Source organism: Paenibacillus pini JCM 16418 (assembly GCF_000576305.1).
Classification (GTDB): Bacteria; Bacillota; Bacilli; order Paenibacillales; family Paenibacillaceae; genus Paenibacillus_AQ; species Paenibacillus_AQ pini.
Genome location: NZ_BAVZ01000011.1, coordinates 1 through 115,343 on the forward strand (window position 1 = coordinate 1; position 115,343 = coordinate 115,343).

Sequence of the window (115,343 nt, forward strand, 5' to 3'; positions counted from 1 at the left end):
AATTATGATATATTAAGACGGAGAGGTAATCAAATCTGATTTTTAGATCGATATCTTTCATTTTATAAAAACGATGTTCAAATTTTTGAAAGTTAACAGAATGAATACATGATACTTGAGGAGGCTAATGGATGCAGTTATTACCACGCGAGATAGACAAACTATTGATCGTCGTTGCTGCTGATCTTGCAAGACGTAGAAAAGAAAGAGGACTTAAACTGAACCATCCTGAAGCGATTGCATATATAACTTATGAAGTTTTGGAAGGTGCGCGGGATGGAAGAACGGTTGCTGAATTGATGGAATTTGGTGCAACCATTTTGTCACGTGAAGATGTGATGGAGGGTATTCCTGAGATGATTCATGATATCCAGGTCGAAGCCACTTTTCCTGATGGGACAAAACTTGTGACGGTACATAGTCCAATTAGATAAGTATGAAATGATAGGAGGAAGATTCTAATGATACCTGGTGAAGTTTTTTTGAATAAAGAAGATATTATATGTAATGTTGGAAGACTTGCATCGAAACTTACAGTGATTAATACCGGGGATCGGCCAATTCAAGTAGGTTCTCACTTTCACTTTTATGAAGTCAATGAAGCCCTCCAATTCAATCGAGAAGATAGTTTCGGGAGGCATTTGAATATTCCGGCAGGAGCAGCGGTTCGTTTTGAACCAGGTGATCAAAAAGAAGTGGAATTGGTTTGTTTTGCAGGGGAACGACGTGTTTATGGTTTCAACAATAAAACGGATGGATCAGTTGAAAGTGGGTGCCAATAATGAGTTTCAGAATGCCTAGAACACAATACTCGCAAATGTACGGACCAACAACAGGGGATTCAATACGTTTGGCAGATACTGATTTAATCATCCAGATTGAGAAAGATTACACATCGTATGGTGATGAAGTTGTTTTTGGCGGCGGAAAGGTGATTCGTGATGGGATGGGTCAACATCCGCTTGCGACCCGAGGAGATGGAGTCCCAGATGTGGTCATTACGAATGCGATTATTTTGGATTATACCGGGATTTTCAAAGCCGATATTGGAATACGGGATGGAAAAATTGCGGGAATCGGAAAAGCTGGCAATCCATTAGTAATGGATAATGTAGATATCATCATTGGGACTTCTACGGAGATTATCGCAGGTGAAGGTATGATCGTAACGGCCGGCGGTATTGATACTCATGTGCACTTTATTAACCCTGCTCAAATTGAGACGGCTTTATCTTCTGGACTTACAACGCTAATCGGAGGTGGTACGGGACCAGCTGCTGGCTCCAAAGCTACAACCGTTACCCCTGGTGAATGGAATATCCATCGCATGTTAGAGGCAGCGGAGGGCATGCCAATTAACGTAGGCTTTACTGGGAAAGGACAAGCTGCAACGGAAGAACCGCTTGCTGAGCAAGTTAGGGCTGGGGCGATTGGACTGAAGGTCCATGAAGACTGGGGAGCTACAGCATCGGCGCTCGATCATGCATTAAGTGTAGCGGATAAGTATGATGTGCAAGTAGCGGTTCATGCGGATACCTTGAATGAAGGTGGTTTCATGGAGAATACGATGGCTGCTATTAAAGACCGGGTTATCCATATGTATCATACGGAAGGTGCAGGCGGGGGACATGCTCCAGATTTGATCAAATCTGCTAGCTATATGAATGTTCTTCCATCATCTACAAACCCGACATTGCCATATACGGTGAATACGATTGATGAACATTTAGACATGCTGATGGTGTGTCACCATTTGAATCCATCAATTCCAGAGGATCTCGCATTTGCAGACTCACGCATCAGACGTGAAACCATTGCGGCGGAGGATATTCTTCAAGATATGGGTGTCTTTAGTATGGTTAGCTCGGATGCTCAGGCCATGGGTCGAATTGGCGAAGTCATTCTGCGAACATGGCAGACCGCTGACAAAATGAAAAAACAACGAGGAACGATGCAAGGTGATAGCGAGCTTTCGGATAATCATCGTGCAAAGCGTTATGTTGCCAAATATACCATTAATCCAGCTATCACGCATGGGATTTCTGAGTATGTAGGTTCGATTGAGATCGGTAAAATGGCTGACCTTGTTATTTGGTCCCCTGCTTTTTTTGGTGTGAAACCCGAAATGATTCTTAAAAATGGCATGGTTGTTCAAAGTTTGATGGGGGATGCCAATGCATCGATCCCAACACCTCAACCCGTTATTTATCGTCCTATGTATGCTCAATATGGGAAGGCTCTTTCTAGAACCTCAGCTACTTTTATTTCGCAATCAGCCTTTGATAACAAAGTTCACGAACAATTAGGTTTGGAGAAAATTATTCTTCCGGTCCGTGGCATTAGAAATTTAACAAAAAAAGATATGAAACTAAATTTCGAAACACCAGAGATTACGGTTGACCCGCAAACCTACGAAGTAAGAGTGAACGGGGAATTAATTACTTGTGATCCTGTAGATACAGTACCGATGGGGCAACGCTATTTCTTATTTTGAGGTGAAAACATTGATTATAGAAAAAATTGTAACGAATATTGAAAGCTTAGATAAAGATGAAGTAGGAACTCGACATATAGAAAAGATTTATCTGGAAAGCGCTGATTTGGTGAAGCGAATCCAAAGAGTTACAACGGATCACGGGAAAGAAATCGGTATTCGTCTAAAAGATCAGCGTGACCTTGTGGCGGGAGACATTCTATTCATGGATGATACAAATATCATTATGATTGATGTCCTCTCTGATGACTTAATCGTAATCAGTCCACGCAGCTTGAAGGAAATGGGAACGATCGCCCACCAACTGGGAAATCGCCATCTTCCTGCCCAATTTGAAGACAATGAAATGCTTGTTCAGTACGATTATCTTGTTGAAGAATTACTGAACCAACTTGAAATTCCTTATAAACGGGAAGAAAGGAAAGTAAAACAAGCATTCCGTCACATCGGCCACAGCCATGGATAAAAATACTCTTTCATTATTCCAACTGTGCGATTCAAACTTCCCAACAGGAGCATTTAGTCATTCCTATGGTCTTGAAAGCTATATTCAAGAAGATCAAGTGCATGATCAAGCGACATTATCAGAATGGATTGATGTGTATATAAATGAGCAGCTTGTCCATTCTGATGGGCTTGCTTCTCGTCTTGTATATGATGCACTGCAGGAAGGGAATCTGGAAACGGTATGGAAGCTGGACCGTATGCTAACCGTTCAAAATCTACCTCGTGAAACAAGAGAAGGTACACAAAAAATGGGCGATCGGATGTTAAATCTAGTGGAATCGTTGTATGACGTTCCAGTTCTCTCCATATATAGGGAACGGATCAATAAAAAGCTAAGTTTTGGACATCCAGCGATTGTTTTTACGATGATCGGACATCATCTTGGAGTCTCAAAATCGACCACTATTTTATATTATTTGTATTCTGTTATTTCTAGTCTTGTGCAAAATGCAGTACGAGCCATACCATTAGGCCAAACGGCTGGGCAGAGAACGATCCAACAATGTCAGGGCGTATTAGTAGAGGCCACGGAAAAAATTCTGAATCTGGATGAAGAGGAATTTGGAATTATTTCACCAGGTCTGGAATTATCACAAATGCAACATGAACGTGTAAATATTCGAATTTTTATGTCTTAATATTAACTAGAGAAAGAAGTGTTTATGATGGAAACGATTAAAATTGGAGTTGGTGGACCTGTTGGAGCTGGAAAAACGATGCTCGTTGAAAAGTTGACTCGGCACCTAGAGAATGAAATCAGCATGGCAGTCGTCACGAATGATATTTATACCAAAGAAGATGCCAAGTTTCTGATGGAAAATGGAGTTTTACCTGTTGATCGTATTATTGGCGTTGAAACAGGTGGATGCCCTCACACTGCTATTCGTGAAGATGCTTCAATGAACTTTGCAGCAATCGATGAATTGAAAGAAAAGCACCCCGATGTCGAGCTTATTTTTGTTGAAAGCGGAGGCGATAATCTTGCGGCTACGTTCAGCCCTGAATTAGTCGACTTCTCGATCTATATTATCGATGTAGCACAAGGAGAGAAAATCCCGCGTAAAGGTGGACAAGGGATGATCAAATCGGATTTATTCATCATTAATAAAACAGATCTAGCACCTTATGTTGGGGCAAGCCTTGAAGTCATGGAGTCTGACACGAAGGTTTTTCGTGGAAATAAACCCTTTGTATTTACGAATTTAAAAGATAATACAGGTCTTGATCAAGTGATTCAATGGCTTAAAGACAACGCATTCTTAAAAGGATTGGAATAAAATGAAGGACTGGACAGGAGTTCTGCGATTAGAAGCTGAAGAACGGAACGGTAAAACTGTCGCAAAGCGTGTATATTTTCAAGGGGCATTTAAGGTCATGCGTCCCATATACCACGATGATTCTGGACAAGCATGTTATTATATTTTAAATCCGGGCGGAGGTTACTTAGACGGGGATCGTTATCAAATGAAAATATCATTGAACGAACGTGCTCGGCTAACCCTAACTACACAATCGGCAACAAAAATATACAAGACGCCCAATCAACTCGCCTATCATGAAACAGAGATTAACCTCAAGAAGGGCAGTTATTTGGAGTATATTACGGATCCGCTTATTGGTTATCAGGATGCAAGATATAAACAGAAAACAGTCATTAACATGGAGAAGGGTGCTGCATTCCTTTATTCAGATATTATTACCTCGGGATGGTCTCCGAATGGGAAACAATTTAGCTATGATTTGCTTCAGTTAATCAATGAAATCTATTTAGATGGTGAACTGGTTGTGTATGATCATATTAAATTAGATCCATTACATGTTAATATTACCTCTCTTGGTTTTATGGAAGGTTTTACGCACCTGGGGTCCATGATTGTGGTTGGTGAACAGGTGAATCATGATCTTCTTGACCAGTTGTATGAGGCAATTCATGAGGATACAAACGAATATAAAGTTGGTTTATCCCTATTGCCTGTAGCTGGCCTTATTGTTCGAGTCTTAGCTAACTCAACACAAGTCATCGAAAAAATCCATACAAAATGTCATCATATCATCTATCAACAGTTTTTTAACACAACCCCATCGTTTTTGAGAAAATATTAATGCCTTAAACCCGGCGATCACCATGGTTGCCGGGTTTTTAATGAAAAATTATTTAATGGAAATTAGGAATAAAGGTTACATTTAGAACCGATTATAGATACACTAAGATCATAATAGAGTTCAGGTCGGTTAGACTTACTACTCAAATGAATATAGGGAATGAATAATGTATGAATACTCTTGGCTATGCGATTCTAAGTGTACTCGCTAGAAGACCATGTTCTGGATATCAATTATCAACCTACTTAGAGGTATTGTGGCCTGCAAAACATAGTCAAATATATCCTCTTTTAACCAAAATGGAACAAAAGGGATTTTTGGCATTTGAGCATGTTGAACAAACAGGTAAACCAGATAAAAAAATATTTTCAATAACAGAAGCAGGTAAAGAAGCTCTAGCATTATGGATGAAGGAATCACCATCGGATCGAATCGTTCGAGATGAATTTCTGATTAAAATGTATTCGATGTGGTTTACGGATGAAGAGAATGCTAAAAAATTGATTCATGATCGAATTTCTAAATTAAAGCGTAAGGTTTCTTTACGTGAGAAAAAAATAATAAAAGTGGAAAACGAGGGTGCACATCATGCATCTAAGCATTTTGGACGATATGTACTTCTTAATAGAAGCAATTTTCTAGACAAAGAAGAAATCTCTTGGTGCAATTGGGTTTTGAAATTAATCAGTAATACAAACTTCTTCAAATTGGTATTAGGTTTCTTAAGTGCAGGCACTCTCAATCAAATAAATCAAAGTATTAATTTTTTTGGTGAACTTCCCATATAATCTTAGCTTTGGCACCAATGGATCATCAACTTCAATTCAAACAAAATGATGACTAGATGAAAGGTAGGAAGAATGAAATTTATTTGGAATCGTTATATGTTGGGTGTTTTAGTCATTCATATTATTGGGTTTATATCATTATTTATTGTAGTACCCGATCATCCTACTTTTATTGGTATGGGGATTGCGGCATATGTTTTTGGCGTCCGACACGCATTTGATATAGATCATATTGCTGCGGTAGATAATACAATACGTAAATTAATAGCGCAGAAAAAGGATTCGCGTGGAGTAGGTTTCTTCTTCTCCTTAGGTCATTCCACAGTTGTTTTTTTGCTAGCCGTATTAACAGCGGTATCTGTAAAATTCGTAGCGAAGTACATGTCCAGTATGCAAGATATAGGCGGCATTATTGGTGTTAGCGTATCGGGAGTCTTCCTCGTATTTTTATCTATTCTAAATTTAATGTTATTCGTTCAACTTTGGAAAACGTTCCGTAAGATGAAAGAAGAGAAAATAACGGAATCGGATTTAGAAAAATTGTTTGAAGCGAAAGGCTTCTTTACAAGGTATTTAAAGCCATTATTTAAGATTGTCACCAAGAGCTGGCATATATATCCCATTGGATTCTTATTTGGTTTAGGATTCGATACAGCTACAGAAATATCTTTGTTAACGATGTCAGCAGGTGCAGCGAATAATAATTTTCCTGTTATCGGTATTATTGCACTACCTTTATTATTTGCTGCCGGTATGAGTTTATTTGATACACTAGATGGTCTAATGATGACCAAAAGTTATGCATGGGCTAATGATAGACCTGTTCGCAAGGTCTACTATAATTTAATTGTAACAGCGATTTCAGTCGTTGCGGCATTAGCAGTGGGAATCGTGGAATTGGCCCAAATTACGACGGAAAAACTTCACCTATCGGGTGGATTCTGGGATGTTGTTGCATCCATAGATTTCGGAAATTTAGGTTATTTCTTAGTCGTGGCTTTTTTGCTTATCTGGGGTTTATCCGTATTTATATGGAAGTTTTATAAGATTGAAGAGCGCTATACTGTAAAATAATATCTTTCCTTAAAAGGGACGAAGCGAGTTTTTTACTTGCTTTGTCCCTTTTTGTTGAAGGCTGAATTTCTTTTTGAATTTCTCAAACTTTCTGATACTCCTCAAACGTCTTAGCCATGAGTGTGACAGAAGACACTTATAAAGAGAGATGGAGGATGACGAGATATGAAAAAGAATACAATGAATCTGCGTAAAATGAGTGCATTAGGAGTAGCAGCAATCATGGGGGTCAGCGCAGTTATTTTGCCAGTCCATGCTACTGTTTCTGCGCAATCTGCACCGATCATTTCAGCAAATGTACAGAACATAGCTCCTTCGCTAATCGGTGTTAAAGTACAAGAAAAGATGCTGAGCACAACAAGTAAATACCTGAATACGAATATCAAAGTGCCACAGCTGATGGGAATGGTGGATACAAAATATCAAAAAGAGTTGAATGACATCATTCTTTCCCATGCAGAAAAAGATTTGGCACAATGGGAGAAGGATGCTGCTGAAACAGCCAAAAAAGCACAAGCGAATCATCAGGATTTCCATCCATATGAACTCTATATCAGTTACAACTTGAAATCTGATGGAACTGGAAGTCCAAGAGGAGTTGTTTCCATTGAGGTGATCACCGAAGGCTCGGAAGGCGGCACAAGCATGCCTAGAATTGATACCTATAACGTAAAGAATACGTCCTCGGCTGAAAGAGTTACACTATCTGATTTACTTGGTGAAAACTATAAAAAGAAGCTTGATGCAGACATTCTTACAAAGATGAAGAATGAGCCCGAGAAATATTTCTTTGAAGAGTACAAAGGAACTTCGGAAGAGCAAACGTTTTATATGGAAAGAGGTAATTTGGTCATTATTTTTCCTAAATATAGTATTGCCCCGGGCTATGTAGGTTCACCGGAATTCCGTTTCAATTTGAATGAATACCCTACAATGAGCAACAAACCGGAAGGCGTAGCTATGCTTCATTTGAACAAAGTAGCCAAATATACGAATAAAAAAGGCATGTTAATGGTCTCATTACGTGATGTGGCTAATCAACTAAATTACGAAGTAAACTGGAACCAACGTACTAAAACGGCTGATATAAAGAAGGGCGCCCAATGGACGAGTGTTACTCTTGGCAAGGATTCATATTTCTTTGCGAAAATGGCACCTAAAGCATTAGGTTCTGCTCCTGTTCTGCAACATAATAAGGTGTATGTGCCTGTCACATTTGTGTCTCAAATACTGCGGATTCCTGTTCAATCCTTATAAATATAAGACAACTTGTAATTATAGATTCTAATTAGACATCGCATCCCGCTGAGCTGTCAGTGTGGATGCTTTTTTCATGAAATACAATCCGTTTTTTCATAAGTAAATCTTAATCTCAAAAGTTTCCAGTGATTTGGTAAATATATCGAGAGTAAACTGATATTCAGCAGGTGCAAGAGGACGGATAATTTCTGAGTTAACAAATTATGAAACGACCAAACTTTTTTAGACACTCTAAACGTCTTATTCCTGTACAACACTAGTTTACAAACAGAGAAGGATAAACCGACCATGTTAAATAGGAAAAGCGAAAAATTACTAATGCGATGTATAACAGAGCATCAAGAGAATGTGTACAGGCTTGCTTTTAGCTACGTCAAGAATAAAGAAGATGCGCTTGATGTCGTGCAAGAAGCTATTTATAAAGCAATGACCCATATTGAACGATTAAAAGATGCTGATGCCGTAAAAAGTTGGTTTTACCGAATTGTCGTGAATACAGCACTTGATTTCTTACGCAGAAACAAAAAGGTAGATACGATGGATCATGAAATGATAGATATTCTCAGTACAGGAGCAGAAGATTTGTATTCGGATATCGACCTACAAAGAACGCTTAATGATTTACCTATCAAATACCGAAGCGTAATTATACTAAGATACTTTGAAGATTTAAAAATAAATGAAGTGGCAGAAGTGCTGAACGAGAACACCAATACGATAAAAACGAGGCTGTACCAGGCGCTTCAGTTATTGCGAATGAACATGTTGGATGAACCCCCAAAGGAGATCAAGTAAGATGGATGATAAATTAGAACAATTACGAAATGAGTATGATGAAATATCAATTCCAGAAGAATTGGATTTTGTTGTGAAAAGTTCCATTCAGCAATCCCTCAAGGCTAGAAGGCGCAGGAAATCAACATATAAGTGGTTAGCTAGCGCAGGAGCAGTTGCTCTTATCTTCTTCATTGCAATTAATGCAAGCGCAACGGTGGCAAGCGCATTCGCTGCAATTCCTGGAGTTGATCGGATTATTCAAGTTCTGACCTTCAAAGAATACATCGTAAAGGAAACTAACTATGATGCTCATGTTAAGGTTCCTGTCGTTACAGATATGAATAATAAAGATCTTGAACTTGGACTTAATCATAAGTACATGGCTGAGAACAAGGCTTTATTCGACAAGTTCCAAGCGGAAATGAATGACCTCAAGAAGGCAGGTGGTGGTCATTTAGGGTTAGATACAGGATATGAAGTAAAAACAGACAATGACCGCATTTTCTCTATTGAAAGGTATGTTGAAGAAACGGCAGGCTCATCAGCGACAACGGTTACTTTGGACACGATTGATAAGAAAGAGCAAATTCTCCTATCTCTACCGATGTTATTTAAAGATAGTACGTATATTCAGCAAATTAGTGAGAACATTCAAGACCAGATGAAATCTCAGATGAAAGTAGATAAGAATAAGGTCTACTGGGTTCATGGACGGGGGGAAGAGTTAACGACCGATGAATTTAAGTCCATTACCAAAGATCAAAGCTTCTATATTAACAAAGAAGGAAAGCTCGTGATCGTATTCAATCAATATGATGTGGCTCCCGGTTATATGGGCGTTGTAGAGTTTGTCATTCCAACTGAAATCATTGCTGACGATTTGGTTAGCAGCAAGTATATTCAATAAATGTAAGAACCGGTAACAGGAGAGATTCTGTGCCGGTCTTTTTTTATATAGGAGAGGCATGTAATATATGATGTATTTAGAGGAATCCAATTTTATACTTTGCAGATTACGTTACATTTAAAATATTTTCGAACGAAATGAGTAAAACGTTCCAATATATAGTGTAAGTCAAACAGGGGAGGTGACAAATGAATCATTCAAGTGATTTTAAGAGGCTCATAGAACTTTCACTTGCTGGCAGTCGGGACGCATTTGGAGAATTATATGAAGCAACTATTAAGGATGTATATAAAACGGTCTATTACCTGATCAGAGAACCTTCTGATGTAGAGGATGTCATTCAAGAGGTATATGTTCAGGTATACCGCTCTCTTGACAAATATGATGTAAACAGGGCATTTCGCCCTTGGCTAATGGGTGTGGTGATGCGGCAAATTCAAGCTTTTCGCAGACATAAGTGGTCTCATGTGCGTATCATCAAAAAAGCAGAACAGATGAATTCAGCGATGGTACCCGATCTCGCAAATGATGTTGTAGATAAAATTTCTAACCATATATTACTAGCCCATGTAGATCGCCTTCCTTACAAGCTGAAAATTGTAATTATCCTACATTATTTAAAAATGCGTAGAAAACAGAAAACATCAATTATGATTAGTGGAAAGGTGGAGGATATACATGGATCTCGATCATGAGCTCAAAACCGTTTTCCAGCAAGAAAGCACCAATTGGATCGCACCCACGAATTTAAAGGGAAAAATATTGAATCGAGTTGAATCTAAACAAGATAGCAGAAGAGTGAAAAAGTGGGTCATGGCAAGCATTTTAGCCGCAACATTATTAATTCCAACAGGGGCATTGGCCGGGTATAACTACATAGCGGATTCCATCTATGGGTCGCAAGAGAATATCGTACACATGGGGGGAACTCCGCAGAAATATGCTGAATTAGAGGCGAAGCTAGAGTTCGCCAAACAACACCTTAACGAGGAGGAGTTTGAAAAGTGGATGTCCTTACTTAAAGAGTTAGGTGTTTATAATTTGAAAATCATGGATACAAACGGGGTTCCTCATCTTGATAAATTGAATGCTGACGAACAAAAGGCTTACAAAAAACTAACTGCGGATCTTGAGCCTATATTTAATCAATTAAACCAACTCAATTCAGACTCTAAAAAGACATCTTCAACAAACCACTTCAAATCGGCAAATATTAACATGTTCTGGAATGATCAACTAAATAAAGCTGAAAAGATATTTAACTATGCGGAGCTATCTCAATTTCGGATAGGAATAAACGAATTGAAAGCCTACGACACAAAGACAATAGATCAGGATGGGGAAATTCATTACGAACGTCTTTCCAAGGAAGACGAGAAGAATATCGAACGCGTAATACAACAATTACAACCTTACTTCAAGAAACTAGGCATAACAATGAAGCCGAATTTCTAATTTCTATCTGAGAATACAGCATTATCTCAGTGAGAAATTCATTGGCTACTTGTTTCTTAGGCGTTGCTTGGGCAGCTAATGGAACGCTGCCCATAACATAGAAATCCCAGAACACAATAGAAGAATATCAAGCATGTAGCGGAATGAACCGATACTTTAATTACTAAATATTGATATGATGAACTAGTATACTAAATAAAAAGAAACTATTCTTCATTTCGTGCGAAAAAGGATAATGATCGATTCATGACGAATGATTAAAAAAGTGAAATAAAATTGGAATATTATACAAATATGGTGATGCGAAAGGTTGATGAACATGGCACAGCTAAACCCTTATATCATGTCAGAGGATTCACGATCACAAGCTGAATTTTATAAGCAAGCGCTTGGCGGGGAAATCGTTTCTATATTAACTTTTGGAGAGATGCCGGACACTCCAGAAGCAATTAAGGATAAAGTAATGCACATGGTTCTTACCGTAGCAGGCGGCAATACGTTATTCTTGTCTGATTCATTTGAATCTGTAAACGTTAGCCGTAATATTTCCCTCGCAATATCATATGACAGCGAATCTGAAGCAAGAGAAACATTCACGAAGCTCGGAGAGGGTGGAGATATCAAGTCAGCTTTCATACTTCAGCCATGGGGAGCATATTACGGTGAAGTTGTTGATAAATTTGGGGTCACCTGGATGATCACGAAGTAATTATAAGTACTCCTAATGTAGAGATAACCGTCATTCATATGGCGGTTATTTTATTTAGGAGCACTTGATAGCGAAATAGATTACCTTTACAAACAGCACAAGCATAACCAAACTAACGGAATACATTAATATCAATAATAATGAATTCCGAGGTGGGAAAATGCATCTAAAAAAAGAATCTAAAAAGGTAACATCAGCTCAATGGTTAGGGCAACCGGTTCTAGTCATACTTAAAGATGGCAGATATTATATAGGTATGTTGAGCAGTATGGACACCTCTGGACTAACACTTTCTAGAGTGCGATCTGGGAAGAAAATACCGTCTTCTACGATTAAAAGTAAAGACAAGGCTCAGGTATCAGGTCTATTAAGTTCTCTTTTTGGTGGAGGAAATCGTATGGCTTATTCAGGAGCCACCAGAGGTAATACTAGGAATGAGAGCAGGGGGTTATTCGGACAAATGATGCCTCATATAAGAATTGGTATGAACATGTGGCGAACCATTATGCCGTTGATGGGATTATTTAAAATTTAGTTTTATTTAAGAAGCATTCGAAGGATTCGGTACGATCCGTTCCTTCGAGATGTTTAGTTTGTTGGATATACATATCTGTAATTAAAATTAATTTATATAATATTTGTTGAAAGCCTTTTCATATTGAAGAATATGTGGTATCTTATGGATAATTAAATTGTGTCTAAAGTGTGAATTTTGGTTTAATCCACAAGAGACTTTAATACATCATTGTTCATTAGGAGGAGTTATTTATGACTACGATCGTACTTATTTTGTTCACAGCTGCTTTAATGGGAATATTAATTTTCGGGAAAAAACATCAAGCAGAAATGGTCATTGCAAATTCAATGAATACAATTTTATTGATTGCACTAGCAGTTGCGTTTAGTTTAAACATACACACGGGTGGGATATTTTATCTATTTATTATTTTGTATTTTGTTGTTCCAATGTATGGCGTAATCGCTTTGTTCTGGAGCATGAAGAATAAACAAGTAAAGAAGCAGGATCTTTCGTTTAAAGCTTAGTATTGTTGATATGAACGAAGCTTTTACCATCGAAAAACCTGTTTGATCATATTAGACAAAATAAACCCGCCAATGAATTTGGCGGGTTTATTTTGTCTAAATGATCCGCTAGGGTACTCAAGGAAATTTGACATGATTCAAGATGATCATAAGCATCTTATATATAAGAAAAAGGAGCGTACAAATCAATGAAAAAAGCGATGATTATTATCAATCCTAGTTCTGGAAAAGAGCAAGCAGAAGAAAATCTGAGTAGGGTAGAGGATGTACTGAAGCAGCGTGGTTATCTTGTTGACATCAAGAGGACGGAAAAAGAACAAGATGCAACGATATTTGCGACAAATGCATGCCAGAATTCATTTGATGCGGTTATTTCTATGGGAGGAGACGGAACACTAAATGAAATCATTAATGGACTTGCTGAACAGCCTAATCGGCCAGCACTGGGCATTATTCCGCTTGGAACCGTTAATGATTTTGCACGTGCATTACAAATTCCACTTGATATTGATGAAGCAATACAGGTTTTAGAACTAGAAAATTCTCGGCCAGTAGATATTGGTAAGGTTAACGATTCTTATTTCATGAATATTGTGGCTGTCGGTAAGATCGCTGAAGCTTCTTTTTCCGTATCCTCTAAGTCCAAGACGTTCCTTGGCCCTTTGGCCTATTTTATGGAAGGCATTAAAACGATGGTTTCAAAAGAAATTTTACATGTCCGTCTACAACATGATCATGGTGTATGGGAAGGTGAATCATTATTGATCCTCACCTCACTGACAAATTCTGTTGGTGGATTTGAGAAAATTGCACCTGATGCAGAAGTCGATGACGGTTTGTTGAAGTGTATCGTTATAAGAGATGTGCCATTATTTCATTTTGCTAAGCTAGCAATGTCCGTACTTAAAGGGAATCATGTGGATGATCCCGCTGTTGAATATATAAGTACCTCATCATTACAATTGTCATCAACACAAGATTTGTGTTCCAATATTGATGGAGATCAGGGAGAAGAATTACCTTTAAACATTATTGTTCTGGCTCGGCATTTGAATGTTTTTGTCCCCTAATCCTATAATAGCTGTATTATGAAAGCCAACTGCCTGTGACTATTGCATCCATCATTGGATGTTCTAGTTGCAGGCCTTTTTGATTGAAATTGCAATCCGCACTTGCTTAGCTAGCCAATCTAAATAGGAGATAATGAAAATATGGCGGGTTATCCATTGAGTTTTAATGTAATCCTGCTTATAATATAACGATAAAAATATATAAAAAAAGGTGTTAATTGATGAGCATATTAAATGTTGAAGGATTAAGTCATGGCTTTGGGGATCGTGCAATCTTCAAGGATGTTTCATTCCGCCTCCTTAAAGGTGAGCATATCGGATTAATCGGCGCAAACGGCGAAGGTAAATCTACTTTTATGAATATTGTTACGGATAAGCTGCAACCCGATGAAGGTAAGGTTGAATGGTCTAAAAGAGTACGTGTCGGTTACCTTGATCAGCATGCTGTGCTGACTAAAGGGTTAACGATTCAAGATGTACTACGAGGAGCTTTTCAGTACTTATTTGATCTCGAGCAAGAAATGAATGATATGTATGGCCGAATGGGAGATGTGACTCCTGAGGAGCTAGACAAGCTGCTTGAGGAAGTCGGTACGATTCAAGATACATTAACGAATCAAGATTTCTACATGATCGATGCAAAGGTGCAGGAAACTGCTCGTGGACTTGGGATTACTGACATTGGTCTTGAGCGTGATGTGAACGACTTAAGCGGTGGTCAGCGTACGAAGATATTACTTGCAAAGCTCTTACTTGAGAAGCCTGATATTTTGCTCCTCGATGAGCCGACGAACTATTTGGATGAACAGCATATTGAATGGCTGAAACGTTATCTGCAAGAGTATGAGAATGCCTTTATTCTAATCTCCCATGATATTCCGTTCCTGAACAGTGTCATCAATTTGATCTATCATATGGAGAATCAAAAGCTGACACGTTATGTTGGTGATTATGATCAATTCCAACAGGTACATGAGATGAGAAAACAGCAGCTTGAATCTGCTTATAATCGTCAACAACAAGAAATATCGGAGCTGAAGGACTTCGTTGCTCGTAATAAAGCAAGCGTTGCTACACGTAATATGGCGATGTCTAGACAAAAGAAGCTCGACAAAATGGATATTATTGAAATTGCTAAGGAAAAGCCCAAACCACAGTTTAGCTTCAAGGATGCCAAAGCTTCCGGCAAGGTTATTTTTGAAGCTAAGCAACTTGTTATTGGATACGATTCACCACTGTCACGACCATTGGATCTACTCATGGAACGTGGGCAGAAGGTTGCCCTTGTGGGTGCGAATGGAATCGGAAAGACAACGTTGCTACGCAGTATTTTAGGCGAGATTCCTGCATTGTCTGGTTCAGTAGAGCTTGGTTATAACCAAGAGGTTGGCTATTTCGAACAAGAGATGAAGGAAGGCAATTATAAAACATGTATCGAAGAGATATGGGAGACATTTCCTTCCTTATCGCAGTTCGAAGTGCGTGCCGCGCTTGCTAAATGCGGATTAACAACGAAGCATATTGAGAGTAAGATTACGGTTCTGAGCGGTGGCGAAAAAGCCAAGGTACGTCTATGTAAACTCATTAATCGTGAGACGAATATACTCGTACTTGACGAGCCTACGAATCACTTGGATGTGGATGCGAAAGAAGAACTCAAGCGAGCGTTGAAAGCATATAAGGGAAGCATTCTCCTCATATCTCACGAACCTGAATTTTATCGGGATATTGCTACAGATATTTGGAATTGTGAAGATTGGACGACTAAAGTATTTTAATGAAAAAGCCTATGGAACGCTAACAAATATGTTAGTGGATCCACAGGCTTTTATTAATATAGTGCAATATAAATTAGTGTTCCTCACTTATTTGCTGCTTCAGATAAAACTTTGTTTTCTCAAACACATCATGAAGAGCATCAATGACCATCTCTATTTCTTTTGCATGTGTGAGCTCTTGCTCCAGTTGAATACAAAGTTGTGCAAGCTGCGCTGCCCCAACATTTAGACTGAACCCCTTTAACGTATGAACCGTTTCAGCCAGAGGCGTGATATCTTTAACTTCCCACAACTCATTGATACGTTTAATACAAGCTGTAGCTTCCGTGTCAAACATCTGATAGATCTCTTGAATAAAAGTAGTGCTATCATCCAAACTTCGGATTTCATCAATCATTACTATATCAATGATACCTTCATAATTCTGTTCCTTCTTCCGATTATCTAATAATTCGCTACTTCGAATATGATTAGCCCAATATTCTAACAAGCGCTGTACATCATTAATTCGAAGGGGCTTACTAACGTAGTCACTCATCCCAGCATTAAGGCATTTCTCTTTGTCTTCCTGCCGGGCATTGGCGGTCACAGCAATGATAACAGGACGTTTGGAAGCATCCATCTGCTTCATAATCCTTTGCGTTGCTTCTATTCCATCCATCACTGGCATTTGAACATCCATAAATACGAGATCATAATGACGATTCCCTAATATCTGAATTACTTCTAAACCGTTCGTGACCACGTCAGCTGAATACCCCATTTTTTGCAAAACACGAAGTAACAGCTTTTGGTTGACAGCATTGTCTTCGGCTACCAAAATTCTCAGGGGCAAACGATCAGATAAAGTAGAGTCTAATAGCGTCGGTCTAGCTTTTTTCGTTGGTGCAGCATGATTTTCGGATAAGCTGGATAGTATAACTTCTTTTAATTGTTGATCTCGCACAGGTTTGGTAACCACCGCACTATAGACGGACTCTAAATCAATATCGCGTAGATCCGTTCCAAGTGATGTTAACATAATTAACGGTAAACTTGCCTGTGTACGGTATTTACGTATTTTATAACCTAATTGAATACCGTCCATTTCCTGCATACGCATGTCAATAATTGCCAAATCAAAAATATCACCTTGCTCAATCCAGAGAAGCGCCTCATGTGCGGAAACGGTTGCTTTCGCAATCATGCCCCACTTTTCCAGTACCGTTCTTAATACACGGAGATTTGTACTATTATCATCTACAATTAACACCCGTTTTTGTCGTAAAAGCGTACCCTGATTTTCGTTCACCGGAAAAAGATCCGCACTTTCTGCTGCTATCGTAAATTGGAAGCTTGATCCTTCTCCTTCCGTGCTCTTCAGCTCAATATGACCGCCCATTAGCTCAACTAATTGTTTGCATATGGCCAGTCCTAGACCCGTACCTCCATAATGAGAACTTGTTCCTGGTGCGTGAACTTGGGAAAAGGACTGAAATAATTGATCTTGCTTTTCTTCTGCAATTCCTATTCCTGTGTCCCGAACCGTCACATACAGTTCAAAAGTTTTGGAATGCTCAGTAGAACGTTTCATAACCGAAACAAAAATTTCACCTGAAGCTGTGAATTTCACCGCATTTCCAATCAGATTCACTAGTACTTGTCGAATTCGCGTGACATCACCAAGAAGGAAAGGGGGAATATCTGGATCGATATAAGATACTAACTCAACTTCTTTTTCTGCGGTTCTAGATGCAAACAAATCCAGAATGTCCTCCACACTGGATTTAAGATCAAACGGTTGATGTTCTAATCGCATTTTGCCGGATTCCATTTTAGAAAAGTCTAAGATGTCGTTCAAAATAGAAATCAGCGACTCGTTACTATCCCGTATAATATCTGTATACTCTCGTTGTTCTTCGGTTAGGTCAGTTTCTTGTAATAAGCTGGTCATCCCCATGATACCATTCATAGGCGTTCTGATTTCATGACTCATGATAGCCAAAAAGTCAGTTTTTGCTTGGGTAGCTTTTTCAGCAATTACTTTTGCTTGCATCGTTTCTTGTTGGGACTCTTGTAAATCAGAAACCGTATTCTCCAATTCAATAACGTACGAAAGAAAAGTAGCCATTGCATTCAAAAGTGTGATATCCCGTTCGTTATAAGTGTACGCGTTTTGATCCATTGCACAGATGGTTCCGAAGACCTGTCCATCTTTTCTCCAAATAGGAACGCCAATAAACGAACTACTTCCTAGAGAGTGGGTTATTTCCATTCCACATGTTAATGGATCTATGGATGTATCATCTATAATTAGAGGCTTTGCGCCTTTCTCAATCACTAGACTACAATAGGTTTGATCATAGGGCAGAACCGTACCTTCTTGAATAAGAAGTTCGTTGCGGTTGAATGCTTTGAGGATGGTATTTGAGACTTTATCATTACTTGCCACGAAAAAGGTATTGACTTGAATGATTTCACTGATCATTTCAAGGATACTTCCTGCAGCATCATTTAAGTTGCGATACAACTTATCGTCAGACTGTATATGTTCCATTAATTTTTAATTTCCTCCTCAATCAGGGACAACTCATACTATTAACTCACAACTATATGATCAATTCAAGTATAACAATATTAAGGAATATAAGTGCTGGAAGAATTAGGGCGGAGGTAGGGTTTTTAACCTTGTTGAATAACAAAGCAGTTTATTCGACACACTAAAACCAATAAGAAATCACGAAAAATGAGGTGGACTTATTGTTAACGATATTAGGTATTGTTTTCACAATTATAGCTGTCGCTGCAGTTGTAATGTCTTTTAGAATTATGAAGAAACAAGCAAATAAAGCGTGGTCTGCTGGAGATGTTGATAAAAATGTACTTAACCATCCTTTTGGATTTAACCCCATTATTATATTTTATTGGATTAGCCTTTTGTAATGATCATAGGTGCATTGATTTTAGGTTACTATTATCATTGGGGAGTGGGGGAATAACACAATGGAAAAAAACAAATATTTTGTGTCCGTTCAAGCAAAATCGATCATGTTACAACAAGGGGACGCCGCTTACGAACTAGAAATCTTTGCAAATGATGAAGAAATCAATAAAATTAAAGGATTATTTGATTCCCTTGAAAACTTAGACAATGATTGCCTATTACGAACTCCTAACCCAGGTATGCCATATCATCATGACAATCCTAACGATAAATACGACCATTATCTTCAAGAAATTTATGAAACACTCCATGAATTAGGCACAGATGAAACAAAGCATTTCGTCTCTTCGATAACAGATCAATTAAACACGATGGGATGGCATGAAGAGCACAATCATCATAATGATTAATAATTTAAGTAATTTACATCGCACTGATGCCGATATCTAATCGACGTCAGTTTTTTGCATTTCATTAACCAAAAAAATAAGTTCTGAAACCTTTCAATTAATTTATGACAAAAACCGTGTTATTATGAGTAGTAATACGGTAAATTATACCTGATATTTAACCATAGATTCTTCAATACATCTTACACTCAACAAAAGCTATTATTTATTAGCCAATAGGAGAACAAAATGCTAACGAATCTCATCGATTTTAGGTATGCAATGACAGCCTTAGAAGCATCGTCCATCGTTTCGGTCACGGATGACCAAGGAATGATCATTGATGTCAATGATCATTTCTGCAAAATATCGAAATATGAGAAGACTGAAATCGTGGGACTGAATCATATGAAAGCAAATACCCCATTCGAATCCTTGGCACATAATAAAGATGTATGGGAAATAATTAGCCAAGGGAAAGTTTGGAAAGGTGAAATGAAGAAGCAAGCCAAAGACGGAAGCCATTATTGGGTAGATCTGATTATTATACCGATTGTGAACGAACATGGCGTAATTTATCAACACGTATCTATTGGAACAGATATTACGGCTCGTAAACAGAACGAAATCACACGAAACCAAACGATTGAGAATTTGCGTGACATCGAGAATGCGCTGGATGAATCTTCAATTGTTGCAATTACAACCGATAAAGGTGTTATTACATATGTGAATGAAAAATTTTGTGAAATTTCCAAATATGATCGAACAGAACTGATAGGCAGAACTCATCGAGTTATCAACTCGGGCTTTCATCCTAAAACGTTTTTTAAATACATGTGGGAGACGATTAAGCAAGGAAAGGTTTGGAGGGGTGAAGTCAAGAATAGAGCTAAAGATGGCAGTGAGTACTGGATGAATACGACGATCGTTCCTTTTCTAAATGACGATGGTGTTCCTCATCAGTTTATTTCAATACGTTCGGATATTACAGACAGAGTCAAAGCGGAGAAGGATCTGGCAGAACGTACCGAACAACTTGCGAAAGCGCATGATGAAGCCATTCAAGCCAGTATGATCAAGAGCCAATTTTTAGCCAATATGAGTCATGAATTACGAACACCTCTCAATGCAATCATCGGGTATAGTGAGATGTTACAAGAGGAAGCGGAAGAACTTGGAGAACCGGTATTCGTGGAGGATTTGTCCAAGATCAGCAAATCTGGAAACCATCTGCTCGCTCTAATCAACGATATTCTTGATATTTCAAAAATTGAGTCAGGTAAAATGGAACTTGATCCTGAAACGTACAGTTTATCTAGCTTGATTCAAGACGTATTAACAACAATGGAACCACTAGTAGCTGGGTCAGGCAACAAACTTCATACCATATGTAGAGAAGAAGGTAATCTTACAGCCGATGTGACCAAGTTGCGCCAAATTCTAATTAATTTACTCAGTAATTCTAACAAGTTCACTGAGCATGGAACCATTACATTTGAAATTGAGAAGGAAAATAGAAATCAGAAAACTGGTTACAGTTTCCGTGTCAAAGATACTGGGATTGGGATGACCTCTGATCAGCTAGCCAAGCTGTTTCAGCCTTTTGCGCAAGCTGATGCTTCCACAACAAGGAAATATGGGGGGACTGGCCTTGGACTAGTCATTAGTCAACGATTCATTCATATGATGGGTGGAGATATCCGAGTGGAGAGCGAATATGGTGTAGGTTCGACCTTTACTTGCTGGCTTCCATTTGATGTAGAAGATCATACAGGTTCTTTATCGAACGGAATGAGTTCTTTCTCGGAGATAGAAGAGGAGACTAACCAGACCAGCATCCTTCTTATTGACGATGAAATGATGAATCGAGAATTAATGAAACGTTATTTAGCCAAAACAGGCTGGACACTGGCATTTGCGGATAGCGGCCTAGAAGGTTTAAGAGCTGCTAAGAAGTTGCGTCCTAAAGTCATCTGTCTAGATATTCTCATGCCAAATATGGATGGATGGGATGTGCTTACAGAGCTGAAGAGTGATCCTGAACTCATGGATATCCCCGTTGTAATATGGTCCATGACAAATGACAGACAACTAGGCTATACGATGGGTGCTTCCGAATACTTAACTAAACCGATTGAACGAGATCGTCTGATCAAGGTGATGGAGCAGTTTATCGCTAAACGTAGTGATCACAAGGTCCTGGTTATCGAAGATGATGTTACAACAAGAGAGCTAATGACAAAGCTTTTACAAAAAGAGGGTTACACGGTATCTCAGGCGCAGAACGGACGATTAGCTTTGGAAAATATAGCACTAGGAATCCCTTCACTTATCTTACTTGACTTGATGATGCCAGATATGGATGGATTTCAGTTCATTGACGAGCTTAGCAAGCAGGGAGCTTGGAGTGGGATCCCTATTGTTGTGGTAACAGCAAAGACGATTACATCCGAAGAACGTCAGAAATTGAGTTGTAACGTGAAGAATATCATTCAAAAAGGAACATATGATAATAATTCCTTACTGGCTGAAATCCAGCGATTTTTAAGTAAAGCAACGTGAATGAAACACAAAACGGCGATAGAGAAAAGGAGTCCATACTCATATGAATACCGTTCTTCTGATCGAAGATAATGAGATGAATCGCGATATGCTTTCTAGGCGATTGATACGTAAAGGATATAAGATCATCACTGCTGAAGACGGCAGGCAGGGAATTGAACTTGCTGCACAGGAGCTTCCAGATCTGATCTTGATGGATATGAGCTTACCCGTTCTAGATGGATGGGAGGCGACTCGTTTATTAAAAGCCTCGCAATTCACAAGACACATACCAGTCATCGCATTGACCGCTCATGCATGATGAGTGATGAAGAGAAGGCATACGAAGCGGGTTGCGACGATTTTGATACGAAGCCTGTTATTTTAGATCGTCTATTAGAAAAGATGCGTTTGGCTTTAGAAAAATGAGATTGTTATGTTTATAAATACGGAGATGAGGAACAATGATGGAAGATATCTCATTAGCAAGAGTGCTAATTGTGGATGATCAGGAGTATAATGTTATGCTTCTGGAGCGTATTTTACAGCGCGCTGGATTTACAAATATACATAAGATCACGGATCCATACCAGATTAAATATCGGTTATTAGAGGTTGATCCGGATATTGTGCTACTTGATATGCACATGCCAGGTATGGATGGGCTTCAGGTGTTGAAACAGATTCAGGATCATATCTCGTCGGAAAGCTATTTACCTGTATTGATGCTTACCGCTGATGCTACTCCGGAAATGAGGAAAAAGGGTCTTCAAGCCGGCGTGAATGATTTCTTAACAAAACCATATGATCGAACGGAAATTATACTTCGAATTACAAATCTACTAAAGACGAAGCAGCTTCACAATCAGCTCCAACAGCACAAAAGCACCTTGGAAGAAAGGGTTATGGAGCGTACTGAAGAACTTCAAATCGCTAAGCTTGAAATCTTGCAATTACTTGGACGTGCAGCCGAGTATCGAGATGATATGACGGGAAGTCACACCATGCGAGTGGGTAAATTAAGTAGTTTAATTGCTAGAGGTATCGGTCTTTCAGAAGAAAATGCGGACATTCTCCGCATGGCTGCTCCTCTGCATGACATCGGAAAGATAGGAATTCCAGATGAGATTTTGCTAAAACCGGGTAGGTTCGAGCAGCACGAGTTTGAACGAATGAAGACACATACGTCGATTGGTGTAAACATTTTGGAAGGCAGCTCTTTTTCACTATTAAAACTAGCGGGTATTATTGCTCAGTCTCATCATGAGAAATGGGATGGAACTGGTTATCCCGCAGGTCTAAAAGGAGAAGATATTCCTCTGGAGGCTCGAATTGTCGCTCTTGCTGATTTCTATGATGCATTAACACATGAACGACCGTACAAAAGAGCATGGACACCACAGGAAACGATTATTGAAATTAGAAAACAACGTGGAATTCACTTTGATCCACATATTGTTGATGCATTCGATCAATTATATATTGATGGTATCCTTGAAGGGCTTGAAGATGAGTAGTAAAGGATATGTGTAAAAAGATAGAGACAAGAACATTAAGAAATTAGCATTTATGTTCATGTCTCTATCTTTGCGTAAGATATGTTACTATGGACTACTAATATTAAGCTCAGATAACTTAGAATTCCAATTCACGATATAGCCCATTTGCTTGAGCAGTGAAGCCGGCACCATGGTTGCACCATTTGCTATAAGTTTCAAGGCATTTCTTTTAAATGAATAGCCTCAATTAACATTAAAGAAATCTAAAAAGGTAAATCTATCACCCTAAAAGTAAAAAAAGAGGTATATATAAATGCGCTCATTCATCTTATACTTTTTATGAAAGCGCTAACATTAAAATATCAAAAGGGGGTTCGTAGTTATTTAATCCACTACAAATAAGAAGGAGATCGATATGATAAAATCCCGTTTCAGCATTCGTTTGTTTCTCTGTATCAGTCTAATTATGACCAGCATTGTAGGAATGCAACAATCTGCATATGCAGCATCACCTGATGGAAATGGTATGGTTCTATCTTATAATGTAAATCAAACCTTTAATGGCAGCAGCGATTTTATTGATAAAACATCCGATCTTAGTAATGTAGCGAATTTAGCTCAAGGATCTATTGTCGTTCAGTTTAAATCCTCTAGCACGGCACAAGCGAAAACGTTTATAAGTGCTTCAGATATGAATGACCCATCGAGTAATATTTCATTTACAATGAATAATGGCACCGTTTATTTTGAGAATCGTGAAAATAATGTTTACGCTACAAAGCTGAGTGCTACAGGAACTTATAATGACGGCAAATGGCATACAGCCGTTCTTACTGTAAATAATACAGGTTCCAAAATATTCGTGGATGGCTTTGAAAAAGGTAAAGCGACTTCAACCGCTTTTTTCAACAATGTTACGAATCTAAATGGGATGTGGATAGGCAAGAATGTTGATAACGGCGGAGGTCAGTGGTATTACGCCGGGGATTTGAACAATATTCAAGTCTATAATGTTGCATTATCAGAAGAACAAATCAAAGGAATCGGCGGCATTTATGATGAAGCTACGCTCTTCGATACAAGTGACGGCAAAGGATATGGTCAATATCGAATTCCAAGTATCGTCGTTACAGCTAACGGTACCGTTCTCGTTGCGGCTGAAGGCAGACAGGGTGGCGATCAAACGCCTACCGATATTTTACTGAAGAGAAGTACCGACGGAGGAGCTAAATTCTCAGAATCGGTTGTTCTATCGCCTGGTAAATCTCAAGGTTATGCCGATATGAACCCCATGCTTCTTGCAGAGAATACTGGAAGTAATGTTCATTTATTATGGAGCCGGTGGAAATGGGGAAATTGTCAATATTTTATCCGCACAAGTAACGATAATGGATTAACTTGGGGTGAGACAAGAGACATCACTTCTGTTTTAAGTGCATACACGAATCCATCGAATCCATATTACTTCGCAAATTTGTCTGGAGCAGGTATGGGTCCAGGTCACGGCATTCAACTGAAGAATGGAACACTGGTTGTTCCTATCTATATGACAACTGCTAACTGGACGAACAGCACTGTAGCTACTATTTATAGTAGTGACGGCGGGGCAACATGGAACGCAGGTTCCAAGGTACCGAATCCGGCAGGTTTTAATAAAATTCATGAGAATATGATGGTCCAATTATCAGATGGAAGCTTAATGACAAACATGCGGAATCCGGGAAGCACTTATCGTGCGGTGTCCACTTCAAGTGGTGTCACTGGCGTTTGGAGTACGCCTCATTCGGATCAGGTACTAATCGATCCTGTTAATGAAGCGAGTATTCAAAGATATGATGCTTCGACAATTCTGTTCACGAATGCAGCCAGCACATCTTCACGAACTCATATGACTATTCGAATGAGCAGCGATAACGGTGCCACTTGGTTTTCATCGAAAGAAATCTATTCCGGTACCAATGGATATTCAGATATCGGTGTTGCTCCAGATAAAATGATTTATGTACTCTATGAGAAACCAGCTAGTACTAAGATTTCTTTAGCTAGGTTCAACAAAGCTTGGATTGAGTCTCCATAAAGCAAGGTAGTAAAATATCTCATATGTAAAAAACTACAAGCTAACCTCGGTAAATCGCCGGAGTTAGCTTGTTTTGTATTCCAATTTAACGGTCAGATTTCAAATCATACCAACGACAGCAGGAATTTTTACCTTTTTATTACATATTATCCTTTATGTCCAGCCGCATTTCTTTTATATTATAGGAGTAAGTCTTTGATTTACGTACCATGACTTATCGGTAAGTAGTCCAATCTAGACTCGGAGAGGGTAGGAAGAGGTGGTGAAAGCGAACTGGCAGCTATGTACTCAACAAAACTATTATGGATTTGAATTATTTGTTCATTATTAAGGAGGAAAATAGCAAATGATAGTCAATCGTATTATGTTTCGTAAGTCATGGATGATCACCCTGATCGCTGTTATGGTTCTGTCTTTATTTCAATTCTTAGCACCTAATACACCCAAAGCTAATGCGGCAGTAGCTAGTAAAACGATCGTAGGCTACTGGCATAACTTCGAGAACGGCTCAGGCTTTATTAAGCTACGCGATGTCTCACCAAAGTTCGATGTAATCAATGTATCTTTCGCAGAACCTACATCAGGTGTTTCTAATGGAACGATTGGATTTACCCCATTCAATTACACAGATGCTGACTTTAAAGCGGACGTTGCTTATCTACAAAGTCAAGGGAAGAAAGTCATTATCTCTATTGGTGGTGCAAATGGTCAAGTTCAACTAGTGAGCACGGCAGCCCGAGATAATTTCGTGAATTCTGTAACCGCTATCATTGAGAAATATGGCTTTGATGGTTTAGATGTTGACTTTGAGGGCCATTCGCTATTCTTGAATTCAGGTGATAGTGACTTTAAAAATCCAACGACGCCCGTTGTCGTAAATCTAATTTCGGCTCTCCGTACGATCAACAATCACTTTGGTACGAATAATTTTTACCTGACGATGGCACCAGAAACTTTTTTCGTGCAGCTCGGCTATAGCTTCTATGGAGGCAGCTGCATAAGCTGTGACAGCCGTGCGGGTGCGTATTTGCCCGTGATCTACGCTACACGTGATATTCTTGATTGGCTTCAAGTACAGAACTATAATTCCGGTCCGATTACAGGACTTGATGATCAATATCATAATATGGGAACCGCCGATTTCCATGTTGCTATGGCAGATATGGTACTGACAGGATTCCCCGTTGCCAAAAATCCTAATAGTCTCTTTCCAGCCCTGCGACCAGATCAAGTGATTCTTGGCTTACCAGCCAATGCGAATGCAGGCGGGGGATTCACATCCGTATCCGAAGTGCAAAAAGCACTTGACGCTTTGATTAAAGGAGTGCAATTATCCAGCTATAAAACGCGTGGCAGTCTAACAGGCTACCCAGATTTCCGCGGTGTAATGACATGGTCTATCAACTGGGATAAGTTTAATAACTTTGAATTCTCGAACAGCCACCGCGCCTATCTCGATGCATTAAGTCCTCCGGTGACTGATACACAGCCTCCAAGCACTCCTACGAATGTTACGGCTACTTCCAAATCCGCAACTAGTGTTAACTTAAGCTGGACGGCCTCGACAGATAATGTTGCGGTAACCGGTTATACGGTTTCATATGGCTCACAATCGCTAAATGTAGCAGGTACAACTGCAGCGATCACGGGTCTCACGCCGGATACTTCTTATGTTTTTACGGTTAAAGCGAAGGATGCTAAGGGTAATCTGTCTGCAGCAAGTACAGCACTCACGGTGAAAACCGATGCAGCCAGTACTGGAGGAGATCAAACAGCTCCTACGGCACCAACCAATTTGCAAGTGAGTGCGAAGACCGCAACAAGTGTTTCCTTGAGCTGGACAGCATCCACCGATAATATCGGTGTTACAGGCTATACGGTTACTTATGGATCGAGCACAATTAATGTGACTGGAACGACCACTACAATCAGCGGCTTGACAGCAAATACAAGTTACCAATTCACAGTGACCGCAAAGGACGCAGCAGGTAATGTTTCTCCAGGAACGAATGTAAGCGTAACAACGGATGCACAAAGCGGCGCTCAAGCTTGGGCACCTAACGTCAGTTACAAAGTAAATGACTTAGTCACTTATGGCGGCAAAACATATTCTTGTCGGCAGCCTCACACCTCCCTAGTTGGCTGGGAACCATCAAATGTTCCTGCCTTGTGGCAGGTGAAATAGAGCTGTTCTAATATGTAGCTACAAATAAATCATGTAAAAATACTTCACACCGCTAACAGCCGGGTGAGGTATTTTTTTTGCTTGAAATTCGATTTATTTGAAATCTAAAATAAAATTCAATCGTTTTTCTGTTCAGCAGCGTCTTATAATTAACAACATATCTTAGATGACTTCTTCCGAGAATCGATAACATACAGGAAGAGGGGGAGCGGTGATGGTGGAAAACATAATGAACAAGGTATATATTGCGAATCGGGACTTGATGAATGAAGAGACATTCTTTAAGCGACTATCTGAAGACCATCGCAAATTATACTCAATCGCTTTCAGCTACTTGCGTAACGAAGCTGACGCGTTAGAAATGATACAGGAAGCATCATGCAGAGCTTGGATAAAGCGTAAAAAACTTAAGGACGAGCAGTCCTTTACACCTTGGATTATTCGAATTACGATCAACTGCTGCATGGACGAGCTTCGGCGCAGAAAGCGCGAGTTTCCTGCGGACAAGCTACATGAGGATGCTGTACAAGAAATGAAGAGCAGTGACCGAATGGATTTGGAGCGGGCAATGGAACGAATGAAACCGAAATATCGACATGTCGTGATGCTGAAATATTACCAGGACATGACGACCGTTGAAATTGCTAAAGTTCTACAAAAGCCTGAAGGTACGATCAAAACCTGGCTAAGAGAAGGGCTAAAACAGCTCCGGAAATATCTGTAGAGATAAGGGAGGAGAGTTTAAAAATGTTGGAAAAAGCAGAACGGATGTTGAGCCAAGACGTGAGCGAAGTAAAAAGAGTAGCGAAGAAATTAGAGAATTGAAAATTTCTAATGCGATGCGTGTTGGCATAGCACGAGGGAGGAAGCATGAGATGAAACGGACGTATACTTTTGGAGTTAGCGCACTAATAGTCGCTGCAGCGGCAATTTTTATTATATTCTCAATAAGTGGCTCACCATTTAAGGCACTTAAGGAAGATGCGGTGCAAACAGCGAGCGCCAATAGTGTTTCCGACTTCGAATCATTTCGTTCGATTGCACAACGTGATCAGGGCTTTGCCGCTGCATTAGAACAAGGACTCATGAAGCCCATAAAACAAGGTGTAGAAAAAAATGGTTACCGAATGGACGTGGCAGGTGCCGTTACCGATGGTCGAAGAGCCTATGTCATGTACAGCTTTCAAAATCATACGGATTCAGACGTCATTCCAATTGTGGATGCTATCATTTTCGGCGAAACCGAAACACCGTCTATTGGAGCTGAGATATGTATTGCTATGGGCAATAATGTTGTTTCCTCAGGACAGACATCCTACTTTGTCTTTAAAACGGATCTTTTATCTTCCGCTGATTATAAGAAAGACGCACAGTTTAGTATTAAACTCTGGAATAATGCAACCTCAAAGTATCAGAAGGTTCTGAATGTTAAGTTTGATCTCGAACCCAATCTGCTAAAAGACAAGGAGCGAGTATTCAATACGGAAGGTACGATGAAGGTAGACGGGCAAAATATTAAGGTGAAACAAGTGAGCTTTACTCCGCTTAACACCTATGTAGATTTAGAATATGACAAAAATAATGATAAACAGATTTTTAAAATGATAAATCCTGTCCTGATTGGAGAAAAAGGGGATCATATAGAAAAATTATATTACCCTGAATACATGCCAACGCTCGACCCTTCCAAAACAACACTTGTTTTCAAGACTAATAAGTTTGATCAGCTGGATTCAGCCTCATTGAAGGTGTTCGGAATTGGCGCTGTAAAGAAAGACCAGTTGAAAGTTGTTGTTGATATCAACAAGAAACAAATTGTTGAAGCGCCGGATGACAATTTTACAATCATTCAGCCCGATGAAAAGGTAGGAGAAGGTGAAATGATATTCCAACATCGTCTTGAGAATGCTCAAGTGGCCGATAGCATTGGGATGTGGCTGGACGATAGTTATACGGATGCCGCAGGAGAAGAGCATAAAAGGTTACCTTCAGTAAATGTGAGTCATGGAGGTACGACTACATCAAGTAAAGAAGATACTCAAGTGGATGAGACAGCTTATAATTTTGGTAAGGAAGCACTTAATTATCCACAACCGCTTACCATAGGAGTCAAAAGGTACTGGATTCCAATTATGGAAACTCAGACGCAAGAGTTGTTATCGAAGAATAAGAATTAATCATTGAATGTAATAATAAAAGGACGATATCCCAGAGTTATGAGACCCTTGGGATATCGTCCTTTTCATGTTTTGCATCCGATTAGGAAGAAGTTTTACTGCGTGAATCCGATAGATGACGAGTTTGTTCTTCGATGACTGCACTTGCTTTACTTAAGAATTGTGTAATCAATGTAAGCTCTTCCTTAGTATAAGAGGAAGCCAATTTAATCATTGACTCATACAACGGTTGGTACGTATCGCTGACTTCTTCTTTGTTTTCATATTCTGGAACAATAATGACTTTACGACGGTCATGAGGATCGTTTTCCCTACGAACATAACCGACTTTTTCAAGTCGATCAATTAATGCAGTTATACTCCCCGTGGTAAGACCTGTTATTTTGGCCATTTCTCCAGCAGTGAGCGAACCTTTTTCACGTAAGATATCTACTGACATAAAGTCATTATTGTGTAAGCCAAGAGAGGAACCCACATTTTGTTGATAGAGTACCGATCTGGTTCCAAGTCCACGCATGAGTAAGACCAATTGTTCCTCTAGTTCGGTTGTAGAATCTGGTTGTTGGCTTGACAAATTACAAACCTCCTTTTATTATAACAATATCATATATCTTGATTATCAAGATAATTAATTTTCAAGATACTTGATGGGCGTTTGATTAAGTAAGCTTCATTTTATCGAATTCACTTGGATTTTGCAATCATAAGGAGACGTTTAAATGAACGAAAATATTTATATTCAAGGTGCCAGGGAAAACAATCTCAAGAATATTTCGCTTACCATTCCTAAATATAAGCTTGTAGTCTTAACAGGACCTTCTGGATCAGGCAAGTCGACGCTCGCCATGGATACGCTACAGAGAGAATGCCAAAGACAGTATCTGGATTCCATGGGAATGACATCTGATTCGATTAGCAAACCGAAAGTAGATTCAATTGTAGGGTTATCACCATCCATTAGCGTTGGACAGCATGTTACAAATCGCAACCCTCGCTCGACGGTCGGAACAGTAACAGACATATACACGTTTGTAAGGTTTATCTTTTCCAGACTTGGTGAGCGAATTTGCCCCAGTTGTAGTGCTACGATTCCCCCTTCATTTGAACCGATAGGTTCCTTAGCTGTTGAAGATGAGGACTGGGGTTCTCAGACAATGAGTTGTCCACATTGTGGCACTGAACTTGAGAAACTAGGTATGTCACACTTTTCCTTTAATAAGCCAGAGGGAGCCTGCGTGACATGCAGCGGTCTTGGTCATGTGGCAAGTATAAATGAAGAGGCGGTATTTAATCAGGAACTCAGTTTACAAGATGGTGGAGTTGCTTCTCTTCATGGGGTTCATCGTGACATTCAGACACGCATTTTAGTAGCTGCTGGAAAGCATTTCGGGTTCGATTTCGATCCAGCACAGCTGTTAAAAGATTACGGTGAGATTCAGCGAGATTTGCTATATCACGGTGTTGAAAGCGATGCGTTTAAGCGCCATTTTCCAGACAAGAAGCCTATCCAAGGAACAAAATTCGAAGGTGTAATCCCTGGATTATGGCGTCGTTATAAAGAGAAGGAAGGAGATACTGGAGCTCAAGAGAAGGAAGGTTTCTTTCAAGAAAAGCTTTGTCCAGATTGTCTGGGTACACGCCTCAAGAAAGAAGTTCGTCTCGTTCATGTTGCTGGAGCATCCATAGCAGAGGTATCTGATTGGTCGCTTAGTGACGTATTTGAATGGACTAATGGACTACAAAAGGCGTTGCCTAAGGAAGGCCTACATCTACTTGAGCCGATCCTGCATGACATGCCCACACGTTTGAAACGTATTCTGGATGTCGGTCTTGGATATCTCTCATTGAACCGGCAGACGGTATCCTTATCGGGTGGGGAAGCCCAGCGACTCCGTCTTGCATCATTACTTGGCTCAGGTCTGACGGGTGTGCTCTATATACTGGATGAACCGACGACGGGACTTCATCCGCGTGATACGGCTGGTCTTATTCGGGTGCTCCAGGAACTTCGAGATCTGGGCAATACCGTGCTGGTCATTGAGCATGATATTGATATGATGCGTGCTGCTGATCATGTTATCGATATTGGGCCTGGTGCTGGATTACAAGGTGGGACTGTTGTGGGAGAAGGTAGCCTAGAGAATTTGATGTCTAGTGAGCTTTCAGTAACGGGTGCTTATTTAAGAAATGAACGAATGCAAACATCTGCTCCTAGCCGCAGGAAAGGGAATGGACAATACATTACCATTAACAACGCGAAATCCCGTAATATCGATATTTCGTCAGTTTCTATTCCTCTTGAATGCTTAGTAGCTGTTACGGGCGTCTCGGGCTCAGGTAAATCCACGCTCGTATTTGATATTCTTGCACAAGGTGGTTCCAAGGAACATAAGGCGGAAGGATACAGTGAAATTACAGGCTTCGATCAAATTGGACATATTGTGATTTTTGATCAATCACCCATGGGCAGAATACAAAGATCCAATGTGGCGACATATACCGATGTATTCTCACATCTTCGTAAATTATTTGCTGGATTGCCGGAGGCCAAGGAAAGAAAACTGACAGCGAAGCATTTTTCATTTAACACGCCTGGTGGACGTTGTGAGACATGTCAAGGGCTTGGCGTACTGTCCGTAGACATGAACTTCCTTCCCGATTTAGAAGTCAAATGCCCTGATTGTAAAGGGAGAAGATTTACTAATGAAGTCCTGCAGGTTCAGTATAAGGGTCTGTCGATCTCAGATGTACTGAATATGTCGGTGCAAGAAAGTTTGCCGATTCTTAAGGACGAAGCCAAAATGGCGGGTATTATTGAGATGCTATGTGAGGTAGGTCTGGGGTATCTGCATTGGGGTCAGTCTGTCAAAACCTTATCTGGCGGTGAAGGTCAGCGAATTAGACTTGCAAAAGAGCTCAGCAAACCATCCAAGCATCATACCTTGTATCTCTTAGACGAGCCGACAACGGGTCTGCATCCATCTGACATTAAGCAGCTTCAGGTTTTACTGGATAAGCTAGTGGATACAGGAAATACCGTTGTGGTTGTCGAGCACAGTCTTGAGCTGATCCGAGAATGTGATTGGGTAATTGATATCGGCCCGGAAGGTGGAGACGCTGGTGGTGAGCTAGTAGCTGAAGGAACACCAGAGGAGGTAGCGAAAGTGAAATCCTCATACACAGGGATGTTTTTAAAACGCATTTTGGCGGAAGGAATCTAATAAATCAGGGAAGGGACACGGATAAAACGGGATGTTATGTGCTTAGATTAGAGGAAAATGTGGAGGGAACAAGAGAAGATGGCAAAAAAAAATAACGTAGTGGTTATCATTGTAGCACTGCTACTCGCTACACTTATGGCATCGATGGATAACACGATCGTTTCAACAGCAATAGGAACAATCGTCGGAGACCTAGGTGGCTTTGACAAATTAATGTGGGTCACATCTGCATATATGATTGCAGAGATGGCTGGTATGCCGATTTTCGGTAAATTATCAGATATGTATGGCCGCAAGCGATTCTTTATTTTCGGTCTTATTGTATTTATGGCTGGTTCCGCTCTTTGTGGAACGGCAGATTCTATTATTCAACTTAGTATTTATCGTGCTATTCAGGGTATTGGTGGCGGTGCTCTCGTACCTATCGCATTTACAATCATGTTCGATATCGTTGCACCGGAAAAACGGGGCAAGATTGGTGGATTGTTCGGAGCGGCTTATGGTATTTCAAGTATTTTCGGGCCTCTTCTAGGTGCCTATATTACGGATTATATTCATTGGTCTTGGATTTTCTACATCAACTTACCTGTAGGTGTGATCGCATTCTTCATGATTGCGTTTTTCTACAAAGAGTCTGTCGAGCATTCTAAGGAGAAAATCGATTATCTTGGTGCTTTTACACTTGTAGCATCCATTCTATGCCTAATGTTCGGGCTTGAGCTCGGAGGTAAAGAATATGCTTGGAATTCTGGAATGATCCTTAGTTTGTTTGGAGCTTTTGCCGTGCTATTGATAAGTTTTATTATCATCGAACGTCGTGTTGATGAACCTATCATTACCTTCGGTATGTTCAAGAACCGTTTGTATTCAACCAGTAATATCATGGCCATATTTAGTGGTGCGGCTTTTATTACAGCATCAGTCTACATTCCAATCTATATCCAAGGTGTATTTGGCGGCTCAGCGACGAGTTCAGGTTTAGTTTTACTCCCAATGATGGTCGGATCTGTAGTTACAGCTGCGGGTGGCGGTATCGTATTGTCTAAATTTAATTACCGTACGATCATGATATCGACGCTTGTGCTGCTCGTTGTGGGTATCGGCCTGCTGACTACATTAACAACGGAAACGCCACGCTACTTAGTAACCATCTATATGGTACTGGTCGGTCTTGGAATCGGATCATCGTTCTCCGTACTAAGTAATGCAGCAATCCATGGATTTTCGGCAAAACAACGGGGATCTGCAAGTTCAACACTCAGCTTCACACGGGAATTAGGTATGACACTAGGTATCACTGTATTTGGTATTGTTCAAAGTCATGTGTTTACGAATAAACTCTCTTCCATGTTCTCTGGTGGGGGTGCAGCGCCGGAAGGCGTTGACCTAAGCGATCCGAGTAAAATATTGACTCCGGGTACGCGTGAGAATATTCCAACTCAAATTTTAGATAAAATCACAGAGGCTTTGTCTTCATCTCTAGTTCATACGTTTGCATGGGCGATTATCCCAGCAGTCATTGCTCTTGTTGCAGCATTTGCAATGAGCAGAGAGAAGTTCGATCCAACTTCAGAAATGGAAGAATACACGGCGTCTCATTAACGTATTTAAGCACATTCTGTTGATAACAGAATGTGCTTTTTTTGTATGCTCGGTGATTACATTAAATAAAATGCCTCTGTACTAATATGATCTACATTTTATATAAGTAGGTGGATATATTGAAATATTTTCAAGGAGATCTGGGGAAGTTTCAAGAATGGGAGATTCGAACTTTACTGAATGAAATTTTAGTTATGACTGCTCAGTCCGCGGACAAGGAAGAAGGATTGGAAAACAAACTAGCAGATGGGATTATAAAGTTATGGAAAGATCGTATAGACGAAGTGTATACACGTCAGAGAGAAGCGGAAGAACTTCAACGTACCACTCATCTTGTATTTGGCCTGTCTGATGCAGGGTCCTTAAAGGTAACACTCAGTAACATTGGCAAAAGTCTAGAGAGTGAAGTTCTAGCTTTTAACGAATTGTTCTCAATCGGTCCCATTCTAAATATAGAGTTACTGGAAGGTCAAAAACGAAGACAACAATGGATGGAGGAACGCTTCGCTCATTATGCCTTCTATAATTTATTTAATCGAGAACATCAAATAGGTCATATGATCGAGACTATTGCACGAATTCCAGAACGCAATTCCATAACGATCTGGTGTAGTGATAACGCCCATGATCAGATGGGCTTACGTTTTGCTTTGTATTTATTAAGAAAGCGTGAGCAGTCGGTGAAGGTTGTAAATATATCTGAAATCTACAGGCGAAATTCTCTTTCCATACATCAAGATGTTCTGTACTATTCGCAGGGAGTTATTCCACAAGAAACATATCAAGAGATCGTAAGCACCTGTAATGAGGTTAAGGTCCTCGATCCTAGCCGTAGGCGCCTTTATGAATCGGAATGGTTAGAAATATCGAGTCAAAATGATATGTTGCGGATATGGCAGGATGGAGCGATTAAAGGACTGAAAGAAAATGAACTGGATGGAGTCATCCTGAAAGCAGTAACTAAACTGGAAATGGAGCATACTGAAGATGGGTTCGTTAACGTTGGCAAAGTGATGTTCGAAGTGTTTGAAAATTTACATCAAATCGTCGGAGATCAATTTATCGAGTATAGGATTTGGATCATGATTAGTAATGGTATTCTGACTTTTAAAGGAGTGCCCGGTGCCATGTATCTATACTCTATTCGGACGCTGTGAAGTTTTTTATATACAAAAGGGGCATTGGATAAATGCATCCAGAGCTTTAACTATAATAGATCAATGTAGCCATCAAACACAAAAAAGACTAGCCTAGGGGATAGTCTTTTTTGTGTTTTCATTCTGTTAATTTACTATGATTTGTTATATTAATTACATCATTTATATAAAATAGTCATTTATTAGTATTTTTGGTCGTCTAAGTATTAGATAGCCTTTTTAATAGATCTCACAGGCGCACTAGCCAATTCAATCTACTGGAGGTGAGTATTTTTCATTTAATACTGAGGCTATTCTAAAAATTTTTAAAATCAATTCAATTTGAGGAGGATTTACTATGAAATTCGGTAAAAAAAGTATTGCTGGTTTAGCGGCTTCTGTAGCTTGCATGGCATTTGCAGTCACTGCGTTTGCAAACTCTAGTTCGATATCAACCACTGGGTATGGAACATTGAGTGGTTCATTATCTAGTTCGGGTTCATACGGTTATTATACTACCTCAGTAACTAAAAATAATGATAATGCTTATCTTACAATTGCAGGTTCTGCTCAAGATAAAAATGGAACAACTCTGATTACTAAACAACAAGTTAACAGCTCAAGAGGGGCAACTTCTTACTCAGCTTCTACCGTGTCATTACCATCAAGTGCTTATGTTATATATGGTACACACGGTGTACAGGGTGGTAGCACTTATGGAGCATCTGCTGTGTATACTTATACTCAACTGTAAATGAAATAATAGCAACAAAGTAGAATGTCTACGCTGTGCAAATCGAGCGCATGCTTGGCTTTATTTGCACAGCATTAGACATCTTCTTTTTTTATTAAACAGGATACATAGGCAGGTTAATTTTAGACATATGTAAAAAATAAGGTTGACAGACAATTTCGACAATTGTAAAATGTTAAAAAAATACAATTATTGAAAAGAGGTTCATTCATGAATGCATGGAAGAAACTTCCTGACGCTGAATTTGAGATTATGCGAGTCGTTTGGGCGAATGATCCGCCAATTACAACGGCTATGGTATTGGAACAACATGTGGGCGAGCGTAGATGGAAAGCTCCTACTGTAATTTCACTGATGCTCCGATTAGTTGAGCGTGGTTTTTTGCGTACTGAGAAACAAGGGAAAGAACGCACTTATTTTCCGTTGATCGGAAAAGAGGAGTATCTTGCTCTGGAGACAGAGCATTTTATGAAGCGATACCACGAAAACTCTTTCTTAAGCTTTATCAATACGCTTTATAACGGTAAGCAACCAAGTGAGAAAGAACTGGATGAAATGCTCAAATGGACCAAGGAACGGAGGGAATAGGTGATGCAGCACTTTATGATCCTTCTCTTTGAATGTTCACTTTCCATGACCGTCTTAGGAATTCTCTTGATGTCCGCTTCAACTTTTTTACAGAAGAAATTTACGGCTAAAGCGCGCTACTATACTTGGATTACTATGATTCTTGGACTTATTATTCCATTGCGTTTTCAGCTACCAAATTTGAATCTTCCAACGCTTACCATTTTACCTGGACTAGAGTATATTGATCGAGCAACGAACTTAATGATTTATTCAAGTATAGGAACATCCACATCAGTGGCTTGGTATGAAGCTGTATTTGCTTTATGGATTAGCGGTATTACTGTATTTACAATCTACCATATCAATCAGCATAGACTGTTACTTCGGATGGTGGAGCGTTGGAGTGTGGAATATTCAAACCTAGAAGGGCTGGAACTGTTAAAAAATGTTCAGGAAAGCATGCGTATATCCCGTCATGTACAATTAAGAATATGCCCAGGGATTCCTTGTCCAATGCTCATAGGCTTTGTTCGTCCGGTCATCTTACTCCCTTCAGTCAATATATCGGATCAAGAGCTGTTATTCATATTGAAGCATGAACTAATTCACTTCAAACGCGGAGATTTAGTACTCAAAATGCTTGTATTTGCAGCCACGGCGATCCATTGGTTTAATCCATTGGTTTATCGAATGGCCCGGGAGATCAATCTTCAATGCGAAATTTCTTGTGATGAGGAAGTTATTAAGCAAGCAACTATACAAGTGCGGCAGCAATATGTGGAGACTCTGATTAACATTATGAAGAAACAATCGAATGCTCAGAGCGTATTCATTACCAGTTTCTCGGATCGTAGATTGAGTATGAAGAAAAGAATTCACTCAATCATGGATAGCCGTCGCAAACAAAAGGGTTTTGCTCTTTTGACAATCATAGTGTTGTTTATGTTCATTCTAGGAGCTGCGTTACAAGGATCTCTAACTCAAACCCACTCTTTAACCGAAGCAAACAACTGGCCGGATTCTCTTGTTTATAATGTAGAACCGGAAGAGGAAGGATCTCTCTTGCAAACGCAGACTCATGAAAGTAATGTATCTAATTCTGATGAACCTAAACAGAGTGATAATAAGGAACCGATCATGTTTGCTAGTCCCGGAATTTCATATAGGTAATGCGGAAGCATGGATCAGAAAGGGGATACGATTTTGAATACAATGTGGAGAAGCAAACTAGCCTTATTATTAGCGATAATGATGATTCTTGCAGTCGGGTGCTCTAATAAGGGTTCGGATAACATGGAGAATACAACATCAAACGAAATAATTAAAAATCCATTTGAGGAAAATACGCCGAATACGATGGTTTTAGGAAATATAAGCCATGGATTTACAAATCCCCAACTAGATGAGAAGGGAATCATACTCCCCTTGCAATATAACGGAAGTGAATTGAAAGTAGATTATTCAGTAAAAGCTTCTGGAAAAGCTAAAAATGTTGGTTTTCTTGTATTTGTTGATGGAAAGCCTCAGCCCTATAAATTCAACAGTAGCGAAGCACCTTACGAGTATATGCACATATTTGAACTTGAGGGTGATGACCAAGATACACCGCTTAGCTTCATCTTTACCCCAGTAACCGGAAAGAAAGGAGATAACCTTCACGTAAGCATTGCCAGTGTATATAATCCGGGATTTATTCCAGATATGAAAGCAACGACCTCCTTTGGAGGTTATCAGACGACACTAGAGTCGGGTAGATCATTGATTTTTAACAAGAACGCTGAAGCGTTAAATGTTTCCTCTATTCCACACCAAGAAATATTAAGCAATGTTCGGATCTCTACAGAGCCTATAACTCAGGAACTATTGGATAAGCATAGTGTCATGGAAAAAGTAGATAATGGCGACGTTGGATAAAAAGGTGTATAGCGATTTATACGTTGATGGTTCTTTACGTCAGGATAATCTACAGATTAAGAAAAGCGGCACCCTTCACTTAAGCTTCAAGCTGTTTGGCCATCCGGGAATACGCTACCGTAGTACGATTTATATCAACCACAGTGCACTAAGCACCAAAAACGCTGTTTCCTTTGAGACTAAGCTGACAAAAGGGAATATAGCTATTATCGAGGCTGATATCGATTTAGAAAAGTTAGAGAACTTTAATACACTTTATATTGTTTCCATTCCTGTAAATGCGAATGATTTTCCCGATGATGTAATCATCCTGGATAAGACGCCCTCCTTGTTACTTTACAAATGATCGGAGCGAATGGTGATGAGAAAGAAATATGTAAGCATCATATTAGCTTTATCTGTGCTTGTCATTGCGAGCTGTTCACATAAAGAAAACAACTCTTTGACTACAGGTGATTCTACTAAACCTAAAAATTCTCCAATCGGAAATAATTCTTCAAACAACGAAGTAGTAACAACTGAGCCCCCTCAATCTAATTCTTCCGAATCATCTTCTCCATTAGATTTACATCTTGAAAAGATTCAAGGAGATATCACAAATATTCACTACGCCGATGGAAATCAGATCATTATATTGGCAGACAAATTGTATCTATATAACCTTGATAAGGGGCTAGTAACAGCCGAAACCTCACGTGAAGCATTGGTAAAAGAACAATATTTCTCTACACATGACGGATATGTAGAGATCGGGGCGAAAGTAAGTAAAGGGAAAAATAATGGTGGTTTGTTAGCAACAGACGGAGGGCCAACGTATAGCGCCGTCTTCTATGACAAGCAGTTAAATAAGAAATCAGAATTTCAATTCAACACCTTACTACAGAAGAATGAAATGATATTGTCTGTAAAGGCTATCGCGATTACAGCGGATGGAACGAAAGCGGCCTATGCCACTACACAGGGACTATATCTCTACAATTTTAAAACGAAACAAAAAACAACCGTTGTGAATGTACAAGAAGAAGATTCGGCTCCGCGAAAAGGAGTAGTTACATTTGAACAAATTGGATTTACAAATATGGATAAACTGCTTGCATTTAAAGCGCAAAGCTTTCATATTCCAGCTGAAACCGACAAGCCTTCCTTTGATACCTGCGGAACTGTAGCGATAGATGGTAGTAGCATGTCTAATCGTGTATTTGATAGTTACACATGCAAAGAGGTAACTGCTTATAGTAACTTACTGCTGTTTGCGGAAGATTTCACAATTCCATCAGGCAAATTAATGGTTATGGATATACCCAGCGAGAAAGTGAATCTTCATACCTTAGTTGAGAAGGGCGAAAGCGGATTTATTACAGGGTCTGACTCAGGGCAATACTTCGGGACATCCCTCGCTGATAAGAGTAGCTGGAAGATTCGAGTATACAATACCGTTACAGGAAGGCTTGAAGCAGAGAAGCGTATCCCAGCTGAAGGAGAAGCGCGTTATATGGCGAATGACCCGTTGATTCGTATTATAGACGACAAGAAGACTTATATCGTTGTATTAGGAGCTAATCAGCCGGGAATCAAGGCCAAAGTGATTATAAACCACTTCTAATAAGGAGGGAGCGATTCGTGAAGGTAACGTTTAAAGGTATCTCAAAACAATATAAGGGCAAATATGCATTACAAGATTTTTCTGCTGAATTGGAGAATGGAATTTATGGGCTTCTTGGAACCAATGGGGCAGGAAAAACGACATTGATTAATATCTTTGTCGGTATTTTGCGAAGTGACACGGGGCAAATCCTAATCAATGATGTGGATGCGAGAACTCTAGGGATAGAATTTCTGTCCCATATCGGATATTTACCTCAGTATCCACAATTTTATAAAAATTTCGAAGTCATGGAATTCCTTAAATACATGTGTGAGCTGAAGCAGATTCCGAAGTCGCAAGCAGAAAAAAGAGTTCAAGAATTATTGGAAATTGTAAATTTGAGCAATGCTCGCCATAAGAAAATCGGAGCTTTATCTGGTGGGATGCGTCAGAGAGTGGGTATTGCTCAGGCCATGCTTAACAATCCAAATATCCTGATTCTGGATGAGCCTACGGCTGGACTAGATCCGCAGGAAAGGATTCGATTTCGAAATCTGATCACTAAGTTTTCCGAGAACCGCATTGTTCTATTGGCAACGCATATTGTTTCCGATATCGAATTTATCGCTAATCAAGTCATTTTACTGAAGGATGGACGACTTCTGAAGCAAGATACACCTCAAGCTCTCGTAGAAGGCCTGAAAGGGAAGGTTTGGACGGTCACAGCCACGGAAGAAGCACTGGATGAGAAGCTGCATCGACTCAAAATCAGTAATATGATGCGGGAGCAAAATGATATTCATTTGCGGGTTATAGATGATGAGCAACCGGATGTTGATGCAGTAAATGTACAGGCCAATCTGGAGGACGTGTTCCTGTATTATTTCGGAGAGGGCGAACAATGGTAACGTTAATCGGTTATGAGTGGCGTAAACATTTTTTGAAATGGACTATCGTCTTTGCGGTAGCAGTCTTCTCAATCCTAAATGTCCTGAAAATATACAGTATCCATGGTGGGAACTCTTTACTAGCTGACTCGAGCTGGAAAGAGCTGTACTCACAGATGTATGGCCAATTTGAAGGCAAGATCACGGATGAAAAGATCGGCAAACTCATGAAGATTTATCGCCCCCTTGAACAGCAAACTGCTGATCATACAGCGAGTACAACATATCGTAACTCGAATACTCAGTTGTCCAATGTGTATGAAGATTTCAATTTCTATCGATGGTCTTATGTGAATCCGATGAAATATGCATACGATTACAAAGCCTATGCTCATGCTGTGGTGACTACAGCGAATGAGAATATTATATTTTTTAAATCCTTGAACAATGGATATGAGGCTCGGAAAAATGCGGCTGTTGCTGAACTGTTTCAGGGACGAACGATAACAAATTTCTCTTATACGGAAATGTATCAATATTATGTTCAGTACGATTTTTCATCGTTCTTAGTTCTATTGATTTGTCTGTACGGTCTGATGAGTGTTTTCCTGTCCGAAAAGGAGACAGAGATGGATACCCTACTGCTAACGACCAAAGCAGGGGGAGCCAAAACTGTTTGGGCAAAGCTTTTGGCCTCGTCACTTTTTATTTGTAGCATATGTCTTTGGTTTTGGCTAATTGATTTTGTTGCCTATTCGTGGATCTACGCTTCTTGGGATGCAGCTTCTTCACCAATATACGTTTTGGAAGAATACATTCACAGTGCATTGAACGTGAGTTTAGGTCAATATGCAGCGCTCTCCGCTGTCTTGAAAACCTTTGGAATGCTCTTCTTTGGTTTGGCTTTTCTGGCACTGTCCTATCTATTTCGAAACGCGTTAGTCCCTTTCATTATTGGCCTATTAGCTTTGTTTGGATGTATTTCTTTACAGGAAGCTTACATGGACTCAGGACATATTTTGGTAAAAACCATGAATCCTTTTGTACTTGTTGTCAATCGAGAATTGTTTCATAAAGCAGAGTACATCCCCCTATGGGGTTACCCGTTTCCAAGCTATATTGTTGCCTTGTTATTCTCGATCTTATGGGGGACGATATTTCTTTCCGGGCTCATGATTTCAGTGAGGAAAAATGCTCTACGGAAGGGAGGAGGATAGCATGTCAGTCTGGAAGTATGAAATGAAGAAAATGTTTATTTTTCAGAAAGGTTTATTGTTTATCATTTTATTTATCATTTTGACCATGGCTTCGATGATCTCATTAGATAGGTCCAAGAATCCGGATATTGAGATGAATGCCTCATCCTATTCCTTCTATTTGAAGCAAGTTCAGGGGTCATATCATAAGAATACAGAGCAATTTTTTGCAAGTGAAGCTGATAAAATCTCAAATGCAAAGGTTGCTTTACAAGAAGCAAGCGATCGTTATTATGATGGCAAAATGGGAAAAGATGAATTTTTGGCCGTAACCGGTCCTATGGAGAATGTTCTAGAACATGAAAAGGGCTTTAAACTGATATATGACCAATATACATACATTCGCGAGCACCCCGCTAACCGCTATTTTATGTATACAAACGGATGGGATGGTTTACTCGCAAATGAAAATCTTGATTTGTTATGGGTAGTATTGCTTCTTCTTCTGATCACTCCTGTTTTTTGCTTTGAGTATGAGAGTAAGATGGATACACTTCTTCTTACAGTTCAGAAAGGAACCCGATATCACGCGATTTGCAAAATAAGCCTCGTGTTTCTTACTGTACTCATACTCAGCTTGGCTATTGCTGGGATAAAGTATGGATTTTATCAATATAAATATGGGTTATTCAATGGGAACTATCCGCTCCAAAGCCTACCATACTTCGGCACTTCAACGAAAGAAAGCTCTTTGAATGAGGCTTTTATGTGGATCATGGCAGGTAAGTTATTTGGGAGCTTGTGCTTCGCCATGCTGATCCTTTTTGTATCTGTATGCTTGAGGAAATATGCCATAACTCTTTTTGTATGCACGGCCTTGATTCTAATTCCTTACTATGGGCTACGTTTGGAGTCCACTAAATATCTTCTTCCGGGCCCTCTTGCTTTTATGGTGTCTACCGGGTTCTTAAGAGGGAATGAATACAAGAACAATCCGTTCAAGGACCAAATGGAGTTAATATTCAGAGAAGTGTCACTTATGTCATGGAGTATCGTATTCGTGGTCACCGTATGCCTAAGCATTGGAATGTTTGTAGTCATCTTGATCCGGCGCACCAATGTATGGAACTCAGGGCTACGGAATCATGGGCGCAAAGTGTCTACGCTAACGCTTATCCTTTGTATGATGGTTACTTTGTTATCAGGTTGCAACTCTGCAGAGAGATCGCAAACTAGCGACAGTTACAATTATTCCTCCAAGCAATCCTTTGAAAATAGTCGTTACCTTTTTAAGGTCGACGAGACTGATTTGAAAGCTATTCGGTTGGTATTTATAGATAAGCAAACGGGTGAAAAACGCAATTTTGTAAGAAACCCAATGCCTTCATTAACTCGAGTGGAGAACACGATTTTTGGAAATGGCAACGATGTATATTATATGAAATATGATTCAGATAAATCAGGTGTCATTGAAGATGTGACGCGTTTTTCTATTATCGAAGTGGATACGACGAGCTTTAAAGAACGAATTATTTTCGAAAAAAAACTTAGCACTGATAAGAGCATGATTTTAGGACTCTCGAAATCAAATAATCAAGACGCAAATTTTTATCTGACGATAAGTTCCTTTTTTCTCGATGAGCACAGCCTTTACTTTATAGGACAAAACGAAATTCATCGGGTTGATCGATTAACTGGAAAGATGACAGTTATTCTTAAAATACCCGCTTCAACCAACGTCGCTTTTGACGGCCGTATGATCTATTATGTAAATGACAAATCTCAAATGGTCAAATATGATACAAATACGGATTCTGAGATGATTATTCCAGATTTAATTACCCGTTTTTTTATTTTGACAGATACAGAACTTCTATTCTTGAATCGTAAAGACCAGCAAAAAATGTATAGTATGAGCCTGCATGATCTCACTTTACGGAAAATAACGGGCTCCTCCGTTCAGGAATTTCATTGCGATAAGCAATATATTTATTATGTGAATAAATCGGATTTACAAAAGCATCGAATGGATATAAATGGCGAGAATAATATACTTCAATGATTCCATTTCTTTGAGAACTGGCATAATAGTTTTTTGCGAGCACGTACAAGGCGCTGGGCTACTGCCTGCTCATGTATCGCCAGCTCTTGAGCGATCAATCTAATCGGTTTTCCCTCCATATGATGCATTAATAAGATCACCCGATACTCATGCTTCAGCTCTAAAATAGCGAGGGCATCGCTTGCTGATGTTGTAGCGACGTGTAAGCCTATGGCAGCGATTAAGGGTGTTTAATTTCTATAAAAAAGAGTCCCAAGTTATTAACTTTGGACTCTTTTTCATAATATATCGTTTATCTGATCTCTCTCTTGAAATGAATCAACCCTGCTCAAGTCTTTTACTTGTGGAAGAAGGTCTAGTGAGTGAATAGACAGCACAGGCTAGGGCTACAATTACGACGATAGCACCGACCCAAGCCGTACTTCTTATCGTACCCGTCTGTTCTAAAACAACTCCACCAATTCCAGATCCCAAAGAAATTCCAATTTGGAGTGCCGAGTTATTGAAGCTTTGTTGTATATCAGAATGTTCAGGATCGATCTGAATAAGATAGTTCTGTTGAGGTGGAGAAAGACTCCAGCTTAGCCCGCCCCAAATGACCATCACCACAAGGAATGAAATTAACGAGATGGTAGAGAAGGGAAGCAATAATAAAATGGCAGCAAAGGAACTAATCACAATAATAATACTTTTGCGTGATCCGAGACGATCTCCGAGGAAACCTCCAAATGCTCCTCCACATACAGCAGCTATTCCAAAGATAAAATAACATATGCTAATCCAATATTGATTAAGATGCATCTCAGATACTAGAAAAGGAGTGAAATAAGCATAAAGCGTATAATGTCCTGCTAGTGTAAAAAGTGTCGCCAGATGTGCACTTGCCACTTTCAAATTACCTAAAGCCTTGATCTGCACAGATAGGGGCTTAATCTTGTCTGCAGGAATCTTTTCTAGAAAGGCATATATAAGAACCATAGAGAGAAGGGATAGAACAGCGATCCCGAGAAAAATAACGCGCCATCCAAAAGAGTTACCTATTAATATACCAAGGGGTACTCCTAACACCAACGAGGAACTGATTCCCATATATACAATTCCGATTGCCTTTGCTCGGTGTGCAGGTTCAACAATCTTCGCTGCGATCGTGAGCGAGAGTACGATAATTAAAGCTGTACTCATAGCCGTAATGACTCTTGAAGCCATCATGATAGAGAAGTTTGGGCTGAAATATGTGATCACATTTCCCACAAAGAATACGACTAACGAAATAAGATAGAGGAATCTTCGTTCGAATCTTGCGGTTAATGTAAGAAGAACAGGGCCGGCAATGGCATAGACAAGAGCGAAGACCGTTATCAACTGTCCTGCGGTACCAAGCGTTACATGCAAATCATCAGCAATAAGCGGTAATATTCCTCCTACAATGAGTTCAACCAACCCTACACAAATAGCAGAGGCGGCAAGTACTAATACTTTTAGATTCATTTTTCGAATTCCTTTCTTGGTTGTTAATAGTAAAAAAACCAAAAAATCCTGACCACAAAATAGATAACACCATTTTGTAATCAGGATTTTTTGGTTCCTGGTAGAGACCCTCAAACCATATTATTGAGGTTATACATCTGTTATGTCTTAAAATTATACATATTTTAATACAACTATACAATATAGTTTGCGCTTATCTTTATTTGGATAAGTCCGTTATCAACATAAATAAACGGTTATCACTTCATAATCCATTGCGTATTAATAATATAGGGATTGGAGGTGCACGTATTGACTAATGAAAAGTACATAAAACTACTTGGAATCATCCTTGGTGTTGTAGTTATGAATATCCTTGTGCTCTCTCCCGGATTTTTAGGAGTGGTCATAGGCGAAAGTGCTCTGTCTTCAGCAGTTGGGGTAGCATTGCTCTTCGCAAGTGTCCTTGTGGTCGTATATGGGAGCTATGCTTTACTAATAAAGCAGCCCTTGGCGTTACCTGTAAAACAAATTAAAACACATGAAGACTACGTAGAGGCCTTAACTCACTACCGGCGTGTTAAAGTGCTGGAGGGTGATATCACATTTTCATTAGAGCAGTTGATTAGAATAAAAAAGAAAAAAGAAACCTTATTTAATGTTTTAAGTCAGAGATTTGATAAAACAGAGCTCAGTTTCAGGAAGTTTGATTCTGTTACGCAAGAAGTTGAAAAGTTATTCTACCTGAATATTCGAAGTATTCTAAATAGGCTGAATGTTTTTGATGAGTCTGAGTTGGAGAACGTTATGAACCCCAAGTCATCGCAGTTTTCTTTGGAACTTCTTCAGGAAAAGAAAAAAGTGTTTAACGAATTTCTATCTTATATGAAAAGTTCATTAGTGACTAATGAAGAAATCCTGTTAAAACTTGATAGATTGCTGCTGGAAATATCCCGTTTAGATAGTTTTGAACTAGAGGATATTGAGAATATGCCTTGTATGCAGGAGATCGACTCATTGATTAACCAGACCAAATATTATAAACAGTGAGAGGTGCATCGCATGGGAAAGAAAAATAAATTCCTCATCCTATCTGTATTTATCGTGATACTCGTATTTGCCCTTGTGTATATAGGCGTAAATTTAACAGCAAATTTAGGGAAAACAAAAACACAGGTATCTTCAGAAGATTCAAATAAACTCCTAAAAAAACTTTACTCAAATATCTCGATATATACCGAGCAGCCCGTGAAAGCAGATCGATCTTAACCCCGCAGATGTCTCAGAATCCTTACCGGATATTTCGAAGTTTCCAATAACGGTTGAAAAGACGAATGAAAACTTTGTAGAAATCTTTTCTTCAACTGAAAAGTCAGGTTCAGGTGTTGATGGATGGCTTACTGAGGTAGCTAACGATTTTAACAAAGCAAATATTACAGTAAACGGCAAACCGTCTTCTGTTAGAATTCGGAATATTGCCTCGGGAACAGCGTCTGATTATATCAAATCCGGAAAATACGTACCTGACGCGTTTACACCTTCGAACGAGTTATGGGGCGAAATGGTTAAGGCAAGTGGGGTTAAGACACAGCTTATGTCTAAGCGTCTAGTGGGAAACGTTCCCGGTATTGTAATAGCAAAAGCAAAATATGATGCGCTAATCAATAAGTATGGTTCTGTAAATGTTAAAACAGTGACAGATGCGATAGCAAATAATGATTTTTCGATGGGGTATACGGATCCATTTGCTAGTTCGACGGGATTAAACTTTCTAGTCACAGCATTAAATACCTTTGATAGTTCTAACATCTTAGGAAAAAAAGCCGTTGAGGGTTTTGAGAAGTTTCAAGCGAATGTGCTTTATTGCATCCACAACGATACAAATGCGTGATGCTGCGAAGTCGGGTATGCTTGACGGCTTTATTTTAGAGTATCAAACCTATATGAATGCAACAGATTTAAAAGATGATTATGTGTTCACTCCTTTTGGAGTAAGGCATGACAGTCCGTTATATGCTCTGGGTGATCTTCCTAAAGATAAACTGGATATCATTAAAAATTTTACCGAGTTCGTTGAAGAAGATAAATATCAGAAGTTGGCTAAGGAAAAGGGCTTTAATCATCTCAATGATTACAAGTCAGAGATTGGTGCTGTGAAGGGTAGTGACTTAATATCTGCTCAGAAGTTGTGGAAAGAAAAGAAGAATGGAAGTAAATCCATTGCGGCGGTGTTCGTAACCGATGTTTCTGGAAGCATGGCCGGGCAACCGCTAAACCGTTTGAAAGAGTCCCTATTAAAAGGTCAGAAGTACTTAGGCAGAGATAACAGCATTGGTCTGGTTTCCTATTCAGATACCGTACATATTAATTTGCCGATTGGGAAATACGACACGAACCAGCAGTCCATGTTTGTGGGTTCGGTAAATAGTCTTCAAGCGAGTGGAGGGACTGCAACTTTTGATGGAATTGTTGTGGCTTTGAAAATGCTTCAAGATAAGGTGGCTCTTGATCCTAATATTAAGCCTATTATTTTTGTATTAAGTGATGGTGAGACGAACCAGGGTTATTCACTTCAAGATATCAAGGGACTCATTGAGAACTATAAAATCCCAATATATACGATAGGGTATAACGCAAATATAAAGGCCCTTCAAAGTATTTCAAGTATTAATGAAGCAGCAAGTATTAATGCGGATACAGATGATGTTGTCTACAAAATCGGAAACTTGTTTAACGTTCAAATGTAGCTTAAACCAAGGGAGGATTACAATGTCATTTACGATGGAAGTACCCAGTCAAGAAGAAATTAAGACTGCTATCGAGGAACAGGTTAAACCCGTTCCTGAAGAGGTTGCAAAACTTAAAGCAGTAGCAGAGGCTAATGTAGAAACGATCATGGCTTTAGACCTTGATTCGTTGGAGAAGCGAAAAGAGATTTTGCAGACCATCGATAATTTTGGTATAAACACGATGAAATCTTCGTCAGAGAAAAATTCCTTGTTGCAGATATCTGTTGGAAATCTCTCTAAAAGAGGAGATGAAGGAAGCTTAGTCGCCAAAGGGTTGGCTGAGTTGCAAATACAGCTAAAGGATTTGGACCCAAGTGTAATCGACTTCGCAAAACGAGGTGTCCTTGGCAAATTTTTTAATCCACTTCGGACATATTTCTTGAAATACGAGAAAGCAGATACAGTTATTTCGAATATTATCGAAACACTCGGTAAGGGCAAGATCACATTGAAGAATGATAATACGACCTTGGAAATTGAACAGCAAACGCTTCGGGAGCTTACTAAGAAGCTTAAGAAGGAGATCCAGCTTGTTTCATTAATGGATGAATCCATCGAATCGCAGATCGAAGCAGCTAAGGCGCGCAATGAAGATCCGGATAAAATTCAGTTTATTACCGAAGAAGTTTTGTTCCCGCTTAGGCAAAGAACGATGGATATGCAACAGATGCTGGCAGTTAACCAACAAGGGATTATCTCTTTTGAAGTTGTAATGCGTAATAATAAAGAACTCATACGTGGAGTTGATCGTGCAAATACTGTGACTGTCGCAGCTTTGAGAACTGCTGTAACGGTGGCCAGTGCGCTCTACAATCAAAATATAGTATTGAAGAAGCTCGAAGCGTTAAATCAGACTACGAATGATTTCATTGCAGGTACGTCAAAAATGCTGATGCAGCAAGGAGTTGCAATTCAGAAGCAAGCCATGGAATCTAGTGTTTCTGTAGAAACGCTGAAGCAAGCCTTTGGTGATACTCTATTGGCTCTCGACTCTATAAGCGCTTATAAGCAGGAAGCGATGCCTAAAATGCGTGAAACGATTAATCAGTTTCGTGAACTGGCCGAAGTGGGAGAGAAGCAAATTCAGCGACTAGAGAAAGGGCATAAATTGGGTCTGTAATTTACGAAGAATGAATAGATGGTTGGTTTAAACTATTCTATAATGTAGAATAAAGAAAATAATGGAAGATTATTATGCTAGCCTCCAATTATTTTTCATTAATTTATAGAAAAGTAAGAAGGAGTGATCGTATGACTGCTTACGTGCAAGTTGGTATTGTACTATCCTTATTGATAGGCGTTGGCATGTTATTTATCTCACGAAGCAAGCGTATGAACAGAAAAACATTACAATGGCTAGGTTATTTTCTCATTATTGTATCGATAGTACTTATTATCTTCGGGATTTTTCAATACGTTGATGCAGAAAAACATAGCTTAACCCACTAAGATCTGTAATCGGAGACAGAATTAAGTTTATAATCTAGTGCAAGTGTCTTGACACTTGCACTTGTTGCATTTGAGTGGTTATATATTGTTGAGATAGAAACAAAAATATAATATATTGTTAATGCACCAACGGTTGGGAGGACAGGCCATGAGCAAAGAAGAACAGGTTATCATTGGGTTCAGGGACTTATATAACAAGATGGTTTGGCTTAATAAGGATAAGATGGAGGCCAGTCTTAAAGGCTATACTCCTTCTGAAATACATTGCATCGAATATATTGAAAAAAATGTGGATTCCAACGTGACAAAACTTGCGGAGTCCTTTTATATGACTCGCGGTGCCATAAGTAAATTAACGAAGAAGCTCATAGAAAAAGGCTTAATCGAAAGTTATCAGAAGCCTGATAACAAGAAAGAAATCTATTTTAGGCTTACCGAGCAAGGAAAAGTCATATATAAAATTCATGAGGACCTGCATAAAGAGTTTCAAGAGCGGGATAAAGCCGTATTTGAACAGGTAACTGAGGAACAATATGATAGTATGATTAGCTTCGTGGAAAGGTATAATAGGCATCTGGATGCAGAGATACAGAAAATAGGTACAGATATTTTAGGTAGGGAAAAAATTGAATAATAAAAAGAGAACCACAGGCAGCCCAGCTCTCTTGCGAGCGGGCTGCATTTTTCGTTATTATTTTGTTGACCGGGAAACAAAATTGAGATACGATAAATTTGTTTCCAAGGAAATAAAAAAAGAGGAGAAGACTTACATGTCCAAATTTAGATCACACAATAAACAGAACACAGAACACTCCATAGATAAACATGCTTTAATATTTGGTCTAATCTCTGTGTTTCTGTGCGGAATAGGCTTCAGTATCATTACACCTGTCGTCCCATTCTTAGTGCAGCCCTATATAAGTTATCCGGGAGAACAGGCTATCGTTGTTACGCTGTTGACCTCTGTGTATGCATTCTGCGTGTTTTTTGCAGCCCCCATACTTGGAACATTGAGCGACAAATATGGCCGTCGCCCATTGCTTTTATTTTGCCTTTTAGGTTCCGCAATTGGGTACTTCGTTTTTGGCATAGGAGGAGCTCTATGGGTACTATTTGCTGGGCGCATAATAGAAGGAGTAACAGGCGGGAGCATAAGCACGATCTTCGCCTATTTTGCAGACATCATTCCTCCGCAGCAGAGAACTAAATACTTCGGCTGGGTGAGTGCGGTTGTAGGTGTAGGAACCGTCATTGGTCCAACTCTAGGCGGATTGCTAGCCAAGTTTGGTTATGCTGTACCCATGTATTTTGGGGCAGTCATCACTTTATTGAATGTTGTGTATGGATTCTTTTTTATGCCTGAGAGCCTTAAGAAGAACAATAGACTGAAAGAGATTACCTTAGTAAGACTCAATCCATTCTCACAGCTTGCAAATCTACTTTCCATGAAAATCTTAAGAAGGCTACTTGTCTCAGCGTTCTTACTTTGGATACCCAATGGATCTTTACAGGCTGTTTTTTCACAATTTACAATGGATACGTTCAATTGGAAACCTGCACTAATCGGACTTATGTTCTCAATTATGGGCGTCCAAGACATCATTTCACAAGGTCTCATCATGCCAAAGCTTCTGAAAAAACTTAACGATAAACAGATTGCCATTCTTGGAATGGGTTCGGAGATTATTGGCTACAGTCTAATTGCACTGTCTGTTTTGTGCTCTTTCTATCCACTTCTTATCGCCGGAATGTTTATATTTGGTTTTGGTGATTCAATCTTTGGACCTTCATTCAATGGGATGCTCTCCAACTCTGTCGACTCTAGCGAACAAGGAAGGATTCAAGGAGGTAGCCAATCGATTCAGGCTTTAGCCAGAATGATTGGGCCGATCATTGGAGGACAAATCTATGTATCACTTGGTCATGCCGCACCCGCTTATATGGGAGTAATCTTTATAGCAGCGGCAATATTAGTTTTATATAAGAAAACACATGTAAGTATATAACTAGTTTTAGAGGTTTTATGAACCCTATTTAACTATAGTCTAAGGTTAGCGAAATGGCTAACCTCTCCACAAAAAATAGCCCACATCCTCATAAGAGGAAGTGGGCTATTTCATCTTTTAAATGTTACTTCAGCAACCACAGAGAAGGAACATTGGTTGGTTCCCATCCTACGAGGGATGTGTGAGGTTGACGACATTCATATGTTGCACCATTGTAAGTAACTAAAGTTCCTGTTGTGTAGGCAACGTTTGGAGCCCAAGCTGCTGCACCACCTGGTGTTGTTGTCGCAGCAGCAGTTGTTGCATTAACCGCATTGCTGTTAGCTGATTCATTACCAGCCGCATCGATAGCGCGAACTGTGAATGTGTAAGCTGTATTCGCTGTTAGACCTGTAGCTGAATACGTAAGCGTTGTTCCAGAAACCGTTCCTGCCAGAGTTGTTCCGCGGTATACACGGTATCCTGTCACCCCTACATTATCGGATGAAGCATTCCATTTTAGAGAAATAGAAGTTGAAGAAGGTGTACCATTCACTTGCAAACCGGATGGAGCAGTAGGAGCTGTTGTGTCTGTTGTTGTTCCAGCAGTTGTAGTGAATGTAACTGCATTGCTCGCTGCCGATGTATTACCAGCTGCATCGACTGCTTTAACCGTAAAGGTGTAAGCGGTATTCGCAGTAAGACCTGTAATATTATAATTCAATGTAGATCCATTAGAAGTTGTAGCGACTAATGTGGAACCATTATAAATTTTGTAAGCGGTTACTGCAACATTGTCAGTAGAAGCACCCCAGCTGAGTGATGCACTTGTTGTAGCTACATTAGAAACAACTGCATTTGCTGGAGCCGTTGGTGCTGCAGTGTCGGAAGGAGTGCTGCCGCCGCCACCAAAATCGACATCAATAACATTGTAGAAAGCATTCGCTGTATCAGCAATTTCCCATACAGCAAGAATCACTTGGTAGCCTGTTCTGCTTGGTACATTACAAGTATCAGTATATGAAGCTGGCGGTTGTGCACCATTGTAATTTACGTTACAGAAAGGAGTAAGATCGAAAGAATCACGAGTAAGAGGTGCATTCGGATTCCAATTTTGCTTCGTCATATAGTACTTCCAGCTTGTTGTTGCATGACGTGCAGATATAGTCCATTTAAATGTGTTAGTTCCAGCAGTCATATTGACTTTGGCCCAACGTGTTGCGGACTGTTCGTCCAATTTAGGGAAAGCACCACCTGCACTAGCAATTTTGCCATCTGCTGGTCCAGCAGCAGGGAAGCCCTTAGGCGCTTCTAAACTTTGTGGTTCATACATTACTTGACCGCAATCTGTATTGACTCCAGTCTTACAGAGAGCAGCACGACCACCAGGTGCTTCAACATACCCGTGAGCAGAGGCCCGATCAGCGATAAGCATCATGCCGATCATCATCACCAGAATCATACTTGAAGCGATAATCCATTTATACAAGCTTGTTTGACGGGGTAAAATAATAGTTGACATATAAAGCCTCCTAATAATTGGTTTTTTGGTTGTCACTAAACAATACTATTAGACTGAAACGTATACCTCCTTATTTAAAAGAATAGAAATACTAGAAATACCACCGACAGATGATTTGTGCTTGTCTTAAGATGATTTATATAAACTCATTAAGAGTTCACATACAATATAAAGCGCTTTCATATTGTGCTAAAAAAATTTATAAACTCGGTATTATTTACATATATTTCTATTAACATTCTAATATTTTAAATATAAAGTATTTTTATGTAAACAGCAATGATAAATTTCAACTATTTTCCATTATATAATGATTATTATCCAGTTAATGTATAATTTTTGACAAAAAGTTAGTTTAGAGATTACTTTTTTATCGAAAATTATAATTCTCTCAATGTGAAAAAATGTTATGTTATATTTATCCAATACTGACCCTGATTCAGCCTAAAGATGATTGTTATAAAAATATTACAATCAGATCTTTATTAAGTCATCAATGAGGTCTACCCAATGAAAAGGATTTGGAATTGGGTAGACCTCAATATCATGACGAGGCTCTAGAGCAGTATGTGAAAGATTTGAAGAACAGTGATTTATTGCAGAAACCTTATAATAGGAGAGAACTTATCTGCACTTCAATTTTAGATGTTGTCTTAGAGGAATCACAAATACATATGTAATGGAAAAGAGGGATCGTATTATGAATTCTTCACAAGTGATCGCTGACTTTATGAATTGCTATAAACAGCTTCAAGTATATGATGTCTCTCCTGTATTTGAAACCAACATGCCAGGGTTTCATAATCATCCTTCACTTGGAATCGTTGAGAATCATCGCAATTTCTGTCATCACGGATATTATGCGCAAACACTAATTATTTCAGAGCATACGGGTTCTCATGTTGATGCACCGGGTCATTGTCACGGAGAAAAAGCAACGATTGACCAGTTACCCGTTGATTGTTTAATTGGCCCATATAAGAAATATGATCTTTCATCTTTCTCTCCCCAAGCAGGTAAGCCCGTTGAGCTAACGCTGATCAAAGAAGTAGAGAAACGTGACGACATCTCGATTCAAACAGGTGATATTATTCTGATTGACTTTGGATGGGACAAATATTATAAATCGGACTCCTGTAATTATAAAGAAAGAGAATGGTGGGGGAAAAATGAACCGGGATTGACCCAAGAAGTATGTAAATACTTCGTTGATTCGGGTATTAAAGCGATCGGTGCAGATACCCCCGGTGTTGATATTTGTATGTTGGATGGAAACATTATAAGCGCCCCAGGTCATGTGGAATATTTTTTGCCAAACAATATTTTAATTATGGAGGGATTCAGTGGGATGAATCAGGCGCCTGCAGCAGGCATTTTTATAGCTCTTCCACTGAAAATCAAAAATGGTTCCGGATCGCCTATACGCCCCATATTACTCGGATAAAAAACCGCCTATACGCGGTTTTTTTTATATTTATATCTAGATAGTTGTTTTGAAGCCTGTGCAACAGTGGAATACTGATAACAATGTAAGAACATGAATACCATAATTTAGTAATAGATTTACCATAAATATTGTGTTATAAATTTTCGAGTGGAAAGCAAGGAGACATCCTTCTTTTTGACTGTTTAATAGCGTTAAAGTGATGATTTGGAAACAATTGTTTAAGAAAGAATGTTTAATGGGTACTTTCTTAAAGTGTTGTTTAACATAAAGGAGGACCCTATGAAAATATTGCGTACATTTATATTCACCGTGTCTATGCTATTACTAAGTATTTCAAGTATGCCGTATTTGACAACAAGTGTTATGGCAGAACCGGCTTCCACGAAAACATATCAAATTGGAACCGATGTAACATTTGCTCCTTTTGAATTCCAAGACGCCAGCGGGAAATTTGTCGGCATTGATATGGATTTGTTGGAGCCATTGCCAAGGATCAGAACTTTAAGTATGAGGTCAAACCTATGGGTTTTAATGCCGCTGTTCAGGCGTTGGAAGCACATCAGGTCGACGGCGTCATCGCCGGTATGAGTATCACGGATGAACGGAAACAGACATTTGATTTTTCTGATTCCTATTATGATTCGGGTGTAGTCATGGGTGTCCGCGATGATCAAACGATGGTGAAAGAATATGCAGACTTAAAAGGTAAGAAAGTTGCTGTGAAGACAGGTACGGAGGGATATACCTTCGCGCAGTCTATTGCCTCAAAGTATGGCTTCACGATTGTTCCTTTCGACGAATCTTCACAGATGTATGATGACGTTAAAACTGGAAACTCGATTGCATGTTTTGATGACTTCCCTGTACTTTCATATGGTCAAAAAATGAAAAGTGGAGTTAAAGTTGTAACGAAGATGGAAAAAGGCGGCTCCTATGGCTTCGCTGTCAGTAAAGGCCAGAACAAAGAGCTTTTAGAGAAATTCAATACCGGATTAGCTAATATAAAAGCTAATGGTGAATATAAACGTATCATTGATAACTATACAGCTACACAGGGACAAGCTCCTCAAAGTCGCCTTGAAATTATCAAAGATGCTTTACCTTCTCTATTTAAAGGACTTGGTAACACGCTTATTTATACGATTGCTTCTTTATTTTTCGCATTCATTTTAGGACTGATCTTTGGTTTTATGAAAGTGAGTCAGAACAAATGGCTTCGAGGAATTGCAACTGTATTTGTAGATTTATTCCGTGGTATCCCGCTTATTGTTCTTGCGTTCTTTATCTATTTTGGTATCCCGCAAGCATTCGGATTTACGATGCCACTGTTCTTAGCCGCAATTTTGACATTGAGTTTAAACGCTGGTGCTTATGTAACGGAGATCATTCGTGGGGGTATTCAATCGATTGACCGCGGTCAGATGGAGGCAGCAAGGTCTCTTGGTCTGCCTTATCGGAAAGCAATGATCAAAATTATCATTCCGCAGGCGATTCGTATTATGATTCCATCATTTATCAATCAGCTTGTGATTACGTTAAAAGATACTTCTATACTTTCTGCTATTGGCTTAGTCGAGCTGACGCAATCGGGGAAAATCGTTATAGCAAGGACTTTTACTTCGTTTGATATTTGGCTTGTCGTTGCTATTATATATTTGGTTGTCATTACAATTCTAACTAAAATTTCGGGCCGCTTGGAAAGGAAGGTACATCATGGGTAAAATCCGAGTAGAAGGATTACAAAAGAGCTTTGGTTCCAATCATGTACTGAAAGGCATCGATATTGAGGTGAAAGAAGGCGAAGTTGTTTGTGTGATAGGACCTTCGGGTTCAGGAAAAAGCACATTTCTTCGCTGTATAAACCGGTTGGATGATATAACAGCAGGTAAAGTCATCATAGATGATCAGGATATTAATAATTCCAAAACAGACATTAATAAGGTACGTGAAAATATCGGCATGGTATTTCAGCATTTCAATTTATTTCCACACTTTAGCGTTCTGAAAAATATCATGTTCGCACCGATGGAATTAGGCAAACAAACCGAAGAGCAGGCGCGTAAAACAGCTCTGAAGTTGCTTGATCAAGTTGGCTTATCGGATAAAGCCGATGCATTCCCTAATAAACTATCAGGCGGTCAGAAGCAGCGCGTAGCTATCGCAAGAGCACTGGCGATGAATCCTGACATTATGCTGTTCGATGAACCTACATCGGCGCTCGATCCAGAGATGGTAGGAGAGGTGCTCGGTGTTATGAATGATTTGGCACGAGAGGGCATGACCATGATGATTGTTACGCATGAGATGGGTTTTGCTCGTGAAGTGGCTGATCGAGTTATCTTTATGGATGGTGGATATATCGTCGAGGAAGGTCCTCCTGAGGATGTGTTTGGTAGTCCTAAGAATGAACGTACAATCAGCTTTTTAGAAAAAGTGCTTTAATCTTTATCTATATCGAGAGTATGAAATAAATAGGTATTAAAAGTTAAAAGCCGCGTTTTACGCGGCTTTTTTAATATTTTAATTTAGTTCCTGATACATAAGTTCGAAGTTACATTACTCAATCATTTTTTGTTACGAAATTACATTTTACCGAAGTTCGGGAAAGGTCCTTTGCTAGGATCTACTCCTTCTAATTGACAATATGCTTCGAGTGTAATATCGCCCGGTGCTTTCAGATAAAAAGTATATGAACCATGCATGACCGTAGGAGTCTCAACCTGATAACCGTCGTCTTTAAGACGTTGATTTAGATCATCTACTTCTTGTTTCGATTGTTGAGGAAAACCAACATGGAAACTATCTGGATAGTTTATTTCCTTACCGATCATTAAGTTTAGTAAGAATCCATCGTCGTCTACCATGCCTACAAATGCTTTACCTGCAGTAGTATAGCTTTTCAAGCCAAAATATTTTTCTAAGAAGTCCCTAACCTCAATGACATCAGTTACAGTCAGATTTAAGTGATTAATTTTCATTATAAAACCCCACTTTCTTATTCGAATTTGTTATAATCGTAAATTAACTCCGAACGTCTGATTTCGAAACATCGAATACGTGTGAAATAGAGTTTGTATACCTATGAACTTCCAATGGGAGGAATGAAGAATTATGGTTCAATCCATCGTACATATCGCTTTAGTTGTAAAAGATTATGATGAGGCATTAGAGTTTTATACCAAGAAGCTCAATTTCACTGTGATTGAAGATACTTATCAGCCGGAACAAGATAAACGCTGGGTTGTCATATCCCCACCTGGTTCCGTAGGCACGACATTATTACTTGCCAGAGCATCCAAACCTGAACAAGAGGATGTTATAGGTAACCAGACAGGCGGGAGAGTCTTTCTGTTTCTAAATACCGATGATTTTTGGAGAGATTACAACGAAATGATTGCGAGAGGAATCGAATTCGTAAGGGAACCAGAGGATCAATCTTATGGGACGGTAGCTGTATTTAAAGACCTATATGGAAACCTGTGGGACTTATTAGAACTGAAACAAGATCATCCCATTTCCAAAAGAATGTCATAAGGAAGGGTTGAAATATGTCCTTCCAAATTTTAGTTAATATTACTGTCTAGGAGGGAGATAAGCTATAACAGAGAGGAGGATGAATGAAGAAATGGAAGATCATGTGAAAAAAAGGCTAAAAAAGCCGTATTTCCAAAAAATCTTTCAGAAATCGACTGGAGTTATGCTAATAGGTTATGGAGTGAAGACGGTTCTTTGATTTAATATAATCAGTCGCAAAAAAAGGGGCGGTTATCCACGCCCTCCTTGGAAGCTTGGGTACTTCGTCATCCCGCCGTCAGCGAAAAGAGTAATCCCAGTAACATAACTGGATTCAGAAGAAGCCAGCCAAGCTGCAACTGCAGCGATTTCTTCGGGTTCCCCAATATATCCCATGGGAATCATGGAGACCACATCAGCTTTGGCTTTGGGATCGGCGAACTTTTCAGCGTTGATCGGAGTATTAATGGCTCCAGGCCCTATACTGTTAATCCGTATTCCTTTTGATGCGAACTCAAGAGCAAGTGTCTCTGTTAACATTTTGATGCCTCCCTTGCTAGCTGCATAGTGGACAAAATGAGGCCAAGGAATCTTCTCATGTACACTAGACATATTAATAACGGTCCCCTTAATATCGTTCTCAAGCATATAATGAATGGATTCACGACTGCCGAGAAAAGCTCCAGTAAGATTCACATTAATCACTTTGTTCCAATCATCTAATGATAATTTCTCAGAGGGAACCTCATTTTCCACACCCGCATTGTTAATGAAGATGTCTAACCTTCCAAAGGACTCATCTGCTAAACGTATTAGATTCTTCACATCTTCCTCGTTGGTAACATCGCCTTGAACTGGTATAGCTTTTCCTCCGCCAGCCTCAATGTCTTTAATCAATTGATCCAACTCTTCACTCGGATATTGATAGTTCACAATCACATTTGCCTTCTCTTGCCCGAAGCGAAGGGCCATCGATTTTCCAATCCCACTTGAAGCTCCCGTGATAATTACTGTTTTGCCTTCAAGATCCTTATACATGTTTGCAACTCCTCGATTTAACTTTTTGTGAATCCCATCATGACGCCTCCAGCAATAATTAAACAACAACCGATGATTACAAAGACCATTTGACGTTTGGACTTCTTCTCACCGAGAAAAAATATACCCCCAAGTGTAGAGATAATAATCCCTGTTTGGGACAGTGAGAAGCTGGTCGCTTGACCGATATGAGGAAGAGACAGGAGCAGACCCAAATTCCCGATTCCCCACCAAATTCCTGTGATTATATTGCGTGCCATATACTTATTAAAAGGCTTATGTCTAAAGGTTAACATTAGTGTACCAACAGTAATCCCTATGCCCTGAGGAAGAACAGCAGCCCATCCATTAATATCGTACCAACGAAGAAGACTGACATAAATCAGATAACCAAAGGTTGACAGGATTAATATAGAAACCCCTCGGCCCGTGCTTGTCTTGTTATCTTGCTTAGGGGCATCCTTGTCCTTAATGACGGTGAATACCGCACCTAGAATGATACATAAGATGGCAGCTGATCCAAGAATGATGGTGAAGAGAGTTGTCCATTCATGAAAGACAATGACTCCGATTAGAGTAGTTGCCACCAACTGCATCCCCGTCGATAGTGGGACTGCTCGTGAGACACCGATATATTGAACAGCACGCAGCTGATAGCTCTGTCCAACAGCCCAAAATATGCCTGATATAATACCAACAACCCATATCAGAGGGTTTAACGTTGGGGTGCTGAACGCGAAAAGGATGATCGAGAAGATGAGTGCCCCAATTCCGGTACCGAGTACCTGGCTATAAGCGTCACCTCCGAGTTTTGTATTGAAGAATACGATACTTCCCCAGGTCACAGCCGGAAGAAGCGCCAAAAGTAGATACATTGTATATTTCCTTCTTCCCATACTGCATTCTTACAAGTTACTGTGTTCCACTTCTGACAAACTTATTCGTCAAACATAAAACGAGTTGGGTTAAATAAAGTCAAACTATAATTGTGGATTTATGTATTGTGCGAACAAGCAGTTAAAAGAACAAAGGTGTCCAAAAAGATGTGTCGAATGTATGAGAATAATCTGATTTATTACAGGAGGGTATGACGAGTGAAAACAATCCAATTGATGTTTGATCATTTAAACTGGGCTAATCAACGTATATTAGAAACCTTGCAACATAGTGAGGTTGAAGGCCAACAGGTACGTTTGTTTTCTCATATTCTGAATGCAGAACGAGTATGGGTGACAAGATTAAGAGGAATGGATAGCTCACAGCTACCCATCTGGTCAGATAGTGATATTGCAGCCTGTGCAAAACTGAGTAAGCAAAACGAAGAGGAGTTCAAATCATTTCTTTCGGAAATAAAAGATAGTGAACTAGATTACTTCATCACATACTTCAATAGTAAAGGTGTGGAATTCAAAAAGTCTATTCGAGATATTTTGTCCCAAGTTATACTACACGGTCATTATCATCGAGGACAGATTAACTCATTATTTCGAGCAGAAGGTATCGAACCCGTTATGATTGATTATATTATATTTGCAAGATAGAGGATGTCTGGAAGATATCGGTATTTGGTTTAAATGTCTCCGATCAAGGTTACTAAGAGAAGAGTTAAACCTTTATCCAACTACTAAATTATACACATACAACTTAGAGGAGGAATTGACTATGTCAGATCAAAACCAACACACGATGCAAGACCCTACTTCACAATATCCGAAGGCAACAGCAGAATGGAAACAGAAGCAGCAGGAGCCAGGATTACAAAAGGAAATGAATCCTATACCTGATGCAGGGGAGACAAGCTACCGAGGAACCGGACGTTTGGCAGGACGAAAAGCTGTGGTTACAGGGGCCGACAGCGGGATTGGCCGTGCAGCAGCAATAGCATTTGCCCGTGAAGGTGCAGATGTGTTGTTGTCTTATTTACCTGAAGAAGAGGCGGATGCGCAGGAAGTGGTCAAGTTGATCGAAGAAGCGGGCCAGAAGGCTATTACCATACCTGGTGACCTTAGGGATGAGCAATTCTGTGAACAGCTAATTGCAACTGCAGTCGAGAAGCTTGGCGGAATTGATATTTTGGCTAATGTTGCAGGTAAGCAGCAGTTCGTCGAAGATATTGCTGATCTGACAACAGAACAATTCGATGCCACGTTCAAGACCAATGTGTATTCACTCTTCTGGCTGTGCAAAGCTGCGGTGAAGCATATGAAGCCTGGTAGCTCAATCATCAACACCTCATCAATTCAGGCTTACAAACCTTCACCAATTCTTTTGGATTATGCCACTACGAAGTCAGCGATTAACACGTTTACCAAAGCGCTAGCACAACAAGTTGCAAGCAAGGGTATTCGAGTAAACGCTGTAGCACCGGGCCCCGTATGGACGCCACTCCAAGTCATCGGCGGGCAGCCGACTGAAAAGCTGGCAGAATTCGGTGCAAACACACCAATGGGGCGTCCAGGACAGCCTGCTGAAATGGCACCGGCATATGTGTTCTTGGCTAGTCAGGAATCCAGCTATATTAGTGGGGAAACACTCAATGCGAATGGCGGTACGCCTACGCCGTAACAAATTCAATCATTTCAATAATAGGGCTGGTCCTACGGAGGACTGGCTCCTTTTTTGGTTTATGACGGCATCTGGATCACAGCGTTAGCACATTAGAAATGCTCAGTATGAATAATCGGTTTTCAACGAGATGACAATAAAGATGGATCTCTAAAAACTGGTCAGTGAGCTCATGTTTTGATTTAGACTAAAGGAGGAATTATGATGAGCGATTTTATGAAAGAAGATAAAGAACCCTATACAGATTTATCTACCGTAGAGTCACAGCGGAATGATTTAAATTTAGAAGAGTTTCCAGAAGGTCCCTATGGGTCCCCCGTGAATTCTGACATACTTGGTAAAAGTTCACCTTGGCGAGAAGATCAGCGCACATCACACCGTTTTGACTATGAGAATCATCAGTTGCATGAGGGAATTAATCGTGATTACCCCGGCGAAGATGTTTTTGATGAAACTATTCCTGATAATGTCGATAAATCAAAGGATTAAAGCGCAGATTCTAGAGGAAAGCCTCGAGCTAAAAATCGAGGCTTTTTAATTTTATCCATAATTATATAAAAAGGACTTCCTCCACAGAAGGTTTGGCAATATGCCAATATCCCTCCGTTTGTGGGAAAGTCCCTATCAATGCACCCAATTATGTTTAATGAGGCTTGATTCTGTCTTTATGTATCTCCACTTGACCAAAAGAAGTAAAGACGCTCTGTTCAACAATTTCAGGTATTTCTTCCTTGTGTGCAGCATATTGCGCAGATGTAATACTTCCGCTGCGTAAGCGGTCATCAAGCTGCTCTGTGAGCTGTTTCACTTGCAGCTCAATGACATTCGCGATGTCTCCACCTTGAGTGGCAGCAATATCATAAAGAGATTTACCTTCATACAAGGATTCATACAAATCCTCATCAGACAATTCATTAAGCGCTTCAAGTAGGTCATCTTTTTCAGCAATACCAGTGGAGAACCACTTGGCTACCGGACTTGCGCTTGTGATGGAACCGCCTAATGCGGTGCTTCCGAAGGACATAACTACTACCATCGTACCAACAATCATCACTCGCTTTATGTTCATGGTTATAAATCCTCTTTTCATGTTTTTTGATGCCTGTTTATATAATACGTTTGTGTAACCTAAGAGTTTCAGCCTAACCTAATATGATTGTAAACAATAAACATGAGGAAAACCTTAAGATAGCTTTAAGATCATCTAAATATGGTGAGCATCTAATACCCAGCCATTTGAAGCTCCACGGATATCAGAAAGCACATAAATGCTATGACAGCTCCTTTTTCAAACAATCAATATATTTATCTTATTTCGTATGTTTTAAAGTTATAATACATTTATGAACTCAATATGAACGGGATTATAACCATTTTTGAATGGAAGAGTGACACTTCTTCGAGATTCTTATCGCAATAAAAAGGAGAGTATAATGGAATTAAAATATAGAAAGACCCTGCTGGTAGCAACTATCTTGTACACAGTTTTGATAATGTATTTCTTGTTTTTTGCTTTCAACAGAATAGAGCACTCCATAAGATATTCCGTATACACATTTATGTTAATTCCGGAAGCAGTTCCTCTTCATTTCCCTAACCTATCAAAAGTATCATTCTCATGGATGTATGACTTTGGTAACATCGCAGCTTTTATCCCATTTGGAGTAATTATTCCATTGCTGTATCGTATTTCTTTTAGGAAGTTCATATGCTTTTTCGTCATCATAATAAGTGTACTTGAAACTATTCAATCTTTAACTTTTCTTGGCACTTTTGATGTAAATGACATCATTTCAAATACTTTAGGTGCTGCTATAGGTTTTTGCGCGTATAGGTTTGGATTTGCGATAAACATCTCTTGGAAGGGTCTTCTTGCTTCGGGTATAACGATCGCTATTCTATTGTTCGCAGTTATGGGAATCTCTGAGATCATTAATTACACCTTGGTAAAGAGAGAGGGGCCAATGCATTCATTAAACGAAGTAAAAGAACAAACTGGAAAATTACCATTGACCAAAGATATTCCTCATTTCATAGTTGCAGGTGAGCGTATCAAGCCAACCTTAAATTTGTATCGTAGTGATCATGAAAAGACACAAACATACACCTATATTTTAGGTGATAAAAAAGACGTTATCTTGTACTATTCATTTGGAATTTCCGATACGGGAGATGCTAAAGGGGAACTTACTATTCAGGCTGATGGTAACACGATCTTCCAATCGAATGAACAATATACTAATAATCTAGAAACCGAGTATGTGCCTTTTGAAAAGGTAAATGAAATTACAATTATAATCAAAGGAAATGCTAAGTTATGGGATGTTAAGTTCTCTGAAATGAAGCATTGGTGGGAATAACACAAGCAAAAAGCATCAGCAACCAGTTTCAACGTAATTGCTGATGCTTTTTGCTTGTTTATTTCAAAAGCTCAATAAACTTGCTTGCTGCATTGGAAAGCGGTAAATTACGCATCATCATAAATCCGACTTGTGAAGGAGGCATTTTAATATCTAATTGAATCTCAAAGAGTGAGCCATCTTCCAATTCCTTTGAAATAAATTCTTTCGTAACGTAGGAGATGCCAAGTCCTTTTCTTGCTAACTCAATCAGAAGGTCAACGCTTCCTACCTCAATTTCAGGTTTAATTTGATAGCCATAGCTTTCGAAGAGTTCAGTAATAGCCATCCGGACTCTACTGTTGCGCGAGAAAAGGATGATAGGATACTGAAGCAGTAACTCCAGTGAAAGTACTTTATCCTTAAGCTCAGCATATTTAGCTCCTGCCACAAAGCAATCCTGTAGTTGAATTCCTTCCATCACTTCAAGCTGGGGATCAACAATGGGCAAGCGGACGACGCCCAAATCGATTTTCCCTTCTTTTAAAATTGCGATTGTTTCTGGGGTTGTTCCGTGATTCAAATGCAATTTAATTCCGGGATATTTCCGATGATAGGTCTCCAGATAAGGGAGCATATAGTGTTTAAACAACGAATCACTACCGCCGATCCGAAGCTCACCACTATCCAGATTTTTAAGAGCAGCCATCTTTTCTTCTGCCAATGAGATTAGGATTTGAGACTTCTCGATATAGGAATACAGAGTAGCTCCCTCTTGCGTTAAGGCTACACCCTTAGAATTTCGGTAAAATAAGGTGATGCCCATGCTGTCTTCCAGCTGCTTGATCGCATGGCTTACACTTGGCTGCGTGATAAACAACAATTTTGCGGCCTTAGACAAACTCCCTGTCTTGGCTGCCCAGTAGAAAACTTTGTATAGTTCATAATTGATCATAGACGTTATCTATAGCTCCTGTGAAATATATTAATTACATGTATAGCTCTAATTCGTATTATAGTGGATTATAGAAATAGATACTAGGAGCTTATCAATAAGCCCTGTTGGAAGGAGTAGAAACATGGAGGCATTCACATTTGTATTGTTTGGAGCGACAGGAGATTTAGCCAAAAGAAAAATTTATCCTGCCTTGTATAATTTGTTTATCGATCATAAGCTGCCTCAATCCTTCTCCGTTATTGGACTTGGTAGAAGAGAACTAACCAATGAAGCTTTTCAAGCTAATATAGAACATTCTCTCCATGAGTTTTCTCGTCGTGAAGCGAATGACCCGAATTCAATACAAAACTTCTTGCGTGCGTTCAGTTATTGTGTACTTGATGTAGGCCATAAAGAAGATTACTATAAACTACTGAAATTAATAGAAACTAAGGAAGAAGAGCTCCAAAGCGAGCCTAATCGCATGTTTTATTTGTCAGTAGGGCCTGAATTTTTTGAAACTATCACAGCGAATATTCATGAAAGCGGACTTGGCTCTGCAAACGGCTGGAAGCGTTTGGTGATTGAGAAACCTTTTGGTCATGATTTGCAGTCTGCCCGAGATTTGAATACAAATCTTAAACAAGTTTTTACCGAAGATGAAATTTTCCGTATCGATCATTATCTCGGTAAGCCTATGGTCCAGAAGCTTGTGGATTTACAGCTGAACAATCCGGTTCTTAAAGCCGTATTAGACAATCGTCATATTGCAAATGTGCAAATCACGGCGAATGAAATTGTGGGTGTTGAAGAGCGAGCCGGTTATTACGATCATGTTGGTGCGGTAAGAGACATGTTCCAAAACCACATGTTGCAAGTGCTTATGATGCTAACAATTAACTTTCCTAACAATAGTACGACAGAAAATGTCCGTTTTAAAAAGAAACTGGTGATGGAATCACTGGAGCTTCTTCATAAAGAGGATGTCAGAACAAATGTCGTTCGTGGCCAGTATGAAGCAGGAATGATCCAAGGAAAACCAGTGTTGGTTATACTTCTGAACCTAACATTGCCGCTACTTCACAAAATGATACCTTTATTGCAGCTAAGCTACAAATTGACGATTATTTTTGGCGCGGTGTTCCTTTTTACATTCGTACAGGTAAAAGAATGAAAGATAAATCAACTCGAATCGTGATCGAATTTAAAGAATCATTGAAGCAGTCCGGGACAAAAGATGATTCGACGACACCTAATCTTCTTGTGTTTGAAATCAGTCCGAATGAAGGCATTGTCCTTCAATTAAATACTAGAGATCCCCTGCAAAGAGGGCAATTCAAGCCGATGCAAATCGATTTTCAAGAGGACCTAGACAATGTACCAGAGGCTTACGAGAATTTGATTTTAGATGCTTTGCATGGAGATTCTACATTCTTTGCTCATTGGGATGAGGTTGAATTATCATGGCAATGGGTGCAGCCGATCTTAGAGGCATACGAAGAAAACTTAGTTCCTCTACGTCTTTACGCTGCGGGTACAAACGGACCTGCCGAGTCCGATTTATTATTAGAGCAAGATGGATTTCAATGGTGGTTCGATGAAAAGTATGAACTAGAGAATCAAGAAAACGAATCCATACAACAAGATCAATTCGTTCTAAATACAAATAATTAATTGTTTAATTATTATAAATTTAATAAAAAAGTGGAGGAACTAACTATGAAATTCTTTATCGATACTGCAAATCTGGAAGATATTAAAAAGGCTTATAAAGTGGGCGTTTTGTCCGGTGTAACAACAAACCCATCTTTGGTTGCCAAAGAAGGCGTTAAATTTGAGGATCGTATTGCAGAGATTTTGCGTGAAGTACCAGAAGTAGAATCAGTTTCGGCTGAAGTAACACCTGATGCTGAAACAGCTGAAGATATGATCGCACAGGCGAATGAGCTAATTAAAATTAACGACAATGACAAAAACATCACGATTAAGCTTCCAATGACGTTGGCAGGATTAGAAGCATGCCGTTACTTGACGAAGAAGGGTGTAAAAACAAACGTAACTCTGATCTTCACCGTAAACCAAGCACTTCTGGCTGCTCGCGCAGGCGCAACTTATGTATCCCCATTCCTCGGACGCTTAGATGATATTTCCGAAGATGGTGTTCAACTTGTAACCAAAATTGCTGAAATGTTCCGCCTTCATAACTTGGATGCACAAATCATCGCGGCATCTGTCCGTCATCCGGATCACGTGACACGTGTTGCCATGGCTGGTGCGCATATCGCTACGATTCCATTCTCTGTCATCGAACAAATTTCTAAACATCCCCTAACGGATCAAGGTATTGAGAAATTTGCAGCAGATTGGAAAAAAACAGCGCAGCTTTAAGCTGCGCTTTACCATTCACAGTTATAACTGAGCACAGAAGCCTTATTTATCTGCAACTTGACTGAAATAACCGGGAGGTAGCCATCAATGAAAAAACAACAAATTGGCGTGGTTGGTTTGGCCGTCATGGGCAAAAACCTAGCCTTGAATATCGAAAGTAAAGGATTCTCAGTAGCGGTATATAACCGTTCAGCCGAAAAGACGAAGGAATTATTAGCAGAAGCGCAAGGGAAAGATTTCGTCGGTACGTACACGATCGAAGAATTTGTCAAATCTTTAGAAACACCGCGTAAAATTCTAATCATGGTCAAAGCAGGGGAGCCAACTGACGATACCATCAATCAGCTTGTGCCATTCCTAGACCAAGGAGATATTCTGATCGATGGAGGTAACGCATACTTCCCTGATACGCAGCGGAGAAATAAAGATCTTCAAGCTCAAGGCTTCCGTTTTATCGGAGCAGGCGTGTCCGGTGGCGAAGAGGGAGCTTTGAATGGTCCTGCCATTATGCCTGGTGGGCAACGTGATGCCTATGAGCTAGTTGAGCCAATCCTAACAGCCATTTCTGCCAAAGTGAATGGCGATCCTTGCTCCACTTATATTGGCGGAGACGGTGCGGGTCATTATGTGAAAATGGTACACAACGGTATCGAATATGGCGATATGCAGCTTATTGGCGAAGCGTATCATCTGCTTAAGGATGTACTAAACTTGAGCACAAGTGAGCTGCATGACATCTTCAAAGAATGGAATCAAGGTGAGCTAGATAGCTATTTAATCGAAATCACCGCAGATATTTTCAAGAAAATAGATCCTGATACCGGTAAACCGATGGTAGATGTAATTCTTGATTCAGCAGGGCAAAAAGGTACGGGTAAATGGACAAGCCAAAGCTCTTTAGATTTAGGTGTCCCGTTGTCCATTATTACTGAATCCGTTTTTGCACGGTTCATGTCCGCAATGAAAGAAGAACGAGTAGCCGCAGCCCAGCATTTGAATGGACCATCGGTATCCAGCTATGACGGAGATCCTAAGGAATTCATCGAAGCCGTTCGTAAGGCGTTGTATACGAGTAAAATTGCATCCTATGCACAAGGCTTTGCACAAATGAGAGCTGCTTCAGAAGCTTACAACTGGGATTTGAACTTTGGAAGCATTGCAATGATATTCCGCGGAGGATGTATCATTCGTGCTAGATTCCTTCAGAACATTAAGGATGCCTATGATCGGAATCCAGCTCTGAACAACCTATTCTTGGACGAATATTTCAGTAATATCGTAGATAACTATCAAGAAGCATGGAGAAAGGTCATTTCGATTGCCGTAACAAGAGGTATTCCTGTTCCTGCTTTTGCTTCTGCCCTAGCTTACTATGATAGCTATCGTTCGGAGAGACTGCCAGCTAATTTACTACAAGCACAAAGAGACTATTTTGGAGCTCATACCTTCCAACGTCTTGATCAAGAGGGAAGCTTCCATTTCCAGTGGATGGACAAAAACGAATAAGAAGTAAGCATGATCTAGATAGCACTCCACGAACCTTGCATAACGCAGGTTTGTGGAGTTTTTGTTAAGAATAGCTTTAATGAATTGGCCAAAACCGTCTTTGGGCTTGAAATTGCAACTTCTAATGGGAAAAGTCGTCTTTATTTGTAATGATATGAGAATCAGACAATGAATTCTCCAATTATAAATCAATTCAAGGCGGTGACATACATATGAAATCACGTAAGAAGATCGCATTACTCAGTATAACTACAGTATTGATTATTGTAATATTGAACATTAGTTTATATATCAACAATACCGGATTTAACAATGTAAAGCTTATGTATACGCTAAGTACAACAAACAAAGCCATCCTATCAATGAACGAGGACGATAAAGGAAATGGTTATTATCTCACCAAAGAGAAACATCCTTTTGAAGTGATTAAAGAGCGTATGGGGAATGAGGGATGGGTATTTATTCAACAAGAAGGCTCTGGTTATTTCTTTGAAAAAGGGAATCAAAAGGCAGTAGTCACTACTACCATTTGGCACCGAAATTATGTGAAAATATCAGTTGAAAAAAACATTGTTAATATGGCTGACATTGGATCATAATGAAATACATACTATATTTGAAGAATAGGAGCACTACAAATGATTAATAAAATCGGACAAATTATGTTATATGTGAATGACCAAGATGGGGCAGTAAAGTTTTGGACAGAAAAAGCAGGGTTCAGCTTAATTGCCGAAGAAAATAACGGTCCAATGAGATGGATCGAAATTGCTCCTACTAAGGAAGCGCAGACGAGTATTGTGCTTCATAATAAGGAGATTATTGCTCAAATGCAGCCTGAATTGAATCTCCAAACACCTTCGTTATTGTTTTTCTCCGAAGATCTAGATAGCTTATATACACAATTTACGGAACAGAACATCACGGTTGGAGAACTGGTGAACTTGCCTAACGGAAGAGTATTTAATTTTGCTGATGATGAAGGAAACTATTTTGCGATTATGGAAAAAAAGTAAATATAAAAAACATACTCAACATATTCAGATTATCGAAAAGGTATTTTTCTTTCAGAAACATGAGTGATTTGGCCAGACGGGTATCTGCTTGAGAGATTCATTTTAAAAATAAGGTCATTATGCATTCGTAAACATAGCTTAGAATGACGAATCCCATATTTATTAATAGTATTCAATATTCTCGAAACGTTAACCAGCTTTTTATGCGGTTGACGTTTCTTTTATTTCTATTAATTAATACGTACGGCATGGTTACTGTAAAGTCTATTGTTAACTATATTTATATTAATGGTTTACAATAAGAAAATATCAAGCTATGATTTAGATCATACATAGAAGTCGACTCGTGTAGGAATTCAAATTCATATTTTACAAACGGAGGTCGTAAGATGAAGACAAAAGAGATGGTATTTGCTGCATTATTCGCAGCATTTATAGCAGTACTAGGGATGATTCCACCCATTCCATTAGGTTTTATTCCCGTACCCATCACTGCACAAACACTTGGTGTTATGCTCGCAGGATGCTTTTAGGAAGAAGGTAGGCTCGATTAGCTTGATATTGTTTATCCTATTAGTCGCTTTAGGATTACCATTGTTATCGGGTGGACGTGGAGGTCTTTCTGTCTTAGTAGGACCTTCTGCTGGATACTTGTTAAGCTGGCCACTCGCTGCATTCTGTATTGGATACATGACAGAGAAGATATGGAACCATGTAAAGACGTGGAAAGTTATTATCATTAATGTTGTCTTTGGTGTTCTGCTTGTTAGTTTCATAGGTGCACCTGTCATGGCTATCATTACACATACATCGATTTGGGCTGGACTTGTGGGTGCTACCGCATTTTTACCTGGGGACTGCATCAAAGCTGTGATCGCAGCCATCATTGCGCTACAATTGAAGGCCATCAGCCCATTAGAAGAAAAAATGCATAACTCATAGTCAACGAAAACTGGAATAGGTGTGATGAACAATGAATGTAATAGTCCCAATACTACGTCATGCAGCAGAGCAACCCGATAAGATTGCTTTATCTGATAAACATCAGAGTGTGACGTATTCAGCATTAGTAAATCGGATCCAAAGAATTGCTCGAGGGTTGAAGCAACATGGACTTAATCACGACCATGTTGCTATTCTATCTACGAATCGCATCGAATTTGTAGAGGTGTTTCTAGGAGCGATTTATGCTGGATGCGTGCCCATTCCTATGGATCCAAAGTGGAGTAACACAGAAGTGAAAGCTATTTTGAAGCAATGTCAACCAAAAATGATCTTTACAGAGGCAGCTTTTGCGCAGAATCTAGAGATGCAAGATAGCGAAGCCCAGATTCTCAGCTTCGCTTCTGAAGAAGAAGGCTCCTATCAAAGATGGTTAGATCCATTACAACCTGAAGCTGAAATCGTAGATATCAATGAATTATTATTTATCGGCTTTACTTCGGGTACTACGGGGCTACCTAAGGGGTTCATACGTACACATACATCATGGATCAAGAGCTTTGAAGCCACGAGTGATGCTTTCCAATTAGATGCTATGGAACACATCATGGCACCAGGTCCATTGGTTCATTCTTTGTCGTTATTCGCCTTAATACAATGCCTTTATAGTGGTGCGACTTTTCATATTTTGCAGCATTTCGATGCAAAGAAGGTGTTACAGCTCTGCCATCGAATTCCTGATATGATTCTATTTGTCGTCCCTACGATGATTGAATCCATGATGCAGATTGCAATGGCTGATGAGACACGCATTCAAGCGTTAATCAGCTCAGGCGGAAAGTGGAATGACTTATCAAAGAGTCGCTGCAAGGAGATATTTAGAGGAGCAAAGCTGTATGAGTACTACGGCTCCTCTGAGGCTAGTTATATTAGTTATTGGGACATTCTTGCCGAGAACAAGCCAAATTCCGTAGGTAGACCATTTAAAGGTGTTGAGATATCTATTCGCGATGAATACCTTCAAGAGGTTCCAATCGGCTGTACAGGGCAGCTATATATTAGAAGTGACATGATATTTAAAGGCTATTATCAATTACCTGATGAAACGACTGCCGTGTTTCAAGATGGATGGCTTATAACGGGTGACAATATGTATCAAGATCACGATAACTACTTATATATGGCGGGTCGTTCCAAGAATATGATGGTAACGGGTGGACTCAATGTTTTTCCCGAAGAAATCGAGTCCGTGCTACTGCAAATACCGGAAATTCAGGAAGTGATGATATTTGGAGTGCCAGATGACTACTGGGGAGAACTAGTGACGGCTATTATACAGTGGAGCGGAGAGCAACGATTATCTATAGAAGAAATCAAAAGTTATTGTCGCCAGCATGTAGCAAGCTACAAAGCACCCAAGCAAATCATCACAGTCGATCAGTTCATCTATACAAGTAGTGGGAAAGTTGCTCGTCAGGCAATGAAAGATTACATGAAAAGAGTGATGGTATGAATGAAGCCGTGATCGTCATGGCGAAACGTACCCCAATTGGTAGGATGGGGGGCATATTAAGTACACTTGAACCCGAATCGTTATTAGCTCCCTTAATTCAGCATATCGCTGCAGAAACGATGATATCTACTGAATTTATTGATGATGTGATCATTGGCAATGTCGTAGGTCCGGGAGGCAACATAGCAAGGGTGGCCGCTCTAGAAGCTGGTCTTCCAGTCACGGTACCGGGAGTTACAATTGATCGACAGTGCGGTTCTGGGTTAGAAGCAATTCATATCGCGGCTAGACTCATTCAAAGCGGAGCGGGAGACATTTATTTAGCCGGTGGTGTAGAGAGTACGAGCCGAGCACCTTGGAAAATGTTTAAGCCACATACGTTGATGGGTATACCGCAGCTATATACGCGTGCCCATTTCACTCCAAGCTCTTACGGCGATCCAGAAATGGTGATTGCAGCAGAGAATGTCGCTGCACGGTACTCCATATCTAGAGAGCAGCAGGATCGTTATGCGTTGGAAAGTCATCGAAAGGCCGTCCAATCACAACAATCCGGCCGATTTGAGCAGGAGATCATTCCTATTCAAGTGAATGACGAATGGATGAGCGCTGACGAATGTCCAAGATCCAATACAAGTCTTGATAAGCTGCAACAACTATCTCCTATCTTTATGGACCAAGGGACCGTTACCGCTGGGAATGCTTGTCCACTTAATGATGGTGCAGCTCTTGTGCTAATGATGTCTCGTGAAAAATGTGATGAGCTTCAGCTTAAGCCTATTTTGCGTATTGTAGATGCTCAAGCTGCAGGGGTAGATCCAAATTATTTAGGCATGGGCCCTGTTCCAGCAGTTCAAAAGATATTGCAGCGTCAGCAGCTTTCAATTGCTGATGTGGATATCGTCGAATTCAATGAAGCGTTTGCCTCACAAGTATTGGCATCATTAAAGGAGCTTCAAATACCACGAGAAAAGGTCAATCTTGGCGGGGGCGCTCTTGCGATAGGCCATCCTTATGGTGCTTCAGGTGCTATCTTAATGACGCGCTTATGTGCGGAAATGATTCGTAGACCATTTAAACGGGGACTTGCGACACTAGGCATTGGTGGTGGGATCGGTCTTGCCACATTAGTGGAGGAAGTAGAATGAATAGACTAGAGCATCGATTTCATATTACATCGGAGTGGATTTCTGAATATGCACAAAGTATCCAAGCTCCATTACAAATGATTCATGGCAATCTTATTGCACCTGCTACAATGCCTATTATTTTCTGGCAAGCATTTAATATCCCTTGGCTGAGTGTGGACACGCCTTTGATCCATGGCAAGCAATCTTTTTCATATAAGGCTCCGATTACTGCTGGTATGATCATAGATTGTGAATTATCTTTAACGAAGATTGAGAAAAAAGCGGGCCGTGAAGGAGATTTGACATTATTTAAGCATAGCCTTATTTGTACGAGTGAGGGTCGTATCATCTGCACAGCGGAAACCGTACTCATCTCGATAGGTGGTGGAGTATGAGTCAGCGAATTCTAGTTACCACGGAAGCTATCCATCAATATGCAGATGCCTCTAAAGACATGGCACCCATTCATCTGATTGAAGATGCTGCAATAAAGGCAGGATATAAACGACCTGTGGCGCATGGCATGTATATCATGGGACTAGCCCAATCTTTGTATTTACAAGAGCACCCTTCGCATTGGATATCAACCTTTCAAATGAAATTTCACAAGCCACTTTTCGTTGATACGGTTGCGATATTTAACTTTGAGTACAGTTACGGTAGTATCCAAGTGACCGTTACTGAAGATTGTGGAGAAGTAGTTGCGTCTGGTACTTTTGATGTCATAGAGGTGACCTTATGAACAAAGTAGCTATCATTACAGGAGCGACTAGAGGAATTGGGCGAAGCATCGCGTTGCAGCTATGTCATGCTGGTTACCAGGTCATCGTTAATGGGACGAAGCAAGAGCGCATCGACCAAGTGTTGCATGAGATCCATCAAGTAGGCGGTGAGGCCATGGGTTATTGTGCCAATGTTGCAGATCCACTGGCGGTCACTTCGATGGTAAATTCTGTTAATGAGAAGTATGGTTGTGTAGACGTACTGATCCATAATGCTGGCAACTTACATGATGAGCGATGTATTCGAATGACAGATGAGGAATGGAAGTCTGTACTGGATGTTCACTTAAATGGAGCCTTTTATACGATTCAGCGGGTCTTACCTCATATGCAGCATGGTGGTGATATTATATTAATGACATCTACTGCTGGATTAACAGGTTCGATTGGGCAGGTAAATTACAGTGCAGCGAAAGCTGGCATACTCGGAATGATATGGACGCTTGCAGCTGAACTCAAACGCAATCGTATTCGCGTAAATGGCATTTCACCAGCTGCCTTAACCGATATGACTAGACCCGTAATTGAACATATTCAGGACAAGTACGCTAGACGCAATGAGCCCTTTCCTGAATACTGGCAAGTTGGTGAACCCAATGACATCGCCCGCTTCGTGGTAGCTCTATTAGCACAATCCGATGAGGATTTAACAGGTGAGATATTTGGCGTGAACGGGTCCAAAGTGACGAGGTGGCAGAAGCCTGCTCCTGACTTTTTTGATAATACTATAGAGAGATTTTTCAGGACGTGGCAGCATCAGAAGGGGAGTCAATAATGCTTACATTCGATCAAGTTGATTTTTATTATAAAAAGGGGCAGCCAGTCATTCAGCAGCTACGCTTTACGATTCAGCCAGGTGAGTTTGTGGCGATCGTCGGAGCAAATGGATGCGGCAAATCTACCATTGCCAAGCTCATGGATGGGCTATTACTTCCCAAGGCAGGCAATGTAACGTATAAGCATCTTAACACATCTAAGCAAACCGACATCGATTCGATCCATGAACATATTGGAGTTGTATTTCAGAATCCAGAAGATCAATTCATCACGACTACCGTTATGGATGAGATCGTATTTGGGTTGGAAAACATTCGGCTGCCTAAGGAGGAAATACATAGTAGACTTCATCATGCGCTGCAAGCAGTTCAGATGGAGGAGTATATAGACTCGATGCCACATGAGCTATCAGGCGGTCAAAAGCAACGCGTAGCGATTGCTGCGATTCTCGCGATGCGCCCGCAACTCATTATTTTTGATGAGGCTACATCCATGCTTGATCCACAGGGAAGAGAGCAGGTGCTTGCGATTATGCATGAGCTACATCGCCAAGGCATGACCATTGTTCATATCACACATCATATGGATGAAGTGTTATCAGCAGATCGGATGTTGCTCATAGATCAAGGGCGACTTAAATTTGACGGGAATCCGTTGGTTTTTTTCGAAACCGTGTCTGTTGAAGACTACCAATTAGAGCTTCCCTTTGCCGTACGTTTATATAAAATGCTCCATCCATCCACGCAGCTATTGGCCGATTGGAAGGAGATGCTTCGTTTACAATGGTCTACCAACTAAATCATGTGAGTGTAAACTATGCTGATCGAGTAGCATTGGATGATATCAGTTGCACGATTCATGAAGGGAAATGGATTTCCGTTATTGGCCAAACAGGCGCCGGGAAGTCCACATTCGCTAAAGTGCTGAAAGGATTAATTCCAACCGTTAATGGTGAGTATACGATTAATCATCAGCCCACACCTAAAGATGCCAAAGGCCAACGGATGGTTGTCCCTGACATCGGATATGTATTTCAATATCCAGAGCATCAACTATTTGAAACGACTGTTTACAAAGAACTTGCCTTCTCTCTAAAGATGCGGGGTTATTCATCTCAGCAAATGGCGCAGGCGATTGATCTTATTTTACCTGAAGTGGGGCTGTCTAAAGACATCCTTCCATGCGTTCCATTCCAATTAAGTGGGGGACAAAAGCGCCGCGTAGCCATCGCTTCGGTATTGTTGATGAATCCCAAACTCCTTATCTTAGATGAACCAACCGCAGGTCTCGATCCTTTAAGCCGCATCGCTTTGTTAAAGCTATTAAAAAATTGGCAACAACAAGATAACCGAACCATTCTTTTCGTATCCCACCAAATGGATGATGTTGCCGAATACTCGGACGAAGTTATGATTTTTCACGAAGGAACGTTAAAGGGACATTTAAATGCCAATACTCTTTTTTTGGAGCAGACGCAACTGATAGAGAATCTCGGACTATCACTTCCAGAACCTGTGCAGCTTTTAAAGCTAGTAGAGGAATTACAAGGACAAAAAATTGAAATCAATAGCTGCAAAGAGCAGGATATTATTAGAAAATTACAGCCATTCTGGCATGCAAGGGGCTGCTAAATGGCTAACAATATATTATTGGGACAATATTTGGAGACGACCTCTGTCGTTCACCGATTGGACCCACGAACTAAGATTGTAAGCATGATCCTCATGATGATGAGTTTTCTAATATTAGATACGTTCATTGGCTACGTAATTGCAAGCTGCTTCGTCGTTAGTATTTTAATCCTATCTAAAATTCCATTTCACGTAGTGGGACGAGGTTTAAAGCCTATATTGTTTATATTGATGTTTACCTTTCTATATCACGCTTTATTGACAAAAGGCAGTGTTATCTGGTCCTGGTCATTCATCAAGGTGACGGAAGAGGGATTGCAAAATGGGGTTCGGTTCGTGTGGCGCATTGTATTACTCATCTTACTAGCCTCTATATTGACCTTAACAACAAAACCACTTTCCTTAGCCCATGGACTAGAGAAGCTACTAGGTCCATTATCCAAAATAAACGTGCCAGTAGAGCAGTTCTCATTGATGATTGTCATAGCGATTCGTTTTATCCCGACAATCCTTGAGGAGCTTGATCGTATTCTTTTGGCACAAAAGGCGAGAGGTTATGATATGACAGCTTTGTCGCTGCCAAAACGTATATTCGCATATATTCCGATTCTCATCCCTTTACTCTTCACGCTGATTCAACGTGCTGAACAATTGTCGTATGCTATTGAAGCTCGTGCGTATGGGAAGGGGAAGGGCAGATCTAGTTATAAACAATTGAAATTTCACATACTTGATTATCAAGTAGGGGGTATTGTCATTTTAATGACAGGAACTCTTTTGCTACTAAAAATAAATGGATTTTAGGTGGGATATAATCACATGTCGATGAACTGGAATACACGTATCACTGAATTACTACAAATACAGTATCCTATCATTCAAGGAGGACTTGCTTATTTAGCTTATTCCGATCTCGCGGCTGCCGTATCAAATGCGGGAGGACTGGGCCAGATCACTGCGATGAGTCTCCCCAATGCAGATGCTCTACTCAAAGAAATTCAGCGAGTGCGCACCCTAACTGACAAACCATTTGGTGTCAATTTTGCGATTGGCATGCACGGTAAGGATTATATGGACCGGGTTCAGGTTGCAATCGACGAGCAAGTACCTGTTGTGACCATTACCGGTGGTAATCCTACCGAAATTCTTGAGATGCTGAAGCCTACCGATATGAAGTCATTGGTGCTCGTCTCTTCACGTAGGCAGGCACAAAAGGCAGAACAACTGGGCGCATCTGCTGTTATTGTTGTCGGACATGAGGGCGGGGGTCATCTAGGACGTGACGATGTTGGCACGATGGTCCTTGTTCCGCAGGTAGTCGATGCTGTTCAAATCCCTGTTGTTGCTTCCGGAGGAATTGGGGATGGACGGGGGTGGATGGCTGCCCAAGCGCTTGGTGCAGAGGGTATTGAAATGGGTACGCGTTTTGTAGCCACTCAGGAGTGCGTTGATGCTTCTGCTTCTTATAAAAAAGCTTTAGTTGAGAGTGCGGAATTTGATACGACTGTGATCAAACGTTCAATTTTAGCTCCTGCCAGAGTGCTGCAAAATGAATATACGGATAAAATTCTTGAAATTGAACGTACGTCACCCACCTATGAGGCGTTAAAAGATTATATAAGTGGTGACGCCAATAAACGCTGGATTCATGATGACCTCAAAGAAGAGGGCCTCGGCTGGGCAGGACAAGTGACCGGTATGATTCACGATATACCAACCGTCGCTGAGCTGTTCGATAGAATGGTGAGAGAGGCAGAGAAGATTCGTGGTAAATGGGGACATTGCTAAATACATCTGATCCCTTGCAGAGAAAAATAGAGAGAGGACATATTGTAAATATGACCTCTCTCATACTCCAGTTTTAAATATTTTGAATGATATCTTCGAGTTATCCCTTTGTTTTCTTTTTAATTTGCTCCGCAACCTTTTCTCCCAGTTCTACCGATGCATTGTACAAATAGCTCAATACTGTGCTTTGCGTTTCATGGGAAATGCCCTTAAGATCGGCAGCTAGGTTACCCACCAAGTGATCTTGTTGGGTAGGAGAAAGAGCCTGATAAAATTGGCCAGCTTGTGTAAAATCATCCGGTTTAGCGATGTCGGAACGTACGAGATGACCCTCCACCAGTCTACCGTTGCCGCTGGTCACAAGGTTCGCCGGAGACCAGTCTTTTTGTTGGTTCACGGGAATTTTCCGAAAATCAGGCCCCAGCCGCCGACGCTGTGAATCCGTGTAAATATTGCCACGACCTTGCAACATTTTATCGTCCGAAAATTCGGCTCCCTCCAACAGATTAGATGGTGAGAAGGCCACCTTCTCCACTTGTTCCATATAGTTATCCGGATTGCGGTTCAATACCATTCGGCCAACCGGCCGCAAAGGATACTGCTGTTCATCCCAGACTTTTGTATCATCCAACGGATCGAAGGAAAGAGATGTTTCGTCATCGGGGTTCATCAGCTGAACATAAAGCCCATAATCTACGGTCTTTCCCGCTGCTATCGTATCATTTAGATCCTTTCCTGCAATGTCCGGATCTTCTCCTGCCAACTGGGCAGCTTCTTGACGATTTATATACTCCTCACCTTCAACAGGCATCCAATGGTATTTAACATAAGTGCGGACACCTTGTTCATTCTTCCAAACATACGTATTTACACTATGACCCTTGATGTGCCGGAAGCTCTTCACCGTACCTACGTCAGAATAGAGCCAGACAAGGAAATTGGTGGATTCAGGCGCCCTTGATACAAAGCTCCAGAACCGTTCGGGATCGATCAAGTTATTTTTAGGAGAGGGGAGGAAGGCTTTGATGGACTCCGGAAACCGTATGGCATCCCGTACGGAAAAGACGGGGATATGATTACAGATCAGATCAAAAATGCCATTTTGCGTATAAAACTTTGTCGAGAAGCCTCTCACATTCCTTGAAGTATCCGGAGTTCCTTTATTGCTTACAGCAAGTGAAAATCTTACAGTGACGGGGACCTGATGGCCTGGCGTTTGTAAAAAGCTGAGCTTAGTATATTCAGCCATCGAATGAATGGTCTGAAAGTAACCGAAAGCTCCAAAGCCTTTGACGTGAACGGGTCTCTCGATAATTTTGGTATGTACAAAAGTCTCCAGTGTTTCATGTAAAATGTTGTCCTGTTCAAGTACGGGACCTCTATCACCGACCGTTTGAGAATGTAATGCGGCTGGCAGATCTTCTGCCCACTGATCCTTTTGAGGCGTATCGTTCGTTGTTTTTGATTGAAACTGCCCCTTATTATCTTCCATTGGTTCCCCTCCATTGTCCATACTCTCTGATACAATATGGTTTATGCTAAGGTTCAATGGAAATATGACTATACACTGTAGACTTATTTCGAGATCCATAATGACAATGAAGGGAAATTTAATTTGTATAAATGTATAAACATAAAATAAAAAAAGCCTCAGGATCGAGGCTTGTACTCATTCGTTTATTGGAAATTATAATGTAAGTTACTCAAAGTCAATGCTTGACCACCAATGATAATTTTGTACGTATCGTATGGCAGATTAGGAACTACAGCATTAACAGTTCCATTTCCTCCATAAGAGCTAAATATTCTGTCATAAACTTCTTTTCCTTGTGAATTCGTTATGTAGACCTCAGCTGTAGAACCTATGAAATTGGCAGTAATGACAAGCTGTCCTTGTCCTGTAATTTGTACATTGTTAGCTGCAGATGCTGTAAGCGGAATAATGGTAAAGAAGGCAAAGCAGAGAACCATAAGTGCTATAACTCTATTCTTCATATAAACACACTCCCTTTCCATATTTTGTATTACAATATCAAACTATCACAAAAATAAGAGAGTGTAAATTTAAATTTTTTGATAATAGATAAATATGGAATAATACATATTAAATGGTTTATTATACCATAAATAAAAAGAAAGAATTAGTCTCTTTTAATGGAGACACCGCCAACTTATCGAATCTTCGTTTATAATCGTTGCTGTTTCTATCCAATTTTATTGTTATTAAATTTGCCTCGAACGAGAGCTAGTAGTACGTAAACCAATGGAATACAATCAATAATTACCCAATACAAAGTGAAACCTAGTATATTATAATTCTTTTGAAATTCAGTTATGTGCTGTGAGTATTGAAAGGCAGCTACGATTGATGTTCCTACAAGGAGGATCGACAGCGGTTTTTTTTCTTTTAATTTTAGGAGATGTCCAAGACATGAGGTTCCAACATAGATCAGGAAAGCATCATGTATGATTAAAGATGTCGCCCATAATCCAATAAATAAGGGATCGGCATTGCCGATTAGACCCGTAAAGGACGTACCTCGGATTAATTGAAGAATGGGGTATCTAAGATGACTGCCATAATGAGGACCAAAATTGAGAAGCACGAGCAACCATGTCAAAAGACAAGCGAAAGTGACAAGTGTATTCGACCATAAAAGATTTCGCAGTGTTTTCTTATCAAACACGAATTGCGGTGTAATGAATAGGAATATAAACCATTCACCAATCCAGGATATTACACTTAAAACATCGGTAAAAGCGAGACGGAAATCGTGATGAGTAATTAAGGCAGGCATCATCTGAAAATCTGCATCTGCTGAGAATATGACCAATATAAAGATTATTCCTACGAGAATGATTATAAAAGTACCATCTGCAATGTACACCAGCGTATCAAACCCCCAGCGGGCTGTTATCATAATCACAATGCCGATTAAAAGCTGAAGGAACCAAGGTGGAGTATCTCTCATATAGACAGTTCCATAAAACAAAGTGAACTGCTCTATATCATGTGAGACGTAACTAACACTCCAGAAAACCAATAGGATCAGAAGTACTCGATGCCCCCATTTACCAGCAATCTTGTCTCCAAAATCGACCCAAGATTGGCCAGATGCTACATTTCCTAATTTGTAAGTGCAGAAGATCAGCATAATGTTAATGAGACCACCAAGAACTATGGACATCCATCCTTGAAAGCCAGAAGAAGTAATTAATGGTGGAATCATAAAAGCCAGAGGGACTGTAAGCATATAAATGGAAGCGAACCTGAATGTTTGAAACGATGTTGTACGCATAAATACACCCGTCCTTTAACAATAGTTGATATAACTACAATTAGTTTGATTTAATCCATCCTAAAAAGAACATTATTATTTGGTTGGGATTAGGCCACCATGGAATAACATTAGCCGCGATATTCCAAACAACCATGATGGAAAAAAACCACCAAAATGTTTTTTTGCTGCGTGAAGATTTACTTTTTATCTGGCTCCACTCGAATACAGCAAGGACGGCAAAGCAAATGGCCAGCATAAAGCACATCCTTTCAGAGTGGGAGGACCACTGCTCTTATTGTTCAAGGCTGGTTGGTTGTATAGATTACATCAACTTTGGTTTGAATCCGAATATCACTTTGATTTTTGTAATATTCCGACCAATCTTCCTGAATATTTTTCCAATAACCGGGATACTTCCATTCCAGTAGCGTTCCTAACTTTAGAGCATCAGCACCTACTCTCTTCGTCATAGTAATCGCTGAACTTAAATCTTCCTCAATTTTAGAGTTAAGTAACTTCGTAATGAGATGGGTGAGTTCCGTATCATTTCTCTTTTTCGTATCCTTTTTATAAATTAAATTTCCAGAAGCATAGAGTTTTATCATAAATTGGGGTCCTTTTTTTGTCATTTTAACTTTCCTAGTAGCTTTTAACTTATTAAAAAGTACGCTCGCGCGGCTTTTTCCTTCATCCCACGTCACCGAAAATGCTTGCTTTCCCAATCGACCATTAGCCCAAGCAATCGCTCTAGCATCCTCAACATTAAGAGTACCTTTCATTTTATCTTCCTGGTAAAGTGCCGCCCCCTGAATCCCAGCCCATTTTTCCTGTTTGTCATTCTCACTAGGTATAGCTTCCTTTCGAATCGAGAGATAATTCGTAGCAAAGCCCACTTTTGAGTAAGTAGAAATCAGAATATCTCTGACACTTGTACTAAACATGATATGCTGCAACGTCATTTTACGCAGGACTTCAGCAGGCATTTGTTCGTAAAGAGGGATTAATTGAGCGATATCTTTAGCCTTGCCGTGAGCCGTTGTCAGAAAAGAGCTAATATGAAAGTTAGGTTCTTTGTCCATCCAGTCAAGGAGATCCCCGATCCCAGCTTCTGCATAATCCCGGCCAACGGTAATTTCTCTTGTATGACCAAAACTCAAATGTCTTGTAAGGTCTTTTTGAATATTGCGTATGGCATCCGGTATCGTTTCGTCAGTACGTGAAATCATGCATAGGCCTTACCTCCTGCACCGCTACTTCCTGCCTGTTGACCAGAGTTCATTCGGTTGGGAAGGGGGCTGCTGATCGTTACCTCCACAGTACCCGGTTTTTCCCCTTTATCTATATACAGAGCGAATACAAAGACTTGCTCATCAACTTCCATTTTGGACCAACATCCGCTGATTAGAATGAAAGAGATGAATGCTATTAGCCATTTCAAGGATTTCATTTCGATTTCTGTCTCCTTGTATTGCGTGAGGTATATGCAGTTGATCTAGACTTCATGGAAGGGGAAGGAACACGTACAAAGACATCTTTCCATTCTTTAAATACTAAGGGGGCTAGAGGTTGCATATAAGGTGTTCCAAATGATTTGAGATTCACAAGATGACCAAATACAATAAATGCAGTAATGAATACACCAATTAAACCCGTAGTTCCACCTATAATAAGAAGCGGGAATCTTAGCAGGCGTAGCGCCAGCCCCAATTCAAAGTGGGGGATGATGTAAGAAGCAATTCCGGTAATGGATACGACAATAACCATTGGCGCGGATACGATACCTGCCTGCACTGCTGCCTGTCCGATAACAATGGCACCTATAATAGAAATGGTTTGCCCAACAGGTTTAGGAATTCTTGTACCAGCTTCGCGTAACCCTTCAAAAGTGATCTCCATGATCATAGCTTCCGTTAATGCTGAGAATGGAATGTTTTCTCGGGCAGATGCGATCGTCAATAAAAGATCAGTAGGAATAATCTCAGACTGGAAGGTCGTAATCGCAACATAAAGTGACGGAAGGAGCATAGATATAATTGCAAAAAACATGCGGACGATACGAATCCAGCTTGCAGATAAGTAACTTTGATAATAGTCCTCAGATGATTGCATGAGAGAGAACAGGGTAACCGGGACCAATAGGGCTGAGGGTGTTCCATCCTGTAAAATTCCGACTCTTCCTTCAAGTAGAGAAGCTGCAACAGAATCAGGGCGTTCAGTGTATTGAAATTGGGGAAATGGTGTACGATTTCCTTTCTTCATTTGTTCAGCGGTATAGCTAATACCAAGGTTACCATCTATAGAAATCTCGCGAATTTCCTGATCTAAATCCTCTACAACTTCAGGCTTACATAACCCTTCGATATATACGACATAAATAATGGTTTTTGTGTATTTACCGACTTCATAACGGATTGTCTTCAGGTCAGGATGTTTAATCTTATGTCTTAATAGAGAAAGATTTGTGTTGATATCTTCAATAAAAGCCTCTTGAGGACCAATCACAACAAGTTCATTTTGTGATTCGGTTACGGCTCTTTTCTCATACTTCATAAGATCGAACATATAAACGTTGTTAACTTCATTTAAGCATAGAAGAACTTTTCCCTGAACCAACTGAGATATCGCTTCCTCATAGGACTGAGTCTGTATGGAGGGGAGGGGGATCAGCGTACCATTATTCAATTTGCTGATCCAATCCTCTTCGATTTGCTCTGAAAAGGATTCTTTAACTAATACATAAGCAATTCTCTCCTGCATTATTGGAACATTAATGATGGATTCGATATAGACAAGCACACAAGAATGCCCATGAATGATAAAGCTCTGATATGTGACATCCTCGGATGATACGAGCATTTTTTTAATTTGCTCCATTAATGTTACATTCGTATTTGTAGCCATACCGTTCACTGCCCCTGACAAATCAATAATATGTTGTATATAGAATGCCGGTAAATATTAGAAGTTATGCAATGAATGAAGTATTAAGGCAATTAAGATATGGAATATTCAAAAATACAATTGACAGAATCCAAGTATTCGTATACATTTGTATACAAGTGATTAATGTATACAAATGTATACGAATGAAAGAGGGGAAATGAATATGCGTGAAGAGCGTGCAGGCAAACACGGTCATCGTGAGCATGGGGAACACAGAGGTCGTGGGCAACATGGCATGAAAGATTCAATCGATCAATATCCCAGAAGTGCGCAAACATTTCGCCGTGGTAGAGCAATCGCTTTTCTAGATAAGCTTAATGTTAATCGGTCGACTCTTCAGCGACAATTGAAAGATCCGGAGTTTGACTCGATCAAACAAGTCATTAGCGGGGAATTAAAAGCAACCGAAGCCATTATCGAAGAGTTTATTCATATGTTTCAGATTCATGAGATAGCTTCAGAAGATATCAATATTAGTGATAATAAAAAAGAGGAGCGAAATGAAAACAATGAAAATAACTGAACTTATTAAAACGCGTAGAAATGTTAAACAGTTTAAGGTAGATCCGATTCATGAGGATACGTTAAACTCTTGGCTGGAAGCTGCAAGTTATGCTCCTAACCATCGTATGAACGAACCGTGGAAGATTATTTTTGTAGGGAAAGAAACTAGAGCGAAATTAAACCACAAAACGAACTTTGGAAACGCACCAATTGTTATTGCTGTATTATCCGAAGGCTCTGTGACTGCATTACAACGGGATGAGAATGTCATGGCTACCGCTTGTTTTGTACAAAATTTTTTGTTAGCTGCACATGAAGAGGGCGTAGGTACTTATTGGTCTTCTATGGGTGCCCAGCCTCAGAATCGTGAAATTCTTAATGTGCCGGAAAATGATGATGTTATTGGTGTATTCGGAATTGGATATCCAGTTGAAGTTCCAAATGCTAAACCGAGAACACCGATCACTTCCAAAATCACGTACTTATCTTAAAAATCCTCCTTCGGGGAGCAGCAAAAAATGGATCTTAAATACAGGACCGATAATGCTTGGATTAGCGTTATCGGTCTAATTTTCGATATAGGCAAAGTCTCAGAATGAAAATAATATCGGTTCGTGGTATTATTTAGGTAATTGCATGCAGAGTGCTTGGTATGAAGGATGAATCAAGACTCAATTTATAATAATTAGATCATCGAAAATATTTTAATCTATAAATAATTGTAATACACTATGGTATAGTTATGATTGAAACAGAACAGGTGTGTGACTAGGTCGCGCCTTCGCTTTGTGTTACACCTAAGAAGGAGCACTTATATCCTTTCTGCAAATTTTAGAGTATAAGGATGGGAAAAAATGAGCGACAGAGAAACTAAAACAGACGTCATCTTAATTGGTGCTGGTATCATGAGTGCGACTTTAGGGACCTTTCTTAAAGAATTAGTACCGGAGTGGAAAGTTACAGTGTTCGAGAAGCTCGAAAGTGCAGGAGAGGAAAGCTCTAACGAATGGAATAATGCAGGAACAGGGCATGCTGCACTGTGCGAGCTTAACTACACTGTCGAAAAACCAGACGGTTCTATAGATATTAGTAAAGCTATCCAAATTAATGAACAGTTTCAGCTTTCAATGCAGTTTTGGTCTTATCTTGTCAAAAGCAAGTTAATCAGTAATCCGCAGGACTTTATTATGCCATTGCCTCATATGAGTTTGGTACAAGGGGAACAGAATGTAGCGTTCTTAAAGAAGCGTTTTGAAGCGATGTCAAATAACCCTCTGTTTCAAGGGATGGAATTCTCTGATGATCCTAAAAAGCTGATGGAATGGATTCCGCTTATTTTACAAGACCGTCCATCGAATGAATCTATAGCAGCAACAAAAATCGATACGGGAACGGATGTCAATTTTGGTGCATTAACGCGCATCTTATTTGACCACTTAAAAAGTAAAGATGTCGATATTAAATACAAACATAGCGTTAATAATATAAAACGTACGAATGACGGCTCTTGGGAATTAAAAATACGAAATGCCAGCGGAAATATCGAACGTCATACTGCAAAATTCGTCTTTGTCGGAGGCGGAGGAGGAAGTCTACATTTACTGCAAAAATCCGGTATTCCTGAAGGAAAACATATTGGTGGTTTCCCTGTAAGCGGAATATTTATGGTATGCAATAATCCGAAAGTTGTAGCGCAACATCATGCAAAAGTATACGGTAAAGCTAAGGTTGGAGCTCCTCCAATGTCTGTTCCGCATCTTGATACAAGATTTATTGATAATAAAAAATCGTTGTTATTTGGACCCTTTGCTGGTTTCTCACCTAAGTTTTTGAAAACTGGTTCAATGTTTGATTTAATTACTTCCGTAAAACCCGATAATCTCATAACGATGCTGTCCGCAGGTGCCAAAAACATGTCATTGACTAAATATCTGATCGGGCAAGTTATGTTATCGAAAGAAAAACGTATGGAAGAGTTACGAGAGTTTATTCCTAATGCTAAAATCGAAGATTGGGATTTAGTCGTAGCAGGGCAGCGTGTCCAAGTAATCAAAGATACTGAAGCTGGAGGCAAGGGAACACTTCAATTTGGTACTGAAGTCATTAGTGCCGCGGATGGATCGATTGCTGCACTGCTGGGTGCTTCTCCAGGGGCCTCTACTGCGGTTCATGTTATGATTGAGGTACTAAATAAATGCTTCCCGCAACATATAAAAGAATGGGAACCAAAAATCAAAGAAATGATCCCATCTTACGGCCTGTCATTATTGAAAAATCCAGAGCTTCTGCACGAAATTCATACTTCAACAGCAGAAACGCTAGGTCTAAGCAAAAAAGAACTAGTTAGTCTTTAGTTAATTCTTTGAAATAGAAACGATTGTCCATTCATGAAAAGTAACAAAATACTTTTATAAATGGACAATCGTTTCTATGCTGAAGAAATTGAAAAGACAATGAATATTACGTAAAGACGAATCATCATACATTTGACGCAAAAAGAGCCGAGAGCAATCTCGTCTCTTTTTTGTTTGTCGGTTTGTATCCATTTTCGAGTACATTTGAGTGTAATAGAGGCATTTTTACTTGTGATATACTCTGATTTGGATATTAATGGAATATATATCCATTTTTGCATATAGAATAAATTGTTTGCATGCCTGCATTTCTAAAAACTGCTTACTGTTTGATTTCTAAAAGAGGTGATGCCGATTTAGATTTAAGTTTCATGTAAGCGTTTTGTTATTAAAATTCAATCTCGGGAGGAAATAATAATGAATTTCGCTTTACCCAACAACGCAAAGTTTCATAAGGTGATTATCGCTTGTAGTATGCTGCTTCTGATCACTCTACTTATGTTTTTGTTCCCTGCCAAAAGCTCGGCTCATGGGTATTTAGATTCGCCAGCAAGCCGTGCCCTTTTATGCAAAAACAATGTGAATACGGATTGTGCTGGAGCCTCATACGAGCCACAAAGTGCTGAAGCCCCAAAAGGCTTCCCTAATGGAGGCCCGTCAGATGGACACATCGCGAGTGCAAATAATACGTTTCCTAAACTCGATGAGCAATCTTCGACTCGTTGGACTAAAGTACCTATAAATGCAGGTCCACAAGCTTTTAGCTGGCAGTTAAATGCCGCGCACGCTACAACTACCTTTAAATATTTCATCACGAAGCAGGACTGGAATCCGAACGCTCCTCTGACGAGAGCTTCCTTTGACTTAACGCCTTTCTGTCAAAAGGATTTAAACGGAGCAAGTCCTACTAACTATTACACGATAAATTGTAACGTTCCTGCAAGAACAGGGTATCAAGTCATTCTAGCTATTTGGGAAGTATCCGGAGCGCCTACCGCTTACATCAGTGTAGCCGATGTGGATTTCGGAGGTGGCAGCACACTCCCAGCTCCAACGAGTCTGGCTTCCACTGCCGTAACAGACAACAGTGTTTCCTTGAACTGGTCTGCTGTAGCTGGCGCAGCAAGCTATCAAGTATATCGCAATAACGTTTCAGTGGGCACAACAACCTCGACAACCTTCACGAACACGGGCTTAACGAGTGGCACTTCCTATAATTATACGGTAGTTGCAATTGATTCCTCCGGCAAAGCATCGCCTTCCTCTTCCGTATTGGCAGTAAAGACGACAGGCAGCGGCGGCGCGGGCACATATCTCCCTTGGAGTGCGACTACAGTCTATGTTGGGGGTAATAAGGTCTCCTATAATGGCGTTAACTATGAAGCCAAATGGTGGACACAGGGTGAGATTCCAACCGGAAACAATGTTTGGAAGGTCATTCCTTAACTTTATTAGCACATCTAAAGCCCTGGAGGCACGTGTCTCCAGGGCTTTTTTTCGGATATAGAGCTTGGTTACTTACTCCTCATCGAGATGAAAATTATTTGCGACAATGTACTGATTCTGTTATTGGGAGAGTTCAATTTTGGAATCTTATAAAGATCAGTTAATGGGGGAGTAAATAGGAGTTTATCGTGTATCCCAAGATCCAAGGTCATTTAATGAATGTAGTTTGAAATCCTGAGTGGGAATTTACAAATTAAATTCTAGGATCGAATTCAAATCTCCATTATTCATTTGAGCATAAACTGCTCCATATCATCGTGACGAATATCAATCTTCTCACCATTTGCTTTGACTAGATATATATATAATGGCTTTTTTTCAATACTTGCACCACCTACTGATACATGATAATCCTCATCTATTTTATAGTTACGAATATACAGACCTGAGCCAATATCTTCATAGGGATAGTCATCAAAATCATTCCAAGTTAGATCTTGACCACTCTGTGCCAGATCCTGCACCATATTGAGTGACAAGGTCTCATTGTTTATATGATCACAGCCTGAAAATATAACCGAAAAAGTAAAAACTAATGAAATTATAATGTTATACTTTATTTTCATTTTGATTTCTCCATCTTCTATATATTGTAAAATAATTTCTATTATATAGGAAATTGTAACGTATTGAAATGTTATATGATGATAGTTTGCGTATGTTTAGTGAAGGAGTCGTTCTGATTTGAAGAATAATATTATTGACTATTGTTTAGAGAAAAAAGGAGCAACTAAGGATTATCCATTCGGACCCGCGCCTATTGTAGTCAAAATTGCAGGTAAAATGTTTGCGCTTATTTTCGAGGGCAAAGACGATAATTTTCGACTAAACCTAAAATGTGACCCAATCATTGCGGAAAACTTGAGAGAGCAACATAAGAGCGTTCAGCCAGGCTATCACATGAACAAAAAGCACTGGAATACAATTACGATCGATGGTTCCATGCTAGAGTCAGATATCTTTGCAATGATTGACCACTCATACGAATTAATTTTCAAAAGTCTACCTAAGAACATCCGAGAATCTATACTGGAAATAATTTAATGAAGCACATCAAGGAAATTGGGAAGAGCATATGAGATAAGCAGCACAAGGTTGGCGCCAATACCCACAGTTTACAGAAGACCAAACTAAGTCCAAAAAATAAAAGGCAAACAAGGCTTTATAGAAAAGGTCTTGTTTGCCTTTTATTATTTTTCCAATTGAACTAGGTATGCGTAAGCTTATTTCTTGAGTGTCCGCATCCATTCGATTATAGCTTGGCTAACTTCATCCAACTGCTGCTGTGATGAAATTGTTGCATCCTGATCACCTTTTTGTTTTCCATACGTACCGAACTGACCATGATTACCGCCCTCAATGGATACGTATTTTGTAGTGTCAGCAGGTAAATTTTGTTTGCTTTCTTCCCATACCTTCCAATTCAACACACCATCCTTAGAACCTGTAACTTGCAGGACATCCAACCCAGAGTTTTTCAAGCTACCTCCTTCATCCGCATAAGAGCCAAGGAAGAATACACCCGCAAGTTTACTCGTATTCGCCGCCGCATACCTTGCCGCAAAGGCTCCACCTAGTGAATGTCCACCGATTACAAAGGTATCATCAGGATGCGATTGAATCAGTGGATTAGCTCGATTTTTTCCAAAGATAGCTAAATCAAACGGCATTTTAACAATATACACGCGATGTCCTGCTTCAGCTACCTTACGAGCAAGCGGCGCATAGCTTTCTGCATCCACCAAAGCCCCTGGATAAAAAATCAGGCTCGGCTGTATAACTTTCTTATCAGCGGGTTCGAATAGCAAGCTATTATCTTCTGTTTTCACCACTAAAGCTGAATTACTTTCCATCGCTTGCTTAGCTTGCTCAAGCGGTTCGTATTTCAAAATGGGGTAGGCAATCAATAGCCCTAATACAAGAAGCATAATAAGTGAAGCAAATGAGATTAATATCCATTTTCCAATTTTTCGCTTTGGTTTGGAACGGATTAAATGTTGTCCTTCATTCATCTGTTGTCCTCCTATGTGTATAAATGATCTATACAATAGAGTAACATAGTCGTTAAGCCAAATACATCTATTCACACATAGCATAATCGCATTCTTAACGAAATTAACAATATCAAGCCCGTATGATTGTTGGGGTCGTGCTCTTCATTGGTCTACTTAGAGTTTGAATTCATTAATGGATAGGGTAATTCATCGAAGATGAAGAGGACACTAAACAAGGATTTTTATCAAAGGAGTAGAAGATTTATTTCCTTATATTGGATGATTACATGAAGCAGAACAAGGAGGGGCCGTGAAATTATGACCGAGACATTCATATCCTCCAATAGCACATGTTCAATGCATTGCCGCACGGTAGTTTACTTTTTTGCCGGGGTATTAACATATCGGAATAATTTTGAAGCTGCTGCTAGTGAAATTGCCAAAAGATATCGTAATGCCAAAATTGTGATGATCTTTCCTTATGGGATTGCAAACGGCACTACGCGTACTTCACTTATTCGTCTGCTGAGTCGGCAACTTACACAAGTTGGCTATGACCTTACCCGAGAGCAGTCACGCAGGGTAACTATCGCATCAGGAATCATCCGCGAGCATGTAGCAGATGCAGATCATATTATCTGTATTGGGCACAGTGCCGGAGGCGTAATCGCCTATCGAGCCGGCCTTTATCTGGAGAAGAAGTACGGCTTGAAGGGAGTTCAAATATTTGCAGTGGGAAGTCCTAAATTTCATTTGAAGGACATCCCATTCAATGAAAGATTTACATATATCACTGGCCAAAATCCAGACAGAATCACTCAAATTGGCAGGTGGCGTAAGCCGGGTTCTCGGGTATACCAAGGAAGGCCGGGTCGCGAAATCCAGTTGGAATTTAATCCAGCTCATGTAGGCTGGCAGTTTCATGCATCATATTTTCTGAAATCGGCCTGGACAGATTCTAACCAAGTGTTTCATACCAATTCAGAAGACTTGGTCTCCAAAATCCATGAACTGTACCCGGGAGACTGCTAAATACCTAAAGCTAACGAGCAGAATAAAGGAACAATTCCCCAATATTAGCGTTAATTATATAAACGTTTAATGAATAGGGGGATGAAGGGAGATGAAAAGAGAGGCTAACGAAAGACTTGCTTTTATAAGACGATCTACTCCATTTTACATGTGTGTTTTTATACTAATTTTGGAGTTCGTATCTATATGGATCATAAGGAATGACAATATTCCATCAAACGTTCAGTATTCTCAGATAAATGCTGACAATGGGGTTATTCTACATGTGCTACAGGCAGAACCTAGTCGTATTTCATTTAATAGCGTAAACGATAACGTCGTGCAATCTGGAAGAATCGGAATCAATGGTGGATTCTTTTGGGAGGATCAGTTATTGAGCATTGCGGTTATGGATCGCATTCCCACAAATGGAGGTTCTAAAGAATACGGCTCAGGTTGGTTCAACGTCAAATACGCTCGAGGAACCATCGTATACGATCGTGTCACGAGGATGGTTGATGTGCAACGGGCTGCAAGCGTTGATGATCTACATATGACACATACGACGAAGTTCTGGGCGCAGGGCGGTGTCAGTATGAATTTAAAGGACGATAGTAATTGGTATAACGTAGCAGTCACAGAAGAAGGGTTACCATTTCCCGACGACAAGCGGCTTCGCAGTGCGATGGCATACGATAATTCTGGAGAAATCTATCTAATTGTCACTTCTACTAGATGTACGGCTGAACAATTCCGTACTGCTATTAAAATAAATGTTGCCAAAGGAAATTTGAATGAGGCTATATTTCTTGACGGGGATGGTTCCTCACAATTGCTAGCCGGTAAGGTCAAATTGAAAGGGGACTCTCGAAAGGTAGTGCAGATGATCCAGGTAATCGAATAGAAACACTAGAATTGCTTAGGCTGAGGTAGGCTTTTCCTACTAGTAGCGCTATTAATATTGGAAGATTTGTAACTATAGTACGAGACTAACCAAGCCATCTCAATACAAGAGAGGGCTTTTTTGTGTTTATAATATTTTTCCCTAAAAAAATATCAAATAAAAAGAGGAAACTCTCATTATTTTGGAGAATTATTTACTGGATAATTAAGGATTTGTTAACTTTAAATGTTATAAAGGGGGTGGAGCAAGCTCAACTAGGTTTAGGATGGGAAATCTCATCGATTTTCACAATAAGAGGAGGTAATTCAATGAATGGTAAGAACGTAATTAAGGGTCACTTTAAGCGGGGGTTTCTGTCTCTGTTTATGGTAGCATCTCTAGTAATCTCTTTAATCACATCATTTAGCATTCCGGCTGGTCATGTCTCGGCAGCGGAAAGTATTCAAGCAGTGGCGGCTTGTACCGATGCAGCATGGGACGCTACCAAAACGTATAACGGAGGCAACCGCGTTTCACTGAATGGCAAAGTATATGAAGCAAAATGGTGGACATTAAACGAAAACCCGGCGCAATCAGGTTCATGGGGCGCTTGGAAATATATCTCTGATTGTGGCGGTACTACGCCTGGGGATACAACAGCACCAACAGCACCTGCTAATCTGACTTCCACAGCAAAGACAGCAAACACAGTATCTTTATCGTGGTCAGCTTCTACAGATAATGTAGCGGTGACGGGATATAACGTGTATAGTGGCTCTACTTTGAATACGACGGTTACGGGAACTACAGCTACTGTGTCGGGACTTACAGCAAGTACGGCTTATACTTTTACGGTAAAAGCAAAAGATGCTGCGGGTAATTTATCAGCAGCAAGCAATGTTCTTTCTGTAACAACTTCCGATACGAGTACACCTAATCCAGGAACTACACCAAATAAAGTTATTGGTGGATATGTAGCAGACTGGAATTTCCCTAATGTTAACACGATACCTGCAACAAAGTTAACACACTTATACTATGCTTTTGCTAATGCAGCAAATAATGCAGTGAGTGGAGGAGATACAGGAAAGATTGCACAGCTTGTCTCTCTTAAACAAAAGAATCCAAGTTTGAAAGTTCTAATCTCCGTAGGGGGCTGGGGAAATTCAGCTAATTTCTCAGGTATTGCGTCGACAGATGCAAATCGTACAGCTTTTGCAAATTCAGCACTGCAATATATCCGCGCAAACAAATTAGATGGAATTGATATTGACTGGGAATATCCTGCGGTAAGTGACAAACAAAATTACACTCTTTTCATCAAAAAAATACGTGAAGTTCTAGATGCGGGTAGTGTAGCAGATGGAAGAAGCAATAATAAATATCAAGTCACTGCAGCAACTGGAGCTTCTCAATACGGAATTGAAGGTATTGATCTGGCTTCGGTGCAACAATACTTCGATTATATTAATATCATGACCTATGATATGCAAGTCGGAACGAATTCGCATCATACAAACTTATATACTTCCTCACTGAACTCCAGTTACAGCGTAGATAATGCCGTGAAATTGTATAAAAATAGTGGTGTGGCTACAAGTAAAATTGTAATTGGAGGCGCTTTCTACTCTGCTGGTACGACGACAGAATACACTTATGACCAGTTATTAGCGAGCTATATTAATAAAAACGGCTGGACTCGGCAATGGATGATGTAGCCAAAGCTCCTTACTTAACGAATGGAACTGGCTTCATTAGTTACGATGACGAGCAGTCACTTACAGAGAAAGTAAAATATTTAAAGAGTCAAGGTTTGGCAGGCATCATGTTCTGGGAATACGGACAAAACACGGGCGGACAATTGCTAAATGCTATTTATACGGCCGTGCAACAACCTTAAACTAACCTGACTTAAGTAAAGAGAGGGTACCTTCTAGCAGTTAATGAAAGGGGGTATCCTCTTTTCTCTTATTAAAAAAATTAATTGAAAAGGGAAGTGACGATTCATGCCGAGCATTGCAATAACCCAAGGCCTCACCTCGATCAATTGCGTATTTCAGGAACCGGATCGGATCGAACTTTTAGAAGAGCAGGTGCCCTCGCCGGGACCTGGACAAATTTTGTGTGCTGCCAAAAAGTCATTGATAAGTACTGGAACTGAATTAGCTTGTCTGAAGGGGAGTTTCGACGAGGGGACGGTCTGGTCATCTTGGGTTCAGTACCCATTCTATCCCGGATATTCCATGGCTGCTCAAGTGCTGGAGATAGGAAGCGGGGTAGAAGGAATAAAGGTCGGTGACAGGATCATGTGTCCAGCCGGGCACCGCCAATACTTCCTCGTGGAATATAAGGAAGCGGCGCTTATTCCTGATTCGATTCGTGACGAAGAGGCGATTTTTACGCAACTCGCGAAGGTTGCACTACTAGGAGTTCTGCGCGCAGAGCACGCATTTGGAGAAAGAGTGGGTATTGTCGGTCTAGGTCTTATCGGACAGCTTGTCATTCAGTATCTGAATGCCGGCGGTGCGCGTCAGATTATCGCAATTGCACCGGAAAGTTCCCGTCTGGGCCAAGCTCGTCGAAATGGTGCGACCGATTTGTTGAATCTTCCGGTAGCCGAGGCATTCGGACAGGTAGAAGAACTTACCAGAGGAAAAATGCTGGATACGATATACGATGTAACGGGTTCTTACGCCGTACTACCTTACTGCACGCAGTTGACTCGGGATCTGGGCAAGGTCATTCTGCTAGGTGATTCGACGGAACCCTCTAAGCAGACTATTGGACCGAAAGTAGTCTTTAATTCGGTTAGTATACTAGGGATTCACGGCCGAATGATGGAGGGTTTTAAAGGCTGGACGGAAGTGGATATGAACGAGTTCATATTCGAATCTATCCAGCGGGGAAAACTGGACGTTGCAAGTCTTATTACCGAAGAAGTAAGCCCGCTCGAAGCCGTATCCGTCTATTCCCGGCTCGTGGAGCGCAAGTCCGATTTTATGGGAGTTGTATTCGATTGGACAATTGCAAAGCTAAGGGGGAAATCAAATGAGAACATGTCACGAGCTTACACTTAAGGAGAAAATTGGCCAGCTGCTCATGGCCGGCTTCGAAGGTTTTACGCCGGATGCGAACATCCGCGACCTTTTACAAAATCATTTCATCGGGGGAGTCGTGTTATTTTCCCGAAATGTTGACAATCCCGAACAGGCATTATATTTAACACAGGAACTTCATAAGATGGCTATGGATGCGACGGGCATACCACTATGGATCGGAACGGATCAGGAGGGGGGGATGGTCGTTCGGTTAAGACAGGGAATTGCGCAGCTGCCTGCGGCGATGGCCTTGGGAGCCGCACATGATCTCGTTCTACTCTACGAAGCTGCCAAAGGAACGGCGGAAGAGCTGAAGATGCTGGGCATCAATATGAATTTTGCGCCCGTGGTTGACATCAACGTTAACCCGCGAAATCCGATCATTGATGTCCGCTCGTTCGGAGACAATGCCGAAATTGTTGCCGAACTGGGGATCGCCGCCATGCATGGCTTTCAGGACGGGGGAGTCGCTTCCGTTATCAAGCACTTTCCTGGTCATGGCGACACGGATACAGATTCCCACGCGGAGCTACCAGTTTTGCGGCATTCCCTTGATCGACTCCGATCCGTGGAGCTTGTGCCATTCCGGCGTTGTGTTCAGGTCGGGGCCGAAGCCGTCATGACAGCTCACATCGGAATTCCGATACTTACCGGCGGAGAGCCCGTTCCGGCGACAATCTCCCATGAAATTCTGACGGGTCTGCTCCGTGAAGAGCTGGACTTCAACGGAATTATCGTGACAGACTGCATGGAGATGGATGCTGTTACGCAGGGAATAGGTGTAGGGGAGGCAGTCGTCCGGGCCATGATTGCGGGAGCTGACCTTATTCTCGTAAGTCATACCTACGAAAGCCAACTGGAGGCGGTGGCTGCCCTTGAACAAGCAGTGGCGGACGGGCGTCTAACGGAAGATCGGATCAATGCCTCTGTTGATCGCATCCTTCACCTAAAGGAGTGCCGCATCGGAGAGCTGCGGGCACACAGTTGGGAATACACGCGGACTCTCTTGGAAAATCCGCAGACCCTCCAAACGATTGAACGTCTCCGCCAGAAAAGCATTACCGCCGTTAACCGTGAATCAGACTTTTGCCGTTTGTCTCCCGGAGTCGATACTCTCGTGCTCTGGCCGCAAATAACGGCGGCCAGCAAATCTGAGGACGAGCCGGCATACGATGACACTCTTGGCAAGTTCTTGCTACCTTATATCACGGCAAAGTTAACGGAGCGTGTTTACGGATCCAGTCCAAGTCCGAATGAGATTGCGGCCTTGGCCACCGAGGGGGAAGAGTATGGGCAGATCGTCGTGGGAATATTTCATACGGCTTCGAGTCCCGGTCAGATCGATTTGGTTCGCAAGCTCTTAGCGGGAGGGGTCAAAGTTATTCCAGTCTCCCTACGCAATCCGGTTGATCTCGCAGTTTTTCCAGAAGCTAAAGGCTTTCTATGCTGTTACGAGCATCATCCGCATACTCTGCAGGCCCTAAGTCATGTTCTAATGGGTATATCGGAGCCTGACGGCATAATGCCGGTCGCGATTCCTGATCAAAGGGCAGAAGGAGGAGAAATAAATGAATATCATTCAGCTTCCGGTCTCGAATCCGCCACTTAAAGGATTCTTGCGATGGGCTTATACGCTTTCTATAACCAGCGTACATGAAGAAACCATTCCTTGGTATTACAGCAATTTTATACAGTTGTCCTGCACCACAAAATTTCTGGAGGATGGTAGACAGTACTTTTTGGATTTCTTCCGAGGTACGCCAAACGAATTGAATTTCAACAATCCGTTTCTTCTCACCTGTTCGGTCAATTATTCAATTCTGAATAATTTGGCATTAGAAGCTTGGGCAACATTTTTCGCGGATCAGATCCGCAGCAATTATTATTGCATCGTATTTGTGGACGAATCCAAATTATCACCTTCGGCCTTCTATCAGAAAGATCCATTTCCACATCATCTTTTTCTATATGGTTTCAACTGGGACGAAAGTATCTTCTATGCCTCCATGTTCGACCATATGGGAATATACCGAAATATGGAGATTTCGTTTCAGGAGTTTCAGGATGCCATCCTGTCCATGAGACAGCTTTTGAAGGAAAACCTTACGTCCGATCACCACACCTATTTTTACAAGTACGAACCACATTCTCCTTATCCTTTCGATAAGACGTCTGTCATTGACCAGCTACGCGACTACCTTAATGGGGAGACCCACTTAAACCGGATCAATTATAATCCCGAAGAGGAAGCTTACGGTGTCAAGATATATGACTATCTACAAATGTACTATGATGCCGTAGAGAACAACGATTCCCGGTTAGGGGACCGCAACGATGTGAGGCACCTTCATGTCCTCTGGGAGCATAAGAAAATGATGAGCGAGCGAATTGGATATTTGGTAGAGAAGGGAATAATCCCATATGACGAAGAGCTGGTGGAAGGCTATAAGGATGTGACCAAAAGAGCAATGAAACTGAGGGATCGTTACATTCGTCATAAAATCCGCGAAGATAAGGAAATCTTTGAATGGCTGAGGCTTCGTATCAATCAATTCCGGGAGGAAGAGCCTGTTCTATTGAAAAAATTGATTACACTGCTTAAAGGTTGAAACTGTTAGAAGAAAAGTACATAAACGCTGTAAAGTCCGCATATATTGCGGGCTTTTTGTTTTAATAGGTATCCATAATTACTCAAGTATTATATAATGCCGATAACCTTTTTTTAATAAATAAGTAAGATCGTTACTACTCTATTAACTTCAACGGAGGTAAAGCTATGTACAATCATGAAAAAAGAACTATAACTACCGCAAGATTAATACTAAGACCTTTCAATTTATCCGATGCACAACAGGTCTCTGAACACTGCAATAATTACAATGTATACAAAAGTACATTGACTCTACCTTATCCATATCCCATCGATGCTGCAATATCTTGGATTCAAACACATGAAGATAATTTCAATGACAATACATCATATGAGTTTGCTATTACCGATAAACTTACTCAAGAGCTTTATGGAGCTATAGGACTGTCAAATAACCAAAAACACCGAAATGGTGAACTAGGATATTGGATAGGTGAGGAATATTGGGGGAAAGGATATGCAACTGAAGCAACACAAGCGCTTATTAAGTTTGCTTTTTCTATCATGGATTACCACAAAGTATACGCCAGATATTTTGCTTCAAATCTCGGATCGGGAAGGGTTATGCAAAAATCCGGGATGGTACAAGAAGGTGTATTAACAAAGCATATCTATAAGGAAAATCAATTTGTAGACCTAATTCATTATGGAATATTAAGCAATAACTATTCGGGGTGATAGACTACATTTTTGATAAGAAATGACTGGCTGAAGATTTTACTTGCACTATAATCAAGGTTTGCTGTTCAGCTTATAAAGTAGGTTTTTATCCAGACCCGGCAATTGCTAGGCCAAGCGGACACACCTGATATCTACAGTAGTAACGAGAGGTTTTGCTGAATTTTTTTGGATTGTATAACTTCTCTAGACATCGGACAACCGCTTATTTCGATTGGTTTCACTGTAAAAAGAAATAGATCGAGCATTAGAAAATTTGAATAGATATTTATAGCCCCCCTCATCCTCCGGATGGGGGTATTTGTATATTCCTTATTAGAATCAAAATAAATCAGATCCAGTGTCATATTACCGTCAACAAATGTCGAAGATTATGAAGATATAGACTGACTTCTATCCTTAATTCATATAAGAAAATAAAATATGTGCAACCAAAACACTTCTTTTCCTACTTTATAAGTGAAGGCCATAATCAAACTGAACGGAAGTGATGGAGTGGAAGATCAAGAAATCATATTATTCCCGAATTAAAAGTCGTATCTATGGGAGAGGAATATTATCAATTACCTAAATCTTTTTTTAAACAGAATGGCGATTTATTTGCTGGACTTAAAGAAGAAGCACTACCGTTTTTCTGAGTGAATGATTTCAGAGACTACATTAGAAGATTTATTTGGCTAACTCTATTCCATGCATATTTTTTTGGTTAGTTTACAAAACTAAAATGTAATCAAAAGTACTTAATCAACAGGAAAGGAGTTGCTTACTTGGCTAAACACTCAGATACAAGTTGGAAACTAGAGCATCCAAGCACTTTGTTAAGAAATTCTGTCCAAAAGGCAAATCATGCGGTAAAGCAAGTATTGTCACATCCGGAGGAGCAAGTCATAGAGCAAGCTTACAATGCATTATCTCATGCAGAAAATGCACTTGTTAATGCAGAGCAGCTCCATGAGAATATGGATACTGTGCAGCAAGATCGAGAGCAGTTAGAGCTGATGAAGCAACAATTACACAATGCTCAAGAGATTGTGAAAGATCGATAATAGTGGTCCATAAGAACGGCAAATACCTTTTTAAAGCTGAATAGTCTATCCCTGTTATGTCACGACAAACCGTGCTGAGTTCAGTCAGCACGGTTTACTTTTTAGACGGATATTCTGGGTGATATTCTATCTAAAAGCGGCAAAGTGAATTATAAAGAGAACATTTGAACATTGAACAGGATGGAAGTTCAAAGTATTGTCGCCAGTTGTGAGCTTAACAATAAAAAATGGGATTAGGGATTTCCACGTAAAGCGGCGTTTCGCCACACTGATGAAAACGGCTAAGCAAATTAGCTTTGGCTGGAAGGCTTTCTGCTGTCAGCAGGTCTCGAATCACTTCTTCCATGTGTGAAGACTTCACCGATATTTGCCCAAGCTCTTCTAACGTATTTCTCACCACTCTCCAATAAAGCTGCTCTTGTTGACCTGTATAGAAGGCGAGTCGCTGTATCAGATGACTAAGGTGATTCACAAAAAAATAGTATTTTAATCGATAGCGTGCTTCCTCTTCGGTATACAACACAGGGCTATCTTCTTCAAGAATCGTTCCGACCCATCCTTGCTTCCTCGCAAAAGACCGATTAACACTGATACCCTCCAGATCCCTAATTACAAAAGCTGAAGGCATTCCATTCTCAAGACTTAACATTGAATTCTGGACATGCGCTTCCAAACTAATGCCACTGTCGACATACAATTGCAAAATAGGAGTCATGGATAGATCTAGATATTGACGAAGCCATACATACCAATCTGGTTGTATCCATGATTCTTCAGCGCCGTTGGTCGAAAGAGAACTTTCATGCACAGCTCGAAACAATAGTGGTAACGATTCTCCTGGAAGAACTTCTAGGAGAGAGGCTACAACAAAAGGAGGACTCTTCGTTGAATGACATGATTCAGTGGCTTCACGTAAGATCATGGAGAATCCAGCAGTCAACGCACCTTGTATGGATTTGTTTGCTTCGGGCAGCTTCAGCGTCCGATATCCTTTTTCTAGCAAAATTTGAAGTGAATTTATAGTTTGGCGGCTTTGAACAGTCTGTACAATCCTTGAAGCATCCAGTGTGCGTAGCAGTTGCTCCTCACTGTTCTCACGAATAAAGTTCGTTATACGAATGTGGAGGGATAGCTTGTAGAAACAGCACTCCTTCGGATTCCAGACCGTTCGAACTGACGAGGTAGGATATACCAAAGGACCCGTAGAACCAAGGTCAAATAATAATTTCTGGTGCAACAAATCCTTAACAGGATCAAGTGTTTTCAAATAAGCCGCTTGCCAAGGATGGCATGGAAGTATTATGTAATCACTAAATTCAGCTTGGAGTGTAGAACGGGCTGCTTCGATCATTTCTTCGGGAACCCAGGATGCTTTAATACCCTCATCATCCGGATCGAGCCAATCTTCATAGACATATTGTGGCGCTACGGCAAAGCAGCTGAGAGGGAAGCTACGCCAAATTCCGGGGAATAGGCTGATGAATCGGAAACACTGAACCCAACAAGACTTTTGGGAGTTGGATGAAAAGGGTGACCACAGAGCAGCACTTGTTCCAAGTATATAAAATCCAAAACTGCAGGAGGTTTAGCATTCAGTGCATACTCAAGATACGAGGTCAAATGCTGTAGACTGTTGTAAACCATCTGTTCAAATTCAATTCTTTTCAAGGCTCTAATCTCAGCGTTGGGTTCAAGGAATGAAATCTCCTCAAGCAACATCGTCGTAATTTGTTCAAAAGATAGTGTTCTCCATTGCTCTGGCTGCCCTAGTACAATTTCTGATGTGTATAGTGTATCTCCATAAACATGATGGCCAGCAGACGAACGATGAAGCAAGCTTCCGTATATTGTTTGACTCGTACGTGGCAGCATAATAGCAACTGAAATATCAGCCGAGTGGCGTGTTGAACAAAAGGGTCGTGCTGTCCCGTCTCTCGAAGATATGCGTTTAACATTCGGCTTAACATCTCATGTCGGCCAAGCACTACCGCAGAGGGAGTGGAAGGTATTTCCATGTTCCGTTCCGATCGGTCAATAATGATATTGTCTTGGGTCATCTATATCTTCCTTTCATATTCAATTTATTGAAGTGGCAGTTGTACGGGAGATTGTGATTCAAAAACGGTTGGACGGCGTACCAACAAAGAAGCGGCAACCATCACTGCACCCATGACTAGAAATACGGCCGGTATTCCAAACTCCGCCAACCCATACCCCTATAGACGGACCCGTAATCTGCCCTGCCATTAATATGCTGTTTGTCGCTCCTATTCGAACACCCCTATCCTGATCTGTCGAGGATTTCAGTACGTTTAGCATAACCGTCTGCAATAGAGCACTGTAGAAGAACCCTTGAAGAAAACGTATGATCATCAAACCTAACACACCAATAGGTAGCGTATGCGCAAGTAGACATAACCCACATAACATGCCAGCCAAGCGTAGATTGCGCACAGGAGAATAACGATCGTTTCTCTTGCCCCACCAGGATGATCCTACGAGCTCCCCTACGGATGACATTGCGAGTAGTACACCCACCGTAAGTGCTGCTACCTTCGATGAAGGAATTAATTCCCGGATATAGGGGGTGAACATCGTAAATGTAGAAAAATCAACAAGTTTGAAAAGAACACCTGCAATAATTAATCGTCGGGCAAGGGGGTGCGAAACAAGTGAAACGAAGGCATGAATAATTCCAGTGTTATGATTGTCGGTTATAGCTGGTTGTCTATATGAATTCTTTGCTCCTGTCAGTACAAAAGCAGCAAGCATCGCAAAACTCATGGTCAACGAAGCTGTGATGAATAATAAGGAGCTACTTCCCCATGTATTCACACATATACTCCCAAGCAGGGGACCTACCAGCAGCCCAGCGGCTGAAGCTCGCTCGAGCTGTCCCAAAGCAGCTCCTTGTTGTTTATTGGGTGCATGTGTTCCGATAAATGCACTACTTGCATCGGAAATACCTCCGAAGGCACCCTGACATAGACGAAACAGAACAAATTCAAATGGTGTCTGTGCCAATCCCATGAAAAGCATGCTGATGGCTAACCCAATCAAGGATCGTACGACCATCCACTTTCTGCTCCATCGATCACCAATTTTTCCCCATAGAGGAGTGAAAAGGGCATAGGACAAGGCAGGTGCAGACATGGATAGGCCTGTCCACATGAGGACTTCTTTTGTCGTCCCAGCGTTGAGATGCTCCATGTAGTATGGGATAAAAGGGCTGATTCCTGTCAGCCCAGCACTGGATAGAAAACGAGCACCCCAGAGTATGCGGACACTTTGTTTCCATTCCGTTGGAGGCATCATACTGTCACTTCACCTACCTTAAATTTGGAAATACTAACCAATTGCAGTTCAGATTATCAAGAATGATTCTCATTGTCAATCATAATTTATTTTACAAAAAATTACTAAAAAAGGTGTTGACAGGGAAAAGAAGGAGTTTCATAATAGGCCCTGTGTCCATTCATGAAAATGATAATCATTATCAATTAAGTGAATTGTGATACCAATAACTTTGGAAAGATGGTGAAAACTCATGGAACGAAGTGGCCTGCAATTTAAAGATCAATCGCTAAAAATTGCGGACTCTATTATCGATTGTATCGGTCAGACACCATTGGTACGTTTGAATTCTCTGTTCGAATCTTCGGGAGCTTCCGTCTATGCCAAGCTGGAGATGATGAACCCAGGGGGCAGCATGAAAGATCGGCCTGCGCGTTATATTATCGAGCAGTGTCTGCGAGACGGAACGATCAACATACATACCCATCTCATTGAAAGCACGTCCGGAAATTTGGGGATTGGTCTTGCACTTACTGCAAAAAAATACGGTCTAAAGTTCACATGTGTTGTTGATCCGAAAATTACAACGACGAATTTGAGAATGATTACCTGTCTTGGGGCAAATGTTGATATGGTAACTGAACCGGACGAATACGGCAGTTATTTGCAATCCCGCATTCGCAGAGTCAAAGAGTTGGTAAGCATGGATGCTGCCGCATACTGGATTAATCAATATGCAAACCCACTAAACTGGCAAGCACATTATCATGGAGCAGGGGAAGAAATTGTTCAGCAGATGGAGGGACAGATAGATGTGCTTGTATGTGCGGTGAGCACCACAGGTAGCATTCTGGGCATATCCCGAAGAGTGAAAGAGGCAAATCCACATGCACGTATCGTAGCTGTTGATGCCGTGGGGTCTATTATTTTCGGAACACCATCCTCCCAAAGAGAGCTGCCAGGCATTGGAGCAAACCGGGTACCGGAATTATTTAGTCCAAACGAAATTGATCAGGTCATTCATGTCGATGATCGCGAATCTGTACTTGGATGTCAAAAATTGCTGGAACGAGAAGGGATTTTTGCTGGCGGATCATCTGGCTCACTAGTTGCTGCATTAGAGAAACTTGTTCCTACTTTGCCTCCTTCAGCTAAGGTGGTTACTGTTTTTGCTGATCGAGGAGAACGTTATCTCGATAGTGTATATGATGAGCGTTGGGTTAATCAATTACCACCAACTCAAACGAAATCCACAATATAATCTATTTCAGAGGAGTGAATAGTGATGAGTACAATTCAGGAAAACAGTATTTTGTATTTGAGTAAACAGGATGTTATAGATCTAGGTGGGCTTAGTTCTGAACCTTATGTCAAGGCTGTAACCCGTGCGTTGATGCTCCACGCCAAGCACGATATTGTGCAACCGTTAAAGCCTTATCTACGGATAAACGAAGAAAACGGACATATTGCCGATCGCATTATTGCCATGCCTGCTTATGTGGGCGGTGATGTATCTATCAGTGGCTTGAAGTGGATCGGCAGCAAGCACGATAATCCAGCAAAGCGTAATAAGGAGCGTGCGAGTGCATTAATCATTCTGAATGACCCAGAGAGCAATTATCCATTAGCTGTCATGGAAGGTAGCTTAATTAGCGGCATGCGTACAGCTGCGGTAACCGCCATCGGAGCAAAATACTTGGCCAAAGAATCATTTCGATCTGTCAGCATCATTGGCTGCGGAGTCATTGCAAAAATGCAAATTACTTCACTGTTGGAGCAATTTGATTCCATTCAAACGATTCAACTGTTTGATCTGAATATAGAAACAGCTCAACAGCTCGCTGCTCAAATTAGTGAACGTTTTAGTAAAGTAGAAGTACGGGTAGAAGACTCTTCTGAACAGGCAGTTCGAAAAGCCGAAGTATTAGTAACAGCAACGGTAGCCTCATCCCCGCATATACCATTCGAATGGATTTCAAAGGAACGTTTGTTAGTAACATATCAATTATGGACCTGCATAAGGACGTATTCACTCAAGCAGACAAAGTAATCGTGGACGACTGGGACCAATCCAACCGTGAGAAAAAGATTATCAATCAGCTAGTGCTCGAAGGACAATTTTCGCGTGAACAGCTTCATGCGGAACTGGGAGAAATATTGATCGGCAGCAAGCCTGGGCGTGAACATGAGGATGAAATTATTGTTTTGAATCCAATGGGGATGGCTATCGAGGATATATCAAGCGCAGCTGAGATGTACTCCAGAGCCGTAGAACAAGGAAAAGGAACACGCCTATGTCTTTAGAATCTAGCACTAGCTATACATTGGAGGTAGCAAGAGTTCGGGAATACATTCAGGAAATGAAAGAGCTGCAGAATGAACCCATATGCGCTTACATCCGTGACTTGCGTGCCCTAGTGGCGCATGTTCGTCAGCGCGTACAATCCATGCCGGGTTCCAGTAAATTGTTCTATGCAATTAAAGCCAACTCGGAGGAGCACGTACTTCAGGCTCTAGCTCCCATTGTTCATGGCTTTGAAGTAGCTTCTTTAGGCGAGATTGTGAAAGTGAGAAAAATTTCTGCGGACATTCCCATTTTATTTGGTGGACCTGGCAAGACAGAGGCTGAACTACTTGGCGCAATAGAATATGGAGTACAGCTCATTCATGTAGAAAGCTTGCATGAACTAAATAAACTTAACGATATTGCGGAACAAAAAGGTGTCTGCGTGTCCGTTCTACTGCGAGTAAATCTAAGTGGACCATTTCCTCAGGCAACGCTAGCCATGGGTGGTCGACCGACCCAATTTGGAATCGACGAGTCATTGGTTCCGCAGGTAATGGAGCATCTCAAAGATTACCCACATGTTCAGGTTGAAGGGTTTCATTTTCACTCACTCTCAAACAATCTCAATGCCATTTCGCACGTTAAACTTCTAAAGTATTATTGCAAAATTGCAAACCAATGGTCAACAGAGTTTGGCCTTACTTTGCGGTATTTAAATGTCGGCGGTGGAATAGGTGTCAATTACTCCAATTTGGAAGAACAGTTTGACTGGTCCATATTTGTAAATGGGCTAGCAACCTTGTTGACAAGTGAACTAAAATCATCAACCACAGTATTATTTGAATGCGGTCGTTATCTAACAGCTTCAAGTGGTTACTATGCAACCGAAGTGCTAGACATCAAAACAAATCACGGTAAGACCTTTGTCATCGTGCGAGGCGGTACGCATCATTTTCGGCTGCCTGTTTCCTGGCAACACAGTCATCCGTTCGAAGTAGTTGAGGTGGAAGCTTGGCCACATTCCTATGACCGCCCTCAGGTAATGGAAAAGACAATTACTGTGGCCGGTCAATTATGTACTCCTAAAGATATCTTGGCAAGTGATGTTGCTGCATCAAGAGTTCGGGTCGGAGACATTTTACTTTTTCAATATGCGGGTGCGTATGGATGGGCGATCTCTCATCATGAGTTTTTAAGTCACCCACATCCTAAACATATTTATTTGGATCAATAATTTACGAAATTGTTCCGCTGCATTCAAGGAGGTGTGATATGAACCAGCTAATAACAACATTGGTAAGGTCGGAAGAGTGGGTCCAGGTGCGCCGACGCATTTTTCGGCAATTGATTGAGTCGTTATTATATGAGCAAATCATAAGTGAACCAGTCATTCGGCTTCATGCTACATCAGAATATGTATTGCATGGTGAGAGTCATATAGGAGAGAAGGTGAAGTATACCTTTTATGCTGTACGCAAAGAAAGTTTTCATCGCATCCAATTAACTGATGCGCCAATAATGCGGATAACATCGTTAGAACGCACTGAAGCGGATTCCATTCCGCAATTTTTGCAGGAAATTTCTTCTCATTTTCAGGTATCTGAAGCCCAGCTTGGCCAGTTCATCGACGAGCTTCAACAAACCCATCTGAAAGATACGTTGTCGAAAAGGTGGGACCATACCCATTGGAAACCGCTGTTGTCCGAGTATGATGAGTGGGAATCTGCAATGACGGAAGGTCATCCCTATCATCCATGTTATAAATCTAGAATTGGATTTACCTTGCCTGATAATACATTGTATGGTCCCGAGTTTAAACCTGAATTTAGGCTAGAATGGATTGCGATACAAAGGGATGCAACGATAGTTTCCCTGTCGGACTCATTGATCACATATACGCAATTCATTCAAAGTGAGCTGGAACAAGAATGGGATATGCTCATGTCCACTTTACAAGATAATTCTTTGGATGAGGATACATATATATTACTTCCAGTACATCCCTGGCAGTGGGAGCGAATCGCAGAGACGTGTGCAGATCAGCTCCGAACTGGCGAAATGGTGTACCTAGGACAAGCGGGCGATACATACCGCCCTCAGCAATCCATACGAACAATGACGAATGTGACTAGCCGAGACAAGCCCTATGTTAAGCTGCCGCTGAATATCGTGAATACGTCATCAGGACGAATTCTGGCTCAACATACCATTATGAATTCGGCACGTATATCGGATTGGCTTGGTCGTGTGGTAGCCACAGATACGTTCTTACAAAAAGAAATTCAATTGATTGTTCTCAAGGAAATCGCAGGGGTATCTTACAATCATCAGAAGCTTCCGAGTCTCTTTGAGCAAAAAATATATGGTTCACTTGGGGCAATCTGGCGTGAAAGTCTTCATCCTTACTTAAATGACGGAGAGAATGCATTACCCTTCAACGCCCTGTGCCATCTTGATCTGCAAAATTCTCCAATTATTGATCCATGGGTTCGCGAATATGGCCTTGAGCTTGGATAAAAAATTTGCTTAGCGTTGCAATTGTACCGTTAATTCATCTCCTATATGCACATGGGACAGCACTGGAATCCCATGCGCAAAATATGATTATTGTGCTGAACAAAGGTTTGCCCGTTCGTGTGGCACTGAAAGACTTCCACGATGGGATTCGGTATTCTCCATCGATATGTCATCCGTTTGGATATCCGAACATTGAATATCCGCCCGCTAATCATCAGCGAATAAATCGCAATTCTTTTGTGGAGAAGGAGGACCTCACTGAAGTTAAGGATTTTTTGCTAGATGCTCTGCTTTTTATTAATTTAACCGAACTGGCATTTGTCATGGAAAAATATTATGGGCTTAGTGAGAAACAATGGTGGAGTATGGTCGTTGAAGTCATTGTGAATTATCAGGAGAGGTTTCCTGAACTAAAGGAGCGATATGAACTGTTTGACGTATTTGCTCCAGAGATCGTAGTGGAACAATTGACTCGACGGCGTATTTACGAGGAATCAGGAGACTGTGTCCATAAAGTACCTAATCCGTTGTATGCATTTAGGCCGGTTTCGCAGAATTAATTTGGAAAGGTGTGAACCGTATGAGCACAGATCGTACGAAAATACGACCGAATCTGGATTTAGACCTAACAGACAGGATCTATACCACAGCTCTGTCATCACCGCACTACGTGGAGACGCGCAGACGTATATTCCGTCAGTTAGTGGAATCTTTACTATATGAAAACATCGTTCCCTTTACACTCCGGAAGCAGCTTGGATATAACATCTGGGAAATAGAGGGCAGAGGTATGGACGGGGAGCACATCACCTATACATGTAAGGGAACAAAGCATCTAACCTTTGGTCGTATTCGTATTGGCGCTGATCTACTTATTAGAAAAATTGGAGGGAAAGTCGATAATACAGGCACATATACCCCTGTTGTGGAGGCAGAAGCTGTATCCATCGCTCTTTTCCTATTGGAAATAAGGGGAGCTATTGGAGCTGAAGAAACGAAGCTGGTGCATTTTATCAAGGAGCTTGAACAAACCTTGATCAATGACACCCTAGCAAGATATGTACGGGCTGAGAGCCAATCCTCAAAAGTTGACCTTCACGCTGAGGATTGGGAGAGCATAATTATCGAAGGTCATCCGTACCATCCGAGTTATAAATCGAGAATGGGCTTCGATATTCAGGATCAACTTGAATTTGGGCCGGAATTTGCTCAGCAGATCAGACCATTATGGGTGGGTATTCATAAGTCAAAGGCACGCATAAGCCATTCCATAAATGGACATTCACCGGATTTGAGCGAATGGCTTCATGAGCAGCTTGGTAATCAGATAATGTCGCGCTTCTCTGAGGTTTTGCGAGATAACGGGGTGGATCCGGCTGCCTTTGTTGTCCTTCCTGTTCATCCATGGCAATGGCGGACCACAATAAGTTCCGTTCTTGCCAGTGATATTCAAAATGGAAATATTGTCATGTTAGGCATAGGCGATGATTCTTTTACTGCTCAGCAGTCTATACGCACTCTCGCCAATTGCTCACGCCCCGATTTACCTTATCTGAAATTATCACTTAGTATTATCAATACGTCGACAGGTAGAGTTCTTGCACCACATACAGTGGAGAATGCTCCACTCATTACGGATTGGATGCAAGGAATTTTAAAGAAAGATCTTTATCTTAAGGACGAACTACGTATCATTCTACTGGGTGAGGTCGCTGGTGTAGCTTATGATAACAGTCATATCCCAGAAGCGTTACGACCTTTCTCTTATGGTGTACTGTCATGTATCTGGCGGGAAAGCTTGCATTCATATCTGCAACCTAATGAAGCAGCCATTCCCTTTAATGCATTGGCAACTGTAGACAAGCACAATCGGCCAATCATTGATCCCTGGATACAACAATATGGGGCACAAAATTGGTTGAAAGATATCTTGAATATTACAGTACGCCCCCTAATTCATTGGTTGTTTGCTCATGGCATTGCGCTGGAATCCCATGCACAGAATATGGTGCTTATTCATCAAGAAGGGCAGCCTACTAGGATTGCACTTAAGGATTTTCACGATGGCATTCGTTTTATACGGGAAAATCTTACAAATCCGGATGCTTGTCCAATCCTTATCGAAGCACCCGAACATCATCGCCTCGTGAATCGCAATTCATTTCTGGAAACACATGAACCCGCAGAAGTGAGAGATTTTATGCATGATGCTTTTTTCTTTATTAATCTTGGAGAGCTGGCATTGTTCATGCATTCATATTTTGAAATTACGGAGCAGCACTTTTGGGGACAGGTTCATGAAATCATAATGAACTATCAATTGCAATTTCCAGAATATAACGAACGCTACAAGATGTATTCTCTGTTTGCCCCAGAGATTGGAGTAGAGCAATTGACAAAGCGACGTTTGTTCCCAGACAATACATTGCATATTCATCAGGTTCCTAATCCATTAGCATCAAATTATATGGATAAATATGGATTATTTAAAAATGAATTAATAAATAATATATGAGATCAAATAAATAATGCATGGACAGAAATTGGAAATATGGGATATTGTAATTAATAATGATAATCATTATTAATTAGGTTATTAAACAAATCTGGGGGTTGAGTTTTAATGCACGTAAAAAGAATGAAAAGCCAGCGTATATCCTGGTCATATGTTGTTGTGCTTGCCATTATCATGATGTCACTGGCTGGTTGTGGAAATTCGGGATTGGCTGTAGATAGCAAAATAGACGAGGGAACCGCAACTAAGGATAACAAGCAGGAGACACCTGTATCTACAGGTGATACACGTACCATACAAGATGCTTATGGCGATGTTCAAGTTCCTATGAACCCGAGCCGAATTGTTGCCCTAGACATCGGGGCTTTAGATAATTTATTGGAAATGGGTATCACTCCTGTAGGCGCACCATCGATATTGACGGCAGGAGATCCTTATCCTCGCTATTTAAAAGGAACAGAGGGAATTGAGAATATTGGATCTGTCAATGAACCCAATTTGGAAAGAATTGATGCATTGAAGCCAGACTTAATTATTGGCAATAAGGATACTCATGATGCCATCCATGACCAGTTAAAGCAAATCGCACCTACCGTATATGTAGAGACACTCGGTGTAACTTGGAAGGAAAATCTCAAGCTTCATGCTGACGCTGTAAACAAACAGGAGGAAAGTTTAAAACTATTAGATGCATATCAACAGCGCATTAAAGAATTGAAATCTGCCTTGACAGGAAAAGAAATCAAGAGGATCTCATTGATTCGTCCACGAGAAGACAAAATTCAGATCTATCTGCAAGATACCTTTGCAGGTACCATTATGAAAGATGCTGGAATTGTTCGACCTGCTTCACAACAGGCAGCAGGCTTCTCCAAAGATATTACCGAGGAGCAGATTGTCGATATGGATGGTGATGTTATTCTCTGGTTTAACCGCGAACCCGATGCCTTCTCCAAATTAGAGAAGAGTCAGTTGTGGGCGACCTTAAAAGGAGTTCAGGATAAAGCCGTCCACCCCGTAGACTGGGAGTACTGGATGAGTGGACTTGGTATTCAAGCGGTCAATAAAGTTGTAGATGACTTAAACACATTTTTAATTAAATAGTCTTATGTGTCCATTCTAACCGAAAAATTGGATCGTCGTATGTGACGATCCAATTTTTCTGTACACTGACTTGGACAAACTCTAAGCTTTTTATAATAGAAAGAAAACAAATGACAGTATTAATTTTTCATTATACATAAGTGAGCAATAAATAGGCAGGAGGCAAAAAATATGAACACTACTACGGGGAAAATCATCGGTTTAACGATATTGGTGTTATTAACGCTTCTCGCATTCCTATCCAGCATCATGTTTGGTATAGTCAAGATTCCAGGACGATCTGTAATGGATGCTTTTTTTGCGTTTGACGGTTCACGAGAACAGTTAATTGTTCGTAGCGTTAGACTTCCGAGGGCGATCATTGCCCTAGCAGTTGGCAGTTCTCTTGCAGTATCTGGATGCTTAATGCAGGCGTTGAGTCGTAATGCTCTCGCAGGACCTGAACTGTTTGGCATTAATTATGGAGCGGCACTTACGGCAGTCCTTGCTTCTTTTTGGATCGGAACCACATCGTTACAGTTATACGCATGGTCAGCCCTAATTGGAGCTGCCGTTGCAGGCATTTTAGTATTTCTTCTTAGTTCTATAGGAAGGCAGCCGTTAACATCAATAAAGCTTGTCCTTGCGGGATCAACGTTGAACCTACTGTTCGCATCATTGACACAAGGTATTCTCATACTCAATGAACAATCGCTTGATACGATGCGCTTCTGGCTTGCGGGCTCCTTGACGGGGCGGGATCTGAATCTTTTTACCCAGGTCATGCCTTCCCTACTCATTGGTTTGATTTGTGCTTTGTTTTTAAGCAGACATCTGAACATTATTGGTCTAGGAGACGATGTTGCTCAGGGGTTGGGACAGCATATCCGAATGATTCGAATATTATGCATTATCGTCATTGTTCTATTATCTGGCAGTGCTGTAGCACTCGCGGGTCCAATCGGATTTATAGGTTTGGCCGTTCCACATATCGCAAGATTATTGATAGGCAGTAACTTTAACTGGATGGTTCCATATGCTGCAGTTTTAGGAGCACTGCTTCTGCTCACAGCTGATATCGGGGCAAGATTTGTGCTACCTGAACAGGAAGTACCGGTTGGTGTAATTACCGCCTTTTTCGGTGCTCCTTTCCTTATATATTTAGCTCAGAGGAGGGAGCGGACGAAATGAAATCTTATTTTGAAAATAGGAAAGTAATTGCGATCATTTTATTACTACTTTTATTGAATATAGGTACGGTTATTTTGAATGTAATGCTAGGAGATCGATCAATTCCTACAGGCGAAGTATTAAAGAGTCTAGTGGGTCGTGAGTCTAGGGAGTATGATTTCACTATACATCAACTGCGGTTACCGCGTGTGCTTACAGGTTTTCTTGCAGGGTGTGGTTTAGCGTTAGCAGGGACAACCCTACAGAGTATTACGAGAAATCCACTTGCGTCCCCAGGAGTCATTGGTTTAAATTCAGGTGCCGCTGCCGCTGTGGTTGCCATCATGGTGCTGGTTCCTTCTTTTCCAATGAAAAATATGCCTTGGATAGCTTTCGGTGGCGCCTTCTTGGCTGCATCGGTCATCTATCTATTATCTTTGCGAAAAGGAGAAATGGGTTCAACTATTCGCATGTTGCTAATTGGTGTTGGAATATCTGCCATGACAGGTGCACTTATTACTTATTTACTGACCGTGGGCAAAATATTTCGAGTCTCACAAGCCTCGATTTGGATGGCTGGTAGCTTGTACGGAAGAACTTGGGAACATTTTTGGCCATTATTACCTTGGGTCGTTATCCTGTTTCTTCTATTAATATCGCTGGCTAGAGTCTTGGATATGTTTAGATTAGATGTGGATTCTGCCACTGGATTGGGTCTTCGAGTGGAATCTATGAGGCTCTTATTCATTATGATTAGTGTAGGACTTGCCGGCTCTGCGGTGTCTATGGTGGGAACCATTGGATTTGTGGGATTGATGGCACCACATATGGCAATGCATATGGCGGGTCACAGAAGTTTGGCACGTTTGCCTACAGCTGCTTTGCTAGGAGGGCTAATCGTCATGCTTGCAGACCTCGCTGGACGTATATTGTTTGTCCCTTTTGAAGTTCCAGCAGGCTTAATTACGGCCATCATCGGTGCGCCTTATATGATTTATTTGCTGTTAAAGCGCAGATCTATATAATGAGGAAAAGAGTTCAGAATGGAAGAAAGGAGTGCATTATTTCATGCTCTCTCATCTAAGCAAGGCTGATTCTGTCTATCTATTGTCTTCTATACGTAAACGGAAGTTTCCAAAGACCTGCAAAGCAATTCAAGTGAAACTTCCTGCATACATAATATGTTTTATAACGGAAGGTGAAGGGGTTATAGTCATAGATGGTTCGCTGGAAAAGATTCGTCCTTTTCAGTTATACCTATTCGTTCCAGGCATGATTCTTGAATTCCCCGAAGAATCTATCATTTTTGAGTATTATG

The 115,343-nt window shown here is 40.5% G+C and carries 109 protein-coding genes, 6 pseudogenes and 1 riboswitch (1 of these 116 running past the window's edge); of the genes and pseudogenes, 93 read left to right on the forward strand and 22 right to left on the reverse strand.

From position 1 onward, the window contains the following. Nucleotides 1-131 precede the first annotated feature (131 nt). From JCM16418_RS15390 to JCM16418_RS15480, 19 genes are all read left to right on the forward strand, one after another. A complete protein-coding gene (locus tag JCM16418_RS15390; protein ID WP_036650608.1) occupies nucleotides 132-434 on the forward strand; it encodes an urease subunit gamma in 303 nt (100 codons plus the stop codon). Nucleotides 435-461: 27 nt separating this feature from the next. Beyond that, on the forward strand, nucleotides 462-782 hold the full coding sequence (locus JCM16418_RS15395) for an urease subunit beta (RefSeq protein ID WP_036650610.1): 321 nt from the start codon (nucleotides 462-464) through the stop codon (nucleotides 780-782). Then, nucleotides 782-2,494 (forward strand): urease subunit alpha, encoded by a 1,713-nt coding sequence (gene ureC / locus JCM16418_RS15400; RefSeq protein WP_036650613.1) that lies wholly within the window; start codon nucleotides 782-784, stop codon nucleotides 2,492-2,494. The genes JCM16418_RS15395 and ureC overlap by 1 nt, the downstream gene beginning before the upstream one ends. A 10-nt stretch (nucleotides 2,495-2,504) precedes the next feature. Continuing rightward, nucleotides 2,505-2,960, forward strand: a complete 456-nt coding sequence (gene ureE, locus JCM16418_RS15405) for an urease accessory protein UreE (protein WP_036650616.1) — start codon at nucleotides 2,505-2,507, stop codon at nucleotides 2,958-2,960. Beyond that, nucleotides 2,953-3,639 carry an urease accessory protein UreF gene (locus tag JCM16418_RS15410; RefSeq protein ID WP_036650623.1) on the forward strand — a complete coding sequence of 229 codons (687 nt, stop codon included), beginning with the start codon at nucleotides 2,953-2,955 and terminating at the stop codon, nucleotides 3,637-3,639. Before ureE ends, JCM16418_RS15410 begins: the two co-directional genes overlap by 8 nt. Before the next feature lie 27 nt (nucleotides 3,640-3,666). Beyond that, the gene (gene ureG, locus JCM16418_RS15415; protein WP_036650624.1) at nucleotides 3,667-4,278 is read left to right on the forward strand and encodes an urease accessory protein UreG; all 612 of its coding nucleotides are present in this window, start codon (nucleotides 3,667-3,669) and stop codon (nucleotides 4,276-4,278) included. A gap of 1 nt (nucleotide 4,279) precedes the next feature. Further along, complete coding sequence (locus JCM16418_RS15420; protein WP_036650627.1) at nucleotides 4,280-5,104, forward strand: urease accessory protein UreD; 825 nt, start codon at nucleotides 4,280-4,282, stop codon at nucleotides 5,102-5,104. 170 nt (nucleotides 5,105-5,274) lie between these two features. Beyond that, the gene (locus JCM16418_RS15425) at nucleotides 5,275-5,892 is read left to right on the forward strand and encodes a PadR family transcriptional regulator (protein WP_052020358.1); all 618 of its coding nucleotides are present in this window, start codon (nucleotides 5,275-5,277) and stop codon (nucleotides 5,890-5,892) included. A 72-nt stretch (nucleotides 5,893-5,964) separates the two neighbouring features. Beyond that, on the forward strand, nucleotides 5,965-6,966 hold the full coding sequence (locus tag JCM16418_RS15430; protein ID WP_036650629.1) for a HoxN/HupN/NixA family nickel/cobalt transporter: 1,002 nt from the start codon (nucleotides 5,965-5,967) through the stop codon (nucleotides 6,964-6,966). Between the two features lie 165 nt (nucleotides 6,967-7,131). Beyond that, nucleotides 7,132-8,223, forward strand: coding sequence for a stalk domain-containing protein (locus JCM16418_RS15435; protein WP_036650632.1), 1,092 nt, complete (start codon nucleotides 7,132-7,134; stop codon nucleotides 8,221-8,223). Nucleotides 8,224-8,514: 291 nt separating this feature from the next. Further along, nucleotides 8,515-9,021 (forward strand): RNA polymerase sigma factor SigV, encoded by a 507-nt coding sequence (gene sigV, locus JCM16418_RS15440; RefSeq protein ID WP_036650634.1) that lies wholly within the window; start codon nucleotides 8,515-8,517, stop codon nucleotides 9,019-9,021. 1 nt (nucleotide 9,022) lies between these two features. Further along, the gene (gene rsiV / locus JCM16418_RS15445; RefSeq protein ID WP_036650637.1) at nucleotides 9,023-9,910 is read left to right on the forward strand and encodes an anti-sigma-V factor RsiV; all 888 of its coding nucleotides are present in this window, start codon (nucleotides 9,023-9,025) and stop codon (nucleotides 9,908-9,910) included. Nucleotides 9,911-10,098: 188 nt separating this feature from the next. Continuing rightward, complete coding sequence (locus JCM16418_RS15450; RefSeq protein WP_036650641.1) at nucleotides 10,099-10,605, forward strand: sigma-70 family RNA polymerase sigma factor; 507 nt, start codon at nucleotides 10,099-10,101, stop codon at nucleotides 10,603-10,605. Beyond that, nucleotides 10,589-11,365 (forward strand): DUF3600 domain-containing protein, encoded by a 777-nt coding sequence (locus JCM16418_RS15455; protein ID WP_036650644.1) that lies wholly within the window; start codon nucleotides 10,589-10,591, stop codon nucleotides 11,363-11,365. Before JCM16418_RS15450 ends, JCM16418_RS15455 begins: the two co-directional genes overlap by 17 nt. 319 nt (nucleotides 11,366-11,684) lie before the next feature. Further along, nucleotides 11,685-12,074: a VOC family protein gene (locus tag JCM16418_RS15460; protein WP_036650871.1), complete on the forward strand. Its 390-nt coding sequence runs from the start codon at nucleotides 11,685-11,687 to the stop codon at nucleotides 12,072-12,074. 160 nt (nucleotides 12,075-12,234) lie between these two features. Beyond that, a complete protein-coding gene (locus JCM16418_RS15465; RefSeq protein ID WP_052020361.1) occupies nucleotides 12,235-12,609 on the forward strand; it encodes an LSm family protein in 375 nt (124 codons plus the stop codon). A 233-nt stretch (nucleotides 12,610-12,842) separates the two neighbouring features. After that, nucleotides 12,843-13,118: a hypothetical protein gene (locus JCM16418_RS15470; protein WP_036650647.1), complete on the forward strand. Its 276-nt coding sequence runs from the start codon at nucleotides 12,843-12,845 to the stop codon at nucleotides 13,116-13,118. Nucleotides 13,119-13,306: 188 nt separating this feature from the next. Then, nucleotides 13,307-14,188 carry a YegS/Rv2252/BmrU family lipid kinase gene (locus JCM16418_RS15475; protein ID WP_036650651.1) on the forward strand — a complete coding sequence of 294 codons (882 nt, stop codon included), beginning with the start codon at nucleotides 13,307-13,309 and terminating at the stop codon, nucleotides 14,186-14,188. Between the two features lie 221 nt (nucleotides 14,189-14,409). Next, complete coding sequence (locus tag JCM16418_RS15480) at nucleotides 14,410-15,966, forward strand: ABC-F family ATP-binding cassette domain-containing protein (RefSeq protein WP_036650653.1); 1,557 nt, start codon at nucleotides 14,410-14,412, stop codon at nucleotides 15,964-15,966. 73 nt (nucleotides 15,967-16,039) lie between these two features. Here JCM16418_RS15480 and JCM16418_RS15485 read toward each other — a convergent pair whose 3' ends face one another. After that, entirely contained in the window at nucleotides 16,040-18,502 is a 2,463-nt protein-coding gene (locus JCM16418_RS15485; RefSeq protein ID WP_052020363.1) for a response regulator, read from the reverse strand. A gap of 203 nt (nucleotides 18,503-18,705) precedes the next feature. On the opposite strand from JCM16418_RS15485, the gene JCM16418_RS15490 reads away from it, so the two are divergent. The 9 genes from JCM16418_RS15490 to JCM16418_RS15530 all read left to right on the forward strand — a co-directional run bounded on the left by JCM16418_RS15490 (nucleotide 18,706) and on the right by JCM16418_RS15530 (nucleotide 29,760). Next, nucleotides 18,706-18,888 carry a hypothetical protein gene (locus tag JCM16418_RS15490; protein WP_036650657.1) on the forward strand — a complete coding sequence of 61 codons (183 nt, stop codon included), beginning with the start codon at nucleotides 18,706-18,708 and terminating at the stop codon, nucleotides 18,886-18,888. A 60-nt stretch (nucleotides 18,889-18,948) separates the two neighbouring features. Then, complete coding sequence (locus JCM16418_RS15495) at nucleotides 18,949-19,299, forward strand: hypothetical protein (RefSeq protein WP_036650660.1); 351 nt, start codon at nucleotides 18,949-18,951, stop codon at nucleotides 19,297-19,299. Between the two features lie 228 nt (nucleotides 19,300-19,527). Continuing rightward, nucleotides 19,528-21,843 (forward strand): PAS domain-containing hybrid sensor histidine kinase/response regulator, encoded by a 2,316-nt coding sequence (locus JCM16418_RS15500; RefSeq protein ID WP_052020365.1) that lies wholly within the window; start codon nucleotides 19,528-19,530, stop codon nucleotides 21,841-21,843. A gap of 43 nt (nucleotides 21,844-21,886) precedes the next feature. Beyond that, the gene (locus JCM16418_RS15505) at nucleotides 21,887-22,144 is read left to right on the forward strand and encodes a response regulator (protein ID WP_242403862.1); all 258 of its coding nucleotides are present in this window, start codon (nucleotides 21,887-21,889) and stop codon (nucleotides 22,142-22,144) included. A gap of 142 nt (nucleotides 22,145-22,286) precedes the next feature. Continuing rightward, nucleotides 22,287-23,339, forward strand: a complete 1,053-nt coding sequence (locus JCM16418_RS15510; protein ID WP_036650667.1) for an HD-GYP domain-containing protein — start codon at nucleotides 22,287-22,289, stop codon at nucleotides 23,337-23,339. A gap of 397 nt (nucleotides 23,340-23,736) precedes the next feature. Continuing rightward, nucleotides 23,737-25,398, forward strand: coding sequence for a sialidase family protein (locus tag JCM16418_RS15515; RefSeq protein WP_036650669.1), 1,662 nt, complete (start codon nucleotides 23,737-23,739; stop codon nucleotides 25,396-25,398). 346 nt (nucleotides 25,399-25,744) lie between these two features. After that, complete coding sequence (locus tag JCM16418_RS15520) at nucleotides 25,745-27,583, forward strand: fibronectin type III domain-containing protein (RefSeq protein WP_036650671.1); 1,839 nt, start codon at nucleotides 25,745-25,747, stop codon at nucleotides 27,581-27,583. Nucleotides 27,584-27,797: 214 nt separating this feature from the next. Next, complete coding sequence (locus tag JCM16418_RS15525; protein WP_081765470.1) at nucleotides 27,798-28,307, forward strand: sigma-70 family RNA polymerase sigma factor; 510 nt, start codon at nucleotides 27,798-27,800, stop codon at nucleotides 28,305-28,307. Between the two features lie 151 nt (nucleotides 28,308-28,458). Beyond that, nucleotides 28,459-29,760 (forward strand): DUF4179 domain-containing protein, encoded by a 1,302-nt coding sequence (locus tag JCM16418_RS15530; RefSeq protein WP_036650673.1) that lies wholly within the window; start codon nucleotides 28,459-28,461, stop codon nucleotides 29,758-29,760. Between the two features lie 82 nt (nucleotides 29,761-29,842). Here the strand turns inward: JCM16418_RS15530 and JCM16418_RS15535 are convergent, their stop codons facing one another. Beyond that, on the reverse strand, nucleotides 29,843-30,277 hold the full coding sequence (locus JCM16418_RS15535; protein ID WP_162832478.1) for a MarR family winged helix-turn-helix transcriptional regulator: 435 nt from the start codon (nucleotides 30,275-30,277) through the stop codon (nucleotides 29,843-29,845). Between the two features lie 202 nt (nucleotides 30,278-30,479). On the opposite strand from JCM16418_RS15535, the gene uvrA reads away from it, so the two are divergent. The 12 genes from uvrA (at nucleotide 30,480) to JCM16418_RS15590 (ending at nucleotide 44,687) form a co-directional block, all read left to right on the forward strand. Continuing rightward, nucleotides 30,480-32,981, forward strand: a complete 2,502-nt coding sequence (gene uvrA, locus JCM16418_RS15540) for an excinuclease ABC subunit UvrA (RefSeq protein WP_036650676.1) — start codon at nucleotides 30,480-30,482, stop codon at nucleotides 32,979-32,981. Nucleotides 32,982-33,059: 78 nt separating this feature from the next. After that, on the forward strand, nucleotides 33,060-34,583 hold the full coding sequence (locus tag JCM16418_RS15545) for an MDR family MFS transporter (RefSeq protein WP_036650678.1): 1,524 nt from the start codon (nucleotides 33,060-33,062) through the stop codon (nucleotides 34,581-34,583). A gap of 119 nt (nucleotides 34,584-34,702) precedes the next feature. After that, nucleotides 34,703-35,740 carry a DUF1835 domain-containing protein gene (locus JCM16418_RS15550; RefSeq protein ID WP_052020369.1) on the forward strand — a complete coding sequence of 346 codons (1,038 nt, stop codon included), beginning with the start codon at nucleotides 34,703-34,705 and terminating at the stop codon, nucleotides 35,738-35,740. A 337-nt stretch (nucleotides 35,741-36,077) separates the two neighbouring features. Continuing rightward, nucleotides 36,078-36,473, forward strand: coding sequence for a hypothetical protein (locus JCM16418_RS15555; protein WP_036650680.1), 396 nt, complete (start codon nucleotides 36,078-36,080; stop codon nucleotides 36,471-36,473). A gap of 210 nt (nucleotides 36,474-36,683) precedes the next feature. Next, nucleotides 36,684-37,061 (forward strand): BlaI/MecI/CopY family transcriptional regulator, encoded by a 378-nt coding sequence (locus JCM16418_RS15560; RefSeq protein ID WP_036650682.1) that lies wholly within the window; start codon nucleotides 36,684-36,686, stop codon nucleotides 37,059-37,061. Between the two features lie 3 nt (nucleotides 37,062-37,064). After that, nucleotides 37,065-38,213 carry a M56 family metallopeptidase gene (locus tag JCM16418_RS23855; RefSeq protein WP_158442439.1) on the forward strand — a complete coding sequence of 383 codons (1,149 nt, stop codon included), beginning with the start codon at nucleotides 37,065-37,067 and terminating at the stop codon, nucleotides 38,211-38,213. A gap of 33 nt (nucleotides 38,214-38,246) precedes the next feature. After that, on the forward strand, nucleotides 38,247-38,957 hold the full coding sequence (locus JCM16418_RS25975; RefSeq protein WP_242403863.1) for a hypothetical protein: 711 nt from the start codon (nucleotides 38,247-38,249) through the stop codon (nucleotides 38,955-38,957). Further along, nucleotides 38,950-39,303: a hypothetical protein gene (locus JCM16418_RS25980; RefSeq protein WP_242403864.1), complete on the forward strand. Its 354-nt coding sequence runs from the start codon at nucleotides 38,950-38,952 to the stop codon at nucleotides 39,301-39,303. The genes JCM16418_RS25975 and JCM16418_RS25980 overlap by 8 nt, the downstream gene beginning before the upstream one ends. Before the next feature lie 15 nt (nucleotides 39,304-39,318). Further along, nucleotides 39,319-40,560: a hypothetical protein gene (locus JCM16418_RS15575; protein WP_036650683.1), complete on the forward strand. Its 1,242-nt coding sequence runs from the start codon at nucleotides 39,319-39,321 to the stop codon at nucleotides 40,558-40,560. Between the two features lie 17 nt (nucleotides 40,561-40,577). Beyond that, complete coding sequence (locus tag JCM16418_RS15580) at nucleotides 40,578-41,450, forward strand: ABC transporter ATP-binding protein (protein WP_036650686.1); 873 nt, start codon at nucleotides 40,578-40,580, stop codon at nucleotides 41,448-41,450. Further along, a complete protein-coding gene (locus JCM16418_RS15585) occupies nucleotides 41,444-42,646 on the forward strand; it encodes an ABC transporter permease (protein ID WP_052020373.1) in 1,203 nt (400 codons plus the stop codon). The genes JCM16418_RS15580 and JCM16418_RS15585 overlap by 7 nt, the downstream gene beginning before the upstream one ends. Nucleotide 42,647: 1 nt before the next feature. After that, a complete protein-coding gene (locus JCM16418_RS15590; protein WP_036650688.1) occupies nucleotides 42,648-44,687 on the forward strand; it encodes a DUF5050 domain-containing protein in 2,040 nt (679 codons plus the stop codon). Here the strand turns inward: JCM16418_RS15590 and JCM16418_RS24370 are convergent. Together JCM16418_RS24370 and JCM16418_RS15595 are read right to left on the reverse strand one after the other, a co-directional pair. Next, nucleotides 44,681-44,908 (reverse strand): RNA polymerase sigma factor, encoded by a 228-nt coding sequence (locus JCM16418_RS24370; protein WP_306304796.1) that lies wholly within the window; start codon nucleotides 44,906-44,908, stop codon nucleotides 44,681-44,683. The genes JCM16418_RS15590 and JCM16418_RS24370 overlap by 7 nt on opposite strands. Before the next feature lie 97 nt (nucleotides 44,909-45,005). Beyond that, nucleotides 45,006-46,175 carry an MFS transporter gene (locus JCM16418_RS15595; RefSeq protein ID WP_036650690.1) on the reverse strand — a complete coding sequence of 390 codons (1,170 nt, stop codon included), beginning with the start codon at nucleotides 46,173-46,175 and terminating at the stop codon, nucleotides 45,006-45,008. 57 nt (nucleotides 46,176-46,232) lie between these two features. Further along, nucleotides 46,233-46,332: riboswitch (purine riboswitch) on the reverse strand. A 125-nt stretch (nucleotides 46,333-46,457) separates the two neighbouring features. Between JCM16418_RS15595 and JCM16418_RS15600 the strand changes: the two genes are divergently transcribed. The 6 genes and pseudogenes from JCM16418_RS15600 (at nucleotide 46,458) to JCM16418_RS15625 (ending at nucleotide 52,398) form a co-directional block, all read left to right on the forward strand. Continuing rightward, a complete protein-coding gene (locus tag JCM16418_RS15600) occupies nucleotides 46,458-47,204 on the forward strand; it encodes a hypothetical protein (protein ID WP_306304793.1) in 747 nt (248 codons plus the stop codon). 12 nt (nucleotides 47,205-47,216) lie between these two features. Next, nucleotides 47,217-48,901, forward strand: a pseudogene (locus JCM16418_RS15605) (vWA domain-containing protein). Between the two features lie 22 nt (nucleotides 48,902-48,923). After that, nucleotides 48,924-50,063, forward strand: coding sequence for a toxic anion resistance protein (locus tag JCM16418_RS15610; RefSeq protein ID WP_036650696.1), 1,140 nt, complete (start codon nucleotides 48,924-48,926; stop codon nucleotides 50,061-50,063). Nucleotides 50,064-50,194: 131 nt separating this feature from the next. Beyond that, entirely contained in the window at nucleotides 50,195-50,392 is a 198-nt protein-coding gene (locus JCM16418_RS15615) for a DUF202 domain-containing protein (RefSeq protein WP_036650699.1), read from the forward strand. Nucleotides 50,393-50,540: 148 nt separating this feature from the next. Continuing rightward, on the forward strand, nucleotides 50,541-51,026 hold the full coding sequence (locus JCM16418_RS15620; protein WP_036650702.1) for a MarR family transcriptional regulator: 486 nt from the start codon (nucleotides 50,541-50,543) through the stop codon (nucleotides 51,024-51,026). A gap of 136 nt (nucleotides 51,027-51,162) precedes the next feature. Further along, nucleotides 51,163-52,398: an MFS transporter gene (locus tag JCM16418_RS15625; RefSeq protein WP_036650892.1), complete on the forward strand. Its 1,236-nt coding sequence runs from the start codon at nucleotides 51,163-51,165 to the stop codon at nucleotides 52,396-52,398. A 124-nt stretch (nucleotides 52,399-52,522) separates the two neighbouring features. On the opposite strand, the gene JCM16418_RS15630 is transcribed toward JCM16418_RS15625, so the two are convergent. Further along, nucleotides 52,523-53,899: a lytic polysaccharide monooxygenase gene (locus JCM16418_RS15630; RefSeq protein ID WP_036650705.1), complete on the reverse strand. Its 1,377-nt coding sequence runs from the start codon at nucleotides 53,897-53,899 to the stop codon at nucleotides 52,523-52,525. 700 nt (nucleotides 53,900-54,599) lie between these two features. Here JCM16418_RS15630 and JCM16418_RS15635 point away from each other — a divergent pair. The 3 genes and pseudogenes from JCM16418_RS15635 to JCM16418_RS15645 all read left to right on the forward strand — a co-directional run bounded on the left by JCM16418_RS15635 (nucleotide 54,600) and on the right by JCM16418_RS15645 (nucleotide 57,788). Next, nucleotides 54,600-55,343 carry a cyclase family protein gene (locus JCM16418_RS15635; protein ID WP_036650707.1) on the forward strand — a complete coding sequence of 248 codons (744 nt, stop codon included), beginning with the start codon at nucleotides 54,600-54,602 and terminating at the stop codon, nucleotides 55,341-55,343. Nucleotides 55,344-55,721: 378 nt separating this feature from the next. Further along, a pseudogene (locus tag JCM16418_RS15640) lies at nucleotides 55,722-57,067 on the forward strand (amino acid ABC transporter substrate-binding protein/permease); the annotation flags it as partial. Continuing rightward, nucleotides 57,060-57,788 carry an amino acid ABC transporter ATP-binding protein gene (locus JCM16418_RS15645; protein ID WP_036650709.1) on the forward strand — a complete coding sequence of 243 codons (729 nt, stop codon included), beginning with the start codon at nucleotides 57,060-57,062 and terminating at the stop codon, nucleotides 57,786-57,788. The pseudogene JCM16418_RS15640 and the gene JCM16418_RS15645, both read left to right, overlap by 8 nt. 140 nt (nucleotides 57,789-57,928) lie before the next feature. Here JCM16418_RS15645 and JCM16418_RS15650 read toward each other — a convergent pair whose 3' ends face one another. Further along, complete coding sequence (locus JCM16418_RS15650) at nucleotides 57,929-58,324, reverse strand: VOC family protein (RefSeq protein ID WP_052020375.1); 396 nt, start codon at nucleotides 58,322-58,324, stop codon at nucleotides 57,929-57,931. A gap of 133 nt (nucleotides 58,325-58,457) precedes the next feature. On the opposite strand from JCM16418_RS15650, the gene JCM16418_RS15655 reads away from it, so the two are divergent. Further along, entirely contained in the window at nucleotides 58,458-58,880 is a 423-nt protein-coding gene (locus JCM16418_RS15655) for a VOC family protein (protein WP_036650712.1), read from the forward strand. Between the two features lie 231 nt (nucleotides 58,881-59,111). Here JCM16418_RS15655 and JCM16418_RS15660 read toward each other — a convergent pair whose 3' ends face one another. Both JCM16418_RS15660 and JCM16418_RS15665 read right to left on the reverse strand, forming a co-directional pair. Continuing rightward, nucleotides 59,112-59,897, reverse strand: a complete 786-nt coding sequence (locus JCM16418_RS15660) for a glucose-1-dehydrogenase (RefSeq protein ID WP_036650715.1) — start codon at nucleotides 59,895-59,897, stop codon at nucleotides 59,112-59,114. 17 nt (nucleotides 59,898-59,914) lie between these two features. After that, nucleotides 59,915-60,772 carry a GRP family sugar transporter gene (locus JCM16418_RS15665; protein WP_036650718.1) on the reverse strand — a complete coding sequence of 286 codons (858 nt, stop codon included), beginning with the start codon at nucleotides 60,770-60,772 and terminating at the stop codon, nucleotides 59,915-59,917. 219 nt (nucleotides 60,773-60,991) lie between these two features. Here JCM16418_RS15665 and JCM16418_RS15670 point away from each other — a divergent pair, with 219 nt between their 5' ends. From JCM16418_RS15670 to JCM16418_RS15680, 3 genes are all read left to right on the forward strand, one after another. Then, nucleotides 60,992-61,438, forward strand: a complete 447-nt coding sequence (locus JCM16418_RS15670; RefSeq protein ID WP_036650721.1) for a DinB family protein — start codon at nucleotides 60,992-60,994, stop codon at nucleotides 61,436-61,438. A gap of 121 nt (nucleotides 61,439-61,559) precedes the next feature. Continuing rightward, nucleotides 61,560-62,462 (forward strand): SDR family oxidoreductase, encoded by a 903-nt coding sequence (locus JCM16418_RS15675; protein WP_036650725.1) that lies wholly within the window; start codon nucleotides 61,560-61,562, stop codon nucleotides 62,460-62,462. A gap of 204 nt (nucleotides 62,463-62,666) precedes the next feature. Beyond that, on the forward strand, nucleotides 62,667-62,951 hold the full coding sequence (locus JCM16418_RS15680) for a hypothetical protein (RefSeq protein ID WP_081765474.1): 285 nt from the start codon (nucleotides 62,667-62,669) through the stop codon (nucleotides 62,949-62,951). Between the two features lie 154 nt (nucleotides 62,952-63,105). Here the strand turns inward: JCM16418_RS15680 and JCM16418_RS15685 are convergent, their stop codons facing one another. Next, complete coding sequence (locus tag JCM16418_RS15685) at nucleotides 63,106-63,531, reverse strand: hypothetical protein (RefSeq protein WP_052020378.1); 426 nt, start codon at nucleotides 63,529-63,531, stop codon at nucleotides 63,106-63,108. A gap of 364 nt (nucleotides 63,532-63,895) precedes the next feature. Between JCM16418_RS15685 and JCM16418_RS15690 the strand changes: the two genes are divergently transcribed. Then, nucleotides 63,896-64,822, forward strand: coding sequence for a VanZ family protein (locus JCM16418_RS15690; protein ID WP_036650730.1), 927 nt, complete (start codon nucleotides 63,896-63,898; stop codon nucleotides 64,820-64,822). Between the two features lie 58 nt (nucleotides 64,823-64,880). Here the strand turns inward: JCM16418_RS15690 and JCM16418_RS15695 are convergent, their stop codons facing one another. After that, nucleotides 64,881-65,756, reverse strand: a complete 876-nt coding sequence (locus JCM16418_RS15695; protein ID WP_036650733.1) for a LysR family transcriptional regulator — start codon at nucleotides 65,754-65,756, stop codon at nucleotides 64,881-64,883. A 124-nt stretch (nucleotides 65,757-65,880) separates the two neighbouring features. On the opposite strand from JCM16418_RS15695, the pseudogene zwf reads away from it, so the two are divergent. The 15 genes and pseudogenes from zwf (at nucleotide 65,881) to JCM16418_RS15770 (ending at nucleotide 79,211) form a co-directional block, all read left to right on the forward strand. Beyond that, nucleotides 65,881-67,412 (forward strand): annotated as a pseudogene (gene zwf / locus JCM16418_RS15700) (glucose-6-phosphate dehydrogenase). A 45-nt stretch (nucleotides 67,413-67,457) separates the two neighbouring features. Then, nucleotides 67,458-68,126: a fructose-6-phosphate aldolase gene (fsa, locus tag JCM16418_RS15705; RefSeq protein WP_036650736.1), complete on the forward strand. Its 669-nt coding sequence runs from the start codon at nucleotides 67,458-67,460 to the stop codon at nucleotides 68,124-68,126. Nucleotides 68,127-68,213: 87 nt separating this feature from the next. Continuing rightward, nucleotides 68,214-69,632, forward strand: a complete 1,419-nt coding sequence (gnd, locus tag JCM16418_RS15710) for an NADP-dependent phosphogluconate dehydrogenase (protein ID WP_036650739.1) — start codon at nucleotides 68,214-68,216, stop codon at nucleotides 69,630-69,632. 212 nt (nucleotides 69,633-69,844) lie between these two features. Then, the gene (locus tag JCM16418_RS15715; RefSeq protein WP_036650742.1) at nucleotides 69,845-70,231 is read left to right on the forward strand and encodes a hypothetical protein; all 387 of its coding nucleotides are present in this window, start codon (nucleotides 69,845-69,847) and stop codon (nucleotides 70,229-70,231) included. Nucleotides 70,232-70,270: 39 nt separating this feature from the next. Next, entirely contained in the window at nucleotides 70,271-70,648 is a 378-nt protein-coding gene (locus JCM16418_RS15720) for a VOC family protein (protein ID WP_036650745.1), read from the forward strand. A gap of 404 nt (nucleotides 70,649-71,052) precedes the next feature. Beyond that, nucleotides 71,053-71,590: pseudogene (locus JCM16418_RS15725) on the forward strand (biotin transporter BioY). Between the two features lie 31 nt (nucleotides 71,591-71,621). Next, the gene (locus tag JCM16418_RS15730; RefSeq protein ID WP_036650747.1) at nucleotides 71,622-73,103 is read left to right on the forward strand and encodes an AMP-binding protein; all 1,482 of its coding nucleotides are present in this window, start codon (nucleotides 71,622-71,624) and stop codon (nucleotides 73,101-73,103) included. Continuing rightward, complete coding sequence (locus JCM16418_RS15735; protein WP_036650751.1) at nucleotides 73,100-74,251, forward strand: thiolase family protein; 1,152 nt, start codon at nucleotides 73,100-73,102, stop codon at nucleotides 74,249-74,251. The genes JCM16418_RS15730 and JCM16418_RS15735 overlap by 4 nt, the downstream gene beginning before the upstream one ends. Continuing rightward, on the forward strand, nucleotides 74,248-74,628 hold the full coding sequence (locus tag JCM16418_RS15740; protein WP_036650755.1) for an FAS1-like dehydratase domain-containing protein: 381 nt from the start codon (nucleotides 74,248-74,250) through the stop codon (nucleotides 74,626-74,628). The genes JCM16418_RS15735 and JCM16418_RS15740 overlap by 4 nt, the downstream gene beginning before the upstream one ends. Next, on the forward strand, nucleotides 74,625-74,975 hold the full coding sequence (locus tag JCM16418_RS15745; RefSeq protein ID WP_036650757.1) for a MaoC family dehydratase: 351 nt from the start codon (nucleotides 74,625-74,627) through the stop codon (nucleotides 74,973-74,975). Before JCM16418_RS15740 ends, JCM16418_RS15745 begins: the two co-directional genes overlap by 4 nt. After that, entirely contained in the window at nucleotides 74,972-75,790 is an 819-nt protein-coding gene (locus JCM16418_RS15750; protein ID WP_036650760.1) for an SDR family NAD(P)-dependent oxidoreductase, read from the forward strand. The genes JCM16418_RS15745 and JCM16418_RS15750 overlap by 4 nt, the downstream gene beginning before the upstream one ends. Continuing rightward, on the forward strand, nucleotides 75,790-76,590 hold the full coding sequence (locus tag JCM16418_RS15755; protein WP_036650763.1) for an ATP-binding cassette domain-containing protein: 801 nt from the start codon (nucleotides 75,790-75,792) through the stop codon (nucleotides 76,588-76,590). Before JCM16418_RS15750 ends, JCM16418_RS15755 begins: the two co-directional genes overlap by 1 nt. Further along, a complete protein-coding gene (locus JCM16418_RS15760) occupies nucleotides 76,575-77,423 on the forward strand; it encodes an ATP-binding cassette domain-containing protein (RefSeq protein WP_036650766.1) in 849 nt (282 codons plus the stop codon). Before JCM16418_RS15755 ends, JCM16418_RS15760 begins: the two co-directional genes overlap by 16 nt. After that, on the forward strand, nucleotides 77,424-78,227 hold the full coding sequence (locus tag JCM16418_RS15765) for an energy-coupling factor transporter transmembrane component T family protein (protein ID WP_036650768.1): 804 nt from the start codon (nucleotides 77,424-77,426) through the stop codon (nucleotides 78,225-78,227). A 21-nt stretch (nucleotides 78,228-78,248) separates the two neighbouring features. Continuing rightward, nucleotides 78,249-79,211, forward strand: a complete 963-nt coding sequence (locus JCM16418_RS15770) for an NAD(P)H-dependent flavin oxidoreductase (protein ID WP_036650900.1) — start codon at nucleotides 78,249-78,251, stop codon at nucleotides 79,209-79,211. A 100-nt stretch (nucleotides 79,212-79,311) separates the two neighbouring features. Here JCM16418_RS15770 and JCM16418_RS15775 read toward each other — a convergent pair whose 3' ends face one another. From JCM16418_RS15775 to JCM16418_RS15800, 7 genes are all read right to left on the reverse strand, one after another. Then, a complete protein-coding gene (locus tag JCM16418_RS15775) occupies nucleotides 79,312-80,703 on the reverse strand; it encodes a catalase (protein ID WP_036650771.1) in 1,392 nt (463 codons plus the stop codon). Between the two features lie 185 nt (nucleotides 80,704-80,888). Then, nucleotides 80,889-81,206: a hypothetical protein gene (locus tag JCM16418_RS15780; RefSeq protein WP_036650774.1), complete on the reverse strand. Its 318-nt coding sequence runs from the start codon at nucleotides 81,204-81,206 to the stop codon at nucleotides 80,889-80,891. A gap of 209 nt (nucleotides 81,207-81,415) precedes the next feature. Further along, nucleotides 81,416-82,510, reverse strand: a complete 1,095-nt coding sequence (locus JCM16418_RS15785; protein WP_036650776.1) for a GerAB/ArcD/ProY family transporter — start codon at nucleotides 82,508-82,510, stop codon at nucleotides 81,416-81,418. A gap of 40 nt (nucleotides 82,511-82,550) precedes the next feature. After that, nucleotides 82,551-82,748 (reverse strand): hypothetical protein, encoded by a 198-nt coding sequence (locus tag JCM16418_RS15790; protein ID WP_036650779.1) that lies wholly within the window; start codon nucleotides 82,746-82,748, stop codon nucleotides 82,551-82,553. A gap of 43 nt (nucleotides 82,749-82,791) precedes the next feature. After that, complete coding sequence (locus JCM16418_RS15795; RefSeq protein WP_052020382.1) at nucleotides 82,792-83,718, reverse strand: Ger(x)C family spore germination C-terminal domain-containing protein; 927 nt, start codon at nucleotides 83,716-83,718, stop codon at nucleotides 82,792-82,794. Continuing rightward, entirely contained in the window at nucleotides 83,715-83,939 is a 225-nt protein-coding gene (locus tag JCM16418_RS23860; RefSeq protein WP_052020384.1) for a hypothetical protein, read from the reverse strand. Before JCM16418_RS23860 ends, JCM16418_RS15795 begins: the two co-directional genes overlap by 4 nt. Further along, entirely contained in the window at nucleotides 83,936-85,393 is a 1,458-nt protein-coding gene (locus JCM16418_RS15800; protein WP_036650781.1) for a spore germination protein, read from the reverse strand. The genes JCM16418_RS23860 and JCM16418_RS15800 overlap by 4 nt, the downstream gene beginning before the upstream one ends. A 205-nt stretch (nucleotides 85,394-85,598) precedes the next feature. Here JCM16418_RS15800 and JCM16418_RS15805 point away from each other — a divergent pair, with 205 nt between their 5' ends. The 4 genes from JCM16418_RS15805 (at nucleotide 85,599) to JCM16418_RS15820 (ending at nucleotide 89,739) form a co-directional block, all read left to right on the forward strand. Beyond that, nucleotides 85,599-85,958, forward strand: a complete 360-nt coding sequence (locus tag JCM16418_RS15805) for a hypothetical protein (RefSeq protein WP_036650785.1) — start codon at nucleotides 85,599-85,601, stop codon at nucleotides 85,956-85,958. After that, nucleotides 85,945-86,430: a nitroreductase family protein gene (locus tag JCM16418_RS15810; protein ID WP_036650902.1), complete on the forward strand. Its 486-nt coding sequence runs from the start codon at nucleotides 85,945-85,947 to the stop codon at nucleotides 86,428-86,430. Before JCM16418_RS15805 ends, JCM16418_RS15810 begins: the two co-directional genes overlap by 14 nt. A gap of 363 nt (nucleotides 86,431-86,793) precedes the next feature. Beyond that, a complete protein-coding gene (locus JCM16418_RS15815; RefSeq protein WP_036650786.1) occupies nucleotides 86,794-88,293 on the forward strand; it encodes a malate:quinone oxidoreductase in 1,500 nt (499 codons plus the stop codon). Nucleotides 88,294-88,710: 417 nt separating this feature from the next. Further along, nucleotides 88,711-89,739: a lytic polysaccharide monooxygenase gene (locus JCM16418_RS15820; protein ID WP_036650789.1), complete on the forward strand. Its 1,029-nt coding sequence runs from the start codon at nucleotides 88,711-88,713 to the stop codon at nucleotides 89,737-89,739. A 287-nt stretch (nucleotides 89,740-90,026) separates the two neighbouring features. Here the strand turns inward: JCM16418_RS15820 and JCM16418_RS15825 are convergent, their stop codons facing one another. Next, nucleotides 90,027-90,365 carry a hypothetical protein gene (locus JCM16418_RS15825; protein ID WP_036650791.1) on the reverse strand — a complete coding sequence of 113 codons (339 nt, stop codon included), beginning with the start codon at nucleotides 90,363-90,365 and terminating at the stop codon, nucleotides 90,027-90,029. 118 nt (nucleotides 90,366-90,483) lie between these two features. Between JCM16418_RS15825 and JCM16418_RS15830 the strand changes: the two genes are divergently transcribed. Beyond that, on the forward strand, nucleotides 90,484-90,843 hold the full coding sequence (locus JCM16418_RS15830) for an MmcQ/YjbR family DNA-binding protein (RefSeq protein WP_036650794.1): 360 nt from the start codon (nucleotides 90,484-90,486) through the stop codon (nucleotides 90,841-90,843). A 179-nt stretch (nucleotides 90,844-91,022) separates the two neighbouring features. On the opposite strand, the gene JCM16418_RS15835 is transcribed toward JCM16418_RS15830, so the two are convergent. Continuing rightward, nucleotides 91,023-91,811: an alpha/beta hydrolase gene (locus JCM16418_RS15835; protein ID WP_036650796.1), complete on the reverse strand. Its 789-nt coding sequence runs from the start codon at nucleotides 91,809-91,811 to the stop codon at nucleotides 91,023-91,025. 300 nt (nucleotides 91,812-92,111) lie between these two features. Here JCM16418_RS15835 and JCM16418_RS15840 point away from each other — a divergent pair, with 300 nt between their 5' ends. The 9 genes from JCM16418_RS15840 (at nucleotide 92,112) to JCM16418_RS15875 (ending at nucleotide 101,159) form a co-directional block, all read left to right on the forward strand. Then, nucleotides 92,112-92,825 carry an alpha/beta hydrolase family protein gene (locus tag JCM16418_RS15840; protein ID WP_036650798.1) on the forward strand — a complete coding sequence of 238 codons (714 nt, stop codon included), beginning with the start codon at nucleotides 92,112-92,114 and terminating at the stop codon, nucleotides 92,823-92,825. 91 nt (nucleotides 92,826-92,916) lie between these two features. Then, on the forward strand, nucleotides 92,917-93,708 hold the full coding sequence (locus JCM16418_RS15845) for a phosphodiester glycosidase family protein (RefSeq protein ID WP_052020386.1): 792 nt from the start codon (nucleotides 92,917-92,919) through the stop codon (nucleotides 93,706-93,708). A 308-nt stretch (nucleotides 93,709-94,016) separates the two neighbouring features. Beyond that, nucleotides 94,017-95,405, forward strand: coding sequence for a glycosyl hydrolase family 18 protein (locus JCM16418_RS26405; protein WP_373280723.1), 1,389 nt, complete (start codon nucleotides 94,017-94,019; stop codon nucleotides 95,403-95,405). Further along, nucleotides 95,393-95,587 carry a glycosyl hydrolase family 18 protein gene (locus tag JCM16418_RS26935; RefSeq protein WP_373280724.1) on the forward strand — a complete coding sequence of 65 codons (195 nt, stop codon included), beginning with the start codon at nucleotides 95,393-95,395 and terminating at the stop codon, nucleotides 95,585-95,587. The genes JCM16418_RS26405 and JCM16418_RS26935 overlap by 13 nt, the downstream gene beginning before the upstream one ends. 106 nt (nucleotides 95,588-95,693) lie before the next feature. Continuing rightward, nucleotides 95,694-96,764, forward strand: a complete 1,071-nt coding sequence (locus tag JCM16418_RS15855; protein ID WP_052020388.1) for a zinc-dependent alcohol dehydrogenase — start codon at nucleotides 95,694-95,696, stop codon at nucleotides 96,762-96,764. Continuing rightward, a complete protein-coding gene (gene nagZ, locus JCM16418_RS15860) occupies nucleotides 96,736-98,394 on the forward strand; it encodes a beta-N-acetylhexosaminidase (protein ID WP_036650800.1) in 1,659 nt (552 codons plus the stop codon). Before JCM16418_RS15855 ends, nagZ begins: the two co-directional genes overlap by 29 nt. Next, nucleotides 98,354-99,394 carry a hypothetical protein gene (locus JCM16418_RS15865; RefSeq protein ID WP_036650801.1) on the forward strand — a complete coding sequence of 347 codons (1,041 nt, stop codon included), beginning with the start codon at nucleotides 98,354-98,356 and terminating at the stop codon, nucleotides 99,392-99,394. The genes nagZ and JCM16418_RS15865 overlap by 41 nt, the downstream gene beginning before the upstream one ends. A 167-nt stretch (nucleotides 99,395-99,561) precedes the next feature. Continuing rightward, entirely contained in the window at nucleotides 99,562-100,113 is a 552-nt protein-coding gene (locus JCM16418_RS15870) for a GNAT family N-acetyltransferase (RefSeq protein WP_036650803.1), read from the forward strand. A 767-nt stretch (nucleotides 100,114-100,880) separates the two neighbouring features. Then, complete coding sequence (locus tag JCM16418_RS15875) at nucleotides 100,881-101,159, forward strand: hypothetical protein (RefSeq protein WP_036650805.1); 279 nt, start codon at nucleotides 100,881-100,883, stop codon at nucleotides 101,157-101,159. 214 nt (nucleotides 101,160-101,373) lie between these two features. Here JCM16418_RS15875 and JCM16418_RS25995 read toward each other — a convergent pair whose 3' ends face one another. From JCM16418_RS25995 to JCM16418_RS15890, 3 genes and pseudogenes are all read right to left on the reverse strand, one after another. Continuing rightward, nucleotides 101,374-102,081: an IucA/IucC family C-terminal-domain containing protein gene (locus JCM16418_RS25995; RefSeq protein WP_256203064.1), complete on the reverse strand. Its 708-nt coding sequence runs from the start codon at nucleotides 102,079-102,081 to the stop codon at nucleotides 101,374-101,376. Continuing rightward, nucleotides 102,070-103,031 (reverse strand): annotated as a pseudogene (locus tag JCM16418_RS26000) (IucA/IucC family protein); the annotation flags it as partial. The pseudogene JCM16418_RS26000 and the gene JCM16418_RS25995, both read right to left, overlap by 12 nt. Before the next feature lie 243 nt (nucleotides 103,032-103,274). After that, complete coding sequence (locus JCM16418_RS15890; protein ID WP_036650811.1) at nucleotides 103,275-104,474, reverse strand: MFS transporter; 1,200 nt, start codon at nucleotides 104,472-104,474, stop codon at nucleotides 103,275-103,277. Nucleotides 104,475-104,706: 232 nt separating this feature from the next. Here JCM16418_RS15890 and sbnA point away from each other — a divergent pair, with 232 nt between their 5' ends. From sbnA to JCM16418_RS15935, 10 genes and pseudogenes are all read left to right on the forward strand, one after another. After that, a complete protein-coding gene (sbnA, locus tag JCM16418_RS15895) occupies nucleotides 104,707-105,714 on the forward strand; it encodes a 2,3-diaminopropionate biosynthesis protein SbnA (protein WP_036650814.1) in 1,008 nt (335 codons plus the stop codon). Between the two features lie 24 nt (nucleotides 105,715-105,738). After that, nucleotides 105,739-106,757 (forward strand): annotated as a pseudogene (gene sbnB / locus JCM16418_RS15900) (2,3-diaminopropionate biosynthesis protein SbnB). Further along, nucleotides 106,748-107,974 (forward strand): type III PLP-dependent enzyme, encoded by a 1,227-nt coding sequence (locus JCM16418_RS15905; RefSeq protein ID WP_036650816.1) that lies wholly within the window; start codon nucleotides 106,748-106,750, stop codon nucleotides 107,972-107,974. Before sbnB ends, JCM16418_RS15905 begins: the two are co-directional and overlap by 10 nt. 38 nt (nucleotides 107,975-108,012) lie before the next feature. Beyond that, a complete protein-coding gene (locus tag JCM16418_RS15910) occupies nucleotides 108,013-109,257 on the forward strand; it encodes an IucA/IucC family protein (protein ID WP_052020390.1) in 1,245 nt (414 codons plus the stop codon). Nucleotides 109,258-109,262: 5 nt separating this feature from the next. Then, complete coding sequence (locus tag JCM16418_RS23865; RefSeq protein WP_052020392.1) at nucleotides 109,263-109,817, forward strand: IucA/IucC family C-terminal-domain containing protein; 555 nt, start codon at nucleotides 109,263-109,265, stop codon at nucleotides 109,815-109,817. A 20-nt stretch (nucleotides 109,818-109,837) separates the two neighbouring features. Beyond that, nucleotides 109,838-111,772 (forward strand): IucA/IucC family protein, encoded by a 1,935-nt coding sequence (locus JCM16418_RS15915; protein ID WP_052020395.1) that lies wholly within the window; start codon nucleotides 109,838-109,840, stop codon nucleotides 111,770-111,772. Nucleotides 111,773-111,880: 108 nt separating this feature from the next. After that, nucleotides 111,881-112,876 carry an ABC transporter substrate-binding protein gene (locus JCM16418_RS15920; protein ID WP_052020397.1) on the forward strand — a complete coding sequence of 332 codons (996 nt, stop codon included), beginning with the start codon at nucleotides 111,881-111,883 and terminating at the stop codon, nucleotides 112,874-112,876. A gap of 171 nt (nucleotides 112,877-113,047) precedes the next feature. Then, complete coding sequence (locus tag JCM16418_RS15925; RefSeq protein ID WP_036650817.1) at nucleotides 113,048-114,046, forward strand: FecCD family ABC transporter permease; 999 nt, start codon at nucleotides 113,048-113,050, stop codon at nucleotides 114,044-114,046. Continuing rightward, a complete protein-coding gene (locus JCM16418_RS15930; RefSeq protein WP_036650819.1) occupies nucleotides 114,043-115,050 on the forward strand; it encodes a FecCD family ABC transporter permease in 1,008 nt (335 codons plus the stop codon). The genes JCM16418_RS15925 and JCM16418_RS15930 overlap by 4 nt, the downstream gene beginning before the upstream one ends. Before the next feature lie 43 nt (nucleotides 115,051-115,093). After that, nucleotides 115,094-115,343, forward strand: the 5' portion of a protein-coding gene (locus JCM16418_RS15935; protein ID WP_036650821.1) for an AraC family transcriptional regulator. Its footprint extends 1,361 nt past the window's final position; only the first 250 of its 1,611 coding nucleotides appear in the window; its start codon is at nucleotides 115,094-115,096; its stop codon lies off the right edge, out of view.

Excerpts from the sequence above, each read along its gene's own strand:
- JCM16418_RS15390 (WP_036650608.1), top strand. The coding sequence starts at position 132 with ATGCAGTTATTACCACGCGAGATAGACAAACTATTGATCGTCGTTGCT.
- JCM16418_RS15395 (WP_036650610.1), top strand. The coding sequence starts at position 462 with ATGATACCTGGTGAAGTTTTTTTGAATAAAGAAGATATTATATGTAAT.
- ureC (WP_036650613.1), top strand. The coding sequence starts at position 782 with ATGAGTTTCAGAATGCCTAGAACACAATACTCGCAAATGTACGGACCA.
- JCM16418_RS15410 (WP_036650623.1), top strand. The coding sequence starts at position 2,953 with ATGGATAAAAATACTCTTTCATTATTCCAACTGTGCGATTCAAACTTC.
- ureG (WP_036650624.1), top strand. The coding sequence starts at position 3,667 with ATGGAAACGATTAAAATTGGAGTTGGTGGACCTGTTGGAGCTGGAAAA.
- JCM16418_RS15420 (WP_036650627.1), top strand. The coding sequence starts at position 4,280 with ATGAAGGACTGGACAGGAGTTCTGCGATTAGAAGCTGAAGAACGGAAC.
- JCM16418_RS15425 (WP_052020358.1), top strand. The coding sequence starts at position 5,275 with ATGAATACTCTTGGCTATGCGATTCTAAGTGTACTCGCTAGAAGACCA.
- JCM16418_RS15430 (WP_036650629.1), top strand. The coding sequence starts at position 5,965 with ATGAAATTTATTTGGAATCGTTATATGTTGGGTGTTTTAGTCATTCAT.
- JCM16418_RS15435 (WP_036650632.1), top strand. The coding sequence starts at position 7,132 with ATGAAAAAGAATACAATGAATCTGCGTAAAATGAGTGCATTAGGAGTA.
- sigV (WP_036650634.1), top strand. The coding sequence starts at position 8,515 with ATGTTAAATAGGAAAAGCGAAAAATTACTAATGCGATGTATAACAGAG.
- rsiV (WP_036650637.1), top strand. The coding sequence starts at position 9,023 with ATGGATGATAAATTAGAACAATTACGAAATGAGTATGATGAAATATCA.
- JCM16418_RS15450 (WP_036650641.1), top strand. The coding sequence starts at position 10,099 with ATGAATCATTCAAGTGATTTTAAGAGGCTCATAGAACTTTCACTTGCT.
- JCM16418_RS15455 (WP_036650644.1), top strand. The coding sequence starts at position 10,589 with ATGGATCTCGATCATGAGCTCAAAACCGTTTTCCAGCAAGAAAGCACC.
- JCM16418_RS15460 (WP_036650871.1), top strand. The coding sequence starts at position 11,685 with ATGGCACAGCTAAACCCTTATATCATGTCAGAGGATTCACGATCACAA.
- JCM16418_RS15465 (WP_052020361.1), top strand. The coding sequence starts at position 12,235 with ATGCATCTAAAAAAAGAATCTAAAAAGGTAACATCAGCTCAATGGTTA.
- JCM16418_RS15470 (WP_036650647.1), top strand. The coding sequence starts at position 12,843 with ATGACTACGATCGTACTTATTTTGTTCACAGCTGCTTTAATGGGAATA.
- JCM16418_RS15475 (WP_036650651.1), top strand. The coding sequence starts at position 13,307 with ATGAAAAAAGCGATGATTATTATCAATCCTAGTTCTGGAAAAGAGCAA.
- JCM16418_RS15480 (WP_036650653.1), top strand. The coding sequence starts at position 14,410 with ATGAGCATATTAAATGTTGAAGGATTAAGTCATGGCTTTGGGGATCGT.
- JCM16418_RS15485 (WP_052020363.1), bottom strand. The coding sequence starts at position 18,502 with ATGGAACATATACAGTCTGACGATAAGTTGTATCGCAACTTAAATGAT.
- JCM16418_RS15495 (WP_036650660.1), top strand. The coding sequence starts at position 18,949 with ATGGAAAAAAACAAATATTTTGTGTCCGTTCAAGCAAAATCGATCATG.
- JCM16418_RS15500 (WP_052020365.1), top strand. The coding sequence starts at position 19,528 with ATGCTAACGAATCTCATCGATTTTAGGTATGCAATGACAGCCTTAGAA.
- JCM16418_RS15505 (WP_242403862.1), top strand. The coding sequence starts at position 21,887 with ATGAATACCGTTCTTCTGATCGAAGATAATGAGATGAATCGCGATATG.
- JCM16418_RS15510 (WP_036650667.1), top strand. The coding sequence starts at position 22,287 with ATGATGGAAGATATCTCATTAGCAAGAGTGCTAATTGTGGATGATCAG.
- JCM16418_RS15515 (WP_036650669.1), top strand. The coding sequence starts at position 23,737 with ATGATAAAATCCCGTTTCAGCATTCGTTTGTTTCTCTGTATCAGTCTA.
- JCM16418_RS15520 (WP_036650671.1), top strand. The coding sequence starts at position 25,745 with ATGATAGTCAATCGTATTATGTTTCGTAAGTCATGGATGATCACCCTG.
- JCM16418_RS15525 (WP_081765470.1), top strand. The coding sequence starts at position 27,798 with ATGGTGGAAAACATAATGAACAAGGTATATATTGCGAATCGGGACTTG.
- JCM16418_RS15530 (WP_036650673.1), top strand. The coding sequence starts at position 28,459 with ATGAAACGGACGTATACTTTTGGAGTTAGCGCACTAATAGTCGCTGCA.
- JCM16418_RS15535 (WP_162832478.1), bottom strand. The coding sequence starts at position 30,277 with ATGCGTGGACTTGGAACCAGATCGGTACTCTATCAACAAAATGTGGGT.
- uvrA (WP_036650676.1), top strand. The coding sequence starts at position 30,480 with ATGAACGAAAATATTTATATTCAAGGTGCCAGGGAAAACAATCTCAAG.
- JCM16418_RS15545 (WP_036650678.1), top strand. The coding sequence starts at position 33,060 with ATGGCAAAAAAAAATAACGTAGTGGTTATCATTGTAGCACTGCTACTC.
- JCM16418_RS15555 (WP_036650680.1), top strand. The coding sequence starts at position 36,078 with ATGAAATTCGGTAAAAAAAGTATTGCTGGTTTAGCGGCTTCTGTAGCT.
- JCM16418_RS15560 (WP_036650682.1), top strand. The coding sequence starts at position 36,684 with ATGAATGCATGGAAGAAACTTCCTGACGCTGAATTTGAGATTATGCGA.
- JCM16418_RS23855 (WP_158442439.1), top strand. The coding sequence starts at position 37,065 with ATGCAGCACTTTATGATCCTTCTCTTTGAATGTTCACTTTCCATGACC.
- JCM16418_RS15575 (WP_036650683.1), top strand. The coding sequence starts at position 39,319 with ATGAGAAAGAAATATGTAAGCATCATATTAGCTTTATCTGTGCTTGTC.
- JCM16418_RS15585 (WP_052020373.1), top strand. The coding sequence starts at position 41,444 with ATGGTAACGTTAATCGGTTATGAGTGGCGTAAACATTTTTTGAAATGG.
- JCM16418_RS15590 (WP_036650688.1), top strand. The coding sequence starts at position 42,648 with ATGTCAGTCTGGAAGTATGAAATGAAGAAAATGTTTATTTTTCAGAAA.
- JCM16418_RS15595 (WP_036650690.1), bottom strand. The coding sequence starts at position 46,175 with ATGAATCTAAAAGTATTAGTACTTGCCGCCTCTGCTATTTGTGTAGGG.
- JCM16418_RS15610 (WP_036650696.1), top strand. The coding sequence starts at position 48,924 with ATGTCATTTACGATGGAAGTACCCAGTCAAGAAGAAATTAAGACTGCT.
- JCM16418_RS15615 (WP_036650699.1), top strand. The coding sequence starts at position 50,195 with ATGACTGCTTACGTGCAAGTTGGTATTGTACTATCCTTATTGATAGGC.
- JCM16418_RS15620 (WP_036650702.1), top strand. The coding sequence starts at position 50,541 with ATGAGCAAAGAAGAACAGGTTATCATTGGGTTCAGGGACTTATATAAC.
- JCM16418_RS15625 (WP_036650892.1), top strand. The coding sequence starts at position 51,163 with ATGTCCAAATTTAGATCACACAATAAACAGAACACAGAACACTCCATA.
- JCM16418_RS15630 (WP_036650705.1), bottom strand. The coding sequence starts at position 53,899 with ATGTCAACTATTATTTTACCCCGTCAAACAAGCTTGTATAAATGGATT.
- JCM16418_RS15635 (WP_036650707.1), top strand. The coding sequence starts at position 54,600 with ATGAATTCTTCACAAGTGATCGCTGACTTTATGAATTGCTATAAACAG.
- JCM16418_RS15645 (WP_036650709.1), top strand. The coding sequence starts at position 57,060 with ATGGGTAAAATCCGAGTAGAAGGATTACAAAAGAGCTTTGGTTCCAAT.
- JCM16418_RS15650 (WP_052020375.1), bottom strand. The coding sequence starts at position 58,324 with ATGAAAATTAATCACTTAAATCTGACTGTAACTGATGTCATTGAGGTT.
- JCM16418_RS15655 (WP_036650712.1), top strand. The coding sequence starts at position 58,458 with ATGGTTCAATCCATCGTACATATCGCTTTAGTTGTAAAAGATTATGAT.
- JCM16418_RS15660 (WP_036650715.1), bottom strand. The coding sequence starts at position 59,897 with ATGTATAAGGATCTTGAAGGCAAAACAGTAATTATCACGGGAGCTTCA.
- JCM16418_RS15665 (WP_036650718.1), bottom strand. The coding sequence starts at position 60,772 with ATGTATCTACTTTTGGCGCTTCTTCCGGCTGTGACCTGGGGAAGTATC.
- JCM16418_RS15675 (WP_036650725.1), top strand. The coding sequence starts at position 61,560 with ATGTCAGATCAAAACCAACACACGATGCAAGACCCTACTTCACAATAT.
- JCM16418_RS15680 (WP_081765474.1), top strand. The coding sequence starts at position 62,667 with ATGAGCGATTTTATGAAAGAAGATAAAGAACCCTATACAGATTTATCT.
- JCM16418_RS15685 (WP_052020378.1), bottom strand. The coding sequence starts at position 63,531 with ATGAACATAAAGCGAGTGATGATTGTTGGTACGATGGTAGTAGTTATG.
- JCM16418_RS15690 (WP_036650730.1), top strand. The coding sequence starts at position 63,896 with ATGGAATTAAAATATAGAAAGACCCTGCTGGTAGCAACTATCTTGTAC.
- JCM16418_RS15695 (WP_036650733.1), bottom strand. The coding sequence starts at position 65,756 with ATGATCAATTATGAACTATACAAAGTTTTCTACTGGGCAGCCAAGACA.
- fsa (WP_036650736.1), top strand. The coding sequence starts at position 67,458 with ATGAAATTCTTTATCGATACTGCAAATCTGGAAGATATTAAAAAGGCT.
- gnd (WP_036650739.1), top strand. The coding sequence starts at position 68,214 with ATGAAAAAACAACAAATTGGCGTGGTTGGTTTGGCCGTCATGGGCAAA.
- JCM16418_RS15715 (WP_036650742.1), top strand. The coding sequence starts at position 69,845 with ATGAAATCACGTAAGAAGATCGCATTACTCAGTATAACTACAGTATTG.
- JCM16418_RS15720 (WP_036650745.1), top strand. The coding sequence starts at position 70,271 with ATGATTAATAAAATCGGACAAATTATGTTATATGTGAATGACCAAGAT.
- JCM16418_RS15730 (WP_036650747.1), top strand. The coding sequence starts at position 71,622 with ATGAATGTAATAGTCCCAATACTACGTCATGCAGCAGAGCAACCCGAT.
- JCM16418_RS15735 (WP_036650751.1), top strand. The coding sequence starts at position 73,100 with ATGAATGAAGCCGTGATCGTCATGGCGAAACGTACCCCAATTGGTAGG.
- JCM16418_RS15740 (WP_036650755.1), top strand. The coding sequence starts at position 74,248 with ATGAATAGACTAGAGCATCGATTTCATATTACATCGGAGTGGATTTCT.
- JCM16418_RS15745 (WP_036650757.1), top strand. The coding sequence starts at position 74,625 with ATGAGTCAGCGAATTCTAGTTACCACGGAAGCTATCCATCAATATGCA.
- JCM16418_RS15750 (WP_036650760.1), top strand. The coding sequence starts at position 74,972 with ATGAACAAAGTAGCTATCATTACAGGAGCGACTAGAGGAATTGGGCGA.
- JCM16418_RS15755 (WP_036650763.1), top strand. The coding sequence starts at position 75,790 with ATGCTTACATTCGATCAAGTTGATTTTTATTATAAAAAGGGGCAGCCA.
- JCM16418_RS15760 (WP_036650766.1), top strand. The coding sequence starts at position 76,575 with ATGGTCTACCAACTAAATCATGTGAGTGTAAACTATGCTGATCGAGTA.
- JCM16418_RS15765 (WP_036650768.1), top strand. The coding sequence starts at position 77,424 with ATGGCTAACAATATATTATTGGGACAATATTTGGAGACGACCTCTGTC.
- JCM16418_RS15770 (WP_036650900.1), top strand. The coding sequence starts at position 78,249 with ATGAACTGGAATACACGTATCACTGAATTACTACAAATACAGTATCCT.
- JCM16418_RS15775 (WP_036650771.1), bottom strand. The coding sequence starts at position 80,703 with ATGGAAGATAATAAGGGGCAGTTTCAATCAAAAACAACGAACGATACG.
- JCM16418_RS15780 (WP_036650774.1), bottom strand. The coding sequence starts at position 81,206 with ATGAAGAATAGAGTTATAGCACTTATGGTTCTCTGCTTTGCCTTCTTT.
- JCM16418_RS15785 (WP_036650776.1), bottom strand. The coding sequence starts at position 82,510 with ATGCGTACAACATCGTTTCAAACATTCAGGTTCGCTTCCATTTATATG.
- JCM16418_RS15790 (WP_036650779.1), bottom strand. The coding sequence starts at position 82,748 with ATGCTGGCCATTTGCTTTGCCGTCCTTGCTGTATTCGAGTGGAGCCAG.
- JCM16418_RS15795 (WP_052020382.1), bottom strand. The coding sequence starts at position 83,718 with ATGATTTCACGTACTGACGAAACGATACCGGATGCCATACGCAATATT.
- JCM16418_RS23860 (WP_052020384.1), bottom strand. The coding sequence starts at position 83,939 with ATGAAATCCTTGAAATGGCTAATAGCATTCATCTCTTTCATTCTAATC.
- JCM16418_RS15800 (WP_036650781.1), bottom strand. The coding sequence starts at position 85,393 with ATGGCTACAAATACGAATGTAACATTAATGGAGCAAATTAAAAAAATG.
- JCM16418_RS15805 (WP_036650785.1), top strand. The coding sequence starts at position 85,599 with ATGCGTGAAGAGCGTGCAGGCAAACACGGTCATCGTGAGCATGGGGAA.
- JCM16418_RS15810 (WP_036650902.1), top strand. The coding sequence starts at position 85,945 with ATGAAAATAACTGAACTTATTAAAACGCGTAGAAATGTTAAACAGTTT.
- JCM16418_RS15815 (WP_036650786.1), top strand. The coding sequence starts at position 86,794 with ATGAGCGACAGAGAAACTAAAACAGACGTCATCTTAATTGGTGCTGGT.
- JCM16418_RS15820 (WP_036650789.1), top strand. The coding sequence starts at position 88,711 with ATGAATTTCGCTTTACCCAACAACGCAAAGTTTCATAAGGTGATTATC.
- JCM16418_RS15825 (WP_036650791.1), bottom strand. The coding sequence starts at position 90,365 with ATGAAAATAAAGTATAACATTATAATTTCATTAGTTTTTACTTTTTCG.
- JCM16418_RS15835 (WP_036650796.1), bottom strand. The coding sequence starts at position 91,811 with ATGAATGAAGGACAACATTTAATCCGTTCCAAACCAAAGCGAAAAATT.
- JCM16418_RS15840 (WP_036650798.1), top strand. The coding sequence starts at position 92,112 with ATGACCGAGACATTCATATCCTCCAATAGCACATGTTCAATGCATTGC.
- JCM16418_RS15845 (WP_052020386.1), top strand. The coding sequence starts at position 92,917 with ATGAAAAGAGAGGCTAACGAAAGACTTGCTTTTATAAGACGATCTACT.
- JCM16418_RS26405 (WP_373280723.1), top strand. The coding sequence starts at position 94,017 with ATGAATGGTAAGAACGTAATTAAGGGTCACTTTAAGCGGGGGTTTCTG.
- JCM16418_RS26935 (WP_373280724.1), top strand. The coding sequence starts at position 95,393 with ATGGATGATGTAGCCAAAGCTCCTTACTTAACGAATGGAACTGGCTTC.
- JCM16418_RS15855 (WP_052020388.1), top strand. The coding sequence starts at position 95,694 with ATGCCGAGCATTGCAATAACCCAAGGCCTCACCTCGATCAATTGCGTA.
- nagZ (WP_036650800.1), top strand. The coding sequence starts at position 96,736 with ATGAGAACATGTCACGAGCTTACACTTAAGGAGAAAATTGGCCAGCTG.
- JCM16418_RS15865 (WP_036650801.1), top strand. The coding sequence starts at position 98,354 with ATGAATATCATTCAGCTTCCGGTCTCGAATCCGCCACTTAAAGGATTC.
- JCM16418_RS15870 (WP_036650803.1), top strand. The coding sequence starts at position 99,562 with ATGTACAATCATGAAAAAAGAACTATAACTACCGCAAGATTAATACTA.
- JCM16418_RS25995 (WP_256203064.1), bottom strand. The coding sequence starts at position 102,081 with ATGATCTTACGTGAAGCCACTGAATCATGTCATTCAACGAAGAGTCCT.
- JCM16418_RS15890 (WP_036650811.1), bottom strand. The coding sequence starts at position 104,474 with ATGATGCCTCCAACGGAATGGAAACAAAGTGTCCGCATACTCTGGGGT.
- sbnA (WP_036650814.1), top strand. The coding sequence starts at position 104,707 with ATGGAACGAAGTGGCCTGCAATTTAAAGATCAATCGCTAAAAATTGCG.
- JCM16418_RS15905 (WP_036650816.1), top strand. The coding sequence starts at position 106,748 with ATGTCTTTAGAATCTAGCACTAGCTATACATTGGAGGTAGCAAGAGTT.
- JCM16418_RS15910 (WP_052020390.1), top strand. The coding sequence starts at position 108,013 with ATGAACCAGCTAATAACAACATTGGTAAGGTCGGAAGAGTGGGTCCAG.
- JCM16418_RS15915 (WP_052020395.1), top strand. The coding sequence starts at position 109,838 with ATGAGCACAGATCGTACGAAAATACGACCGAATCTGGATTTAGACCTA.
- JCM16418_RS15920 (WP_052020397.1), top strand. The coding sequence starts at position 111,881 with ATGCACGTAAAAAGAATGAAAAGCCAGCGTATATCCTGGTCATATGTT.
- JCM16418_RS15925 (WP_036650817.1), top strand. The coding sequence starts at position 113,048 with ATGAACACTACTACGGGGAAAATCATCGGTTTAACGATATTGGTGTTA.
- JCM16418_RS15930 (WP_036650819.1), top strand. The coding sequence starts at position 114,043 with ATGAAATCTTATTTTGAAAATAGGAAAGTAATTGCGATCATTTTATTA.